Source organism: Micromonospora echinospora (genome assembly GCF_900091495.1).
Taxonomy (GTDB): domain Bacteria; phylum Actinomycetota; class Actinomycetes; order Mycobacteriales; family Micromonosporaceae; genus Micromonospora; species Micromonospora echinospora.
In genome coordinates this window covers 7,187,560-7,302,902 of sequence record NZ_LT607413.1, presented here as the reverse complement: position 1 = coordinate 7,302,902, position 115,343 = coordinate 7,187,560, and the positions used below count along the sequence as shown (strand labels likewise).

96 protein-coding genes (2 of these 96 only partly in view) are annotated in these 115,343 nt (G+C 74.3%); 54 read left to right on the top strand and 42 right to left on the bottom strand.

Features of this window, described 5'->3' with window-relative positions; all coding sequences use genetic code 11:
* Positions 1-421: the 3' portion of a rifamycin-inactivating phosphotransferase gene (rph, locus tag GA0070618_RS31030; RefSeq protein ID WP_088984811.1), read on the top strand. Its footprint begins 2,207 nt before the window's first position; 421 of the gene's 2,628 nt are visible here — the last part of the coding sequence; its start codon lies beyond the left edge, outside the window; it ends in the stop codon at positions 419-421.
* A 63-nt stretch (positions 422-484) separates the two neighbouring features.
* On the opposite strand, the gene GA0070618_RS31025 is transcribed toward rph, so the two are convergent.
* On the bottom strand, positions 485-1,459 hold the full coding sequence (locus GA0070618_RS31025) for an acetylxylan esterase (protein ID WP_088984810.1): 975 nt from the start codon (positions 1,457-1,459) through the stop codon (positions 485-487).
* Between the two features lie 379 nt (positions 1,460-1,838).
* Here GA0070618_RS31025 and GA0070618_RS31020 point away from each other — a divergent pair, with 379 nt between their 5' ends.
* Positions 1,839-3,788: a hypothetical protein gene (locus GA0070618_RS31020; RefSeq protein WP_088984809.1), complete on the top strand. Its 1,950-nt coding sequence runs from the start codon at positions 1,839-1,841 to the stop codon at positions 3,786-3,788.
* 142 nt (positions 3,789-3,930) lie between these two features.
* Here the strand turns inward: GA0070618_RS31020 and GA0070618_RS31015 are convergent, their stop codons facing one another.
* The gene (locus GA0070618_RS31015; protein WP_088984808.1) at positions 3,931-4,197 is read right to left on the bottom strand and encodes a helix-turn-helix domain-containing protein; all 267 of its coding nucleotides are present in this window, start codon (positions 4,195-4,197) and stop codon (positions 3,931-3,933) included.
* A gap of 88 nt (positions 4,198-4,285) precedes the next feature.
* On the opposite strand from GA0070618_RS31015, the gene map reads away from it, so the two are divergent.
* Both map and GA0070618_RS31005 read left to right on the top strand, forming a co-directional pair.
* Positions 4,286-5,104 carry a type I methionyl aminopeptidase gene (gene map / locus GA0070618_RS31010; RefSeq protein ID WP_088984807.1) on the top strand — a complete coding sequence of 273 codons (819 nt, stop codon included), beginning with the start codon at positions 4,286-4,288 and terminating at the stop codon, positions 5,102-5,104.
* Positions 5,105-5,133: 29 nt separating this feature from the next.
* Positions 5,134-5,901: a class I SAM-dependent methyltransferase gene (locus GA0070618_RS31005; protein ID WP_088985968.1), complete on the top strand. Its 768-nt coding sequence runs from the start codon at positions 5,134-5,136 to the stop codon at positions 5,899-5,901.
* Between the two features lie 192 nt (positions 5,902-6,093).
* On the opposite strand, the gene GA0070618_RS31000 is transcribed toward GA0070618_RS31005, so the two are convergent.
* Together GA0070618_RS31000 and GA0070618_RS30995 are read right to left on the bottom strand one after the other, a co-directional pair.
* Entirely contained in the window at positions 6,094-7,140 is a 1,047-nt protein-coding gene (locus GA0070618_RS31000; RefSeq protein WP_088984806.1) for a pectate lyase family protein, read from the bottom strand.
* Between the two features lie 232 nt (positions 7,141-7,372).
* Complete coding sequence (locus GA0070618_RS30995; protein ID WP_088984805.1) at positions 7,373-8,605, bottom strand: PucR family transcriptional regulator; 1,233 nt, start codon at positions 8,603-8,605, stop codon at positions 7,373-7,375.
* A gap of 87 nt (positions 8,606-8,692) precedes the next feature.
* Here GA0070618_RS30995 and GA0070618_RS30990 point away from each other — a divergent pair, with 87 nt between their 5' ends.
* Entirely contained in the window at positions 8,693-9,781 is a 1,089-nt protein-coding gene (locus GA0070618_RS30990; protein ID WP_088984804.1) for a ferredoxin reductase, read from the top strand.
* 17 nt (positions 9,782-9,798) lie between these two features.
* Positions 9,799-10,947 (top strand): fatty acid desaturase family protein, encoded by a 1,149-nt coding sequence (locus tag GA0070618_RS30985; RefSeq protein WP_088984803.1) that lies wholly within the window; start codon positions 9,799-9,801, stop codon positions 10,945-10,947.
* A 61-nt stretch (positions 10,948-11,008) separates the two neighbouring features.
* Here GA0070618_RS30985 and GA0070618_RS30980 read toward each other — a convergent pair whose 3' ends face one another.
* On the bottom strand, positions 11,009-11,764 hold the full coding sequence (locus tag GA0070618_RS30980) for a GntR family transcriptional regulator (RefSeq protein WP_231931976.1): 756 nt from the start codon (positions 11,762-11,764) through the stop codon (positions 11,009-11,011).
* A 172-nt stretch (positions 11,765-11,936) separates the two neighbouring features.
* On the opposite strand from GA0070618_RS30980, the gene GA0070618_RS30975 reads away from it, so the two are divergent.
* Entirely contained in the window at positions 11,937-12,782 is an 846-nt protein-coding gene (locus GA0070618_RS30975; RefSeq protein WP_231931523.1) for a nucleotidyltransferase domain-containing protein, read from the top strand.
* On the opposite strand, the gene GA0070618_RS30970 is transcribed toward GA0070618_RS30975, so the two are convergent.
* Entirely contained in the window at positions 12,724-12,915 is a 192-nt protein-coding gene (locus GA0070618_RS30970; RefSeq protein ID WP_088984801.1) for a hypothetical protein, read from the bottom strand. The two genes, GA0070618_RS30975 and GA0070618_RS30970, sit on opposite strands and share 59 nt — an antisense overlap.
* A 145-nt stretch (positions 12,916-13,060) precedes the next feature.
* Between GA0070618_RS30970 and eccB the strand changes: the two genes are divergently transcribed.
* Positions 13,061-14,443: a type VII secretion protein EccB gene (gene eccB / locus GA0070618_RS30965; protein WP_088984800.1), complete on the top strand. Its 1,383-nt coding sequence runs from the start codon at positions 13,061-13,063 to the stop codon at positions 14,441-14,443.
* A 123-nt stretch (positions 14,444-14,566) separates the two neighbouring features.
* Here eccB and GA0070618_RS30960 read toward each other — a convergent pair whose 3' ends face one another.
* Entirely contained in the window at positions 14,567-15,160 is a 594-nt protein-coding gene (locus GA0070618_RS30960; protein ID WP_088984799.1) for a class I SAM-dependent methyltransferase, read from the bottom strand.
* 460 nt (positions 15,161-15,620) lie between these two features.
* On the opposite strand from GA0070618_RS30960, the gene GA0070618_RS30955 reads away from it, so the two are divergent.
* The 8 genes from GA0070618_RS30955 to GA0070618_RS30920 are packed head-to-tail and all read left to right on the top strand — an operon-like array spanning position 15,621 to position 41,055.
* The gene (locus GA0070618_RS30955; protein WP_088984798.1) at positions 15,621-19,079 is read left to right on the top strand and encodes a beta-ketoacyl synthase N-terminal-like domain-containing protein; all 3,459 of its coding nucleotides are present in this window, start codon (positions 15,621-15,623) and stop codon (positions 19,077-19,079) included.
* Complete coding sequence (locus GA0070618_RS30950; RefSeq protein WP_088984797.1) at positions 19,076-22,234, top strand: thioesterase domain-containing protein; 3,159 nt, start codon at positions 19,076-19,078, stop codon at positions 22,232-22,234. The genes GA0070618_RS30955 and GA0070618_RS30950 overlap by 4 nt, the downstream gene beginning before the upstream one ends.
* The gene (locus tag GA0070618_RS30945; protein WP_088984796.1) at positions 22,231-25,749 is read left to right on the top strand and encodes a non-ribosomal peptide synthetase; all 3,519 of its coding nucleotides are present in this window, start codon (positions 22,231-22,233) and stop codon (positions 25,747-25,749) included. Before GA0070618_RS30950 ends, GA0070618_RS30945 begins: the two co-directional genes overlap by 4 nt.
* Before the next feature lie 8 nt (positions 25,750-25,757).
* The gene (locus GA0070618_RS30940; RefSeq protein WP_088985967.1) at positions 25,758-31,253 is read left to right on the top strand and encodes a type I polyketide synthase; all 5,496 of its coding nucleotides are present in this window, start codon (positions 25,758-25,760) and stop codon (positions 31,251-31,253) included.
* Positions 31,254-31,278: 25 nt separating this feature from the next.
* On the top strand, positions 31,279-32,223 hold the full coding sequence (locus GA0070618_RS30935) for a TauD/TfdA family dioxygenase (protein ID WP_088984795.1): 945 nt from the start codon (positions 31,279-31,281) through the stop codon (positions 32,221-32,223).
* Complete coding sequence (locus GA0070618_RS30930; protein WP_088984794.1) at positions 32,223-32,411, top strand: MbtH family protein; 189 nt, start codon at positions 32,223-32,225, stop codon at positions 32,409-32,411. Before GA0070618_RS30935 ends, GA0070618_RS30930 begins: the two co-directional genes overlap by 1 nt.
* On the top strand, positions 32,408-35,548 hold the full coding sequence (locus tag GA0070618_RS30925; RefSeq protein WP_088984793.1) for a non-ribosomal peptide synthetase: 3,141 nt from the start codon (positions 32,408-32,410) through the stop codon (positions 35,546-35,548). The genes GA0070618_RS30930 and GA0070618_RS30925 overlap by 4 nt, the downstream gene beginning before the upstream one ends.
* On the top strand, positions 35,545-41,055 hold the full coding sequence (locus GA0070618_RS30920; RefSeq protein WP_088984792.1) for a non-ribosomal peptide synthetase/MFS transporter: 5,511 nt from the start codon (positions 35,545-35,547) through the stop codon (positions 41,053-41,055). The genes GA0070618_RS30925 and GA0070618_RS30920 overlap by 4 nt, the downstream gene beginning before the upstream one ends.
* Before the next feature lie 60 nt (positions 41,056-41,115).
* On the opposite strand, the gene GA0070618_RS30915 is transcribed toward GA0070618_RS30920, so the two are convergent.
* A complete protein-coding gene (locus GA0070618_RS30915) occupies positions 41,116-41,793 on the bottom strand; it encodes a GGDEF domain-containing protein (protein WP_088984791.1) in 678 nt (225 codons plus the stop codon).
* Between the two features lie 269 nt (positions 41,794-42,062).
* Between GA0070618_RS30915 and GA0070618_RS30910 the strand changes: the two genes are divergently transcribed.
* From GA0070618_RS30910 to GA0070618_RS30895, 4 genes are all read left to right on the top strand, one after another.
* Positions 42,063-42,302, top strand: coding sequence for a DUF397 domain-containing protein (locus tag GA0070618_RS30910; protein ID WP_088984790.1), 240 nt, complete (start codon positions 42,063-42,065; stop codon positions 42,300-42,302).
* Between the two features lie 127 nt (positions 42,303-42,429).
* Positions 42,430-43,317 carry a helix-turn-helix domain-containing protein gene (locus GA0070618_RS30905; protein WP_088984789.1) on the top strand — a complete coding sequence of 296 codons (888 nt, stop codon included), beginning with the start codon at positions 42,430-42,432 and terminating at the stop codon, positions 43,315-43,317.
* Between the two features lie 117 nt (positions 43,318-43,434).
* The gene (locus GA0070618_RS30900; protein ID WP_172900349.1) at positions 43,435-44,280 is read left to right on the top strand and encodes an SAM-dependent methyltransferase; all 846 of its coding nucleotides are present in this window, start codon (positions 43,435-43,437) and stop codon (positions 44,278-44,280) included.
* Between the two features lie 142 nt (positions 44,281-44,422).
* Positions 44,423-45,982 (top strand): serine/threonine-protein kinase, encoded by a 1,560-nt coding sequence (locus GA0070618_RS30895; protein ID WP_088984788.1) that lies wholly within the window; start codon positions 44,423-44,425, stop codon positions 45,980-45,982.
* A gap of 11 nt (positions 45,983-45,993) precedes the next feature.
* Here the strand turns inward: GA0070618_RS30895 and GA0070618_RS30890 are convergent, their stop codons facing one another.
* Positions 45,994-46,203, bottom strand: coding sequence for a hypothetical protein (locus GA0070618_RS30890; RefSeq protein ID WP_197701684.1), 210 nt, complete (start codon positions 46,201-46,203; stop codon positions 45,994-45,996).
* Between the two features lie 20 nt (positions 46,204-46,223).
* A complete protein-coding gene (locus GA0070618_RS30885; RefSeq protein ID WP_088984787.1) occupies positions 46,224-47,498 on the bottom strand; it encodes a sulfite oxidase in 1,275 nt (424 codons plus the stop codon).
* Positions 47,499-47,652: 154 nt separating this feature from the next.
* Here GA0070618_RS30885 and GA0070618_RS33765 point away from each other — a divergent pair, with 154 nt between their 5' ends.
* From GA0070618_RS33765 to GA0070618_RS30875, 3 genes are read left to right on the top strand one after another with little or no spacing between them, the layout of a single operon-like run.
* Positions 47,653-47,811, top strand: a complete 159-nt coding sequence (locus tag GA0070618_RS33765; RefSeq protein WP_157749044.1) for a hypothetical protein — start codon at positions 47,653-47,655, stop codon at positions 47,809-47,811.
* A 9-nt stretch (positions 47,812-47,820) separates the two neighbouring features.
* A complete protein-coding gene (locus GA0070618_RS30880) occupies positions 47,821-48,786 on the top strand; it encodes a pirin family protein (RefSeq protein WP_088984786.1) in 966 nt (321 codons plus the stop codon).
* A gap of 54 nt (positions 48,787-48,840) precedes the next feature.
* On the top strand, positions 48,841-49,506 hold the full coding sequence (locus GA0070618_RS30875) for a hypothetical protein (RefSeq protein WP_088984785.1): 666 nt from the start codon (positions 48,841-48,843) through the stop codon (positions 49,504-49,506).
* Positions 49,507-49,788: 282 nt separating this feature from the next.
* On the opposite strand, the gene GA0070618_RS30870 is transcribed toward GA0070618_RS30875, so the two are convergent.
* Together GA0070618_RS30870 and GA0070618_RS30865 are read right to left on the bottom strand one after the other, a co-directional pair.
* Positions 49,789-50,403, bottom strand: a complete 615-nt coding sequence (locus GA0070618_RS30870; protein ID WP_088984784.1) for a DUF1345 domain-containing protein — start codon at positions 50,401-50,403, stop codon at positions 49,789-49,791.
* A 92-nt stretch (positions 50,404-50,495) separates the two neighbouring features.
* Positions 50,496-50,765, bottom strand: coding sequence for a DUF2795 domain-containing protein (locus tag GA0070618_RS30865; protein ID WP_088984783.1), 270 nt, complete (start codon positions 50,763-50,765; stop codon positions 50,496-50,498).
* A gap of 188 nt (positions 50,766-50,953) precedes the next feature.
* Between GA0070618_RS30865 and GA0070618_RS30860 the strand changes: the two genes are divergently transcribed.
* Positions 50,954-51,364 (top strand): DUF2267 domain-containing protein, encoded by a 411-nt coding sequence (locus tag GA0070618_RS30860; protein WP_088984782.1) that lies wholly within the window; start codon positions 50,954-50,956, stop codon positions 51,362-51,364.
* A gap of 148 nt (positions 51,365-51,512) precedes the next feature.
* Here GA0070618_RS30860 and GA0070618_RS30855 read toward each other — a convergent pair whose 3' ends face one another.
* Complete coding sequence (locus tag GA0070618_RS30855) at positions 51,513-52,682, bottom strand: CaiB/BaiF CoA transferase family protein (RefSeq protein ID WP_088985965.1); 1,170 nt, start codon at positions 52,680-52,682, stop codon at positions 51,513-51,515.
* 360 nt (positions 52,683-53,042) lie between these two features.
* Here GA0070618_RS30855 and GA0070618_RS30850 point away from each other — a divergent pair, with 360 nt between their 5' ends.
* From GA0070618_RS30850 to GA0070618_RS30840, 3 genes are all read left to right on the top strand, one after another.
* On the top strand, positions 53,043-54,227 hold the full coding sequence (locus GA0070618_RS30850) for a glycosyltransferase (protein WP_088984781.1): 1,185 nt from the start codon (positions 53,043-53,045) through the stop codon (positions 54,225-54,227).
* Positions 54,220-55,284: a glycosyltransferase family 9 protein gene (locus tag GA0070618_RS30845; protein ID WP_088984780.1), complete on the top strand. Its 1,065-nt coding sequence runs from the start codon at positions 54,220-54,222 to the stop codon at positions 55,282-55,284. Before GA0070618_RS30850 ends, GA0070618_RS30845 begins: the two co-directional genes overlap by 8 nt.
* Before the next feature lie 139 nt (positions 55,285-55,423).
* Positions 55,424-56,443, top strand: a complete 1,020-nt coding sequence (locus tag GA0070618_RS30840; protein ID WP_088984779.1) for a TerC family protein — start codon at positions 55,424-55,426, stop codon at positions 56,441-56,443.
* 46 nt (positions 56,444-56,489) lie between these two features.
* Here the strand turns inward: GA0070618_RS30840 and GA0070618_RS30835 are convergent, their stop codons facing one another.
* A complete protein-coding gene (locus GA0070618_RS30835; RefSeq protein WP_088984778.1) occupies positions 56,490-58,448 on the bottom strand; it encodes a bifunctional aldolase/short-chain dehydrogenase in 1,959 nt (652 codons plus the stop codon).
* Between the two features lie 128 nt (positions 58,449-58,576).
* A complete protein-coding gene (gene mtnA / locus GA0070618_RS30830) occupies positions 58,577-59,590 on the bottom strand; it encodes an S-methyl-5-thioribose-1-phosphate isomerase (protein ID WP_088984777.1) in 1,014 nt (337 codons plus the stop codon).
* Positions 59,591-59,775: 185 nt separating this feature from the next.
* Here mtnA and GA0070618_RS30825 point away from each other — a divergent pair, with 185 nt between their 5' ends.
* From GA0070618_RS30825 to GA0070618_RS30815, 3 genes are read left to right on the top strand one after another with little or no spacing between them, the layout of a single operon-like run.
* On the top strand, positions 59,776-60,366 hold the full coding sequence (locus GA0070618_RS30825; RefSeq protein ID WP_197701849.1) for a sulfite oxidase-like oxidoreductase: 591 nt from the start codon (positions 59,776-59,778) through the stop codon (positions 60,364-60,366).
* 1 nt (position 60,367) lies between these two features.
* On the top strand, positions 60,368-61,120 hold the full coding sequence (locus tag GA0070618_RS30820; protein WP_088984775.1) for a ferredoxin reductase: 753 nt from the start codon (positions 60,368-60,370) through the stop codon (positions 61,118-61,120).
* Positions 61,121-61,149: 29 nt separating this feature from the next.
* Complete coding sequence (locus GA0070618_RS30815) at positions 61,150-61,425, top strand: DUF6510 family protein (RefSeq protein ID WP_088984774.1); 276 nt, start codon at positions 61,150-61,152, stop codon at positions 61,423-61,425.
* A gap of 123 nt (positions 61,426-61,548) precedes the next feature.
* On the opposite strand, the gene smpB is transcribed toward GA0070618_RS30815, so the two are convergent.
* Positions 61,549-62,055 (bottom strand): SsrA-binding protein SmpB, encoded by a 507-nt coding sequence (gene smpB / locus GA0070618_RS30810; RefSeq protein WP_088984773.1) that lies wholly within the window; start codon positions 62,053-62,055, stop codon positions 61,549-61,551.
* Between the two features lie 123 nt (positions 62,056-62,178).
* A complete protein-coding gene (locus GA0070618_RS30805; protein WP_088984772.1) occupies positions 62,179-63,708 on the bottom strand; it encodes a glycosyltransferase family 2 protein in 1,530 nt (509 codons plus the stop codon).
* Positions 63,709-64,087: 379 nt separating this feature from the next.
* Here GA0070618_RS30805 and GA0070618_RS30800 point away from each other — a divergent pair, with 379 nt between their 5' ends.
* A complete protein-coding gene (locus GA0070618_RS30800) occupies positions 64,088-65,389 on the top strand; it encodes an NAD(P)/FAD-dependent oxidoreductase (protein WP_088984771.1) in 1,302 nt (433 codons plus the stop codon).
* Between the two features lie 81 nt (positions 65,390-65,470).
* On the opposite strand, the gene GA0070618_RS30795 is transcribed toward GA0070618_RS30800, so the two are convergent.
* The 3 genes from GA0070618_RS30795 to GA0070618_RS30785 form a co-directional block, all read right to left on the bottom strand.
* Positions 65,471-66,523: an AI-2E family transporter gene (locus tag GA0070618_RS30795; protein ID WP_088984770.1), complete on the bottom strand. Its 1,053-nt coding sequence runs from the start codon at positions 66,521-66,523 to the stop codon at positions 65,471-65,473.
* 39 nt (positions 66,524-66,562) lie between these two features.
* Positions 66,563-67,348: a spermidine synthase gene (locus GA0070618_RS30790; protein WP_088985964.1), complete on the bottom strand. Its 786-nt coding sequence runs from the start codon at positions 67,346-67,348 to the stop codon at positions 66,563-66,565.
* Between the two features lie 91 nt (positions 67,349-67,439).
* Positions 67,440-68,414: a DUF2267 domain-containing protein gene (locus GA0070618_RS30785; protein ID WP_088984769.1), complete on the bottom strand. Its 975-nt coding sequence runs from the start codon at positions 68,412-68,414 to the stop codon at positions 67,440-67,442.
* 197 nt (positions 68,415-68,611) lie between these two features.
* Between GA0070618_RS30785 and GA0070618_RS30780 the strand changes: the two genes are divergently transcribed.
* Positions 68,612-68,920, top strand: a complete 309-nt coding sequence (locus tag GA0070618_RS30780) for a hypothetical protein (RefSeq protein WP_088984768.1) — start codon at positions 68,612-68,614, stop codon at positions 68,918-68,920.
* 21 nt (positions 68,921-68,941) lie between these two features.
* Here GA0070618_RS30780 and GA0070618_RS30775 read toward each other — a convergent pair whose 3' ends face one another.
* Positions 68,942-69,313: an STAS domain-containing protein gene (locus tag GA0070618_RS30775; RefSeq protein ID WP_088985963.1), complete on the bottom strand. Its 372-nt coding sequence runs from the start codon at positions 69,311-69,313 to the stop codon at positions 68,942-68,944.
* Positions 69,314-69,361: 48 nt separating this feature from the next.
* Entirely contained in the window at positions 69,362-69,700 is a 339-nt protein-coding gene (locus GA0070618_RS30770; protein ID WP_172900348.1) for an STAS domain-containing protein, read from the bottom strand.
* Between the two features lie 240 nt (positions 69,701-69,940).
* On the opposite strand from GA0070618_RS30770, the gene GA0070618_RS30765 reads away from it, so the two are divergent.
* The 4 genes from GA0070618_RS30765 to GA0070618_RS30750 all read left to right on the top strand — a co-directional run bounded on the left by GA0070618_RS30765 (position 69,941) and on the right by GA0070618_RS30750 (position 73,774).
* A complete protein-coding gene (locus GA0070618_RS30765; RefSeq protein ID WP_088984767.1) occupies positions 69,941-71,734 on the top strand; it encodes a PP2C family protein-serine/threonine phosphatase in 1,794 nt (597 codons plus the stop codon).
* Between the two features lie 6 nt (positions 71,735-71,740).
* The gene (locus GA0070618_RS30760; protein ID WP_088984766.1) at positions 71,741-72,790 is read left to right on the top strand and encodes a cobalamin B12-binding domain-containing protein; all 1,050 of its coding nucleotides are present in this window, start codon (positions 71,741-71,743) and stop codon (positions 72,788-72,790) included.
* A 99-nt stretch (positions 72,791-72,889) separates the two neighbouring features.
* Positions 72,890-73,258: an STAS domain-containing protein gene (locus tag GA0070618_RS30755; RefSeq protein WP_231931522.1), complete on the top strand. Its 369-nt coding sequence runs from the start codon at positions 72,890-72,892 to the stop codon at positions 73,256-73,258.
* 69 nt (positions 73,259-73,327) lie between these two features.
* Positions 73,328-73,774: a response regulator gene (locus GA0070618_RS30750; RefSeq protein ID WP_088984764.1), complete on the top strand. Its 447-nt coding sequence runs from the start codon at positions 73,328-73,330 to the stop codon at positions 73,772-73,774.
* Positions 73,775-73,839: 65 nt separating this feature from the next.
* Here GA0070618_RS30750 and GA0070618_RS30745 read toward each other — a convergent pair whose 3' ends face one another.
* The 8 genes from GA0070618_RS30745 to GA0070618_RS30710 form a co-directional block, all read right to left on the bottom strand.
* Positions 73,840-74,670 carry a hypothetical protein gene (locus GA0070618_RS30745; protein ID WP_170107784.1) on the bottom strand — a complete coding sequence of 277 codons (831 nt, stop codon included), beginning with the start codon at positions 74,668-74,670 and terminating at the stop codon, positions 73,840-73,842.
* Between the two features lie 269 nt (positions 74,671-74,939).
* Positions 74,940-75,359, bottom strand: coding sequence for an OsmC family protein (locus GA0070618_RS30740; protein WP_088984763.1), 420 nt, complete (start codon positions 75,357-75,359; stop codon positions 74,940-74,942).
* An 85-nt stretch (positions 75,360-75,444) separates the two neighbouring features.
* Positions 75,445-76,389 carry a serine/threonine-protein kinase gene (locus GA0070618_RS30735; RefSeq protein WP_088984762.1) on the bottom strand — a complete coding sequence of 315 codons (945 nt, stop codon included), beginning with the start codon at positions 76,387-76,389 and terminating at the stop codon, positions 75,445-75,447.
* A 129-nt stretch (positions 76,390-76,518) separates the two neighbouring features.
* Positions 76,519-77,469: an SDR family oxidoreductase gene (locus tag GA0070618_RS30730; protein WP_088984761.1), complete on the bottom strand. Its 951-nt coding sequence runs from the start codon at positions 77,467-77,469 to the stop codon at positions 76,519-76,521.
* A gap of 162 nt (positions 77,470-77,631) precedes the next feature.
* Positions 77,632-78,483 carry an FAD:protein FMN transferase gene (locus tag GA0070618_RS30725; RefSeq protein WP_088984760.1) on the bottom strand — a complete coding sequence of 284 codons (852 nt, stop codon included), beginning with the start codon at positions 78,481-78,483 and terminating at the stop codon, positions 77,632-77,634.
* A gap of 273 nt (positions 78,484-78,756) precedes the next feature.
* On the bottom strand, positions 78,757-79,530 hold the full coding sequence (locus tag GA0070618_RS30720) for a methyltransferase domain-containing protein (RefSeq protein ID WP_088984759.1): 774 nt from the start codon (positions 79,528-79,530) through the stop codon (positions 78,757-78,759).
* A gap of 71 nt (positions 79,531-79,601) precedes the next feature.
* Complete coding sequence (locus GA0070618_RS30715) at positions 79,602-79,793, bottom strand: DUF397 domain-containing protein (protein ID WP_088984758.1); 192 nt, start codon at positions 79,791-79,793, stop codon at positions 79,602-79,604.
* A complete protein-coding gene (locus tag GA0070618_RS30710; RefSeq protein WP_088984757.1) occupies positions 79,784-80,551 on the bottom strand; it encodes a Scr1 family TA system antitoxin-like transcriptional regulator in 768 nt (255 codons plus the stop codon). The genes GA0070618_RS30715 and GA0070618_RS30710 overlap by 10 nt, the downstream gene beginning before the upstream one ends.
* Positions 80,552-80,743: 192 nt before the next feature.
* Between GA0070618_RS30710 and GA0070618_RS30705 the strand changes: the two genes are divergently transcribed.
* The 5 genes from GA0070618_RS30705 (at position 80,744) to GA0070618_RS30685 (ending at position 84,500) form a co-directional block, all read left to right on the top strand.
* Complete coding sequence (locus tag GA0070618_RS30705) at positions 80,744-80,941, top strand: hypothetical protein (RefSeq protein WP_088984756.1); 198 nt, start codon at positions 80,744-80,746, stop codon at positions 80,939-80,941.
* Positions 80,938-81,195: a flavin reductase gene (locus tag GA0070618_RS30700; RefSeq protein WP_088984755.1), complete on the top strand. Its 258-nt coding sequence runs from the start codon at positions 80,938-80,940 to the stop codon at positions 81,193-81,195. The genes GA0070618_RS30705 and GA0070618_RS30700 overlap by 4 nt, the downstream gene beginning before the upstream one ends.
* 89 nt (positions 81,196-81,284) lie before the next feature.
* Positions 81,285-82,031, top strand: a complete 747-nt coding sequence (locus tag GA0070618_RS30695; RefSeq protein WP_088985960.1) for a response regulator transcription factor — start codon at positions 81,285-81,287, stop codon at positions 82,029-82,031.
* 58 nt (positions 82,032-82,089) lie between these two features.
* Positions 82,090-83,538, top strand: a complete 1,449-nt coding sequence (locus GA0070618_RS30690) for a sensor histidine kinase (RefSeq protein ID WP_231931975.1) — start codon at positions 82,090-82,092, stop codon at positions 83,536-83,538.
* Positions 83,539-83,765: 227 nt separating this feature from the next.
* On the top strand, positions 83,766-84,500 hold the full coding sequence (locus tag GA0070618_RS30685) for a helix-turn-helix domain-containing protein (protein WP_088984753.1): 735 nt from the start codon (positions 83,766-83,768) through the stop codon (positions 84,498-84,500).
* Here GA0070618_RS30685 and GA0070618_RS30680 read toward each other — a convergent pair.
* Positions 84,479-84,874, bottom strand: a complete 396-nt coding sequence (locus GA0070618_RS30680) for a VOC family protein (protein ID WP_088984752.1) — start codon at positions 84,872-84,874, stop codon at positions 84,479-84,481. The genes GA0070618_RS30685 and GA0070618_RS30680 overlap by 22 nt on opposite strands.
* A gap of 62 nt (positions 84,875-84,936) precedes the next feature.
* On the opposite strand from GA0070618_RS30680, the gene GA0070618_RS33760 reads away from it, so the two are divergent.
* The 5 genes from GA0070618_RS33760 (at position 84,937) to GA0070618_RS30665 (ending at position 90,501) form a co-directional block, all read left to right on the top strand.
* Positions 84,937-85,086: a hypothetical protein gene (locus GA0070618_RS33760; RefSeq protein ID WP_157749043.1), complete on the top strand. Its 150-nt coding sequence runs from the start codon at positions 84,937-84,939 to the stop codon at positions 85,084-85,086.
* Between the two features lie 83 nt (positions 85,087-85,169).
* The gene (locus GA0070618_RS34175; protein ID WP_170107785.1) at positions 85,170-85,319 is read left to right on the top strand and encodes a hypothetical protein; all 150 of its coding nucleotides are present in this window, start codon (positions 85,170-85,172) and stop codon (positions 85,317-85,319) included.
* A 5-nt stretch (positions 85,320-85,324) separates the two neighbouring features.
* Positions 85,325-86,740 carry a methyltransferase domain-containing protein gene (locus GA0070618_RS30675; protein WP_088984751.1) on the top strand — a complete coding sequence of 472 codons (1,416 nt, stop codon included), beginning with the start codon at positions 85,325-85,327 and terminating at the stop codon, positions 86,738-86,740.
* Between the two features lie 7 nt (positions 86,741-86,747).
* Positions 86,748-88,781: a sulfatase-like hydrolase/transferase gene (locus GA0070618_RS30670; RefSeq protein WP_231931974.1), complete on the top strand. Its 2,034-nt coding sequence runs from the start codon at positions 86,748-86,750 to the stop codon at positions 88,779-88,781.
* 436 nt (positions 88,782-89,217) lie between these two features.
* Positions 89,218-90,501 carry a citrate synthase gene (locus tag GA0070618_RS30665; protein WP_088984749.1) on the top strand — a complete coding sequence of 428 codons (1,284 nt, stop codon included), beginning with the start codon at positions 89,218-89,220 and terminating at the stop codon, positions 90,499-90,501.
* A gap of 74 nt (positions 90,502-90,575) precedes the next feature.
* Here GA0070618_RS30665 and GA0070618_RS30660 read toward each other — a convergent pair whose 3' ends face one another.
* From GA0070618_RS30660 to GA0070618_RS30645, 4 genes are all read right to left on the bottom strand, one after another.
* Complete coding sequence (locus GA0070618_RS30660; protein ID WP_143740202.1) at positions 90,576-91,259, bottom strand: fasciclin domain-containing protein; 684 nt, start codon at positions 91,257-91,259, stop codon at positions 90,576-90,578.
* A gap of 94 nt (positions 91,260-91,353) precedes the next feature.
* Positions 91,354-93,480, bottom strand: a complete 2,127-nt coding sequence (locus tag GA0070618_RS30655) for a M14 family zinc carboxypeptidase (protein ID WP_170107786.1) — start codon at positions 93,478-93,480, stop codon at positions 91,354-91,356.
* A gap of 131 nt (positions 93,481-93,611) precedes the next feature.
* A complete protein-coding gene (locus GA0070618_RS30650) occupies positions 93,612-94,277 on the bottom strand; it encodes a response regulator transcription factor (protein WP_088984747.1) in 666 nt (221 codons plus the stop codon).
* A gap of 246 nt (positions 94,278-94,523) precedes the next feature.
* Positions 94,524-95,924, bottom strand: a complete 1,401-nt coding sequence (locus tag GA0070618_RS30645; protein ID WP_088984746.1) for a glycosyltransferase family 4 protein — start codon at positions 95,922-95,924, stop codon at positions 94,524-94,526.
* Between the two features lie 319 nt (positions 95,925-96,243).
* Here GA0070618_RS30645 and glgX point away from each other — a divergent pair, with 319 nt between their 5' ends.
* From glgX to treZ, 3 genes are read left to right on the top strand one after another with little or no spacing between them, the layout of a single operon-like run.
* The gene (gene glgX, locus GA0070618_RS30640) at positions 96,244-98,361 is read left to right on the top strand and encodes a glycogen debranching protein GlgX (RefSeq protein ID WP_088984745.1); all 2,118 of its coding nucleotides are present in this window, start codon (positions 96,244-96,246) and stop codon (positions 98,359-98,361) included.
* Positions 98,361-100,691, top strand: coding sequence for a malto-oligosyltrehalose synthase (treY, locus tag GA0070618_RS30635; protein ID WP_088984744.1), 2,331 nt, complete (start codon positions 98,361-98,363; stop codon positions 100,689-100,691). Before glgX ends, treY begins: the two co-directional genes overlap by 1 nt.
* Positions 100,688-102,421, top strand: coding sequence for a malto-oligosyltrehalose trehalohydrolase (treZ, locus tag GA0070618_RS30630; RefSeq protein ID WP_088984743.1), 1,734 nt, complete (start codon positions 100,688-100,690; stop codon positions 102,419-102,421). The genes treY and treZ overlap by 4 nt, the downstream gene beginning before the upstream one ends.
* A 28-nt stretch (positions 102,422-102,449) precedes the next feature.
* Here treZ and GA0070618_RS30625 read toward each other — a convergent pair whose 3' ends face one another.
* On the bottom strand, positions 102,450-103,928 hold the full coding sequence (locus GA0070618_RS30625; RefSeq protein WP_088985958.1) for a glutamate--cysteine ligase family protein: 1,479 nt from the start codon (positions 103,926-103,928) through the stop codon (positions 102,450-102,452).
* A gap of 181 nt (positions 103,929-104,109) precedes the next feature.
* On the opposite strand from GA0070618_RS30625, the gene GA0070618_RS30620 reads away from it, so the two are divergent.
* Positions 104,110-104,448 carry a DUF3817 domain-containing protein gene (locus GA0070618_RS30620; RefSeq protein WP_088984742.1) on the top strand — a complete coding sequence of 113 codons (339 nt, stop codon included), beginning with the start codon at positions 104,110-104,112 and terminating at the stop codon, positions 104,446-104,448.
* Positions 104,449-104,478: 30 nt separating this feature from the next.
* Here GA0070618_RS30620 and GA0070618_RS30615 read toward each other — a convergent pair whose 3' ends face one another.
* Both GA0070618_RS30615 and GA0070618_RS30610 read right to left on the bottom strand, forming a co-directional pair.
* Entirely contained in the window at positions 104,479-105,339 is an 861-nt protein-coding gene (locus GA0070618_RS30615) for an alpha/beta fold hydrolase (RefSeq protein WP_088984741.1), read from the bottom strand.
* 82 nt (positions 105,340-105,421) lie between these two features.
* Complete coding sequence (locus GA0070618_RS30610) at positions 105,422-105,976, bottom strand: hypothetical protein (protein WP_088984740.1); 555 nt, start codon at positions 105,974-105,976, stop codon at positions 105,422-105,424.
* 154 nt (positions 105,977-106,130) lie between these two features.
* On the opposite strand from GA0070618_RS30610, the gene GA0070618_RS30605 reads away from it, so the two are divergent.
* Together GA0070618_RS30605 and GA0070618_RS30600 are read left to right on the top strand one after the other, a co-directional pair.
* Complete coding sequence (locus tag GA0070618_RS30605; protein ID WP_088984739.1) at positions 106,131-107,255, top strand: baeRF2 domain-containing protein; 1,125 nt, start codon at positions 106,131-106,133, stop codon at positions 107,253-107,255.
* 148 nt (positions 107,256-107,403) lie between these two features.
* On the top strand, positions 107,404-108,444 hold the full coding sequence (locus tag GA0070618_RS30600; RefSeq protein WP_088984738.1) for an iron-containing redox enzyme family protein: 1,041 nt from the start codon (positions 107,404-107,406) through the stop codon (positions 108,442-108,444).
* A gap of 111 nt (positions 108,445-108,555) precedes the next feature.
* Here GA0070618_RS30600 and GA0070618_RS30595 read toward each other — a convergent pair whose 3' ends face one another.
* On the bottom strand, positions 108,556-108,771 hold the full coding sequence (locus tag GA0070618_RS30595; protein ID WP_088984737.1) for a CDGSH iron-sulfur domain-containing protein: 216 nt from the start codon (positions 108,769-108,771) through the stop codon (positions 108,556-108,558).
* A 266-nt stretch (positions 108,772-109,037) separates the two neighbouring features.
* On the opposite strand from GA0070618_RS30595, the gene GA0070618_RS30590 reads away from it, so the two are divergent.
* On the top strand, positions 109,038-110,429 hold the full coding sequence (locus GA0070618_RS30590; RefSeq protein ID WP_088984736.1) for a hypothetical protein: 1,392 nt from the start codon (positions 109,038-109,040) through the stop codon (positions 110,427-110,429).
* A 318-nt stretch (positions 110,430-110,747) separates the two neighbouring features.
* Positions 110,748-111,890 (top strand): SigB/SigF/SigG family RNA polymerase sigma factor, encoded by a 1,143-nt coding sequence (locus tag GA0070618_RS30585; protein WP_088984735.1) that lies wholly within the window; start codon positions 110,748-110,750, stop codon positions 111,888-111,890.
* Positions 111,891-111,980: 90 nt separating this feature from the next.
* On the opposite strand, the gene ctaD is transcribed toward GA0070618_RS30585, so the two are convergent.
* From ctaD to GA0070618_RS30570, 3 genes are all read right to left on the bottom strand, one after another.
* Positions 111,981-113,987 (bottom strand): aa3-type cytochrome oxidase subunit I, encoded by a 2,007-nt coding sequence (gene ctaD, locus GA0070618_RS30580; RefSeq protein ID WP_088984734.1) that lies wholly within the window; start codon positions 113,985-113,987, stop codon positions 111,981-111,983.
* Between the two features lie 98 nt (positions 113,988-114,085).
* Positions 114,086-114,814: an ATP-binding protein gene (locus GA0070618_RS30575; protein ID WP_088984733.1), complete on the bottom strand. Its 729-nt coding sequence runs from the start codon at positions 114,812-114,814 to the stop codon at positions 114,086-114,088.
* A 114-nt stretch (positions 114,815-114,928) separates the two neighbouring features.
* Positions 114,929-115,343, bottom strand: the 3' portion of a protein-coding gene (locus tag GA0070618_RS30570) for a glycosyltransferase (RefSeq protein ID WP_088984732.1). The gene runs 740 nt beyond the window's last position; only the last 415 of its 1,155 coding nucleotides appear in the window; its start codon lies beyond the right edge, outside the window; it ends in the stop codon at positions 114,929-114,931.

Here is a 115,343-nt window from a genome sequence, read left to right as displayed (position 1 = left end):
CAAGGATGCGTTCCGGTCGTACCACGCGCTCACGCCACCCCGGGTGCTCACGTCCGACGGCGAGGCCGTCGTCGGGGCGTACCGGCGCGACGACGTGCCGGCCGGCGCCCTGGTCGGCCTGCCGGTCTCCGTCGGGACCGTCGAGGGGAGGGCGCGCGTCATCCTCGACCTGACGGAGGCCGAGATCGAGGCCGGCGACATCCTGGTCACGGCCTACACCGATCCCAGCTGGTCGCCCCTGTTCGTCGCGGTCGCGGGCCTGGTGACGGAGGTAGGTGGCCTGATGACCCACGGCGCGGTGATCGCCCGGGAGTACGGCCTGCCGGCCGTCGTCGGTGTGCCGGACGCCACCCGGCTCATCCGGGACGGGCAGCGGATCCGCGTGCACGGCACCGACGGGTACGTCGAGATCCTGTCCTGACCGACCCACACCGTCTCCTGTCCCGCTTGCGGCTCGACGCCCGGGGAGGTCCGTCCGGTTTCCTCAGGCGGCCAGCACCTCGGCGAAGAACCGCAACCGGATCTCGTCCTGTACCGACTCGCCGCCTTCGTGCCCGTTGAACGGATACACCTCCATCCGGCGCGGGCCGGCGTAGTGGTGGTAGGCGCCGAACACCGTCGACGGCGGGCAACTGGCGTCCATCAGCGCCACGCTGAACAGCGCCGGGCAGCGCCCCCGGGTCGCGAAGTTGACCCCGTCGACGTAGCTCAGCGTGTCGAAGACCCGCTCCACGTTGCCCCGGTGGACCTTCAGGTAGTTGACGATCTCCTGGTAGGGGCCGGTGGTGGCCAGCTCGGCACCGCGCCGGAAGTCACAGAGGAACGGCACGTCGGGCGCGACCGCGCGCAGCCGGGGGTCGAGGGCGGCGACCGCCAGCGACAGTCCGCCACCCTGGCTGATCCCGGTGGCCACCACCTGGTCGGGGTCCACCAGCGGATGCGCCCGGGCGGCCTGCACGGCGCGCACCGCGTCGGTGACCACCCGTCGGTAGTAGAGGGTCCGGGGGTCGAGCACGCCCCGGGTGACGAAGCCTGGATGCTGGGGGTTGCCGCCGGCCGGCTCGTGGTCGGGGGTCGCGCCGGCGCTCCACCCGCTGCCCTGGCCGCGTACGTCCATGAACAGGTGGGCATAGCCCGAGGCGGCGTAGAGCAGGTTCTCGTGCGGCAGCCCCCGGCCGCCGCCGTAACCGGGGAACTCCACCACGCACGGAAGGGGCTCCTCGGCGCCGGCCGGGACGGCGAGCCACGCCCTGACCCGGTCGCCGCCGAAGCCGCTGAACGTCACGTCGTGGACGGTGATCACCCGCAGCGGCGAGTCGACCGGCGCGAAGGTGACGTCCAGGTCGTACCGCGCCGCCTCCGCCAGGGTGTCGGCCCAGAACGCGTCGAAGTCGGCGGGCTCGCGGCGCACCGGCCGGTATCCGGCGAGTTCGGCCAACGGCAGGTCGGTCAGCGGCATGGGTACCTCGTTCCGTCTGGTCGCGTCGGCCGACCCGGACCAGCCGCAGTCACGCTGCGTGTCGGCTGGTGTCCCGCGGAGGACGGACGTGGGTCGGCCGGGTGTCATCCTTGGCTGCGCCGAGCGGTCGGGTCAAGGGCCCCGGCGTCTGTCCCGGCGACCGAGAAGTGCGCTGATAATCCGTATTAGCTTCTTGACTCGGCCGATCGCCCGGGACCAGACTCAGCACTCGGACCAGCCGGACACCCGCCACACCCTCCGTCACTGATGATCTCGGGTGACCATGCCCCGACGTCGCCTCGCCGCGCCCGCCGGCTCTCCGTGCCTCGTCCGAGTCGCCGCCCCCGCCCCGCCTGCCCGTCCCGCCAGGAGGACCACCATGGCCAACGACCCGACCCCGACCACGTTCAGACGCCGCGCGTTGCTGGCCGCCGCGGCCGGCGGGGCAACGCTGCTCGCCGTACCGTTCCGGGCGCTCGCCGGCACACCGGGAACCACCGGGGCGTCGGGGACCACCGCGTCGGGCCTGCCGCTGCTGGCCCCGCTGCCGCCCGGAGCGCCGGACCGGACCCTGTTCGCCCCGCTGGAACAGCGGTTCGCCGGTTATCTGGCGATCCTTCCGGCGATGACCAACGACATCAGCGACACGACCAACCGTGGGTTCATGGGCGGCGGCTGGTGGCGTTCCCCGAACGCGCCGTACAACGCCCGGGTGCAGGAGCACGTCTACACCCTGAGCTGGTTCCACGCCAACCAGCGACCGTGGAACCCGTACGCCGGGGACGCGGCGCTGGCCGGGCGGCTCGACGCGGCGCTCGGACACTACCTCGGACTCCAGCACGACGACGGGTCCTGGCCGGAGTACAACCGCGACGAGCACGCGCTGGCGGCCACCGGCTTCGGCCTCGGTTACCTGGCCAAGACCCTGGCCAACCTGCGGCAGTCGGCCGCGCTGCCGCAGCGGCGGACCGAGATCGAACGGGCGCTGCGCGCCGGGATCGGCTGGCTGCTGGATCCGGCCAACGGCATCTGGGATACCCCGGTCGAGTGGACCAACCAGGTCGCCGGTGGCCTGGCCGGCGCTGCTCTGGCGCTGCGGCTCGACCCGGACGCCGCCCTGTCCGCCCGGCTCACTGAGCGGATCGGCTTCCTGGCCGAGCACGGGCAGAGCCCGGCCGGCTTCTTCTACGACCCGACCGGCATGGACATCAACTACAACTTCGAGGTGATGCTGCCGGAGCTGGCGGAGCTCTACCTGCTCACCGGCGACCGGGCCGTGCTGGGGATGGCCCGCCGGTTCACCGAGTGGTTCGGCTACAACCTGCTCCGCGAGCCGGACGGCTCGGGCTTCCTGACCTACTACGCCATGTCCGCCCGGACCAGCGTCGCCTACTACGACGACGTGATCCCCGACCCGGACCGCAGCAACCTCGGCTCGGCTTTCGTCCCCGACCTGCCGGAACTGGGCGCGTTCTTCACCTCCCGCGAGGACCGGGCCGCCGCCCGCGCCGCCTGGGCCGCCGAGCCGGGGCCCGCCCCTGGACCGGCCAAGCAGGACACCTCACCCCGGATCATCGCGCACGCGCCGTACGGGGAGATGCTGCCGAGCGACGCCGAGAAGAAGCGGGCCGTCGCGGCGCTGCCCTACCTGCGGCGGCCGGAGTTCGCCCAGGTGCGCCGGGACGACACGGTCAACCAGGACTACCTGTACGTCAAGCGGCCGAAGCTCTACTTCGGAGCGTTCTTCGGCACCCGGCCGACCAGCACGGTCCGTAGCGGGCCGGGCTTCCTCTGGCACCCGGTGGCCGGCACCATCGTGCACGCCCAGCAGACCGACACCGGCTGCTGGTCGACGCTGCTGCCCAACGGCAACCCGGACGGCCGGAGCAACCTGGTCGCCGAATACCAGGTCGGTGACCGGGACTGGGACGGGAAGTCGCTCTCTCCCGGCAGCGCGCCGGTGCGGGTGCGTTACCGTCTGCCGGACTCGCGGATCACCACCGAGCTGACCGTCACCCGGGACAGCGTGATCCGCTCGGTGCGGGTCACCTCGACGGGGACCGAGCAGATCCCGCTGGTGCTGCACCCGGAGGACGTCGTGACGTTCGCCGACGGCACCCCGGTCGCCTACGGCGCCAACGCGGCCGCCAGCACCGACGGCCTGACCATCCGTCGTGGCGGCGCCGTCGTCACGATCAGTTGGGACAGCCCACGGCGGGCCACCGTGACCGGCACGTCCCGCACCTATCTGCGCGACGCCCGGCGACGGGTGCACACGCTGCGGGTGCCGCACGACGGCCGGATCGAGGTGCGCATCGCCCTGTCCTGACCGGCCCTCTCGTGTTCGACCAGCTGCCGGACCGGTCGTCGACCGGTCCGGCAGCCGTCTGTCGGGCCTGCCGGCGCAGCCGGTCGGGCCGTGCTCCTGCGTGCCGGTCAGGTCGTGCTCCTGGGTGCCGGCGGGTGGGTCTCTAGGACGCCTGGCGGATGGGCATGTCGGCCAGCCAGGCGTCGGCCAGGTCGCTGAGGGGGACGTCGAGGGCCTGGCTGAGGCAGACCACCGTGCCGAACGCCGGTGCGGGAAGGCGGCCCGCCTCGATCTTGCGCAACGTCTCGGGGGAGATGCCGGCTGCCAGGGCCACCTCGACGAGGCTGCGGCCGACCCGGGCGGCCCGGAGTGCGGCTCCGAGGCGCTGGCCCGCTGCGATCTGTTCGGCGGTGAGGGGTTGGCGAACCATGGCAGCAGGATATCCCTCCGGAGCGTCCGACTTGGCGTGGTATAAAAATCCCGGTATAAAAATACCGCGCCGGGAGAGGGAGGCTGTCGTGATCGAGCTCAAGTCCGCCGAGGAGATCGGCCGGATGGCGGTGACCGGCCAGTTCGTCGGCGAGCTGCTCGCCGAGCTGAGCCGTGTCGCCGCGGTCGGCGTCAACCTGATGGACCTCGAACACCATGCCCGCCGTCGGATCGCCGAACGTGGCGCCGAGTCCTGCTACTGGGACTACGCTCCTTCGTTCGGCCGCGGCCCGTTCCGCAACGTGCTGTGCCTGTCGGTCAACGACGCGGTGCTGCACGGCCTGCCGCACGACTACGTCCTGCGCGACGGTGACCTGCTCAGCATCGACATGGCGGTCGGCATCGACGGCTGGGTCGCGGACTCCGCGCTCTCCGTCGTCGTCGGCACCCCGGACCCGGAGGACCTGAAGCTGATCGAGGCCACCGAGGTCGCCCTGGAGGCCGCCATCGCCGCCGCCCAGCCCGGTGGCCGCCTCGGCGACATCTCCGCCGCGATCGGCGAGGTCGCCCACTCCTACGGCTACCGCGTCAACGCCGAGTTCGGCGGCCACGGCATCGGCCGCACCATGCACGAGGCCCCGCACGTCTCCAACGACGGCCGTGCCCGCCGGGGCATGAAACTCGCCCCCGGCCTCACCCTCGCCATCGAACCCTGGTTCTGCCGCTCCACCGACAAGATCAAGTTCGACGACGACGGTTGGACGATCCGCTCCGCCGACGGTTCCCGTACCGCCCACTCCGAACACACCGTCGCCATCACGGCCACCGGCCCCCAGGTCCTGACCCGTCGCCCCACCCACGGCGTCCCCTCGACCGACCCCACCAGAAGGCCTGCCGCAGCCTCCTGACCCAGGCGCGTCGTGTCAGGATGCTCGGCATGTCTGGTCGTGCGCTGTGCTTCGGAGCGGTGGCGGAAGCATACGAACGGTTCCGGCCGGGATATCCCCCGGAGCTCCTCGACATCGTGATGGCGTACGCGGGTCAGCCGGTTCGGACTGCCCTGGAGATCGGGGCCGGGACAGGAAAGGCGACCCGTCTGTTCGCCCGACAGGGGCTCACGGTGACCGCGACCGAGCCGGACGGGGCAATGCTGGCCGTGCTCCGGCGACACGTGCCCACGAGCGTCAGGACCGTGCAAGCCGCGTTCGAGGACTTGCGACCGGGCGGCAGCTACGGCCTGGTCTACGCGGCAGCGGCGCTGCACTGGACGAATCCGGAGGGTCGGTGGTCGCGGATGGCCGCGCTGGTGGAGCCCGGTGGCGTGTTCGCCTCGTTCGGTGGACCGATCCAGTTGGCCGACCCGGCGGTGCGGGAGGCCGTTCGCGCGGTCCGGGCGCCGTTCCTGGAGAGCGACGAGATTCCGTCTCCGGACGGGACGCCTCCGGGACACGACATGCGGTGGCCGGGCACGGAGCTCCACCGGGCCGAGTGGTTCGCCGATGTTCGGCAGTCCGTGGTCGAGCGGCGTCTGACGATGGGTGCCGACGACTATGTCGGCCTTCTCTCGACCATCTCGGCCTACCTCGAACTGCCGGTCCCGCTGCAGGAGCAGGTGTACCGCCGGATCAGGCAGGTCCTGCCGGAGACGGTCGAGATCTCCGCCGACATCACCGTTCATCTCGCGCGTCGGCGGTCCGAACCGTAGGGCCTCGTGGACCCTCGGCGGACGCTGCTGGTGGTGGTGACCAGGGCGGTCGAGCAGCAACTCACCGTCCGGGTCAACCGTGTCGGAGTGAGGGCCCCCGCCGCCCGCCGTACGGCGGACAGGCGAGGCCCGCTCCGGCCGCCCGGCTGGGGAGCGGGCGACCGGAGCGGGATTCTCAGCGGCGGACCGGCCTCACGGGCAGACCCTGCCGACGCCGACCCCGGCGGTGACCGTGGCGGGCACGCTGGCGGGGGAGTCCACCGTGTACGGGTAGTAGGTGCGCGGCTCGACCACGGTGCCGGCGGTCTCCGGCGTGCCCGAGTTCACGTACAGGTTGTTCCGCTCGACCACCCGGCCCGGCGCACTGTCGGCGTAGCCGACGTGGATCGGGTGGGCGACGTTCTCGAAGTAGTTCCCCTCGACCATCAGCCCGGCGTCTTCCGTGGAGGCGATGCCGTAGAGGGCGTTGTTCCGGTAGTAGTTGTTGTAGATGTGCACCGGTTCGGCGAACCGGACGCGGGGGTGCCGCTGGTCGGTGCCGTCGAAGAAGTTGTGGTGGTAGGTGACCCGCAGCTTGCCCCGGTCGGCCGGGTAGTTGTCCGAGTGGCCGACCAGCGAGGCCTTGCTGTGCTGGTGGAACCGGTTCCAGGACACGGTGACGAAGTCCGACTCCCGCTTGATGTCGAGCAGGCCGTCGTACCCGTCGGACAGGTCGTTGTGGTCGATCCAGACGTGGTGGGCCTTGTTGGTGACGCTGATCGAGTCGTCCTCGGCGTCGGTGAACCTGATGTTCCGGATGATGACGTTGTTGCCGGGCCGGGTGGTCGAGCCCAGTTGCAGGCCGCCGCCGGTGATCTCCGCGGTGGTGCCCACGCCGATGATGCTCTTGTTGGCGACCACAGTGATCATGTCGCTGACCTGGATCCGGCCGGAGACCCGGATGATCAGCGGTCCGGCCTGTCCGGCGGCGGAGGCCAGTTGCGCTGCGGTGGTGACGGTGACGGTCGGGCCGCCCGCGCCGCCGGTGGTGCCGTTCTGGCCGAGGGCGTTGACCGAGGCGAACCCGTCGGGGGCGCCGGTGCAGGTGACGCCGGGGGAGTTGCCGGCGTCGACCCGGGCGGCGGCCGGGGCGGCCACGCCGCCGCCGAGCGGGATGGCCAGCACGCCGGCCAGAAGGAGGGCGGTGCGCCGGGGGACCCGGCGGGGCGGGGTGGCGGGGACGGTGGGAGTGGTGGTCATCGGGTCGCTCTGCTTTCCGGGCGCGCGGAGCCGTCGCGGAGCGCGCCGCCGGGTGGAGGGGCAGGGACACAGGTGCCGCCCGCCGGGACGGCCGGCGGATCCCGGTTGGGACGGGTACGGGATCCGGGCCGTGGCGGGATGGTGCCGTGGAAAGCGCTTTCCCAATGCGGTCACGATACGAGCCCGCACCCGCTCCGTCAACGTCCGTCTATGCGCTGTGCGGATGACGGGGTCACTCCCCGGCCGGGGACGGGTGCTCCGGAAAGGCCAGGGCCAGGGTCAGCTCCAGCACCGTCGCCGGGTCCGCGAGCCGGTCCCCGTACAGGTCCCGCAGCTGGCCCATCCGGTACCGCACGGTCTGCGGGTGGACGAAGAGATCGGCCGCGACGTCGTCCCGCCGGCCCTGGCGCAGCAACCACGACCGCAGTGTCTCGGCGAGCCGGTGCGCGGTGGCCGGCGGCAGCGACGCCAGCGGCTCCAGCGCCCGGGCGCGCAGGTCGGCCAGCCCCTCCGGGTCCATGCCGAGCACCAGCTCGGCGAGATGGTGCTCGGTGTCCAGCGGCGCGCCGTCCTCGGGCGGGTCCACGTCCAGGGCCAGGAGGCGGCAGGCCCGCCGGAACGACACCGCGACCCGGTGCCAGGGGCGGGCCGGCCCCAGCACCGCGCGGCGTCCGTGCAGCACCCGGGCCAGCTGCCGCCGCCGGGCGCCGTGCATGTCCGGTACGAGCAGCACGCCGGTCTCCGTGCCCGGCTCCGCCCCGGGCAGGTCCTCGCCGGCCTCCAGGGTGCGCGGGCTGAGCACGGCCAGGGGCACCCGCAGACTCGTCCGGGGGATCAGGACGGCGGTGAGGGTCTGCGGCGGTGGCCAGTCCGCCCGTTCGGCGCTGGCCAGCAGCACCTCCTCGGGCTCGCCGGCCAGCAGGCGCTGGGCCAGCCGTTCCAGGTTGCGCCGCCGGGCGCGTCCGGCGCTGGCCAGCTCGTCCGCGTGCCCGGCCACGCTGGCGGCGGAGAGTTCGTCGATGTACGCGAAGAGCAGCTCGGCGAACTCCGCCACCGTCGCGGCGGGCAGCCCGCTACGGACCGTCGTGGTGGACATCTCCCGCCAGGCGACCCGGGCCCCGATCCGGTACGCCGCCAGCAGGGCGTCCATGCTGCGGCCGGAACGCGCCTCGCCGCTGCCCAGGGCGTACGCGGCGTCCAGCGCCGGGGCGAGGGGAGTGCTCGGGTCGGAGCCCTGGGCGTGCTCGATCAGGTTGAGGAAGGTGCCGAGGGCGATCTGCACGGCGTTGGAGATCTTGTCGCGCATCTGGCCGGTGAGCGTGCCCGAGTAGCTGGGCACCTCCGCGGTGATCGCGGTCACCGTCCGCTCGGCCAGCAGCGGCAGCCGGTCCTGTAGCTCCCGGGCCACCCGCTCGTCCAGGGCCAGCCGGGCCGCCTCGCGCGTAGCGCGGGAGGTTTCCGACATTTTTTGTTCCCTCCGCACAAGAAGGCAAGGCCGTTTTACCTTACCGAGCCAAGCTTTTGTACGTATGGTGCGCCCACCATTGGTTGTATGACCACCACCGTTCCGCCCCGATCCGCCCGGGTTCCCCTCCGGGACCGGCTCCTGCGGCTCGCCGGCGCGGTCACCACCCCGCTGCTTCCCGGGGACTACCTCGATCTCGTCGCGCCCCTGCGCGCCGGAGCCGACCTGCGGGGCCGGATCCTCGACGTCCGTCCGGAGACTCCGGATGCGGCGACCGTCGTGATCCGCCCCGGTCGCGGCTGGCGCGGCCACCTGCCCGGCCAGTACGTCCGACTCGGCGTGGACGTCGACGGCGTACGCCAGTGGCGGGCGTACTCGCTGACCTCGCCGGCGGCCCGGCATGCCCCGATCACCGTCACCGTCAAGGCGATCCCCGACGGCGTGGTCAGCAACCACCTCGTCCGGCGGATCCGGCCGGGGACCATCGTCCAGCTCGACCAGGCGCAGGGCGACTTCGTGCTGCCCCGGCCGGTGCCGGACCGGGTCCTCTTCGTCACCGCCGGCAGCGGCGTCACCCCGGTGATGGGGATGCTCCGCTCCGGTGCGCTGGCCGGGACCGACGTGGTGGTGCTGCACTCCGCGCCCACCCCGGCCGACGTCATCTTCGGCCCCGAGCTGCGCGGTCTCGCCGAGCGTGGCGTGCTGCGCCTGGTCGAGCGGCACACCGACACCGACGGGCAGGTCGACACCGCCGATCTCGACGGCCTCGTACCCGACCACCTCGACCGGCAGACCTGGGCCTGCGGACCGGTCGGGCTGCTCGACGCCCTCGAAGCGCACTGGGCCGGCGGCGGTGCCGCCGACCGGCTGCACACCGAACGGTTCCGCCCGACCGTGATCACCGCCGGCGAGGGCGGTCCGGTGACCTTCACCCGTGCCGGGGTCACCGTCCAGGCCGACGGCGCCCGCGCGCTGCTCGACGCGGGCGAGGAGGCCGGGGTGCTGATGCCCTCGGGCTGCCGGATGGGCATCTGCTTCGGCTGCGTCCTGCCCCTGCGGCAGGGAGCGGTTCGGGACCTGCGAACCGGGGAACTGACCACTGCACTGCCCGGCGACGGCGTGCGCATCCAGACCTGCGTGTCGGCGGCGGCCGGCCCGTGCGACATCGACCTCTGACGACGGGAGTTGCGGGCATGACCGTGATCCAGAAGAAACCGCACAACCCCATCGCGCACCTCACCGCGACGGACATCGAGGCGCTCGCCGCCGAACTCGACGCGATCCGGGACCGGGTCATCGCCAGCCGGGGCGAGCGCGACGCCGCGTACATCCGCCGCCTCGTCGCCAACCAGCGCCGGCTGGAGCTGGGCAGTCGGGTCGTGCTGCTCTTCTCGCTCTTCCCGCCCGCCTGGGTGGTGGGCACCGCCGGGCTGGCGGTGGCGAAGATCCTGGACAACATGGAGATCGGCCACAACGTCCTGCACGGCCAGTGGGACTGGATGCGGGATCCGAAGATCCACTCGACCACCTGGGACTGGGACCACGTCTCCCCGGCGGAGCAGTGGAAGCAGTCGCACAACGAGCTGCACCACAAGTACACAAACGTCGTCGGCCGGGACAACGACCTCGGCTACGGCATCATGCGGGTCGATGAGGACCAGCCCTGGCGGCCGATGCACCTCGGCCAGCCGTTGTGGAACCTGATCAACGCCTGCTTCTTCGAGTACGGCATCGCCGCGTACGACGTGGAGCTGGGTCGCCACCTCCAGGAGAAGACCACCCGGGACCCGGTGTTCCGGACCCGCGCCAAGGCCGTCCTGCGCAAGATCCGCCGCCAGGTGCTCAAGGACTACGTCCTGCACCCGCTGCTCTCCGGACCGTCCTTCCTCAGCACCCTCGCCGCCACCTTCACCGCGAACCTGATCCGCAACGTGTGGAGCCACTCGGTGATCATGTGTGGACACTTCCCGAGCGGGGTGGAGACCTTCGAGAAGACCTCCATCGAGGGGGAGACGAAGGGGGAGTGGTACCTGCGGCAGATGCTCGGCTCGGGCAACATCAGCGGTGGCCGGCTGCTGCACCTGATGGCCGGCAACCTCTCCCACCAGATCGAGCACCACCTCTTCCCCGACCTGCCCAGCAACCGCTACCGGGAGATCGCCCCGGAGGTGCGCGAGGTCTTCCGGCGGTACGGGTTGTCGTACACCACCGGGTCGCTGCCCCGGCAGGTGGCCTCGGCGTGGTGGAAGGTCATCCGGCTCTCCCTGCCGAGCCGCTCCGCCGCCGAGCCGGTGGACGACCAACCGGCGGCGGCGATCCGCGAGCCCTCGCTGGTGGGCTGACCCGCGACGCCCCGGTCGCTGCCCCGTGGCGGTTCCCCGGCCCGTCGGCCCCGGCCGGGCGTCAGCCCCGGCGGAGGAGCTGGAGGTCGATCCGGCCGGTGTCGTACCAGTGCCGGCTGAACAACGCCACCCGGTCGCCCGGGGCCGCCGGAAAGTGCCGCTGCTCCAGCAGGAGCAGCGGGGCGTCCGAGGCGAGGGCGAGCCGTTCCCGTAGGTCGGCGTCCGGGACCACCGGCACCAGCCGGGTAACCGCCTGCCGCAGCGGCAGCCCCAGCGCGGCGAGCCGGTCGTGCAGCGAGTCCTCCGCCCCGAACGTGTCGAGCGCGGTGGGCTCCGGCAGCAGGCCCGCCGGGACCCACTCGGCGCAGTGCGTCACCGGAACACCGTCGGCGGTGCGGGTCCGGGTCAGGTGCACCACCGGGGTGCCCGGATCGACGCGCAGCACGGCGGCGAGCGCCGGGTCCGCGAGCACGTGCCGGACGCGCAGCCCGGTGGTGCCCGGCCGGTGACCGAGCAGCGCGAGGCCCCGTCCGGTGCCGGTGAGCCGCTCCAGGCCGTGCGCGGGGCGGGGCGTCGCCGAGACGAACGTGCCGATGCCCCGGCGGCGGACCAGGAGCAGGTCCCCGATCAGCTCGGTGACGGCCGCGCGCAGGGTCGGCCGGCTCACCCCGAGCCGCCGGGCCAGCTCCGGCTCGGCCGGTAGGCGGGAGCCCGGGGCGAGGACCCCGTCCCGGATGAGCTCCCGCAGGCGGGTCGCCGTCCGGGCACCGAGCGTGCGGGTCTCGGGGTCGAGCCGTACCGACCAGTTCGTGTCCATCACGCCTCTCGGCTCTCCTGTCCGGCTGCGAACGGCGGCGCCCCCGCGCACCACCGGTGGACGCTGGCGACGAGAGTCATCCGTGTCGATCCGTATTCTCACCCTAACGGTGGGTACGCGCAGCCCCGGGGGCGGGTGCGGGCCGGTCGCTGTGGCGGACCAGAATGCGGCCATGGACCCCGACGTGCGGACGTATCTCGGTGACCTGGTCGACGCCGCCCGGGACGTGCTGGGCGACAACCTGGTGGGCGCGTACGCCGCCGGATCGGTGGCGCTCGACGCGTACCAGCCGGGTCGCAGCGACGTGGACGTGGCCCTGCTCTGCGCGCGGGCGCCCGGCCCGGAACGTGGTCGGGCGCTGGTGGCGCGGCTGCGCCACGAGGCGCTGCCCTGCCCGGCCCGGGGCCTGGAACTCGTCCTCTACCGGGAGGCGGTCGCCCGCTCCGGCACCCCCGAGCCCGGTTACGAGGTCGAGCTGAACACCGGACGGGGGCTGCCGTTCCGGGCCGGTGTGGACGGCCCGGACCGGCCCGCCGCCGACGGCCTGTTCTGGTACGGGCTCGACCGCAGCATCCTGCACCAGCACGGGCTGACGCTGTTCGGCCCGCCGGCCGCCGAGGCGTTCGCCGATCCCTCCCCGGCCGACCTGCGCCGGCTCCTGGTCGACGCGCTGCGCTGGTGGCTGGCGCTGCCCACACCCGAGGGAGACGGGCCGGCCCCCGGCACGGAGGACGCGGTGCTGGGAGCCTGCCGGTCCCTGGTGCGCTTCCGTGACGGGGTGTGGCTGTCGAAGGTCCGGGCCGGACGCCGCCTCGCGGACGCGGGCTGGTGCGTCGACGTGATCGAACGGTCGATCGCGGCCCGGGACGGCGGCGTGCCGCCGAGCGGGCCGCAGGCACGGGCCGTGCAGGAGCGGGTGCTCGCCGAGATCAGCGGGGGCGGTCCCGCCGACCGTGGCGTCACCGGTGCCGCTCTGGGGGCGTGGCACGGTGCCGGGCCACCACCCGTCGACTCCTGACCAGCGCGAGGACGACCACCGCGAGCAGCGCCACCGCACCCACCACGAGGAGCCAGCGGAGCGCCTCCAGGAGCAGGCCGAGCAGGACGAGGGCGGCGGCGACCACCCCCACCACGACGAGCAGGGTCCGCATGGCGGGGCCTCCTTCGGGCGGCGGACAGGGTGTCGGCCCCGACTTCCCGTTCGGCGCGGCACTATTCCCGGCCGGCGTCCCGGCCACGGGCGGTGACGGCGTCCCCCTTATCCTGTGACCCGGCCGAGCACCGGGAAGGGACCGCATGCCGTCGCGGCAGGACCAGCTCCACTCGTACCAGTTCACCGTCCAACGCGCGGTCGCCGCCCTGGTGATGCGGGAGACGGATCCGGTGGTCTCCCCGTTCCGCCGGTTGGCCGGCGCGACCCTGGCCAGTGTGCTGGTGGCGGCGATCGCGCTCGGTGCGGCGGCGCTCTACGGCCTCTTCGCCGGCGGGGGCTCCGCCTGGCGGGACGAGCGGGCCGTGGTGGTCGAGAAGGAGTCCGGCGCGCGCTTCGTCTACCGGGACGGGAAGCTCCACCCGGTGTCGAACTACGCCTCGGCGCTGCTGATCGTCGGCGCCGAGCGGGCGAAGACGGTGCTGGTGTCCCGTCGCTCGATCGAGGGGGTGCCCCGGGGCCTGCCACTGGGCATTCCCGACGCGCCGGACTCGCTGCCGGCCGCCGGCCGGCTGACCACCGCGCCCTGGACGGTCTGCTCGGTGACCGGCGTGGACGCCTCGCCGCCCCGCTCGGTGCTGCTGGTCGGGGCCACCGCCCGGGACGGCCGGCCGCTCGGCGACGACGCGGTGCTGCTCCGGCCGCCGGACGGCAGCCTGCACCTCGTCTGGCACCGGCACCGGCACCGGTTACGCGACGTGAACCGGGTGCTGGCCGCGCTGGCCGCGACCCGGCAGCGGGCGGTGCCGGTGGCGCCGGCGCTGCTCGACAGCCTGCCGGCCGGCCCGGACCTGGCCCCGCTGGACCTGCCCGGCCTGGGCGAGCCGTCCGAGGCGGTCGCCGGTGCCGACATCGGCGACGTCTACCTGGTCGCCAACTCCGGTGGCGGCCGTCAGTACGTGGTGGTCGACCGGGACGGGGTCGCCGGCATCACCGAGTTGCAGGCGAGTCTCCTGCTGGCCCGGACCGGGCAGGGCGACCCGCGACCGTTGACCCTCGGCCGGTTCGCCCGCCTGCCGAAGCTGCCCGACCTCGTGCCGGGCGGCCCCACCGCCCCGCCGACCAGCCCACCCCGACTGGTCCGGCCCGAGGCGGGCGCGATCTGCGGGCAGGTCGGCGACGACGGCGGCGTCCGGGAGGTACGCGTCGGCGCGACCGTGCCGGAGCGGGTGGCGGTGCCCGGTGGCGGCGTCGACGGGGTGACCGGCGGGGCCGCCGACCACGTGGTGGTCGAGCCGGGCCGGGGGGCGGTGATCGAGTCGGTCGCCGCGCCCGGGGCCACCGGCGGCGCCGTCTCCGTCGTCACCGACCTCGGCCGGCGGCACGTGGTGGCCTCGACGGAGGTGCTGGGCATGCTGGGCTACCCCGACGTCCGGCCGGTACGCCTGCCCGCGGGCCTGGTCAGCCTGGTGCCCGCCGGCAGTCCGCTGGACCCGGAGGTGGCCCGACAGGTCGCCGCGCCCGCCTGAGGGCGTGCGGTGCGGCGTCGCGCGCCGGTCAGGGGCGACGCCGGTTCGGGTGGTGCCGGTCGGGTGGTGCCGAGCGGGTGGTGCCGAGCGGGTCGACCGAATCGACGTCGGCCGGGCGGTGCCTCAGCCGGCGGGTCGGCGCAGCACGGTGACCGCGAAGTCGGCATCGGCCCGCCAGGGCCGCAGGTCCCAGGTGGCGAACCGGTGCTCCCGGTGCAAGCCGGCGGCCGAGGCGTCGGCGTCGAAGTCGGCGAGCGGGTAACCCCGGCCGGTGCCGAACCCGACCACCAGCACCCCGTCCGGGCGCAGGTGGGCGGCGATCCGGCGGAGCACCTCCCGCTCCGTGCCGGGAGCCAGGAAGGCCATCACGTTGCCCGCGACGACCGCCGCGTCGAACGGTTCGCCGGGCAGGTCCAGTTCGGCGAGGTCGGCGACCAGCCAGGTCGGCCCCGGGTGGTCCGCGCGGGCCGCCTCGACGAGCACCGGGTCGGCGTCCACCCCGACCACCGTGTGCCCCCGGTCGGCCAGCGCGGCGCCGACCCGGCCGGTGCCGCAGCCGGCGTCGAGGATCCGTGCGCCGGGCGGGACCATGGCGTCCAGCAGGCGGGCCTCGCCGGCCAGGTCCGCCCCCTCGGCGGCGAGTTGGCGGAACCGGTCGACGTACCAGTGGGAGTGGTCCGGTCCGGTCTCGGTCACCCAGCGGGTCGGCTTGCCCATGGCGCCCACCGTAGCGGTCCGGGGCGGCCGGTGCGCCGGTGACCGCCGGGATACCCGCCCGACATCGACGGGGCGGCGTCGTTCCACAACGGACCGTATGATGGGCCGGGCATCCGCCGCCGACGCGTCCCCCCGCGGAAGCGGTCGTGCCGCCGGAACGGGCGGGTATCCGGTCCGTCGGGTGGAAGTTTTCCCGATCCGTCGCCGCCCACCCGGAGGACGACCGTCCGGTGACCCTCCGGACCACACAGGTTCCGGCCTGGAGGGCTGATCGGACGGTTCCTCGTGTCCGACGTCCGACCTGGGGTCGGACCTTCGGTCCGACTCTCGATCGATGATCTTCCCGCCTGGTCGGCCCGGCCTATGCTGCTCTCTACTGTGGAAATCCTGGGGGGATCGATGAGTGCAGGCGTCGGACGCTGTGTGCGGGTGGGCCTACGGACGGTCGTCGCGCACTGACATGCCGCAGTCCACGATCGTCCACCGTTTCGTCGACGTCGCGGCGCGGCACCCCGACCGACCGGCCGTGCTCGGCGACCGGACGGTGCCGTACGCCGCGCTCCAGGGGCTGGCCGGCGGGTACGCCGAGGTGCTCACCGCCGCCACGGTCCCCGCCGGCGCACGGGTCGCCCTGCTCACCGCGCACGGCGTGCCCACCATCGCCGCCATGCTCGGCGCACTCGCCGCCGGCTGCGCGTACGTGCCGCTGGACCCGGGTTTCCCCGAGGACCGGCTGCGGCACGTGCTCGCCGCCGCGAACGTCGGGACCATCCTCACGGGCACCGCTGGGGAAGCACTCGCGCGCCGGTTGAGCCAGGCCCGCCCCGGGACCCGGGTGCTGGTCGCCGACGCTCCCGCCGCCGCGCCGCTGGCACCGGTCCCGGTCGACCCGGACGCGGTGGCGTACGTGCTGTTCACCTCCGGTTCGACCGGGGTGCCCAAGGCCGTCGGGCAGACCCACCGCAACCTGCGGCACGTGGTGGACAACCAGATCACCACCCTGGCCCTCGGCCCCGACGACCGGCTCAGCCTGCTCGCCTCGTTCAGCTTCGACGCCGCCATCCCGGACCTCTGGCCGGCGCTGCTCACCGGCGCGGCGGTCGTCCCGGTGGAGCTGCGCCGGCACGGGCTCGCCCACGCCGTCGACGAGCTGCTCCGGCACCGGGTGACCGTCTACCACTCCACCCCCACCGTCTACCGCTTCCTCCTGGACACCCTCGGTGACCGCCGGCTCGACCACGTCCGCGTGGTGCTGCTCGGCGGCGAGCAGGCCACCTGGACCGACGCGGCCCGGGGCCGGGACCGGTTCGGGGCCGACTGCGTGCTGGTCAACGGCTACGGCGCCACCGAGATGACCTTCGCCGCCCGGTATGCGGTCCCGCTGGCCGAGGCCGACGACACCCGCACCGGACCGCTGCCGGTTGGCCACGCCCTGCCCGGGTACGCCGTCGACCTCACCGCCGACGGCGAGATCGAGGTCCGCAGCGCACACCTGGCGCCCGGCTACCTCAACCTCGACAGCGACCGGTTCGGCGTCGACCCGGACGGGGTGCCCACGTACCGCACCGGTGACCTGGGCGAGCGGCTGCCCGGCGGGGAGCTGGTCTGCCTCGGCCGGCTGGACCGGCAGGTCAAGGTGCGCGGGCACCGGGTCGAGCTGACCGAGGTCGAGGCGCACCTCGCCGACGTCCCGGGCGTCGCCGCCGTCCGCGCCGTCGCCCGCGACGGCGAACTGCTCGCGTACGTCACCCCGGCCGGTGGGCCGGTGGACCCGGCGGCCCTGCGCGCGGCGCTGGCCCGGCGGCTGCCGGAGTACGCGCTGCCCCGGGCGGTCGTCGTGGTCGACGCGTTCCCGCTCACCGTGACCGGCAAGGTCGACGAACGCGCGCTGCCCGACCCGCCGGTCGCCGTGCCGGCGGGGGAGGAGCCGGCCACCCCGACCGAGCGCGCGGTGCACGACATCTGGTGCGCGGTGCTCGGCCGGACGGCGGTCGGCCGCACCGCCAGCTTCTTCGACCTGGGCGGGCAGTCCCTCCTGCTCGGACTGGTGCAGGAACGGCTGGCCGAACGCTTCGGCGTGCGACTGCCCATGCCCCGGCTCTTCGCGCACCCCACGGTGGCCGCGCAGGCCCGGCTGCTGGACGCCCCCTCCCCGGTCCGGGCCGCCGCCCTGCCCACCCCGTCCGCGCCGCCGGCCGGCGTCCGGGAACACACCGGCGACGAGATCGCCGTGGTCGGTCTGGCCGGCCGGTTCCCCGGCGCGCCCGACGTCGCCACGTTCTGGTGGAACATCTGCGCCGGGGTGGACGCCGTCCACGACCACACCGACGACGAGCTGGCCGCGCTCGGCATCGGCCCCCGGCTGCGCGCCGACCCCCGGCACGTGCGGGCCACCGGGCGACTGGCCGGGGTGGACGAGTTCGACGCCGACTTCTTCTCCTTCGGCCCCGACGAGGCGGCCCGTACCGACCCGCAGCACCGGATCTTCCTGGAGACCGCCTGGGAGGCCCTGGAGGACGCCGGGTGCGACCCGGAACGGTTCCCCGGTCTGGTCGGCGTGTACGCGGCCACCTCCGCGAACCGCTACTTCCTCTTCCACCTCATGGACAACCCGGCCGTGGTCGGCGACGTCGACCCGGACGACTGGGAGGCCCGGCTGCTCGGCCGGCAGCTCACCGACCACCTTCCCGGGCAGGTCGCGTACCGCCTGGGGCTGACCGGGCCGGCGGTGGCCACCCAGAGCGCCTGCTCCAGCTCGCTGGTGGCGGTCTGCCTCGCCGCGCAGAGCCTCGCCGACTACCAGTGCGACATCGCCCTGGCCGGCGGGGTCAACGTCACCTGGCCGCGTCACCGCTCCGGTGGGCTGGCCTCCCCGGACGGCCGGTGCCGGGCGTTCGACGAGGCCGCCGCCGGCTCCGGGTTCGGCTCCGGCGCCGGGGTGGTCGTGCTGCGCCGGCTCGCCGACGCCCAGGCCGACGGGGACCGGATCTACGCGATCCTGCCCGGCTGGGCGGTCACCAACGACGGGGCGGAACGGGCCGGGTTCGCCGTGCCCGGACCGGCCGGGCAGGCCGCCGCCGTGGCCGGCGCCCTCGCCGCCGCCGAGGTCGACCCCGGGGAGGTCCGTCTCGTCGAGGCGCACGGCAGCGGCACCCCGCTGGGCGACGCCATCGAGGTGGCCGCGCTGCACGAGGTCTACGCCGGCGCCGCACCCGCCGAGACCTGCGCGCTCGGCTCGGTCAAGACCAACATCGGCCACCTGGACGCCGGGGCCGGCATCGCCTCGCTGATCAAGGCGGTGCTCGCCGTGCAGCACGGGGTCATCCCGCCGAACCTGCACTTCACCCGCCCGCACCCGGAGATCGACCTGGCCGACAGCCCGTTCTACGTGCCGACCAAGGCCCGCGACTGGCCGCAGGCCCCGCGCCGGGTGGCCGGGGTCAGCTCGTTCGGCCTCGGCGGCACCAACGCGCACGTCGTGGTGGAACAGCCACCCCCGGACGAGCCGGCCGAATCGTCCGGCGGGACGTACCTGCTGCCGGTGTCGGCGCGTACCCCCGAGGCGCTGCGCGCGGCGCTCACCCGGCTGCGGACCCACCTGGCCGGCAGCGCCACGCCGCTGGCGGACGTGGCCTGGACCCTGGCCACCGGGCGGCGGGCGTTCGGCTGCCGGGCGCTGGTCGCGGCGACCGACCCGGCCGGCGCGGTGGCCGCGCTGGACGACCTGCTCGCCACCGGGGAGCGGGTGGCCGGGGTTCCGGCGGACCTGCGGGAGCGGACCGCCGGGTGGCTGGCCGGTGGGGACGCCGACTGGGCGGCGCTGCACCCCGACGGCGGCGGCCGACGGACCGGCCTGCCCACCTACCCGTTCCAGCGGCACCGGTACTGGATCGACCCTCCTCAGAAAGGCCAGCGGTGACCTGGTTCGCCTCCACCGGACGTCGTCCCCACGCGTCGGTGCAACTGTTCTGCCTGCCCTACGCCGGGGCCGGGGCCAGCGCGTTCCGCCACTGGCGGGACGCCATCGGCTCGGACGTCGAGGTCCAACCGGTGCAGCTGCCCGGCCGGGAGGCGCGGATCGCCGAGGACCCGGACTTCGCCGTCGCGGAGGTCGCCGAGGCCATCGCCGCACGGGCCGACCGGCCGTACGCCATCTACGGCCACTCGATGGGCGGCCGGCTCGGCTTCGACGTGGTGCGGGAGCTGCGCCGCACCGGCCGGACGCTGCCGGTCCGGCTCTACGTCGGGGGTGCCCGCGCCCCGCACGTCACCGACACCAGCCACTTCGACGGGCTCTCCCGGGTCGACGACGAGGAACTGCTGGCCCGGCTCCGCGCCGGCGGCGGTCTGCCCGAGGAGATCCTCGAACACCCGGAGCTGGTCGAGCTGCTGCTCCCCCTGCTGCGGGCCGACTTCAGCCGGGTGGACACCTACCGGTACACCCCGGAGGAGCCGCTGCCGGTGCCGATCGTGGCCTTCAGCGGCCGGACCGACCTGGCGGTGACCCAGGAGCAGAGCGCCGCCTGGGAGCGGCACACCGCCGCCGGCTTCGTCCTGCACGACATCGACGGCGGGCACTTCTTCCTGCACGACCGGCTCGCCGACGTGCTGGCCGTGATCCGGGCCGACCTGCGGGACGCGGCGGCCTCCCCGCCGCCCGCGCCCGTTACCCCGCTGCCCGCGAGCGCCTCCCCGCCGCCCGCGCGCGCCGCGGTGACACCGGCGGGCGCGGTCGGCGCGTCCGGGCCGGGTGCGCACCGGGTGCCGCTGGGCGACACGCACTGGTCGGTCTGGCGGGACTCGCTGCTGCGGACCACCGGTTTCCCGGCCGACGGACTGACCGCGCTCGCCGCCCCGAAGGCCGCTGCCGCCGCCGACGACCTGCTCGACGGCGGTCCCGCCGACCCGTTCGACACCGCCTTCGCCGAGGCGCTGCGCGACGGTGGCGACACGCTGCGGCGGATCGCCGCCGACCCGCTGGTGCGCGAGGCGGTCACCTGGCAGAACCCGAACGTCCTCACCGCCCTCGACGGGCTGGTCGCCGCCGGGCCCGACGCCCCCCGCAACGTCCGTCGCCGGGACCGGGAGAAGGCGTTGCTGCGCTACTGGCAGCGCTACTGCGGCAAGAACGAGACGGTCGGGTTCTTCGGACCGAGCTGCTGGGTGACCGTCGACCCGGACGCCGCGACGCCGCTGACCGCGCGGCCGGGTGAGCGGCTGACCCGCCGCCGCTGGGTGGCCTTCGAGTCCTGGGCGGTGGCCGCGTACGCCGACGCGCTCGGCCGGGATCCGGCCGTGCGGCGCTGGTGGCCGCCGATGCTCGCCGCCCACCTCGGCCTGGACGGCCGGACGGTACGCCGGCCGGGCCGCCCGCCGCTGGAACTCTCCACCGTGGAGGCGGCGCTGCTGGCCGCCTGTGACGGCCGCCGCCCCGCCGCGCACGTGGTCGCCGACCCCGACCTCGGTCTGCGCCGCCCCGACGACGGCTACGCCCTGCTGGAGCGCTTCGTCGACCGGGAACTGATCACGTGGGACGCGTTGCTGCCGGTCAGCCCGGCCGCCGAACGGGTGCTCGGCGCGCGGATCGACGCGATCGGCGACGAGCCGGCGCGCACCCGGGCCCGGGCCGGCCTGGACCGGCTGCGCGCCGCCCGGGAGGCGGTGGCCGCCGCGGCCGGCGACCCGGACCGGCTCCGGGACGCGCTGGCCGGGTTGGACGCCCTCTTCACCGAGCTGACCGGGCAGCCGCCCCGCCGCCGGGACGGGCAGATGTACGCCGGCCGCACCCTCTGCTACGAGGACACCAGCCGGGACCTCGACGTGGTGGTCGGCGGCCCGCTGCTGCGGGAGATCGCCGCACCGATGGCCGTGCTGCTCCAGGCGGCGCGGTGGCTGGTCGAGGCACTGCGGCGCGCGTACGCCGACGCGTTCCGCCAGCTCTACGACGAGCTGCGCGCCGACGCGCGCGGCGGCGAGGTGTCCCTGGCCGACCTGTGGTTCCTTGCCCAGGGGCTGTTCTGGGGCACCGGGGACCGCCCGGTCGACGCGGTGGCCGCCGAGTTCGCCCGCCGCTGGGCCGGGCTGTTCGGGCTGGACGCGCTGCCGGCCGGCACCCGCCGGCTCGACGTCGGGGTGGCCGGGCTCGCCGACCGGGTCGCCGACGTCTTCCCGGCCGCCGCGCCCACCTGGGCGAACGCCCGGCTGCACAGCCCCGACCTGCAGATCTGCGCGCGGGACGCCGAGGCGCTGGCCCGGGGCGAGTACACCGTGGTCCTCGGCGAGCTGCACGCCGCCTGGGCGTCGTTCGACTGCGAGGTGTTCACCCCGTCCCACCCGGACGTGGAGCGGCTGCGCGCCGCCCTCGACGAGGACCTGGGTGGCCGCCGGGTCCGGCTGCTGGTGCCGGACGAGTGGCCGCGCCGCACCAGCCGGGTCGCGGAGAGCCTGGTCGGCCCCGCCGACCGGCAGTTGGCCTTCGCCCCCGCCGCCGGGGCCGACCCGGACCGGGTGCTGCCCACCGTGGACCTGACCGTCGCCGACCGCGACGGGGAGCTGGTCGCGGTCGCCCCCGACGGGCGGACGTGGACCCTCGACGAGATCTTCGCCGGCCCGCTCACCATGCACGCCGTCGACGGTTTCAAGCTGGTCGCCGCCGCTCCGCACACGCCCCGCATCACCCTAGACCGGCTGGTGGTGGCCCGGGAGACCTGGCGGACCACGCTGGGCGGGACCGGCCTGGCCGACGTCACCGGCGAACGCGAGCGGTTCCTCGCCGTCCGGCGGTGGCGGCGCGAGCTGGGCCTGCCCGAGCAGGTGTACGTGAAGCTCGCCACCGAGACCAAGCCCTGCTTCCTCGACCTGAGCAGCCCGTTCTACGCCTCGGCGTTCTGCTCGATGCTGCGTACCGCCCGGAGCCAGGGCGGGGACGCGGTGTCGGTGACCCTCACCGAGATGCTGCCCACCCCCGAGCAGGCCTGGGTGCCCGACCACCTCGGCCGGCGCTACTTCAGCGAGTTGCGGCTGCACGTCGTCGACGGCGAAGCCCTCCCCACCGGATCCGGAGCCCCCCGATGACCCCCACCCCGCACCCGGCCGCCGCCCACGGCCCCGAACTGCCCTGGCCGGACGCGACCCTCGCCGACCTGGTCCGGGAGCAGGCCGCCCGGACCCCCGACGCCACCGCGGTCCGCCAGTGGGACGACCGGCTCACCTACCGCGACCTGGTGGAACGGGCCGCCGGGGTGGCCGCCGCGCTGCGGGAACGGGGCGTCGGCCCGGGCAGCCGGGTCGGCGTGTGCGCCACCCGCCGTCCGGACCTGGTGGTCACCGTGCTCGGCGTGCTGCTGGCCGGCGCGGCGTACGTGCCGCTGGACCCCGGTGGCCCGCGCGCTCGGCTGCGGGAGATCGCCCGGGACGCGGGCGTGCGGATCGTGATCGGCGACGCCGCCGGGGCGGAGTTCGGGGACGTCGCCGGGGTGGCGACCCTCGGGCTGCCCGGCCCGGCCCCGCTCACGCCCTGCCCGGCGCGTCCCGGCGACACCGCGTACGTGCTGTTCACCTCCGGGTCCACCGGTCGCCCCAAGGGCGTCCGGGTCACCCACCGGGGTCTCGTCGAGTTCGTCACCGGCTGGGCGGCGCGGACCGGCGTCGACGGCGGCACCCGGAGCCTGGCCAGCGCCTCGCTCAGTTTCGACGCGGCCGTCATCGACCTCTTCGTGCCGCTGGCGCACGGCGGCGCGGTGCAGCTCGCCGGATCCGACGACCGGGCCGACCCGCTCCGGTTGCAGCGTTTCGCCGCCGCGCACGACGTGACCTGGGGACTGCTCACCCCGACCGTGCTCGCCCTGCTGGACCCGGCCGCCCTGCCTGGCTGGCGGACGGTGCTCTGCGGCGCCGAGGCGGTCCCGGCCGAGCTGGCCGCCCGCTGGTCGCCGGGGCGGCGGTTCGTCAACGCGTACGGCCCGACCGAGGCGACCGTCGCGGTGGTGGCCGGCGACCTCACCGGTGACGAGACCGACCCGGTGCCGATCGGGCTGCCGCTGCCCAACCACCGGGTGTACGCGGTCGACGCCGACCTGCGTCCGGTCGCGCCGGGGGAGAGCGGGGAACTGCTCGTCGGCGGCCCCGGCCTGGCCGACGGCTACCTCGACCGGCCGGCGCTGACCGCGGCGGCCTTCGTCCCCGACCCCTTCTCCGGCCTGCCCGGCGAGCGGCTCTACCGCACCGGCGACCTGGTCCGGCAGGGCCCGGACGGCCAGCTGACCTACCTGGGGCGGATCGACCGCCAGGTGAAGGTCCGGGGTCAGCGCGTCGAGCTGGGCGAGGTCGAGGCGGTGCTCGCCGACCACCCGGCCGTCGACCGGGCGGCGGTGGAGGCCGTGGACGGTCCGACCGGCATCGAGCTGGTCGCCTTCCTCACCCCCGCCGACGCCCCCGGCGACGAGGAGATCCGGGACTGGGCGGCCGACCGGCTCACCCCGGCCATGCGGCCGGCCCGGCTGCTGCGGCTGCCCGCGCTGCCGGTCAGCCCGACCACCGGCAAGCTCGACCGGGCCGCTCTGCGCGAGCGGGCCGCCGCCGGTCGTCCCGCCCCGGCCGCCGACGGGGTGCTCTCCTCCGCCGACCCGGTCGAGGCGGCGGCGGCCCGGCTCTGGACCCGACTGCTCGGCGCCGTCCCCGGCCCGGACACCGACTTCCTCGCCGCCGGTGGCAACTCGGTCGCCGCGATGCGTCTGGTCGCCGCGCTCCGCGCCGAGCTTCACCGGCAGGTCGACGCCCGGGACGTGGTCGCCGCCCGCACCTTCGCCGGGCTGGTCGACGCGGTCCGCGCCGCCGCCCCGGCCGAGTCCGACGGGCTGACCACCGGCAACCCGCCGACCCTGTCCGCGCCGCAGCGCCGGCTCTGGTTCGTCGACCAGCTCGCCTCGTCCAGCGCCCCGTACAACATCGCGCTGGCGCAGCGGCTGCACGGTGCGCTGGACACCGCCGCGCTCGGGGCGGCGCTGCGGGCGGTCGCCGAGCGCCACGATGTGCTGCGCTGGCGGATCCTCCAGACCGCCGGGGTGCCGTACGCGGTCTGCGCCGAACCGACCGACGTGGCGGTGCCGGTGGTCGACCTGACCGGCGCCGTCGACCCCGAGGCGGAGCTGCGCGCCATGCTCGCCGCCGGGGCCGCGCACTCGTTCGACCTGGCCACCGGCCCGTCCTGGCAGGTCACCGTGTACCGCCTCGGCGAGCGGGAGCACGTCGTGGCGATCACCCTGCACCACTCGGTCTTCGACGGCTGGTCCGAGGCGGTGCTCTACGACGACCTCGCCGCCGCGTACGCCCAGGCGGTCGCCGGGACGGTGCCCGCCCTGCCGCCGCTGGCCGTCTCGTACGCCGACTACGCGGTCTGGCGGGTCGAGCGGGACCGGCGGCGCGGCGCGGCCGACGTGGCCTGGTGGAGCGCGCACCTGGACGGCGCGCCGACCCTGCTGGAGCTGCCCCGCGACCGGCCCCGCCCGGTGGCGCAGACCTACCTGGGCGCGGAGGCCGGGGTGACCCTCTCCGCCGAGGCGGACCGGGCGGTCCGGGCGCTCGCCGCGGCCCGGGGCACCACCAGCGCGGCGGTGCTGCTGGCCGGCTTCGGCGTCCTGCTCGGCCGGCTCACCGGCGGCGACGACCACGTCCTCGGCGCGGTGGTCGCCGACCGGCGGCTGGCCGCCTTCGACGACGTGATCGGCTTCCTGATCGACACCGTGCCGGTCCGGGTCCGCACCGGCGGCGGGGCCGACTTCGCCGAGCTGGTCGACCGCTGCGCGACCGAGCTGCACGAGGCCACCGCCCACTCCGGCGCGCCGCTGGACCGGATCGTCGAGGCGCTCGGCATCACCCGGGACACCTCCCACGCCCCGCTGGTGCAGGTGCTGTTCAACGTGCTCAACTTCGCCGAGCCCCGGCTGACGCTGGCCGGGCTGACCGGCGAACCGGTGCGGGTGGACAAGCCCGGCTCCCCGTTCGACGTCACCGTCTACGTGGTGGAGCGGGACGGGCGGTTCGGCGTCGAGGTGGTGTACAACCCGGACCTGTTCGACGCCGGGCGGATCGACGCGCTCCTGGCCGACCTGGCCGACCTGGTCGGCGCGCTGGCCGCCGCCGGGCACGAACCGGTCGACACGGTCGCCGTCGACCTGCCCCGGCCGACCGTCCGGGTGGCCCGGCTCGGCGCGATGACCGTGGCCGCCGGTGAGCCGTCGCGCGGGCTGCTGCCCGCCGGGCCGGACGCGCTGACCGACACCGAGGAGCTGATCGCCGGGGTCTGGCGGGAGGTGCTGGAACGCGACCGGGTCGGGGTGACCGACAACTTCTTCGACATCGGTGGGCACTCGCTCGCCCTGGCCGCCGTGCACGCCCGGCTGACCGCCGCCACCGGACGCTCCCTGGCGCTGCTCGACCTCTTCCGGCACCCCACCATCCGGGCGCTCGCCGCCCACCTCGACGGCGCCGTGGACCGGCCCGAGCTGGCCCGGGCCGCGCTCCGCGCGGCCGCCCGACGCAGTCGTACCCGTCGAATCCCACCCCGCCGCCCCGGCGGCGCCGCGGAATGAAGGAACCCATGGACAACCCGCTTACATCCGCCCTTCCCGGCGAGGACGACGGCGTCGAGCCGATCGCGATCGTCGGCCTGGCCGCCCGCCTGCCCGGCGCGGCGGACGTGCACGAGTTCTGGCGCAACCTGGTCGACGGGGTGGAGTCGGTGACGACCTTCACCCGCGAGGAGCAGCTCGCCCGGGGCGCGACCGTCGAGGAGGTCGACGACCCGAGCTGGGTGCACAAGGCCCCGGTGCTGGAGGCGTTCGACGAGTTCGACGCCGGACTGTTCGGGATGACCGCCCGGGAGACCGAGATCACCGACCCGCAGCACCGGATCTTCCTGGAGTCCTGCTACACCGCGTTGCAGGACGCCGGTTACGACCCGGCCCGCTACGACGGCACGATCGGCGTGTACGCCGGCACCGGCGGCAACCTCTACCTGCAACGGCACGTGTCCCAGAACAAGCGGGTCGGCGGGGCGGTGCACTCGGCGGTCTCGGTGGCCACCGGCAACTCGCCGAACTACGTGGCGACGAACGTGTCGTACCGGCTGGACCTGCGGGGGCCGAGCCTGACCGTGCACACCGCCTGCTCCACCTCGCTGGTCGCGTTCCACCTGGCCTGCGAGTCGCTGCGCAACGGCGAGTGCGACACCGCCCTGGCCGGCGGGGTCAACGTGGAGCTGCCGCACGGCGTCGGCTTCATGGGCATGGAGGGCTTCACCTCGCCGGACGGGCGGTGCCGGCCGTTCGACGCAGAGGCCAACGGGACGGTGTGGGGCAGCGGTGTCGGGGTCACCGTCCTCAAGCGTCTCTCCGACGCGGTCGCCGACGGCGACACCATCCGCGCGGTGGTCCTCGGCAACGCGATCAACAACGACGGGGCCGGCAAGGTCGGCTTCACCGCGCCCAGCGTGGACGGGCAGATGGAGGCCGTCGCCCAGGCCGTCGCGCTGGCCGGCGTCGACCCGCGCACCATCACCTACGTCGAGGCGCACGGCACCGGGACCGCGATGGGTGACCCGATCGAGGTCGCCGCCCTCTCCGCCGTGTACGGCCGGGACACCGACGAGCGCGGCTGGTGCGGCATCGGCTCGGTCAAGTCCAACATCGGCCACCTGAGCCAGCCCTCCGGCATCGTCAGCGTGATCAAGACGGTGCTGGCCATGGAACACGGGCTGATCCCGCCGACCATCAACTACGAGACCCCGAACCCGGCGATCGACTTCGCCGACACGCCGTTCTACGTGACCAACACGCTCACCAAGTGGGACGACGATGCCGGCCCGCGCCGGGCCGGGGTCAGCTCCTTCGGCATCGGCGGCACCAACGCGCACGTGGTGCTCCAGGAGGCCCCGTCGGCGCACCGGGTCGACCGGCGGACGCGTCCGGCCCACCTGCTGCACGTGTCGGCGAAGACCCCGACCGCGCTGGACACCGCCCTCGCCCGGCTCGCCGACCACCTGGCGCAGACCACCGACGGCGGTCCGGAACTGCTCGCCGACGTCGCGCACACCCTGCGGGTCGGCCGGCAGGATTACCCGCACCGGGCCACCGTGGTCGCCAGCGACCTGCCCGACGCGGTGACCGCCCTGCGCACCCCGCGCCGCCGGCAGGGCGGCGTGGCCGACGGCGCGACGCCCCGGGTGACGTTCCTCTTCTCCGGGCAGGGCGCCCAGTACGCGGGCATGGGGGCCCAGCTCTACGCCGAGGAGCCGGCCTTCGCCGCCACCGTGGACGAGTGCGCCGAGCTGCTCCGCCCCGAACTGGGCCTGGACCTGCGCGACCTGATCCTCGGCCGGGTCCCCGACGCGGCGGAGAAGCTCACCGAGACCCGCTACACCCAGCCGGCCCTGTTCGTCGTCGAGTACGCCCTGGCGGCGCTCTGGCAGCGCGCCGGGGTCCGGCCGGCGGCGATGATCGGTCACTCCATCGGCGAGTACGTCGCCGCGACCGTGGCCGGGGTGCTCACGCTCCCCGACGCGCTGCGCGTGGTCGCCGCCCGGGGCCGGCTGATGCAGTCGCTGCCCGCCGGCGCGATGCTCGCGGTCAGCCTGGACGAGTCGGTGGTCGCCGACTCCCTCCCCGACGGGCTGGCGATCGCCACCGTCAACGGTCCGGGCACCTGCGTGGTCGCCGGGCCGGTCGACGCGGTCGCCGCGTACGCCGAGACCCGCCGGGGCAAGTGCAAGCCGCTGCGCACCTCGCACGCCTTCCACTCGCCGATGACCGAGCCCATCCTCGCCGAGTTCGCCGCTCTGATGGCCACCGTGGCGCTGCGGAAGCCGACCGTGCCGTTCCTGTCCAACGTCACCGGCACCTGGATCACCGACGCGCAGGCCACCGACCCGGCCTACTGGGCGGCGCACCTGCGCCAGCCGGTCCGCTTCGGCGCGTGCGTGGCCACCCTGCTCGCCGAGGGCGTCTGGTCGCTGGTGGAGTGTGGCCCGGGGAAGCAGCTGGCGAACCTGGCCCGCATGCAGGTCGCCAAGGCGTCGCCGGAGCAGCGGGTGCTCACCCCGCTGGGCAGCCTGCCCGGACCGACCGAGGACACCGGCGACCTGGCCACCTTCCTCGCCACCGCCGGCGCGCTCTGGTGCACCGGCATCGGGGTGCGCCTCGACCCGGACCCGGCCGCCCGGCGGGTGCCGCTGCCGACGTACCCGTTCGAGCGGAAGCGGTACTGGATCGACCCCGACCCGGTGGCACCGGCCGCCGAGGCGGAACCGACCGGCCCCCGGCCACTGCCGGAGTGGTTCGCCGTGCCGGTGTGGCGGCAGGCCGCGCCGGAACCGCGCCGTATCCCGCTCGGCCGGTGCCTGGTGCTGGTCGACGGCCCGCGCGGGGAGGCGCTGCTCGCGGCGTTGCGCGCCGACGGGGCCGACCCGGTGGTGGTGCGCGCCGGGGACGACTTCGCCGCGACCGCCGACGGGTTCCGGCTGCGTCCCGGCGTCCGCGCCGACCACGACGCGCTGGTCGCCGCGCTCGGCGCGGACCTGCCCGGCCGTCTCGTCCACGCGTTCACCCTGGACGGCGCGCCGACCGGCACCGACCTCGACGCCACCGCCGCCGCCCTGGACCGGGGCTTCTTCGACGCCCTGCACCTGGTGCAGGCGCTCGCCGGGGCCGGCTCGACCACCGAGGAGCATCCCCGCGCCCTCGACCTGGTCACCGCCGGCATCGGCGACGTGACCGGCTCCGACCTGACCCGCCCCGAGCACGCCACCCTGGTCGGTCTGGCCCGGGTCCTCCCGGTCGAGCTGCCCGGCCTGACCGTCCGGCTCGTCGACGCGGACCCGGCGGCCACCGACGCCACCGCGCTCGCCGCCGAGCTGCGTCGCCCGACGGGGGCGGTCACCGAGGTGGCGCTGCGCGGCACCCGGCGCTGGGTCACCGACTACGAGCAGGTCACCCTCGACGCCGAACCGGCGTCCACCGGAGCACCGGGCGACGGGGCCGGCACGGCGCTCCGCGACGGCGGCCGGTACGTCATCACCGGTGGCCTGGGCGGCATCGGCATCACCCTGGCCGAGGACCTGGCTCGCCGCGCCCGCGCGAAGCTGGTGCTGCTGGCCCGCTCCGGCCTGCCGCCGCGCGAGGCGTGGGACGACCACCTCGCCGTGCACGGCGACGACCGGGCCGGCCGGGCCATCGCCGCGATCCGCCGGATGGAGGCGGCCGGCGCGCAGGTGCTCGTCCTCGCCGCCGACGTCACCGACCCGGCCGACCTGCGTCGGGTCCGCGCCGCCGCTGAGGAGGCGTACGGCGGGATCGACGGCATCGTGCACGCCGCCGGCCTGCCCGGCGGGGGCATGGCCGAGGTCAAGGAACGCGCCGAAGCGGAGCGGGTGCTCGCCCCGAAGGTCGCCGGCACGCTCGCCCTGGCCCAGGTCTTCGGTGACCTGCCGCTGGACTTCGTGGTGCTCTGCTCGTCGATCACCGCGGTGGTCGGCGGCTTCGGCCAGGTCGACTACTGCGCGGCCAACAACGCCCTGGACGCGTACGCCCGCTCCGGGCTGGGCTGGCGCGCGCCGGTGCTGTCGCAGAACTGGGGCGGCTGGGCCGAGGTCGGCATGGCCGTCGAGACGAACGCCCCGGCCGGGTTCCGGGCGGTGGCCCGCGAGACGGTCACCAGCCCGGTCGACCACCCGGTGCTCACCACCCGGGTCACCGGGGCGACGGAGACCGTGCTGCACGGTCTGGTCTCCGCCGGCACCCACTGGCTGCTCGACGAGCACCGCATCGGCGGGGTGCCGGTGGTGCCCGGCACCGCCCACCTGGAGTCGGTCCGCGCCGCCGTGGTCGCCGCGCTGCCCGCTCCCGGCGACGACGCCCTGGTGGAGCTGCGGGACGTGGTCTTCCTGGAGCCGTTCCCGGTGCCCGACGGCACGGTCGCGCAGTACCGGGTCGAGCTGACCGGCACCGACGAGGGGGTGGACTTCGCGGTCCGCAGCCTCGCCGCCGGTGAGTTGCGCACCCACGTGCGGGGCTCGGCCGGGTGGACCACCGAGCCCGCGCCGCCGGCCCGGGACCTGGCCACGGTGACGGCTGCCTGCCGGCGGATCGACGACGACTCGTCCTTCGGCCGGGGCCGCACCAGCATGCTCACCTTCGGACCCCGCTGGGGCTCGCTGCGCGAGCACCACCTCGGCGCCGGCGAGGAGCTGGCCCGGATCGAGGCCCCGGCGGCGGCCCGGGACGACCTGTCCGCCTGGGGGCTGCACCCGGCGCTGCTGGACGTGGCGACCGCCTTCGGTCGAGGGCGTGGCTCCGGCACCTACCTGCCGCTGTCGTACGGGCGGATCGTGGTGCGCGGCCCGCTGCCGGCGATCTTCGCGAGCCACCTGCGCTACCGCGACGGCGACACCGACGAGGTGGTCGCCGCCGACCTCTCCCTCGTCGACCCGGACGGGCGGGAGATCGTGTCCATCAGCGACTTCGTGCTGCGCCGGGTGGACCAGGACGCGGTCACCGGCGGGCTCGCCACGCCGGTGCCGACGGCCACCGGGCCGGCCGCCGGCGCGACCGAGGACATCCGCCCGGTCGACGGGGCCGAGGCGTTCCGCCGCAGCCTCGCCGCCGGTCTCGGCGCTCAGGTGGTCATCGCCACGCGCACGGTCGCCGACATCCGGCGGCGGGCCGCCCGGATGACCACCGGCAGCCTCGCCGACGAGGCGGAGCCGACCACCTCGACGTCCACCACCGTCGCCGGCACGTCCACCCCGCCCCGCACCGAGCTGGAGGCGGTCATCGCCGCCGTCTGGCGGGACAACCTCGGCGTGGACTCCGTCGGCGTGGACGACGACTTCTTCGCCCTCGGCGGCAACTCGCTGGTCGCGGTGCAGCTCATCGCGGCGATGCGCAAGGCCACCGGGGTCCGCCTGCCGATGCGCAGCCTCTTCGAGACGCCCACCGTGGCGGGCCTGGCGGCCCGGATCGAGGAGCAGCGCGCGGCGGCCCCCACCGAGGAACCCGCCGCGCCGACCATCCCGGCCATCCCCCGACTGCCCCGCGCCTGACGACGCGGAAAGGAGACCAGAGCTCATGAGCGACACGATCGCCACGTTGCCGGTGGTCGTCGAGAACGACGGCACCCCGCTCACCGACCTGATCGACCGACGCCGGGCGGAACTGCGGGCGACCCTGGTCGAGCACGGCGGACTGCTGTTCCGCGGCTTCGACGTCGGCGGGGTGGACGGGTTCGACCGGGTGGTCCGGGCGCTGGCCGGCGAACCGCTGACCTACACCGAACGCTCCTCGCCCCGGCACGCCATCGCCGGGCGGGTCTACACCTCCACCGACTACCCGCAGGACGAGGAGATCTTCCTGCACAACGAGAACTCGTACCAGGCCCGCTGGCCGCTGACGTTGTTCTTCTACTGCATCACCCCGCCGGAGACCCTCGGCGCGACGCCTCTGGCCGACGTGCGCCGGGTCTACGAGAACATCGACCCGGCGGTGCGGGAGGAGTTCGTCCGGCGACGCTGGATGCTGGTCCGCAACTTCCACGCCGACTTCGGCACCTCCTGGCAGCACGTCTTCGACACCGACGACCGGGCCGAGGTGGAGGCGTACGCGGCGGCGAACCGGATCGAGCTGGAGTGGATCGGCGCCGACGGGCTGCGGACCCGGTCGGTGCGGGACGCGGTGCACCACCGGCCCGGTTCGGACGCGCCCCGCTGGTTCAACCACGCCACCTTCTTCCACGTCAGCACCCTCGCCAAGGACCTCCAGGAGGGGCTGCGGGAACTCTTCGGCCCCGAGGGGCTCCCCGCGAACACCTACTACGGCGACGGGGCGGAGATCCCCACCGATGTCATGGACCACCTGCGCGACGCGTATCGTGCCGCGAGCGTCCGTTTCGACTACCAGCGTGACGACGTGCTGGTGGTGGACAACATGACCGCCGCGCACGGCCGTGAGCCGTTCACCGGCCCCCGCAAGATCGCAGTCGCCATGGCCGAACCGCACACCCCTGGAGAGAAGTGATGTCCGACCCCCGATTCCTGGTCGTGCGCAACGACGAGGAGCAGTACTCGATCTGGGCGGCCGACCGGGAGCTCCCCGCCGGCTGGCACGACGCCGGCTTCGCCGGCACCCGGGAGGAGTGCCTCGCCCACATCGACACGGTCTGGACGGACATGCGTCCCCGTTCGGTGCGTGAGGCGTTGTCGTGACGGCGAAGGAGTGGAGCTTTCCGGCGTCGTACGCCCAGGAACGGGTGTGGATCGCCAACCAGCTCGACGTCGGCTCCCCGGTCTACAACGTCTCCCTGCTGTGGACGTTCCCTGAGGGGCTCACCGCCGAGCAGGCCAGCGCGGTGTTCGGCGCGGTGGTGGCCCGGCACGAGGCGCTCCGCACCCACCTGCGGGTCGACGACGGGACGCTGACCCAGGTGGTCCGCGCCGCCGAGCAGGTCGTCCTGGACGTGGTCGACCTGCGGGACCTGCCGCCGGAGCAGCGGCGTCCCCGTTTCGACGACCTCCTCGCCGAGCTGGCCCGGACCCCGATCCCGCTCGACACCGCCCCGCTGTGGCGGGCCCGGCTGGTCCGGATGGACGACCGGCGGGTGGTCCTCCAGGGCGCGGTGCACCACGCGGTCTTCGACAGCCGCTCCGCGGTGATCCTCACCGAGGAACTGGCCGCCCTGGCCCGGGCCGCGCTCGGTGGCACCACCGTGGACCTGCCCGAGCTGACCATCCAGTACGCCGACTTCGCGGTCTGGCAGCGCGAGCAGCTCACCGGCGCGGAACTGGACCGGCAGCTCGCCTTCTGGCGGGAGCGGCTGGCCGGCGCCCCGGCGGTGACCACCCTGCCGCTGGACCGGCCCCGCCCGGCCGAGCTGGGCTACGCCGGGGACGAGGTGCACTTCACCCTGCCCGACGGGCTGCTGGACCGGGTCGGACGGCTCGCCGTCGGCTCCACCGCCACCCCGTACATGGTGCTGCTCGCCGCGTTCACCGCGCTGCTGCACCGGATCTCCGGCGACGACGACCTGGTCGTCGGGGTCTCCACCGCCGGCCGGGACAACCCCGAACTGGCCGCGCTGATCGGCATGTTCGTCAACCCGGCCGCGCTGCGCTGCGACCTGACCGGCGACCCGACCTTCACCGACCTGGTCGCCCGGACCCGGGACGCGCTGGTCGACGCGATGGAGCACGGCGCGACGCCGTTCCAGCGGATCGTCGAGGCCCTCGCCCCGCAGCGGGACCCGTCGGTGCAACCGATCTTCCAGACCGCGTTCAACTTCATCCCGGACTCCGGGCTGGACCCGGTCGCCCTCGGCACCACCAAGGACGACCTGGCCTTCGACATCACCACCACGACCAGTCGGCTGCTCTACCGCACCGCGCTGTTCGACCGGTCCACCGCCGAGGCGGTGGTGGCCCGCTACGTCCGGCTGCTCGACGCCGCCGTGGCCGAGCCGGCCACCCGGATCTCCGCCCTGCCGCTGATCGACGACGCCGAGCGGGAGCGCGTGCTGCGCACCTGGAACGACACCGCCCGGGACGTTCCGGAGTCCACCCTGGTCGCCGAGGTCGAACGGCAGGCCGCCGCCACCCCGGACGCCACCGCCCTGGTCGCCGACGGAACGTCGCTGACCTACGCCGACCTGAACGCCCGCGCCAACCGGCTGGCCCGGGTCCTGGTGGGCCGGGGCGTCGGCCCGGGTGACCTGGTCGCCCTGGCGCTGCCCCGCTCGGCGGAACTGCTGGTGGCGATCCTCGCCGTGCTCAAGTCCGGCGCGGCGTACCTGCCGGTGGACACCGCGTACCCGGCCGGGCGGATCGAGTACCTGCTGACCGACGCCGCCCCGGCGCTGGTGCTCGCCACGGCCGACACCGCCGCGCTCGTCCCGGCCGGCGCGCTGGTCCTCGACGGAACGCTGACCGGCGACGGGGACGCCGCCGACCTCACCGCAGCCGACCTCACCGACGCCGAGCGGACCGCGTCGCTGCGGCCCGCCCACCCGGCGTACGTGCTCTACACCTCCGGCTCCACCGGCCGCCCCAAGGGCGTGGTGGTCGAGCACCGGGCGGCGCACGCGTACCTGGCCTGGGCCCGGGACACCTACCCGGGGCTGGCCGGCACCGCGTTGCTGCACTCGCCGGTCTCCTTCGACCTGACGGTCACCGGCCTGCTCGGCCCGCTCACCGCGGGCGGCACGGTCCGGCTGGCCGGCATCGACGAGGCCGCCGCCCGCGCCGGTGGACCGCCGACCTTCCTCAAGGTCACCCCGAGCCACCTGCCGCTGCTCGACGCCGCCCTGTCGCCCACCGGTGACCTGGTGATCGGTGGGGAGGCGCTCACCGGCGAACAGCTCGCCGCCTGGCGGGCCGACCACCCCGGCGTCGCCGTGGTCAACGAGTACGGCCCGACCGAGGCCACCGTGGGGTGCGTGGCGGCCCGGATCGCCCCCGGCGAGGCGGTGCCGGCCGGGCCCGTGCCGATCGGCCGGCCCACCTGGAACATGCGCGCCTACCTGCTCGACGCGGCGCTGAACCCGGTGCCGCCCGGCGTGGTCGGGGAGCTGTACGTCGCCGGGGTCCAGCTCGCCCGGGGCTACCTGCGCCGGCCGGGCCTGACCGCCGAGCGCTTCCTGCCCTGCCCGTACGGGGCGCCGGGGGAGCGGATGTACCACACCGGTGACCTGGCCCGCTGGCGTGCCGACGGGACCCTGGAGTACCTCGGCCGCCGCGACCAGCAGGTCAAGGTGCGGGGCATGCGGATCGAGCTGGGCGAGATCGAGTCGACCCTGCTCGCCCTGCCGGGTGTCCGGGAGGCGGTGGTAGCCGTGCGTACCGACTCGGGTGAGCCGGCCCTGGTCGCGTACCTGGTCGGCACCGCCGCCGAGGCGGACGTGGCGGCCGGGGCGGCCCGGCAGCTCCCCGCGCACCTGGTGCCGGCGACGTTCGTCCGCCTCGACGCGCTGCCGCTGACCCCGAACGGCAAGCTGGACACCGCCGCGTTGCCCGCCCCGGCGGCACCGGCCGCCGGGGGAACCCACGTGGCCCCGCGCACCGACGCGGAGGCGCTGGTCGCCGAGGTCTTCGCCGACATCCTCGGGGTGGAGCGGGTCGGCGCGTACGACGACTTCTTCGCCCTGGGCGGCAACTCGCTGCGCGGCATGCGGGCGATGTCCCGGATCCGCGCCGAGGTCGACGTGGACCTGCCGATGCGTGCCCTGTTCAGCACCCCGGTGGTCGCCGACCTGGCCACCCAGATCGAGGCGCTGATCGCCGCCGAGGTCGACGAGCTCTCCGCAGACGAGGTCGCCGCGCTGCTCGCGGCGGAAGAGGGAAGCCGCACATGACAGACCTGAAGGACGCCGCGACACGGGACGCCGCCCGGGCGGCGCTCATCGCGTCCCGGCTCCGCAAGCGTCGTGCCGCCCCGGCGGCCGGGATCACCCCCCGGCCGCCGGAGGCGACGGTGCCGCTGTCGTACGCCCAGGAGCGGGTCTGGTTCATGGACCAGCTCGCCCCGGGCGAGGCGGCGTACCACATCGCCGTGCCGCTGCGGGTGCGCGGTCCGCTCGACGTGGCGGCCCTGCGCGCCGCGCTGGACGCGCTGACCGACCGGCACGAGTCGCTGCGCACCCGCTTCCCGGCCGACGCCGACGGCCGCCCGACGGTGGTGGTCGCCGAGCACGTCGAGGTGCCGTTGACCGTCGTGGACGCCCCGGACGAGGCCACCGCGCAGGTGCTGGTCGACCGGGCCGCCACCGAGCCGTTCGACCTGGCGTCCGGGCCCCTGCTGCGGGCCACGCTGATCCGGCTGGCCGACGACGACCACGTGCTCTTCCTCGGCAAGCACCACATCGTCGGCGACGGCTGGTCGGTCGACGTGCTGCTGCGCGACCTGATCACCCTCTACCGGGGTGGTGAGCTGCCCACCCTGCCCGTCCAGTACGGCGACTTCGCGGTCTGGGAGGCCGGGCAGCTCGACGGCCCACGGGCGCGCGGGCACCTGGACTACTGGAAGCAGCAGCTCGCCGGGATCACCCCGCTGGAGCTGCCGCTGGACCTGCCCCGCCCGGCCACCCAGACCTACCGCGGCGACTTCGTGGAGTTCACCGTCGACCGGGAGGTCACCGACGCGCTGAACGCGCTGACCCGGGACGCGGGCGGCACCCTGTTCATGACGCTGCTCGCGGCGTACCAGGTCTTCCTGGCCCGGCACGCCGGCCAGGACGACTTCGCCGTCGGCGCGTCGGTGGCCGGCCGCTCCGCCCCGGAGCTGGAGGACGTGGTCGGCATGTTCATCAACATGCTGCCGCTCCGCGCCGAGCTGGCCGGCGACCCCACCTTCGCCGAGTTGCTGGACCGCACCCGACGTGGCGTGCTCGACGGCTTCGAGCACGCCGAGGTGCCGTTCGCCCGGGTGGTGCAGGAGATGGGCCTGCCCCGGGACGTCAGCCGCTCCCCGGTGTTCCAGTCGATGTTCGTGCTCCAGAACTACGAGATGGGCCGGTTCCGGTCCACCTCGGAGGCGAGCGAGGTCAGCTTCGAGTGGCAGCCGATGGAGCTGCGCGCCACCCGCTTCGACTTCGAGCTGCACGTGGTGGAGGTCGAGTCCGGGCTCTGGGGGAAGCTGGTCTTCAACACCGACCTGTTCACCCGGGCCACCGTGGAGCGGATGGCCGTCCGGTTCACCACCCTGCTCCGGTCGGTCGTGGCCGCGCCCGACCGGCGGATCTCCGCGCTGGAACTGACCACCACCGCCGAGCGGGCACTGGTCGCCGGCTGGAACGGCACCGCCGCCGACTTCCCCGCCACGGCCACCCTGCACGGGCTGGTCGAGGAACAGGTCGCCCGCACCCCGACCGCCCCGGCGGTGACCTTCGAGGGGCGCACCTGGTCGTACGCGGAGCTGAACGCGGCGGCCAACCGGATCGCCCACCGGCTGCGCGCCGCCGGTGTCGGCCCGGAGACCCTGGTCGGGGTCTGCGCGGAACGTTCCTTCGAGCTGGTCGCCGGGCTGCTCGGCGTGCTCAAGGCCGGCGGGGCGTACCTCCCCCTCGACCCGGAGTACCCGGCCGACCGGCTGGCCTTCATGGTCACCGACGCGGACGCCCCGGTGGTGCTGGTCCAGGAGCACCTGCGCGACGTCCTGCCGGCCACCGCCGCCACCGTCCTCGTCCTCGACGACCCGAGCGTCTGGGCCGACCAGTCCACCGACGATCCGACGCCCACCGCCGGCCCGGGCAGCCTCGCGTACGTCATCTACACCTCCGGCTCCACCGGCCGTCCCAAGGGAGTGCCGAACACTCACCGGGGCATCGTCAACCGGCTCGACTGGATGCAGGAGACGTACCGCCTCGGCGGCGACGACGCGGTGCTCCAGAAGACCCCGGCCAGCTTCGACGTGTCGGTGTGGGAGTTCTTCTGGCCGTTGCAGACCGGCGCGCGGCTGGTGCTCGCCAAGCCGGGCGGGCACAAGGACGCCGGATACCTGCGCGACCTGCTGGTCGCCGAGCGGATCACCACCGCGCACTTCGTCCCGTCGATGCTCACCGTCTTCCTCGCCGAGGACGGCGTCGAGGCGGCCACCGCGCTGCGCCGGGTGATCTGCTCCGGCGAGGAACTGCCGCTGGCGGCGGCGGTCGAGTTCACCACCCGGCTGCCCTGGTGCGGCCTGCACAACCTGTACGGCCCCACCGAGGCGGCCATCGACGTCAGCGCCTGGCCCTGCGAGCCGGCCGCGCTGGCCGGGCTGGCCAGCGTGCCGATCGGCGCCCCGATCGCCAACCTGCGGCTGCACGTGCTCGACCCGGCCGGGCACGAGTGCCCGGTCGGGGTGGCCGGTGAACTACACATCGGCGGCGTCGGCCTGGCCCGGGGCTACCACCGCCGGCCGGCGTTGACCGCCGAGCGGTTCGTGCCGGACCCGTTCTCCGGCGAGCCCGGCGCCCGGCTCTACCGCACCGGCGACCTGGCCCGCTGGCGGGTCCAGCCGGACGGCAGCGGCGTAATCGAGTTCCTCGGTCGGATCGACCACCAGGTCAAGCTGCGCGGCCTGCGGATCGAACTGGGCGAGATCGAGAGCGCGCTGCGCGACCAGCCGGGGGTGACCGAGGCGGCGGTGGTCGTCCGGGAGGACACCCCGGGCGACAAGCGGCTGGTCGGCTACCTGGTCGGCACGGCCGAACCGGTGGCGCTCAAGGCGGCGCTCAAGGAGCGCCTGCCCGAGTACATGGTGCCGAACGCCTTTGTCACCCTGGACGCCCTGCCGCTGAGCCCGAACGGCAAGCTGGACCGGAAGGCGCTGCCCGCGCCGGTGGTCGCCCGGGAGGCGTCGGTGGCCCTGGTCGAGCCGCGCGACGACACCGAACGGCTGCTCGCCGGCATCTGGTCGGAGGTGCTCGGCGTCCCGACGCTCGGCATCGACGACGACTTCTTCGACCTGGGCGGCCACTCCATGCTCGCCACCCAGGTGGTCGCGAAGATCCGCAAGGCGGACCGGGACACCCGCCCGGTCGGCGTGATGGATTTGTTCCAGCAGCGCACCATCCGCGACCTGGCCGCCTTCATGACCGGCGGTACGGACACCGACGGCCCCCGTCGGCTGCTCTACGAGCTGACCAAGCCGATCCCGGCCGCCCAGCGCACCCTCACCTACGTCTGCGTCCCGTACGGCGGCGGCAGCGCCATCGTCTACCAGCCGCTCGCCGACGCCCTGCCGGCCGGGCACGCGCTCTGGTCCCTGGCGATCCCCGGACACGACGTCGGACTGGACGAGGCGGCGCTGCCCTTCGACGAGCTGACCACCCGGGTCGCCGAGGAGATCCTGGAACGGATCGAGGGACCGATCGCCCTGTACGGCCACTGCGGCGTGGGCAGCGCCATCGTCGCCGACGTGGCCCGCAAGGTCGAGGCAGCCGGCCGGGAACTGGCGGCCCTCTACATCGGCGCGATGTTCCCGTTCGCCCGCCCGAAGGGCCCCCTCGCCCGGCTGCGCAACCGGCTGGAGCAGCTGCGCAGCAACCGGCACTACGCGAGCTGGCTCAAGTCGATGGGCGTGGACACCGACGAGCTGGAGCCGGAGCAGGCCGACCGGATCCTGAGCAACATGCGGGCCGACTCGCGGGCCTCGGAGGAGTACTTCACCGGGCTGCTCGACCGGCGGGCGGCGAAGCTGCGCGTGCCGATCGTGTCGGTGGTCGGCTCCGAGGACCCGGTGACCGACTACTACACCGAGCGGTACGCCGAGTGGCAGTTCCTCAGCGACACCCTCGGTCTGGTCGTGCTGGACCAGGCCGGGCACTTCTTCCTCAAGTACCGGGCCGACGAGCTGGCCGAGGTGGTCACCACCACGCACCGGGCGATGGCCGCCGGGGACACCTCGGCCCTGGAGCCCGCCGCCCGGGGTGAGGACGCCGCCTGGACCCTGCGCGACTGGCAGCGGGTCGGGATGGACGACCGGCCGGAGAAGGACGCCGTCCGGCCGAGCATGGCCCGGTTCCTGGCGGTCACCGTCGGACAGGTCGTCTCCACCACCGGCAGCGCGCTGACCGCGTTCGCCCTGCCGATCTGGCTGTTCACCGAGACCGGGTCGGTGGCCAACCTCGGGCTGCTCTGGGCCCTCGCCCTGCTCTGCGGGGTGCTGGTGCTGCCGGTGGCCGGCGCGATCACCGACCGGATCAACCGTCGCCGGATCATGATGATCGCCAGCTCCTCGGCGGGGACGGTGCAGGTGGTCCTGGCCGCCCTGCTCTGGAGCGGCAACCTCGTCCTCTGGCACATCTACCTGCTGGTGGCGTTGAGCCAGGTGGCGGCGGCGTTCCAGCGGATCGCGTACCAGTCGTCGGTGCCGCAGCTGGTGCCGAAGCGCTACCTGGGACACGCGATGGGCGTCGTGCAGCTCTCCAACGGCTTCGCGCTGCTGATGATGCCGGTCTTCGCCGCCGGCCTGCTCGCCGCGATCGAGCTGAAGGGCATCCTGCTGATCGACGTGGCCAGCTACGTGGTGGCGGTGGCGACGCTGGCCGTGGTCCGCTTCCCGGACCTGCTCGGCTGGCGTCCCCGGGAGCGGCTGCTGACCTCCATCGCCAACGGCCTGCGCTACTCGTGGAACCACCGGGGCTTCCGGCTGATGCTCGGCTACTTCGCGCTGGGCAACATCTTCCTGGCCCCGGCGCTGGTGCTGATCACCCCGCTGGTGCTGTCGTTCGCCACCGCCACCGAGGTCGCCCAGGTGGCCCTCGCGGAGGCGCTCGGCGGGATCGCCGGTGGCGTGCTGATGTCGCTGTGGGGAGGTCCCCGGCGTCGCCGGATGATCGGCGTGCTGGTCGGTAACCTCGGCACCGCCGTCGGCTGCGTGCTCATCGGGCTGGACGCCTCGGTGGTGATGATCGCGGTGGGGGCGTTCTGGCTGGCCATGTCGATGACCACCGCGCAGAGCATCTACGCCACCATCGTCCAGGTGAAGGTGCCGCAGCGGTACCACGGCCGGGTGTTCAGCCTGAACCAGACCATCTCCTGGTCGACCCTGCCGATCGGCTTCGCGCTGGTGGCCCCCACCGCGACCGCCTGGTTCGGGCCGATGCTCGCCCCGGACGGCGCGCTCGCCGGCTCGGTGGGCGCGGTGATCGGCACCGGCGAGGGCCGGGGCATCGCCTTCACCTACGTGGTCTGCGGGGCGGCGCTGGTCCTGGTGACCCTGGGCGGGTTCGCCATCCGGCTGCTGCGCCGCTTCGACACCGAGGTCGAGGACTCGCTGCCGGACGACCTGATCGGCGCGCAGGAGCGGGAACGCCGCCGCGCCGAGCGGCTTCGTGCGGCGGAGCAGGAGGGGGACCGGGTGCCTGTCGCCGTCTAGGCGGAAGTGCGACGAACCCCCGGCACGCGAGCGGCGTGCCGGGGGTCCGTCGTCTCCGGATCAGTGGTGGACGGTCATCGGGTCGTCGCGGTGGCTCTCGACATGGTGGGTGTCGACCAGTTGCCGGGTCTGACGGGTCGTGCCGAGGCTCTTGGCCCGGTACATCGCGGCGTCGGCCCGGCAGAGCGCGTCGGCGAGCTGGGCCGGTCCGCGTACCGGGGCCAGACCGACCGAGACGGTGACCCGCAGGTTGACCGTCCCGTGCTCGATCGGCGCGGCGAGCGCGTCGCCGAGCCGGTGGGCGGTGTGCTCCATCCAGCGGTGGTCCACCGTGGGGCTGGCCAGCAGGCCGGCGAACTCGTCGCCGCCGAGACGGGCCACCAGGTTGTCCCCGGCGAAGGCCGCGAAACGCGATGCGACACTGATCAGCACCTGGTCGCCCGCGGCGTGACCGTACCGGTCGTTGACCTGCTTGAAGTTGTCGAGGTCGAGGACGACGGCGATGAGCGGCTTCCCAGCGGCGTTGGTGAGCAGGGCGCCGGCGAGGCGGTAGAAGGCCCGACGGTTGGGCAGCCCGGTCAGGGGATCGTGGCTCGCGGCGTGCCGTTCGGCGGTCAGTTCCGCCTGGAGCGTCTCGATCCGTGCCTCGGCGCGGACCGCTCGCTGCCGGAACTGGAAACCGGCGGCGACGGCTCCGGCGGCGCAGATGCCGGACACGATGGTGAACGGATCTGGCACCGACGTCCCCCCGTCATCGCGTCGCGGTGCGCCGTGCAGCGGCCCGACACGACTCTGCGTCAGGCCCCGTTTTTCCTGGTCGCACCCCAGGTTCGGGTAACTGAAAGTGAACGGCTGGGTACCGCTCACGTGCGATATCATGCTCGCTGTCCAATGCAGATGCAATAGCAGATGCACGTGCATCTGCCGACGAGTTGATATTTCGCGCACCCTTCGTCGTCGCACCGCTGCACGCGGTGTCGGACGGCCAACCGAACGAGAGACGCCCCATGCAGCAGCCACAGAACGGCGTTCCCACCAGTGACCTGCCTCCGCTGAAGTGGCAGAAGAGCCGTCGGAGCAATCCCAGCGGCAACTGTGTCGAGCTGGCCGAGTTGCCGGGTGGGGCCGGCATCGCGATGCGGAACTCGCGGCATCCGGAGGGCCCGGCGCTGATCTACACGGTCGACGAGATCGCCGCCTTCGTGCTCGGCGCCCGGGACGGGGACTTCGACCATCTGATCACCTGAGCGTGTCCCGGCAACGCCGACGCGAGCCCGTCCGGCTGACTACGCCTGACTCTGGGTTCATGGCATGCTTACACGTCAGCCGGTCGGGGGCGTCCGGCTGGAACAGTGGGCACGCGGAGGTCGTTACGTGACGACGGGTCCAGCCGAGGGCGGTCCGACGACGGGGCCGACGGTACTGCGCATGCTGCTCGGCGCGCAGCTCCGTCGGTTGCGCGAGGCCAGCGGGGTCACCCGGGAGGGGGCCGGCTGGGAGATCCGCTCCTCCGAATCCAAGATCAGCCGGATGGAGCTGGGTCGGGTCGGCTTCAAGGAGCGCGACGTCGCCGACCTGCTCACCCTCTACGGTGTGGCCGAGCCGGGGGAGCGGGAGGCGCTGCTCAAACTGGCCCGCGACGCCAACAACCCCGGCTGGTGGCACCGCTACGGCGACGTCCTGCCCGGCTGGTTCCAGTCGTACCTCGGCCTGGAGGCCGCGGCGGCCCTGATCCGCAGCTACGAGGTCCAGTTCGTCCCCGGCCTGCTCCAGACCCGCGAGTACGCCCGCGCGGTGGTCATGCTCGGGCACGGCGCGGCTGGCGCGGCCGAGATCGACCGCCGGGTCGGCCTGCGTATGCAGCGCCAGCGCCTGCTGGACCGGCCGGACGCGCCGCACCTCTGGGCGGTGGTGGACGAGGCCGTCCTGCGCCGGCCGATCGGCGGTTCGGAGGTGATGCGCGGCCAGATCGCCGCGCTCGTCGAGGCGACCAAGGCGCCGAACATCCGACTCCAGATCGTGCCCTTCGAAGCCGGTGGGCACGCCGCGGCCGGCGGAGCCTTCACCATCCTGCGCTTCGGTGACCAGGACCTGCCCGACATCGTCTACATCGAGCAGCTCACCAGCGCCCTCTACCTCGACAAGCGGGACGACGTCGACCACTACGCCGCCGCGATGGAGCGGCTCTGCGTGGAGGCCGAACCGCCGGAACGGACCCCGGACATCCTCGCCCGGATCCTCGACGACCTGCACCGGGCGTGACCGGCGCGGCGTCGTCCGCGCCGGTCGGCGCACCGACTATGATGGATCGTGACCGATGACAGTGGACGGTCACGGGAGGCTGAGCGCGCCCACGGTGTCGGCGCGGTACGTGGAGCCATGGAGGCAGTCGTGACCAGCGGGTTCCCCGGACCGGCCCCCCGCAGCGCCCGGATCGACACGTCGGTGGCCCACCCGGCCCGCCGGTACAACTACTGGCTCGGCGGCAAGGACAACTTCCAGGCCGACCGGGACTCCGGCGACGCCTGGGCGGCCGCGTTCCCCACCGTGCGCACCAGCGCCCGGGAGAACCGCCGCTTCCTCCAGCGGGCGGTGGCCCACCTGGCCCGGGAGGCCGGCATCCGGCAGTTCCTGGACATCGGCACCGGCATCCCCACCGCCGACAACACCCACGAGGTCGCCCAGTCGATCGCCCCGGAGTGCCGGGTCGTCTACGTCGACAACGACCCGATCGTGCTGGCACACGCCCGCGCCCTGCTCACCAGCACCCCCGAGGGGGCGACCGCCTACCTCGACGCCGACCTGCGCGAGCCGGAACGCATCCTCGCCCACCCCGACCTGCGCCGCACCCTCGACCTGACCCGACCGGTCGCCCTGATGCTGGTGGCGGTCCTGCACTTCGTCCCCGACGACGAGGACCCGTACGGCGCGGTCGCGCGGCTGCTGGACGCGCTGCCCGCCGGCAGTCACCTCGTCGCCTCCCACGCCACCGGCGACCACCTGCCCGCGCTGCCGCCCCGCCCGTCCGGCGCGCGGCACGACGGCGACCCGAACGGCCTGGTCGTCCTGCGTGACCGGACGGAGTTCGCCCGCTTCTTCACCGGCCTGGAACTGATCGAACCGGGTGTCTCGTCGGTGGCCGAGTGGCGGGCCGAGCACGAGCCGCAGCCGCGTCCCACCGCCGCCGAGGTCAGCATGTACGCCGCGGTCGGCCGCAAGCCCTGACCCACGCCCCCGCGACGGCCGCCCGGCCGTCGACCCCGGAGTCCCGTCCACGCCGTCCGCCCCGGAGGGCCCGCACCCCAGCCGGCCCGGCCGGACGGGGGCGGGTGGTGTCGACGCTCCGGGGAGGGCAGACTGGAGCACCATGTCGCCGCCGTTCACCCCCGGCCTCCGGCTGCACGACCGGTTCGTCCTGCGCGCGCGCATCGGCCTCGGCGGGATGTCCGAGGTCTGGCGCGCCGACGACGAGGTGCTGCACCGTCCGGTCGCGGTCAAGGCCCTCGCCGGCCAGCTCGCCGCCGACCCGGAGCTGCGCGCCACCATCGGGCGCGAGGCCCGCGCGGCGGCCCGGCTGACCCACCCCCACGTCACCCAGGTCTACGACTACGGCGAGGCGACCCTCGCCGGCGGCGTCGTGGTGCCGTACCTGGTGATGGAACTCGTCGAGGGGGAGAACCTTGCCGACCGGCTGGACCGTGGTCCGCTCGCCTGGCCCGACGCCGTCCGTCTCGGCGGGCAGGTCGCCGCCGCCCTCGCCGCCGCGCACCGGATCGGGGTGGTGCACCACGACGTCAAACCCGGCAACGTCATGCTCACCGACACCGGCGCGAAGGTCCTGGACTTCGGCATCGCCGCGCTCGCCGGGCCGCGTCACCCGCGCCTCGGGCGGGACGCGGGAGAACCGTTGATGGGCACCCCCGCCTACCTCGCCCCGGAACGGCTCGCCGCCGGAGCGCCCGACCCGGCCAGCGACGTCTACGCGCTCGGCGCGCTGCTCTACCGGACGCTCACCGGCCGCGCGCCGTTGCCCGTGCGGACCTGGGAGGACGCCTGGGCGGTGCACGGCCGGGGCACTCCGGTGCCGCCACTGGGCATCCCCGAGCTGCCCGCCGACGTCGACCGTCTGGTGATGGCCTGCCTGGCCGCCGACCCGACCCGTCGCCCCGCCGCCGCCGACGTCGCCACCCGGCTGGGCATGGGCCGCCCCGCGCACCCGCCCACCACGATCCTGCCCACCCTGTCGTCCCCGCCCGCTCCCGTCGCGCCGTCCCCGACGCTCGTCGCGCGTCCGCGTACCCCCGCCGACCGGACGCTCGTCGGGCCTGGGCCGGCGCCCGGCTGGTCCGCGCCGCCCACCGCCGATCCGACCCGGGTGGCACCCCGGCCCGCTGGCGCGGTGCCGCGCCCCCGGGGCAACCGCCGGATCGGGGTCCTGGTCGCGGCCGGGCTCGCGCTGGTCGTCGCCCTGGTCGGGGCACGGGCCCTCGGCGAGGACCAGGCCGGCCGGTCCGCCGCGGATCGGGGCGCCACCGGCGCGCAGGCCGGCCCGGCGCCCAGCCCGACGGCGTCCACCCAGGCGCCGCGCACCGCCCGTCCCGCCCCCACCCCCGCCCGCCCCCGGCCGACCACCCTGCGGGAGGCGGCCGACCAGTTCGTGGCCGTGATCGACGAGGCGGAGGCGCGCGGCGCGGTCGACGCGCGAGTTGCCAAGCGGTTGCGCGACGCGGCGGACAAGCTCGCCTCCGGGAAGCCGAAGGACCGGGCGAAGCGGCTCCGGGAACTGCGGGAGGAGCTCGGCGAGGCGGCCCAGCGGCAGCAGATCGACGGGGTCACCGTGGCGCGCCTGCTGACCACGCTGGAGCGGTTCGTCGTCACCGGCGTCGACGGTGGGGCGGAGGACGACGAGGACGAGGACGACGACTGATCCGCCGCAGGTCAGTCGAGCCGGACGGGATCCCCGGCTTCGACCCGACCGGGGCGGACGACCTGGGCGTACGCGCCGACGCAGGGCAGCGGACCGAGCTGCGGCAGCGGGGCGACCCGGTTCAGCCGGGCCGGTACGCGCAGCGCGTCCGGCGCGGCGGGCAGGTCGCCGTGGGCCAGGGTCGGTACCGCGCCGAGCAGCGAGCTGAGGACGGCGTCCACGTCGTCCGGTCCGGTGCGGTTCAGGTGACGGTCACCGGATGCCGGACGATGCCGTCGAACAGGTATCCGAGGGTGTTCGGTTCGGCCTGTTCCGGCTGGCTGGCCCCGGTGACGTCGGTGGCGCGGGCGCGCAGCGTCCACCGGCCGGACCCCGGTGGACGCCACACGGCCGTCCACCGCTGCCAGGCGGACCCCTCGTCCCGCGGGTCGAGGGTCGCCGGCCGCCAGCCGTCGCGATCGTCGGTGCTGATCTCGACCGTACGGATCGGACCGTTGCCGGACCAGGACCGACCGCGCAGCACCACGTCCACCCCGGCGGGCAGGCGGGCGTCCCAGGGCAGTTCGAAGGCGCTCTTGACGACCTGGGTGGTCACGGGTTCTCCGTCGACGGGGTGGCCGGGGCCGAACATCCGGTAGAACTGGGTGTTCCACGGGGAGAAGAGGGCGGTGGCCGAGACCTCGACCGGACCGACCCACTTGATCGAGGCGATGCCGATCCAGCCCGGCACCACCAAGCGCACCGGGAAACCGTGGTCGACCGGCAGCGGCCGGCCGTTCATCTCGTAGGCCAGCAGCACGTCGTCGAGGGCCTTGGCGATCGGTAGCGGCCGGCGCACCCGGCCGAGGTTGACCCCGCCGGTGACGTAGTCCGGGTCCAGGCCCTCGGGCATTACGTCGACGGCGGCGTCGGTCAGGCCGGCGTGCCGGAGCACGGTGGACAGCCGGACGCCCCGCCAGCGGGCCACCCCCACCGCGCCGAGACCCCACGGCACTCCCGGCATCGGCTGGTCCTGCTGGGCGGCGAAGTGGTGACGGCCGTTGCCCGCGCACTCCAGCAGGGCGGTGGTCTCCTCGGCGGCCATCGCGGTGAGGTCGTCGTACCCGAACTCGACCGGGTCGTCCCGCGTCGGCGTCCCGCGCAGGCCGGTGCCGAACAGGCGCAACCGCCACGTGTCCCGGTCCAGCAGCGGAGTGCGGGTGTGGTTGCGGACGAAGAACCGGTCGGTCGGGACGACGTAGCCCTGCCCGGACATGGCCTCCCAGCGCATCTCGGCATTGGCGCCGTACCCGGTGAGCAGGCCCGGATCGAGCGGTTTGACGATCGCCGGGATGCCGGGCCGGCCGGGCGGCGGCGGGGGGTCGGCTTCACCGGCCGCGGCGGCGAGCGCGCCCATCGCCGTGCCCAGCGCGATCAACTGCTCGCGGTGCACGCCCTCGCCCCGTGCCCGCCCGGCCAACCACTGCCGTGCGCGGCGGGTGTCGTGCTCGGCCTCGTTCCCGGGCGCGCGCGTCATCTGGTTCCCCTTCCGGGTCGGCGGCTGGCATTCCTATTGAAGCAGTAGGGCTTCTGGTCGGCAGACCCGTCGGGTTCCCTGCGAAGCGCTTGCGCCGGCCACCGGAGGTGGCCACGATGACTTCGTTGGACATCGATGCGATGGAGGTGGTCGCATGGGACGGAACCGGACGAGGACCGGTACGGCGCTGCTGGTGTCCGCGATCGTGGCCGCCGGGGTCGGCGTGACCCGCGCCGGCGGCGACCGGCCGCGTCGTGCGCGTGGCGCCGCGGCGTCGGCGCACCGGCCCGGGCAACCCCGGCGGGTGACGTAGGGTCGGTGGATGGAGCAGGCCATGCCGGCGCAGACCCGGCCCCCGGGGGTCGTCCCGGTCGACCCGGAGAGCGTGCTGCTGCCCGGTCACGACGTGCCACTGGGCCGGTACACCACGGTCCGCCGGTTGCTGCCGCAACGCGCCCGGCGGATGGTCGGGGCGTGGTGCTTCGTCGACCACTTCGGGCCGGACGACGTCGGCGACCGGCCGGGCATGCAGGTGCCACCCCACCCGCACACCGGGTTGCAGACGGTCACCTGGCTGCTGGAGGGCGAGATCCTGCACCGGGACAGCCTTGGCAACGTCCAGCCGATCCGCCCGGGGCAGCTCAACGTGATGACCTCCGGGCACGGCATCGCCCACTCGGAGAAGTCCCCGCCGCGGCGGCCGAGGACGATGCACGGCGTGCAGCTCTGGGTCGCGCTGCCCGACGGGGCGCGCTCGGGCGCGCCCGACTTCCACCACCACCCGGATCTGCCCCGGTGGCGCGACGGCGATCTCGACGTGACCCTGCTGGTCGGGGAACTGGCCGGCGTCCGGTCCCCGGCGGTCGTGCACACGCCGCTGCTCGGCGCGCAGGTGGAGCCCCGGGCGGCCGCACCGGTCCGGGTGCCGCTGCGCCGCGACTTCGAGCACGGCCTGCTGGCCATGTCCGGTTCCGCCGAGGTGGACGGCATCCGGTTGGCTCCCGGCGCGTTGCTCTACGTGCCACCCGGGCGGGAGACCGTGACCGTCGCGCACGGGCGGGACTCCCGTCTGTTGCTGCTCGGCGGAGCGCCGTTCGAGGATCCGCTGGTGATGTGGTGGAACTTCGTCGGCCGGTCACACGAGGAGATCGTGGCGGCGTCCGAGGACTGGGCGGCCGGGCGTCGGTTCGGCGTCGTGGTCGACGACCCCGACCCGCCGCTGCCCGTACCGACCATGCCCACGGTCCGGCTCAAGGCCCGCGACCGGCACGGACGTCTGCGCGACTGAACGACGCCGGTGACGGGCAGGCGTGGCGCGCCCCCGCTCGGGTAGTCGCCGGTCATGGCGACGACTGCGACCTCCACCATCGAGGACAAGAAGCGGCTGGTCCGGCGGCTGGCTGCCGGCGGCCGGGGATTCGCTGAGGAGTACGGCTTCCGGGTCACCAACAATCCGGGCAGCCTCTTCCAGGTGCTGGTGCTCTCGGTGCTGCTTGCCCGGCCGGGTGACTTCCGGCGTGCCCTGGCCGCCACCGGGGCCTTCCGGGACGCCGGGTGGGACAGCGCCGGCCGGATGTCCCGGTCCCGGCACGAGCACCGCACCCGGCTGCTGCGCGACAGCGGGTTCCGGACGGACCCGGAGGGGCTCGCCGACACCCTCGGCGACCTCGCCCTCACCGTTGTCGAACGCTACCGGGGCGACTTGCGGCGACTTCGGGCCGTCGCCCACCGCGACCCGGCCCGGGAGCGGGTCCTGCTGGCCGAGCTGCCCGGCGTGGACGCTCCGGTGGTGGACCTCTTCCTGCGCGAGGTCCAGGTGCTGTGGCGGGAGGTGGCACCGGTCGCCGACCGCCGGGCGTTGACCGCCGCCCGCCGCCTCGGTCTGGGACGGTCCGCCGGGGACCTGGCCGGACTCGCCGGCAGTGGCGAGTCCGAGCGGCTGGCCTGGTTGGTCGGGGCGCTCGCCCGGGTGGACCTGGAGAAGCGGTACGCCGAGATGGTCCGCTGACGGTGCGCTGTCCCACAGTTTGCGGAAAACTGGCTATTCGGGGGACATGGCATCGTACGCTGGTTCCTGGCAGGGCTGGCCGCCCGGTTCGGGTGGATATCGGCCGGCCGCTCGGCGGTGGCATCCCGGTACGGGGTGCGGAAACCGCCGGTGGTGTCGTGGGGCGTCCGGGTCGCGGTTCGTGGCCCGGGCGCCCGCCTGTCCCGGGCGACCCGCCGGCACGAGCCGGCGAACCTGCTGCTCCAGCCTCAACATGGCGCGCCGCCTCTGCCGGGAATGGACTCACCGGGCGAGTCCGGCCACCAGGTTCACCGTAGCGGCGATGATGATCGCCCCGAACAGGTACGACACCAGCATGTGCCGCAACACCGTCCGGCGCATCTCGTGGCTGCACAGGTCGGTGTCGGAGACCTGGAACGTGGCCCCGATGGTGAACGCGACGTACGCGAAGTCCGCGTAGCAGGGCGGCTGTTCCTGGTGGAAGTCGATGCCGCCGTCCGGTCCGGTGTAGTAGATCCGGGCGTACCGGGCGGTGTAGACGGTGTGCACCACCAGCCAGGAGAGCAGCACGCTCGCCATGCCGAGCCCGCTGTAGAGGTTCCGGGACAGCCCGGTCGGCGCCTGCCGGGCGGTGCTCATGATGACCCCGACCGCCAGCAGGCTCGCCACGCAGGCGGTCAGCAGCAGCACGTCCCGGACCGCCCGGTTCGGGTCCTCGTGGACGGCCAGCCGGGCGGTCCGTTCCGCGTCCATCGGCCAGAGGGCGCGCCAGACCAGGACCAGGTACGTCAGCGCGGCCACATCCCAGCCGAAGAGCGGGGCGAGTCGTGCCGAGACGAACACCCCGAACAGGACCCCGGTGCAGATCCCGATCAGGCCCATCACGATGAGCTGCACGGAGGCAGGCGTCGGCCGGTCCGGGTGGCCTCTCGTCAACCGCCACACGGGAGCGCCGCCCGTCGTTCGTGGTGCCCCGCTCGCCCCGGCACTCAGATCCGGCGCAGGTGCTGCGAGACGCGGGTGTGCGGTTCACGCGCCTGGGCCGCCCGTTGGGCGGGGCTCAGCTCCGGCGCGGTGTCCGTACCGGCCGACCGGGCGACCTCGTTGCCGTTGGCGTAGTCCACCGGCGGGAGCGCGCGCAGCGCCCGCAACACCTCCGGGGGCGCGCCCTCCTGCTCGGCCTGGCGTACCACGTCGTCCTTTCCCGCCGGATAGTCCAGGCTCGACAGGTACCGCAGTACGTCGGTGTCACTCACCATGGCAGGAATCCTCCGCCGCCTCTCGTCGGTCCACGACCGGCTGCGGTTACCCGTCCACCCGGCGGTCACGCCCCCGAACCCGGAGGAACCGGTGGCCCGGGCCCGGCGACGACGTGGTCCCCGCCGCTGTTTCCCCGGCCGCCCGCCGGGTACGCCCCCGGGTCCGTCCCAGCCGAGGGGAGCGCCGAATGAACTACGACACCTTCGTCGACCAGGTCGCCCAGCGGGCCGGAGTGCCCTCCACCCGGGCGGTCGAGCTGACCCGCGCCACGTTGGAGACCCTGGCCGAACGCCTGACCGGCGGAGAGGCTCTCGACCTCGCCGCGCAACTACCCAAGCCGTTGCAACTGCTGCTGCGGAAAACCCCGACCACCGAGCACGCCGACCGGTTCGGCGCGGCGGAGTTCGTGGCCCGGGTCGGCCAGCGTGCCGACGTGGACTCCCCGGCCGCCCGCTCCGGCATCCGGGCCGTCTTCGTCACCCTGCGCGAGGCGATCACCGGCGGCGAGTTCGACGATGTGGCGGCCCAGCTTCCCCGTGACTACCGGGACCTCGTCGAGCCGGCGATGGCTCCCGGGGCCAGCCTGCGTCGCGCCTGACCGGCCGCACCACACCAGCCGCCCCGGAGGCGGCACCTCGACCGGTGCCCGGAGCGGCACCGAGCGCCTGGACCGGGAGTCGCTGCGGCTGGCCGTACTCGACCTGCCTAGCCCAGCGCGGCAGGGAGACCCGCCGGACCGGTCGACCTCAGGCGACGGCGGCGGCGGCGCGCAGCGCGTCGACCCGGTCGGGCGGGTAGCCCAGCTCGGCGAGGACCTCGTCGGTGTGTTCCCCGGGATGGGGCGGCGGCCGACGTAGCGCGGTTGGAGTGCCGGAGAAGCGCGGCGCGGGGGCCGGCTGCTCCACCCCGGCAGGCCGGACGAAGACCTCCCGGGCGGCCATGTGCGGGTGAGCCGGGGCCTCCGCCCAGTCGAGCACCGGGGCCAGGCAGGCGTCGGAGTCGCCCACCAGCGCGGCCCACTCGTCGCGGGTGCGGGTCCGGAACAGCCGCGCCCAGGCCCGCCGCAGCGCCGGCCAGTTCGCCGGGTCGTTCCGGTCCAACGGCTCGTCCGGGGGCAGCGGAAACCCGGTACGCCGGACCAGTTCGTCGTAGAAGCGCGGTTCGAGCGCACCGACCGCGACGTACCGCCCGTCGGCGCACTCGTACGTGTCGTAGAAGGGGGCGCCGCCGTCGAGCAGGTTCACCCCGCGCGGGTCCTGCCACATCCCCATTCCACGCAGGCTGTGGATCATGGTGCTCAGCACCGCCACGCCGTCGACGATCGCGGCGTCCACCACCTGCCCACGGGCACCGGAACGGACGGCGTACAGCGCGGAGACGACGCCCAGCGCCAACATCATCCCGCCGCCGCCGAAGTCGCCGAGGAGGTTCAGCGGCGGCACCGGGCGCTCCCCGGCCCGCCCGATCCCGTGCAGCGCGCCGGTCAGCGCCAGGTAGCCGATGTCGTGCCCGGCGAGCGGGGCGTTCGGACCGTCCTGCCCCCAGCCGGTCATCCGCCCGTACACCAGCCGGGGGTTCACCGCCAGGCAGTCGGCCGGGCCGACGCCGAGACGCTCGGTCACCCCCGGGCGGAAGCCCTCGATCAGCGCGTCCGCGCCCCGGACCAGCTCCAGCACCACCTCACGTCCGCCGGGGGACTTCAGGTCCACCGCCACCGAACGGCGTCCCCGGTTCAGCAGGTCGGGATGGGGGGTGCCGAAGGCGGCGGGGTCGACCTCGGTCGCCCGGTCCACCCGGACGACGTCCGCCCCCAGGTCGGCGAGCATCATCGCGGCGAAGGGCCCGGGGCCGATGCCGGCCAGCTCCACCACCCGCAGTCCGGCGAGTGGACCGGCGGGCGCAGTCTCGTCGGTCACCGGCACACCATAGGCCACCACCATTCCCGCCAGGGGGCACGCCGACGCCGGCGCCCGCTGGGGTGGTTGCAGGGGGCCCTTCCTCATCAAAAAGCGGTAGGAGGGGACCCCTGCAACCACCTCAGCCCGCACCCTGCAACACCTCAGCCCACACGCACCCTGCAACCACCTCAGCCCACCGCACCCGGCAACCACCGCAGCGTGCCCGCCCCACCGGGCCCCAGCCCAGCCGGCCGGGGAGCACGCGTCCGGCGGGCCGGCGGGTTTTTTCGGCGGGCCGCCGGGAAGACATCCGCCCCCGTCGGCCGCGTGCCGTCCGGGGCGTACCTGGGGCGGCATCCGAGCTACGGGGGAGGCAGGGTGGTCGGCGACGACCGGATCCGGGTGGCCATGCCGCACGGCCCCGCCCCGGTGGACCGCGACGGGGTCAGCGACTACGTCGCGCACCTGGTCCGCGCGCTGGACGACGTCGGGGTGACGGTCACCCCCGTCCCGCTCCGCCCCGCCGACCGGGCGCCTCTGCGCTGGCTCACCGCCACCGCCCGCGCCGCCGAGCGGGTCCGCCGCCTCGGCGTCGACCTGGTGCACGTCCAGTTCGCCCCCTCGGCGTACCGGTTCTCCGGGCTGCCCGGCCTGCTGCCGTTCCGGCTGCCCGGAACCGTCCCCCTGGTCACCACCGTGCACGAGTACGGCTCCTGGGCGGTGCCCAGCTGGCTGCCCGGACCCCTGTGGTCGCTGCTGGAACGCGCCCGGCTCTGGGACCGGGAGACCGGGCGGCTGGTGCCGGCCAGCGCGGCGGTGGTCGTCACCAACGACGGGCACGACGTGGCCGTCCGGGCCCGCACCGGGACGCCGACCGTGCGCGTGCCGTTGGCCCCGAACGTGACCGACCGGCCGGACGGGAGCACCGCCGGCCGGCGGCTGCGCGCGGAGATCGGCCTGCCCGCCGGCGCGCCGCTGCTGGTCTTCTTCGGCTTCGTCCACCCGGTCAAGGGGATCCGCCACCTGATCGGGGCGCTGCCCGCGCTCCGCCGGGAGCATCCCGAGCTGCGGCTGCTGGTGGCCGGCGGGTTCACCTCCCAGGCCCTGCCGGAGGCGGAGGCCCGCGCGTTCCGGGACGAGCTGACCGCGCTGACCCACCGTCACGGGGTGGCCGACGCGGTCACCTTCACCGGGTACCTGCCCCCGGAGCGCGCCTCGGCGGCCCTGCACGCCGCCGACGTGGTGGTGCTGCCGTTCACCGCCGGGGTGACCCTGAAGAGCGGGGCGCTGCTCGCCGCGCTGGCCCACGGCCGGCCGACCGTGGTCACCGTGCCCGACGACGGCGGCGACGGACTGCACCGCAGCGGCGCGGTGGCGGTGGTCCCGGAACGCCGGGACAGCGACGCGCTGGCCGGCACCGTCGGACGGGTGCTGGCCGACCCGGCGCTGCGTCGCCGGCTCGCCGAGCGGGGGCGCACGCTGGCCGCCGGGTACGCCTGGCCCCGGGTCGCCACCGCGCACCGGGACCTCTACCGGCGGCTGCTCGGTCGGCACGATGGCTGACCGGCGCGCCGAGATCCTGGTGGTCGACCTGCTCGGCGGGATCGGTGACCTGCTCATGCTGCTGCCGTCGATCCACGGCCTGGCCCGGCGCGACCCGGACGCCCGGCTGCGGGTGCTCACCCACGACCCCGGTGCCGGGCTGCTCCGCGTCGACCCGGCGGTGGCCGAGGTCCGTACCCCCCGGCACGGCCGGCCCGGCGCGGAGCGGGCGGCCGTGGTCGAGGCGCTCGCCGCGCGGCGACCGGACCTCGCGGTCACCACCACCCGCTACGACGGCATCCCGGACCTGCTGCTCGCCTCCGGCGCCCGCTGCGTCACCGACCTGTGGCGGCGACCGCCGCCGGACGAGCCGGTCGGTGCCCGCTACCTGCGCCTGCTGCACGCCGAGGGGCTGCTCACCCGGGCGGACCTGGACGCGCCGGCCCGGGTGCACCTGCCCGCGTCGGCCCGCGCCGCGGGGGAGGACACCGTCGACGGTCTGGTGGCCGCGACCCGGCGACCGGCCGCCGCACCGGTGGTGCTGGTCACCGACGCCGGCATGGCGGTGAAGCGGTGGCCGGACCACTCCTGGCACGCCCTCGCCGGCCGGCTCGCCGCCCTCGGGCACCTGGTGCTGACCGTGCGGTCCCCTGGCGGGGACGAGCACCGGGCCGTCGGCGGGGAGGACGGCCCGCCCGGCGTGCCGCTGCCTCCCGGCGACCTGACCACCCTCGCCGGGCAGTTCGCCGCGGTGGCCCGCCGGGGCGGCGTGGTCGTCGGTCCCGACACCGGACCGCTGCGACTCGCCGCCGCGGCGGGCGCGGTGACCGTCGGGCTCTTCGGCCCCACCGACGCCCGCCGCTACGGCGTGGGCGGCGTCGACCTCCAGGGGCTGCCGGCGTGCCCGCACCGCCGGGCCACCGCGATCACCGAACAGCCCTGCTGGTGGGAGGCGCGCTGCCCGCTCGACGCGACCGGTCCGGCCTGCATGGCCGACCTGGGCGTGAATCGGGTCACCGCCGCCGTACGGGCCGCGACACGCCATCCCGCCCTGGTGTGGCGGCCTCCGCCGGCCTGACCTAACCTTGCCCTGGCGAGGGGAGTACTTCCCACGAACCATTCCGGTCAGTACGGCCGCCCGGAGCGGCCTCGGGTGGTTGCCCACGAACTGTGGGTGAAGGAGACCTCGAACATGGAATGGTGTTCGAGGAGGCTCCATGAGCGATATCACGTACCTGTCCGCCGGTTTGTCCTCGGTCGGTACCCCCACCCTCTGGACCGTCACCATCGTCGGTGTCCTCGTCCTGCTGGTGCTCGACTTCGTCGTCACCCGCCGGCCGCACGAGGTGACGATGAAGGAGGCGCTCGGCTGGTCGGCGTTCTACGTCGCCCTGCCGCTGGCCTTCGGCGGCTGGGTCTGGTCCCGGTACGGCTCCCAGCAGGGCGTCGAGTACCTCACCGGTTACCTGGTCGAGAAGTCGCTCTCGGTCGACAACCTCTTCGTCTTCATGCTCCTGCTGGCCGCCTTCGCGGTGCCGTCGGCACTGGCCCAGCGGGTGCTGCTGTACGGCATCGCGGGCGCGCTGGTGCTGCGCGGCGTGTTCATCGCGCTCGGCGCGGCGGCGTTGCAGACCCTCGACTTCGCCTTCCTGCTCTTCGCGATCATCCTGATCGCCACCGCGGTCAAGCTGCTGCGCGACGCGCTCTCCGGCCACGAGCAGGAGGTCGACATCGCCAACATGCGCTCGGTGCGGCTGCTGCGGAAGTTCATGCCGGTCACCGAGGAGTACCACGGCCCCAACCTGACCGTCCGGCTGAAGAACGGCAAGCGGGCGCTCACCCCGATGGCCCTGGTCGTGGTCGCCGTGCTCGCCACCGACGTGGTCTTCGCCGTCGACTCGGTGCCGGCGGTCTACGGCATCACCGAGGACCCGTACCTCGTCTTCGCCACCAACGCCTTCGCCCTGCTGGGGCTCCGGGCGCTGTACTTCGTGCTGCACGCCGCGCTCAGCCGCCTGGTGCACCTCAGCTACGGCCTCGCGGTCATCCTCGCCTTCATCGGCGTCAAGCTCGGCCTGCACTGGGCGCACGGCATCTGGTCCGGGGTGCCGGAGATCCCGACGCTCGCCTCGCTCGGCGTGATCATCGGCGTTCTGGTGATCGTCACGTTGACCAGTCTGCGGGCCACCCGCAAGTCCGAGCCGGGGCTGCCCGAGGTGGTCGAGCGGCGGCAGTGACCCGGCGCCGGTGGGCGGGAACCCTCCCGCCCACCGGTGGTCGGCGTCAGATCACCCGCTCGTTCCCGCCGTCGACGGGGATCTGCGCCCCGGTGGTGGCCGCGAACGTCTCACCGCACAGGGCGGCGGTCAGGTCGGCCACCCGAGCGCTGGTGATCTCCGTACCGAGCAGGTTGCGCCGCTTGTACTGCTCCACGGTCAGCCCGTAGTGCGCCGCGCGTGCCGCGAGCACCTCCGGAGTCCACAGGCCGGTGTCGAAGACCGCGTCGGGGTGCAGCACGTTCACCCGGATGCCGTCGGACGCCCACTCCAGCGCGGCCACCCGGGCCACCTGCACCACCGCCGCCTTGGACGCGGAGTAGGAGACCGCGCCGGGCCCGGGGGCCACGGCGTTGCGCGAGGCGACCACGACGACCCGGCCGCCCCGGGGCGCCAGCGCCAGCAGCGGGTGGGTCCGGGAGAAGAGGTACGCCACCGACTCCGCGTTCACCGCCATGGTCCGGTGCCACGCCTGGAGATCCAGCCCGGCGATCTCCTGGCTGGCCGGGAAGATCCCGGCGGCGGCGACGACGATGTCCACCCCGCCGAACCGCTCCACCGCCCGGTCGAGCGCGGCGTCCACCGCCGCGGCGTCGGTCACGTCGACCTGGAGGCCGAGCCGGGCCACCCCGTCGCCCTCGGTGACCGACGGGTCCCGGTCCAGGGCGACCACGCACGCCCCGCGCGCCTGGAGCGCCTCGGCGCAGGCGCGGCCGATGCCCGAGGCGGCCCCGGTCACCACCGCCACCTCGCCGGCGAACTCCGGCAACGCCCCGCCGCGCCGCAGCTTAGCCTGTTCGAGTTCCCAGTACTCGACGTCGAAGATGTCGCCGGCCGGCAGGGCCTGGTAGCCGCCGATCGCCTCGGCCGCGGAGATGACGTCGATGGTGTGCCGGTAGATGTCCTGCGCCATCCGGGCGTCGGTCGCCCGCCGGCCGGCGGTGAGCAGCCCCAGCTCGGGGTCGAGGACCACCCGGGGAGCGGGGTCGAGCACGGTCAGCGGCGCGCGGGCCCGCCCCTGGTGCTCGGCGACGTACCGGCGGTACTCCTCGGCGTACCCGGCGACGTCGGTGCCGACCAGCGGGACGCGCTTGGTCCGCAGCACGTGGTCGGGGGTGACCGGGCCGCGCGTAGCGACCGCCGCCAGGTCGGCGCGCCCGAGGAACGCGCGGACCGTCGGGTCGTCGTACCGGCTGAGGACCATCGGGGCCCCCGCCACCTCGGAGATCTCCGCGCGCAGCCGGGCCAGGCGGACCCGGTCGACCGGGCCGGACCCGGCGGCCCGGGACGGCGTGGTCCGGCGGGCCAGCCGTTCCTCGGCCCGGCCGACCAGCTCGATGTGCCGGTGGTACGCCTCCTCGGCGTCCGCGCCGAAGGTGAACAGGCCGTGGTTGAGCAGGACCATGCCGACGGTGCCCGGGTGGGCCTGTGCCGGGAAGAGTTCCGCGCAGACCCGGGCCAGGTCGAAACCGGGCATCACGTACGGGACGACGACCACGCTGTCGCCGTAGACCTCCTCGACGAGCCGGCGGCCCTCCGGCTGGTTGGTCAGGGTGAGCAGCGCGTCGGCGTGGCTGTGCAGCACCGCCGGGTGCGGCAGCAGCGCGTGCAGCAGCGACTCGACGCTCGGGTCCGGGGCGGTCGCGTCGAGCCGGGCGCAGCGCAGCTCGTTCATCATGCTGGTGTCGGCGAGCCGCTCCAGCCGCAGCAGCGCCCGCAGCCGGGCCAGGCGCAGCGCGGTGAAGCCGGAGGCGTCCATGGTGGCGAGGTCGGAGCCGCTGCCCTTGACGTGGAGCACCTCCACCGGCTCCCCGGTCAGGTCGGTGACCGTGGTCTTGACTGAGGTGTTGCCCCCGCCGTGCAGGACCAGGCCGGTGTCGGCGCCGAGCAGCCGGGAGGCGTACACGAGCTGCGCGACCGGGTCGGACCGGTCCGGGGCGTCCTCGGCGGACCAGCGGTTGAGCATGGCGATGGCTCCTCGCGGGTGGGGTCGGACCGGCCGGTCAGGCCCGGCCGGCGGGGTGGGGCCGACAGGCCGGTCCCGCCCGGTCGGCGGACCGGGCGGGTCGGTGGCGGTCGGCGGGGTGGGCCCGGTCAGGACCGGTCGGTCGGGTCGTCGGGACGGCCGCCGGCGGCCGGCAGGATGACCCGGCGTTCGGTGACGATCGCGGTCACCAGGTCGGCCGGGGTCACGTCGAAGGCGTAGTTGAGCGTCTCGGTGCCCTGTGGGGCCAGTGCCGCCGCGCCGAGGGCGGTGATCTCCTCGGGGGCGCGTACCTCGATGGTGACGTCCCGTCCGGACGGCGTGGCGAGGTCCACGGTGGACTCCGGCGCGGCGACCACCATCGGCACGCCGACCCGGGCCGCCGCCAGGGCCAGCGGGTACGTCCCCACCTTGTTGATCACGTCACCGTTGGCGGTGATCCGGTCCGCGCCGACCACGACCGCGTCGACCAGCCCCTGGGCCAGCACCGACGCGGCGGCGGAGTCCACCACCAGGGTGTGCGGCGCGCCGATCTGTGCCAGCTCCCACACGGTCAGTCGGGCCCCCTGGAGCAGGGGGCGGGTCTCTGCGGCGTAGACGTGGCCCAGCGCGCCGTGCTCCTGGAGGGAACGCACCACGCCCAGGGCGGTGCCCCACTCGACGGTGGCCAGTGCCCCGGCGTTGCAGTGGGTCTGCACCGCCACCTTCGGCCCGACCGTCTCGACCAGCCAGCGCGCGCCCCGCTCGCTGAGCTCACGGCAGCAGCGGACGTCCTCCTCCAGCACGTCCAGCGCCTCGGCCAGCGCGGCGTCCGCGCCGTCCGCGTCGAGCCGCGCCCGCACCCGGTCCACGCCCCAGGCAAGGTTGACCGCCGTGGGGCGGGCCGCCCGGACCGCGTCGGTGGCCCGGCGCAGCTCGGCCGGGTCGTCGCCGTACAGGCGGGCGGCGAGGGCCACCCCCAGCGCCCCGGCCACGCCGATCGCGGGCGCGCCGCGGATCGCCAGTGACCGGATCGCGGCGATCAGCGCCTCGATGGTCTCGATTTCCAGGAACTCGACCTCGTGCGGCAGCCGGGTCTGGTCGATCGCGACGATCCGCCCGTCCCGCCAGTCGATGGTCCGCATCCACGCTCCTCACTGCTGGTGCCCAAATCTACGGCGGGAACCCGGTCGAGATCAACGTGTCGGGCGTACGGGCCCGGCCGGCCCACCGGATCGGACGGCCGGCGCGGGACCGTCCGACCGACGCCCGTTGGCGCGAACCGCGTCGCGGACGCCGGCCCGGGTGGTACGACTGAGCGGTGGGAATCGTGTCGCCCGGCTTCCGGGGCAGGCCCCGGTCGGCCGGACCGGACCTGCCGCCGGGGCAGTACCTGACCCCGGACTTCCCGGTGCTCTCCGCCGGCCCCACTCCCCGGGTGGAGCTGGCGAACTGGGAGTTCGTCCTCGCCACCGAGGGCGGCGCGGAGTTCCGGTGGACCTGGGACGAGCTGATGGGCCTGCCGCAGGAGACGCCGACGGTGGACATCCACTGCGTCACCCGCTGGTCGAAGCTCGGCACCACCTGGCAGGGCGTCTCGCTGGACACCCTCCTGTCCGGGGTCGACACCGCCGCCCGGTACGCGCTGGTCCACTCGTACGGCGGCTACACCACCAACCTGCCCCTGGACGACCTGCGCGGCGGCCGGGCCTGGGTGGTGCACCGCTACGCGGACGCGCCGCTGCCCGCCGAACACGGCGGGCCGGCCCGGCTGCTCGTGCCGCACCTGTACCTCTGGAAGTCGGCCAAGTGGGTACGGGGCATCCGGCTGCTGGTCGAGGACCAGCCCGGCTTCTGGGAGACCGCCGGCTACCACGACTACGGCGACCCGTGGCGCGAGCAGCGCTACCAGGGCGACTGAGGTGTCCGCCCCCGGTGTCGGGCGCGCCCCGCTGACCTGGCGGGTCGCCCGGCTCGTCGAACGCCGGGTGGAGACGCCGACCGCGCAGACCCTCGTCCTCGACGTGTCCGGCTGGCCGGGGCACCTGCCCGGGCAGCACGTCGACGTCCGGCTCACCGCCGAGGACGGCTACCAGGCCGCCCGGGCGTACTCGCTCGCCGCGCCGGCCGACGACGACCGGATCGCGCTGACCGTGCAGCGGGTGCCCGACGGCGAGGTGTCGCCCTACCTGATCGACGGGTACGCCGAGGGTGACCCGGTGGAGGTGCGGGGCCCGGTAGGCGGCTGGTTCGTCTGGCGTACCGACACCACGGCGCCGGTGCTGCTGGTGGCCGGCGGGTCCGGGGTGGTGCCGTTGATGGCGATGGTCCGGGCCCGGCGGGCGGCGGGCAGCCGGGCCCCGTTCCGGCTGATCTACTCGGTGCGCACCCCGGCGGACGTGTTCTACGCCGACGAACTGCGCCGCCGGACCCGCGACGACCGGGGTCTCGACGTGGCGTACGTCTACACCCGGCAGGCGCCCGACGGTTGGCGGGGCGAACCGCACCGGATCGGCCCGGCCGACGTGAACAGCCACGGCTGGCCGCCCGAGTTGGAGCCGCTCTGCTACGTGTGCGGTCCCACCGGTTTCGTGGAGACGGTGGCGGATCTGCTGGTGGGCCTGGGCCACCCGGCCCGCCGGGTGCGGACCGAGCGGTTCGGCCCGACCGGATGAGCCGGTGCCGGAGCGAAGGGGGACGACCGATGACCACCATGTCCTATCAGGACGGCAACGTGCTGGACGGGCCGCTGCGCGAGCTGTTCGCCGTCGACCTGAGCGGCGCGACCGGCCGGTGCGCGTCGTGCGGGCGGACCGGCCCGATGGCCGAGCTGCACGTGTTCAGCCACGCGCCCGGCCTGGTGGCCCGCTGCCCGGCCTGTGAAGCGGTGATGCTGCGACTGGTCCGGAGCCCGGACCGGGCCTGGCTGGACCTGCGCGGAGCCACCTTCGTCGAGGTGCCGATGCCGACGGAGCCGTAGCGACGTCCCCGCTGGCCGGTTGGCGGTGGAATGTCCGCCAGGCTGATCGCCGCGTGACCGAGGTCGTGCCGGCGGCGGTGTCGGCGAGACGACGGGACAGCGCGGCGAGGCCACCGCCGCCCGTCAGGGGGTGCGCTGGCGTCGGCGCTGTCCCTTGAGATGCCGGCCCAGCTCCCGGGCGATCTCCCGGTTGGCGTCCCGCTCGGCCAGGGACTGCCGCTTGTCGTACGACTTCTTGCCGCGCGCCAGGGCAAGCTCGACCTTGGCCCAGCCGTTCTCGAAGTACATCGACAACGGCACCAGGGTCAGCCCGCCGTCACGGAGCTTCTCCAGGATCCGCGCGATCTCCACCCGGTGCAGCAGCAACTTGCGGGTGCGCCGGGGCGCGTGGTTGGTCCATGTGCCGAAGCCGTACTCGGCGATGTGCAGCCCGTACAGCATGATCTCGCCATCGCGTTCCTGGGCGAACGCGTCGACCAGCGACGCCCGCCCGGCCCGCAACGACTTGACCTCCGTGCCGACCAGCACGATGCCCGCCTCGTACGTCTTGAGGATCGTGTAGTCGTGGCGCGCCTTCTTGTTGGACGCGATGAGCGCGCGTCCCTTCTCCCTGGCCGTGACCGCCTCCACCGTCGGTGGGATCCGCTCTCCCGGCCCGACGGTACCGCCTGTCCTCACCCGGAGCCCGGCCCGCCCCGGGCGTGTCCGCAGCGGGTGTCGGGGCCGCCGGCCCGGGCGGATCGACCGTCCGGGTCACCGCCCCGCACGTCGTAGCCGGGCGGCCAGCCGGGCCGCGGTCACCGGCACCACCGCCAGCACCAGCTGTCCGGTCCGGGCATCGAGGCTGGTGGTGACCGCGCACAGCCGGGTGCCGTGCCGGCGGATCCGGGGCCGGGTCGGCGTCAGCCCGGGAGCGCGCAGCGCGGCGCTGCCCCGGCCGGCCGTTCCGTCCACCTCGACCCGCAGCGGGTGGCGTTGACCGGTCGCGGCGCTGCCGGCGAGCAGCCGGTCCACCGGGAAGCGGACCCGCACCAGGCTGCCCCGCGCGTCGGGCGTGACGTCGAGGGTGTCGCCGGCGATCCGGCCGGCCCGGACGTGGACCGGGCCGCCGACGGCCCGCCCGAGGTCGGGGTGCGGGCTGCGGGCGGTGACGGTGAGGCTCCGGGTGCCCTCCCAACTCACCGCGACCGCGTCCAGGCGGGCCAGCCAGTCGGCGCGGACCCCGGTCACGTCGGTCCAGGCGGGCAGCCCCACCCCGGGGTAGCCGGCGTGCCAGCGGTCCCCGGCCACGACGGTCGGTGGGACGCCCCGCTCGGCGTCCTGCGTGATCACGGCGAGCAGGTCGTCCAACCCGCTCCCGGCGGCGGACAGCCGCAGCCGGGCCTCGATGTCGAGCCGGTCGCGCAGGTCGTCGGTGAGGTACCGGTCGACCAGCCGCCGCACCACCTCGTACACCCGCTCCCGGGTCGGTCCGTCCAGCCGGGGCAGGTCGTCGCCGACCAGGTGGGCCACCTCCAGGCCGAAGTGCCGCCGCAGCACCGCGTCGCGCTGCTTGCCGGGCGGGATCAGCTCGGCCACCCGGTCGACCAGCAGCTCCACGCAACGCAGCCGCTGGTCCAGCCGGCTGCGGTAGGTGATGTTGCGGGCGTCGAGCCGGCGTACCGCGTGGTAGTAGTCGTAGTCGGCCAGCACCGAGATCCGCCGGGCCCGGTAGCAGGCCTCCAGCGTGAACGGCTGGTCGCTGAGGATCGGCATGTCCTCGCAGAACCGCAGGTGGTGACGTTCGACCAGCTCGCGGCGGAACAGCTTGATGTTCGCCAGCGACCAGGGCAGCGCCGAGTCGAACAGGTCCACGTCGACCCGGCTCTCGGCGAAGATCTCCTGGAACATGTGCCGGCTGTTGACCCCCACCGCCCGGCCCAGCACCACGTCCGAGTCGTATCGGTCGGCCGCCGTGACCAGGCGTTCCAGGGCCTCCGGGCCGAGCCTGTCGTCGGAGCCGACGAAGAAGACGTACCGTCCGGTGGCCAGTTCCAGGCCCCGGTTGCAGGGGTTCGCCGGGCCGCCGGAGTTGGCCTGGTGCCGCACCCGCACGGTGTCCGGGTGGCGGGCGGCGAGTTGGTCCAGCAGCTGCCCGCCGCCGTCGGTGGAACCGTCGTCGACCGCGACGATCTCCATCCGCCGGTGGCCGATGGTCTGCCCGAGCAGCGACGCCAGGCACGCCCGCAGGTACGGCATGGTGTCGTAGACCGGGACGACGACGCTGACGTCGGGTGCCTGCACGGTGACCCTCCTTCTGGCCCCGGGCGGTCGGCGGCCGGGCCGGTGGGGACGACGGACGTCCTGCTGCGCCGGGACGCCCCGGCGACGGCCCGAAAACCAGCTTCCCGCAGGTCAGCCGGGACGGTGCGCGGTTCGACCGGTCGGGTCGACACCGTCCGCGCCCTGGTCGGGCCCTCCGGCGACGACGATGGTCGGCCCCGCTGTCCGCCGGGCGACGGGCGGGTGACCGGCAACGGACGCTCCGATGGCGACCCCTGCGCGTCCGGACACCGGCCGTCGTCGACTCGGCCGGCCGGTAGGGCGCACCCGGCGGAGTCGGAGATCAACCACGTCCGGTCGGTCAGGTTTGTCCGCCCCGACGGCGGGAAGGGCACCGGACATGACGAAACCTCGTGTGGTGATCGTGGGAGCCGGGTTCGCCGGTTACCACGCGGCGAAGACCCTGGCCCGGCTGGCCCGGGGCCGGGCCGAGATCCTGGTGCTGAACTCCACCGACTACTTCCTCTACCTGCCGTTGCTGCCCGAGGTGGCCGCCGGGGTGGTGGAGCCGAAGCGGGTCTCGGTGCCGCTCAACGGGACGCTCGACGGGGTCCGGGTGATCGTCGGCGAGGCCGACCGGGTGGACCTGCACAACCGCTGGGTCGGCTTCACCCAGCCCGAGGGCGACCAGGGGCGACTGGCCTACGACCGCCTGGTGCTCGCCGTCGGGAGCGTCAACAAGCTCCTGCCGATCCCCGGGGTGACCGAGTACGCGCACGGCTTCCGGGGCCTGCCCGAGGCGCTCTACCTGCACGACCACGTGATCCGTCAGATCGAGCTGGCCGAGCAGGCCGCCGACCCGGCGGAGCAGCAGGCCCGGGCGACCTTCGTCGTGGTCGGGGCCGGCTACACCGGCACCGAGGTCGCCGCGCACGGCCAGCTCTTCACCGACAAGCTCGCCGCCACGCGACCCGGACTGACCGTCCGGCCCCGCTGGATGCTGCTCGACGTCGCCTCCCGGGTCCTGCCCGAGCTGGACCAGCGGATGTCCGAGACCGCGCAGCGGGTGCTCACCCGGCGGGGCGTCGACGTGCGGATGGGCACCTCGGTGGCCGAGGCCACCGCCGACGGGGTGAAGCTCACCGACGGCGACTACGTGCCGACCTGCACGTTGGCCTGGTGCGTCGGCGTCCGCCCCGACCCGTTCGTCGCCGAGTTGGGGCTGCGCACCGAGAAGGGCCGGCTGGTGGTCGACGAGTACCTCGGCGTCCCCGGCTTCCCCGAGGTCTACGCCTGCGGCGACGCCGCCGCCGTGCCCGACCTGACCAAGCCGGGCGGCATCTGCGCGATGACCGCCCAGCACGCCCAGCGGCAGGGCAAGCTGGTCGCCCACAACATCGCCGCCTCCTACGGGCAGGGACGGCGCCGGCCGTACCGGCACCACGACCTGGGCTGGGTGGTCGACCTGGGCGGCCGGGACGCCGCCGCGAACCCGCTCAAGGTGTCGCTCTCCGGGCTGCCGGCGAAGACGGTCACCCGGGGCTACCACCTGCTCGCCATGCCCGGCAACCGGGCCCGGGTGGGGGCGGACTGGGTGCTCGACGCCGCCCTGCCGCGTCCCGCCGTGCAACTCGGCCTCGTGCCGGCGAACGCCGTGCCGCTGGAGAGCTCCGCCCCCGAGGTGGCGGTGCGGCACCGGTGACGCGTTCCAGGGCCAGCCGGCACTTTCCGACCAGCCCGGAACAGGACCGGAGGCGGCCCGCCCCGCAGGCGCCGGTGGCGCTCACGTCCCTCGGCGGAGCAGCCGGCGGGGCAGGTCGGCCTCCCGGAGCAGGACCTGGAGGATCCCGGCCGCCGGGATGGCCAGCAGCGCCCCGAGCAGACCGGCGAGTTCGGCCGCGAGCAGCACGCTGACCAGCACCGTCAGCGGGTTCAGCCGGACCGCCCGTGCCATGATCACCGGTTGCAGCAGGTGGTTCTCCACCTGCTGGTAGAGCACGAAGAAGACCAGCGTGACGATGCCGGCGGTGGGGGAGTGCACGAACGCCGCCCCGGCCGCCACCAGCGCCCCGATCGTCGCACCCACCAGCGGCACCAGGTCCGCCACGGCGACCACCAGGGCGATCACGGCGGCGAACGGGACGCCCAGCGCGGCGAGGACGACGAACGTCAGGCTGCCGCAGATCAGACTGATCACCAGGTTCCCGGTGACGTACCCGGTGACGGTGCGACCGCACTCCCGGCCGATCCGACGCAGCCGGTCACCGGCCCCGTCCCCGCTCAGGGCGAGCAGCGCGGCGCTCATCCGGGGAAACTCCAGCACCATCAGGTACGCCAGCACCGCCACGGTGACCGTCCCGACCACCGCCTCCAGCACGCCGCGCACCACACCCAGGGCCGGTTTCCGCAACCGGTCGCCGTACTGCTGGAGCTCGTCGCGGTGGCTCTCCGCGTACCGGCGCAGCCCGAACCGGTCCACCAGCTCACCGAGGCGTCCCTGTCCGGCCCGGATGTCCCGGACCAGCTCCGGCGCCCGCTCGACGAAGCGGGCCACCTCGTCCACCAGCGGCACCACGATCACCGCTCCCACGGCGGCGAGCAGCCCGAACGCCGCGAGGAACACCAGCAGCGTGGCGAGGGTCCGGCGGCGGACGAACCGGCGTTCCAGGTGGTCCACGGCCGGCTTCAGGGCGGCGGCGAGGAAGGCGGCCAGCAGGATCCAGACCAGCACCCGGCGAACGGCCCAGAGCAGCGCCAGCCCGAGCAGCGTGGCCAGCACCAGCCCGATGACGATGGCCACCCGGCGTGCGGTGAGCCGGTCGTCGGGGCTGCTCATCCGGCGCGGCTACCCGCTCCGGGGCGGAGAAAACGGCGCTCAGGTGACGAACCGGGCGGCGTCGGTGGCCGGTGCCGCGCCGGCCACGAAGGCGGCCAGCTCCGGGCCGTGCAGCACCGTGCCGGGCGACGGGTCCCGGGCCACCCGCGCCGCGAGCCGGCGTACCGGGAGCCGGCCGGGTCGCGCCGCGGCGGCGAGCACGACGTTGCCGTACCGCCGGCCGCCGAGCATGCGCCGGGCGGCGACCAGGCACACCTCGGCGAAGACCACGCCGAGGGTGGCCGCCTGCACCCGGGAGAAGACCAGCGGCGGCAGGTCGGTCAGGTTGACCAGGTAGAGCCCGTCCGGGCGCAGGGCGCGGGCCACGTCGGCGACGAACTCGACGGTGCACACGTGCGCCGGCATCCGAGCCCCGGAGTAGACGTCGGCGAGCACCACGTCGTACCCGCCGGCCGGTTGGCCGGCCAGGGCGGCACGCGCGTCGCCGACCTCGGTCCGGACCCCCGGTGGCGGGGGCAGCTCCCGCATCACCAGGTCGAGCAGGGCCGCGTCCCGCTCCACCACCAGCTGCGTCGACCCGGGCCGGGTGGCGGCCAGGTAGCGGGGCAGGGTCAGCGCGCCGCCGCCGAGGTGCAGCGCCCGCAGCGGTACGCCCGACGCCGCCGCGAGGTCGAGCACCGCCGCCATCCGCCGCACGTACTCGAACCGCAGGTGGGTCGGGTCGGCGACGTCGACGTACGACTGCTCGACCCCCGCCGCGAGCAGGGTGCGCCCGGTTCGCCGGGTGGGGTCCACCACCAGCACCGGTCCGTCGTCCCCGTCCACGACCGGCACGGTAGCCGACCCGCCGCGACGCGTTCCCGGCCGTCCCGCCGCCGGGGCCGGCGGACGACCGCCGGCCCCGCCCGGGCGGGGCTCAGCCGGCCATCCCGGCACCCGCCTCCTCGATCGCGTCGTCGACCCGGTGGGCCAGGTCGACGTCGCGTGCGGTGACCGCGTCCGCCCGGCGGCTGCGCACCGTGAGCACGGCGCTGGAGCCGGTCTGTCGGGAGATCGCGGGGCCCCGGCCGGTGTCCCGGCGCAGTTGGTCGATCTGGTCGAGCACCCGGTCCAGGTTCGGCGGGGGCAGGGCGATGCTGCGCGACAGCGTCGGACCCCGCGCCGACCAGTAGGGCAGGTCGGCCAGGGCGGCGCGCAGCTCGTCCGCGTTCAGCGGCGCGGTCGCCCCGGTCGGTCCGACCAGGCCGCCACCGGCCTCCGGCGGAGTGAGCAGGTCGCGCAACCCCTCCGGTACGCGCAGCGACGCCACCAGACGCCCGTCCCGCGTGGCCAGCGCGGCCATGGTCGCCTCGGCCTGGTACCGGGCCTGCTCCGGGGTCCGGCCACTGATCCGGGCCACCTCGCCGACGAAGCCCGGCAGGTCCCGGTGCTGCTCGATCCCGTCGACCGGGGTCACGTCGTGCAACGACACCGGCACCGCCCGCAGCAGCCGCTGCCGGTCGGCCTCGTCCAGGGCCCGGGACAGCACCAGCACGGTGGCCTCCGCGCCGACCTTGGCCTCCCGGAAGTCCACCCCGGTCCGCCGACTGACGTCGCCGACCAACTCCCGGTACCCCAGGCCGATGGTCTCCGGCCGGCCCGGACCGGGCCGGGGTCCCGGCCGTGCGGCGGACGGCCGACCGGCCGGCGGCGGCACCGGACCGCCCCGGCTGCTGTCCGGCTTGTGGACACCGGCCGGGGGCGGACCCGCCCGTTTGCCCCGGTCCAGGCGGGTGAGCTGTTTGGAGGCGCCGAGGGTGGCGGCGTCGCCGCTGGGCTGCCGGCCGCGTTCCCGGGACTGGCGGGCGAGCGCACGGCGGCGCTGGTTGTCCCCTTCCATCTGCTTCCTCATCCGCTGACCTCACTTCCTCGTCGGCTGGCTCCCGGCGGCTTCCCGGCACCACCCGACCCGAAACCGGCTCGGCGGCCGGCGGCGCAGCGCCGTCGTCGGGGTTCATGCCGCCGGGGTGACGGGCGCTCACCCCGGCGGGGCGCATGATCGGCAGTGGACCGTGAGAACTTCCGAGGTACGCGGAAGGGAAGGTCGTCATGAAACGAATTGTCGAGATCGTCCCCGCGCGACCCGGGTGGTACGCCCGCTGGCAACTCGCCCCGGACGCCACCCGTTGCTATCCGGTGACCGTCTGGGCACTGCTGGAGGAGGCCGACGGCGCCGGCCGGGAGGTCATCGGCGTCGACTGCGTGGGGCAGTGGCCGGGAGCCGAGGACAACGAGGCGGGCGCGGAGTTCGTCCGCTACCTCTTCCAGTCGCCCGAGGCGGGACGACCGGACGACCTCCTGCCCGAGCCCGAGGGGCGGCGTCTCCCGGTCGCGTCGCAGGCCGTCGTCGTGGGGTGACCCGGGTGCGGCGGTGGCCGGTCAGCCGACCTCGTGTGCCCCGTCGTCCGGCACGGAACCGCCCGCGTCACGCTCGCCGGGACGCGGACCGGCCAGCAGTTCGGCCAGTCCGGTGCGGCTCAGCAACTGCTGGACCTGGTTGTTCATGCCGGTGAGCCGGACCGTCCGCGCCCCGCTGCGGTAGAGGACGACGATCGCGCTCAGCCCGGAGGAGTCGCAGAGTGTCACGTCGGTGAGGTCGACGGTGACCTCGTCGTACCCCTCGGCCCGGACCTGCTTCGCCACCCGGACCAGGTCCGGGGCGGTGTCGAAGTCGAGTTCGCCGGCGAGCCGCAGCAGGGCCTGCCGGGGCGCGACCCGGCTCACCTCGATCGTCAACAGCTCGCGTGGCATCTGCACCATGTTCCCAGGTGGTGTGGGCCGGAAAACCCCCGGGGTCGGTCAGGCCAGCGTGGCGGGCTGCTCACGTTCGTCCTCGCGGGTCGTCCGGGCCAGCAGGCCGCTGACACCGGTGATGTCGAGGATCGTCGCCAGGAAACGGGGGACGGCGCGGAGTCGGATGACGGTGCCCTGCTGGTGCCCCTCGCGCCAGGCGTGCACGATCACCGCGAGTCCGGTGCTGTCGATGAACAGCAGACCACCGAAATCCAGCACGATGACCGGCGGTCGGGCGGCCAGCAGGTGGTCGAGCGCGGTGCGCAGCGGTGTGGCGGTGGTGAAGTCCAGGTCACCCGCGACGGTGATCAGGGGTGCCGTGGAGTCGGCGTCGTCGATCGACATGGTCAACGGTGTCGATTCGGGTTTCCTCCGTTGGGGCACCGACATCACGCCTCTCCGCAGGGCTACCGGGCAGGCAGTTTCCCGGAATCGTAACAACCGCCCGGGCCGCGTGCCGGGTACGCCGACCCCGACCACGGGTGGCGTTACCGGCATACCGGCGTAGGCTGGGGCGAAGGAGATTGGATCACACACGCCACGACAGGCGGAGCGAGGGTGTCGAGAAGGAGTGGGGCTTAGCTGGTGACTGCTGCCGACGTCAGGGACTGTGACCCGGGCGACGGGCGGATCTCCACGCCGAGTGCCACACGGGCTCCGGCGTGGTCCGCCGACGCCCCGCACCGCCCTGCGCCGCCGCTCCCGCCCCTCGACCCGGACCACGAGGCGACCGGACCCGACTGGTCCGAGGTCGTCGAGCACTTCCGCGAGGGTTTCGTCGTCTGCGACGCCGACGGGGTGGTGCGCCACCTCAGCCCGGTCGCCGAACGGCTGCTCCCCGAGGTCACCCTCGGGGAGGTCCTGGCCGCCGCCGGGGTGACGGCGCTGACCGTCGCCGACGGCCCGGTCGAGTTCACCCACCACGGCCGGCGACTGCGGGTCCGTCGGGTGCCGCTCTCCGCCAACCGCTGCTGCCGGTACGTCGAGGACGTCACCGAGAGCGTCAGCCGGGCGGACGCCCTCCTGGCCGAACGGGCCCGCTCGGCGTTCCTCGCCACCGCCGGGGAGAAGCTCGGCAACCCGCTGCACCCCGACCGGGCGGCGGCGGCCACGGTCCGGCTCGCCGTGCCCACCCTGGGCGACGTCGCGGTGCTGGTCCTCGCCCCGCGCGCCGGTCGGGTCCGCTGGTGGCGGGCGGCCCGGGTGGACGAGGACGTGCCCAGCGTGGACAGCGGCGTCCTCGGCGCCTCCGACCTGCCGCCCGCGATCGACGAGGGACTCGACGGGGTCGAGCCGCACGCGGTGGACTGGCTGGTCGAGCAGGCCGCCGAAGCCGGCTGGCTGCCCGGACTGGCGGTACCGGACGTCTGTGCCCGGCTGGCGCCGTTGCCCGGCCGGGGCACCCCGACCGGCGTGCTGCTCGTCGCCCGCCGGGCGACCCGGCCCTACGACGAGTCCGACGTGGACCTGGTCCGCGCGTTCGCCTCCCGGGCCGGCGCGGCGCTGACCTCGGCGCTGCTCTACCGCGACCAGGCCGAGGTGGCCGACACCCTCCAGGCCAGCCTGCTGCCGGTCGAGCCGATCGAGGCGACCGGGGTGCAGTGGGGCACCGCCTACCGTCCGGCCCAGGCCGGACTGCGCATCGGCGGGGACTTCTACGGCGCCCACCGGCTGCCCGACGGGGGTTGCCTGTTCTACCTCGGCGACGTCTCCGGCAAGGGCGTGGAGGCGGCCGTCTTCACCGGTCAGCTCCGCCAGTGCCTCCAGGCGCTGCACCGGGTCGAGTTCCAGCCCGCCCGGTTGCTCCGGCTGCTCAACGACGCGCTGCTGGAGACCACCCTCGCCAACGGTCAGGGCCGGTTCGCCACGATGGTGCTCGGGGTGGTCCGGCCGCAGCGCGACGGCGGCCTGTCGCTCACCATGGCCGGTGGCGGCCACCTGCCGCCGCTGGTGCTGCGGGCCTCCGGCGAGGTGGAGCCGGTCGCCCTCAGCGGCATGCTGATCGGGGTGGTGCCCGACCCACGCGTCGGCGAGGTGACGGTCCGGCTCGCCCCCGGCGAGACCTGCCTGCTCTACAGCGACGGGGTCACCGAGGCCCGGGGCGGCCGGCGGGGCGACGAACTGTTCGGCGTGGACCGGCTGGTGCACACGATCAGCGGGTGCCACCGGATGCCGGCGCCCGCGCTCGCCGAACGGATCGAGCAGGTCACCGGCGACTGGCTCGCCCACCGCGACCACGACGACATCGCGGTGCTGGCGATGCGGGCGGTGGGCGCCGCCGGGCGCGGGTCCCGGCACCTGCACGCGGTGCCCGACCTGGCCGGTGCCGCCCCCGTCCCGCAGCCGGTCGGCTCGGGACACCGAAACCCGAGGACGTGACGCACCGTGACCAGCGCCGCCACCCGTACCGACCTGACCGCCGCGTACCCGGCGTACCTCGACTGCCTGGAGGGCGCCGACGAGTACGCGGCGGTGGACGTGGCGATGGACCTGCTCGCCGACGGGGTGCCCGCCGAGCGGGTCCTGCTCGACCTGGTCGCCCCGGCGCAGGCGGAGGTGGGGGAGCGCTGGGCGCGCAACGAGTGGAGCGTCGCGCAGGAGCACGCCGCGACGCACATCAGCGAGCGGGTCGTCGCCGCGGTCTCCTCGTCGGCCAGCCCCCGCCCCGACCGTGGTCACGTCGTGGTGGCCTGTATGGACGGGGAGTGGCACGGCCTGCCCGCCCGGCTGGTGTCCGAGGTCCTGCGACTGCGCGGCTGGCAGGTCACCTTCCTCGGCGCGAGCGTGCCGGCCGCGCACCTGGTGGCGTACCTCCAGCGGTACGACGCGCACGCGGTCGCCCTGGCCTGCGCGCTGCCGATGCGGCTGCCGTACGCCCACCGCATGATCGAGACCTGCCGCCGCTCCGACGTGCCGGTGCTGGTCGGCGGTCGCGGTTTCGGGACGGGCGGGCGGTGGGCCCGCCGGCTGGGCGTGGCCTGGGCGCCGGACGCCCCGACGGCCGCCGAACTCGTCGCTGACGAGCGTGCGCTGCGGCGGGTGCCCGCCGCCGACCTGGCCCACCTGGCCGACGACGAGTACGCCGGGCTGCTGCGGCGGCGCGCCGAGCTGATCGACGCGGCCCTGGCCGACCTGCGGGACCGGTTCCCGCAGACGGCCGACTACACCGCCGCCCAGCTCGACTCCACCGTCAGCGACCTCGGCCACATCGTCGACTTCCTCGCCGCCGCGGTCTACGTCGACGACGGTGACCTCTTCACCGAGTTCGTCGACTGGCTGGCCATGATCCTCACCAGCCGGGGTGTCCCGGCGGTCTCGGTGGAGCTGACCCTGGCCTTCCTCGCCCAGGCGTTGCGGGACTTCCCCCGGGCCAAGCGGTTCCTCGACGGGGGACGTGCCGTGGCGGCGGCCTCCCCGGCGGTCACCCGTCGCTGAGGGGGCGGGTCGGCGCACGGTCCCACCGGGCCGGCGGCCCGGTGGTGGTGGTCCGCACCCGACGCCTGCTTATACTTGCTCCACCGCAAGCATTCGCGTGTGGTCGGAGCGAGAGGGACCACGTTGACGTTCACCGTCGCGCACGTCCAACGGGATGGCGGGGGAGTTCGTCTGCGCCTCGCCGGTGAACTCGATCTGAGCACCGCGCCCCGGTTGGCCACGGCGATCGACGGTCTCCTCGCCGACGGCCAGGTGCGACTCCTGGTCGACCTGGACGGGTTGACCTTCTGTGACTCCACCGGGATCGCCGCCTTCCTCCGGGGCGACAACGCCTGCGCCGCGGCGGGTGGCTGGCTGCGGCTCACCGGCGCGACCGGGCGGGTCGACCGGATCCTGCGGATGACCGGTCTGGCCGAGTTGCTCCGATACGATCCGACCGCCGACCCGGCGTCGCACGCCCACCACTGATCGGTTAGATTTCCCCGCCGGCTGTGATCGCCCGGCCATCGCTCCACCCCCACGAAGAGGCAGGTAGTCATGGGCGCAGAGAGGTCCGGACCGGTCCGCATCCTGGTGGTGGACGACGACCCGGGTGACGTGCTGATGATCGAGGAGGCGTTGGAGGACTCCGACGTCGAGAAGGTCATCGACGTGGTCGGCGACGGCCAGGAGGCGATGGAGTTCCTCCGTCAGGAGGGCCGGCACACCGACGCCCAGCGGCCGGACGTCATCCTCCTCGACCTGAACATGCCCCGGATGGACGGCCGGCAGGTGCTGGGCGAGGTCAAGAGCGACGACGACCTGCGGACCATCCCGATCGTGGTGCTGACCACGTCCAACGCGGACACCGACATCGTGGGCAGCTACACCCTCCAGGCCAACGCCTACGTCACCAAGCCGATCGACCTCGACGACTTCAACGACGTCGTCCGGCGCATCGACGAGTTCTTCGGTCGCGTCGTGGTGCTGCCCAAGCGCTCCTGACCGCCGCTGCGCCTGACCGCCACGGTGCCGCCGACCGTGGCCGCCCCGAGACGCGCCGCCGCCGGTCAGGTCAGCGCGTCGACCACGGTGGTGGCCCGGCGCTCGTGCTTGGCGTACGCGCCCGGGTAGGCCGACCGCTGCACCGCCTGCGCGGCGGCCGTGACGCTCATGTCCTCCCACCCCGACACCTCGCGCAGCGCGCGGTAGAAGACCCGGGCGGCGTACGCCGGCTGCATCAGCTCGCGGACGCTGCCCCAGCCGCTGCTCGGTCGCTGCTGGAATAGGCCCACCGAGTCGTGGTCGGTGCCGCTGCCCTGGTGCGGGTACCGGGCCGACTCGGCGATCCGGTCGTTGGCGAGGTTGTGCAGGTCGCTCTCCTGCATCGCGGTGGCGATCGCCACCACCAGCGCCCGGCGGGGCATCCGTAGCTCGACGCCGACGTCCACGATCGCCTTGGCGTTGTCCATCTGGCGTTGGGTGAGGCCGGCCACCGGCTTCGGTCGGACGGGTCGCTGCGGCCAGACGGTCGGCTTCGCGGCGGCGGAGGGGCTGGTGGAGGCGCTCGGCGTCGGTACCGGGCCGCGCTGGTACGACCGGGACGCCCGCCGGTCGGCCTCGGCGGCGCTGACCGCCCGGTCGGCCAGCGACTCGCGCAGCGGCTCCTCGTCGCCGGTCACGGCCTGCGTCCCGACGACGGCACCGACACCGAGGCAGCAGGTCACTCCGGCGGCGAGCGCCACCCGCACACCGGTGGTGGCGTGCCACGCCCGGCCCGGGGGCCGGCGGTCCTCGGCCCGGTGCCGGCCGACGCGTCGTTCGGGGGATGCCCCGTCCGCCGAACGGGTGTCCGGTCGGACTCGGGGCAGCTTCTGGTCAACGGAGTCGTCGTGGCGCACCCGCCGAGGCTAGAAAGGATCGGGACCGTTGCCATCGGCGTGAATAGTGGCATGAACCACATCCGGCTAGATTCGCGCCCTTCATACCGTCAGATGTCATACCGGATCGGGCGGGGCCGGCATCGGCGGCAAATCACTTCAGGAGTTGCCTTCCGGGGGCGATCCGGACACGGCAGAACCCCCGTCGCGCCCCGGTCCGGACCTCCGCCGTCCGGAGTGCCGAAAGCGCCATCCGGTCGACCGGCTACCGGCCCGTACGGGGGATGGTCTCAGTGTCGGCCGTTCTCCGCCGCCGTGACGGTCAGCCGGTGCCGGTCGTCGCTGGAGAACGGCCAGAGCCGGTCCGCCTGCGCCACCAGGCCGGCGAGCTGGTCGCGACTCAGGCCGGTGGAGGCGATCGAGGCGTGCACGTCCGCCTCGTACCGGCCGTCGTCGGCGCGACCCAACCTGACCTCGGCGCGGACCTGCACGGTGTGCGCCTCGTCGGTGATGTCCTTGGCCGCCTCGACCGCCGCGTGGTGCAGACACGAGGCGAAGGCCGCCGCGAGCAGCTGCTCCGGGGTCAACCCGGAACAGTGCGGCGCGAGCGGGGAGGCCAGCGCCGTGGAGAGCCCACCGTCGTCGGTGCGTACGTGACCACCCTCGGCGGTCGCCATGGCCTCGTGGAACCAGGAACTCGGATCCGACATCGCGTTCCTCCCGTCATCCCGGCACGGCTACCCGGCACCCGCCCGGCGAAACCGCCGCGAGGGGTGGCCGGGCGGTCCGACCGCCTCAGCCCGTCGGACCGCAGTGATCCGCCACCACCGCCACCTCGGTCGGCTCGGCCGCCGCCCGGTCGGACCACGGCGACACGGTGCCCGCCGAGCGGGGCCGGGGTGGCACCGCGGCCAGCGGCACGTACACCCGCGCGTCGACCGCCTCGGCCAACACCAGCGCGGCGACCAGACTGGTCGGCCGGGCCAACGGGTCCTCGTCCAGACACCGCCGGCAGAGGTCGGCCACCTCGGGCGGCAGGCCGTCGATCGCCGGCAGTGGCTCCGGAGCCGGCCGGCGACCCGTCACCAGCAGTTGGGTCGCCGTCGCCGCCGGGTACGGCAGGCGGCCGGTGAGGCAGTAGTACAGCAGCACCCCGAGGGCGTACATGTCGGCGGCGGTGGTGGCCGGTTGCCGGGCCAACTGCTCCGGGGCGAGGTACGCCGGGGTGCCCACCACCATCCCCTCCGGCATCGGGTCCCGCGTGCCGGCGGGGGTGGCGATACCGAAGTCCAGCACCTTCACCCCGGCCGGGGTGAGCACCACGTTCGCCGGCTTCACGTCCCGGTGCACGATGCCGTGGGCGTGCGCGGCGGCCAGCGCGGCGCTCACCTCGGCACAGACCCGGACCGTGATCCGCCAGTCCAACGGACCGGAGCGGACGTGGGCGGCGAGAGTCTCCCCCTCGGCCAGCTCCATCACGATGTACGGCACCGGCTGCCCGGTGACCGTCGTCGAGGTGCCGAAGTCGTGCACGCTCGCCACGTTCGGGTGCACCAGCCGGGCCGCCGAGCGCGCCTCGGCGCGGATCCGCTCCACCGAGGTCGCGTCGTCCTGACCGGGGGAGATCAGTTTCACCGCCACCGTCCGGTCCAGCACCACGTCGTGCGCCCGCCAGACCTCCGACATGCCGCCGACGCCGATCCGCTGTTCGAGCCGGTACCGCCCGTCCAGCGTCCTCATCGCGTCGCTCCTCGCCTCGTCCGGTGCCCGTGGGCCGTGACTCGCCCGTCGGCCGTGCCGCTCCCGAGCCGGTACCCGAGGCCGGAGCAGGACAAACCGACGACCGGCGATCTTGGGTTCCGGCGCGGATCAGGCCCGGTCGGGCGACGTGTCCCGCCGTCCGGCGTGGCCGGAGTCCGCGACGTCCGGCAGCGCCGTGGTCACGCCGAACCCGCGCCCCAGGGCCCGCACCTGCGTCTCCAACTCGGGTACGGCCCGTCGCGCGTGCCGGGCCATCACCAGGTCGGCCAGCGGACTGACCAGCAGCGCGCGGCTGGCCCGCACCAGGCCCACGGAGCGCGGCACGTACACCCGTCGCTGCCGCCGCTCGACAGCGCGAACGAACGCCTCCGCGCACTCCCGCACCGACGTGGTCCGCCGCATCGGCCAGGGCAGCTTCGCCAGCAACTCGGCGACGGCGGGCAGGTCGGCGCGGGCGTCGCGGACCAGGTCGGTGTCGATCCAGGACGGGTGCGCGGTGCCGACGGCGACCCCGTGGTGGGCCAGCTCCAGTCGGATCGAGGTGCCGAACTGCTCCACGCCCGCCTTCGACGCGCAGTAGGCGGCCATCCCCGGCGGCGCGGCGAACGCCGCCGCCGAGGACACGATCAGCAGGTAGCCCCGGCGGGCGATCAGCGCGTCGACCGTCGCCGCCGCCGTCCGCATCACCCCGATCAGGTTCACCTCGACGGTCCGCACCATCGCGTCCAGATCCCCGACCGCCAGGGTGCCCCGGTTCGCCACGCCCGCGTTCGCGACCACCGCGTCGATCCCGCCCAGCGCGGTCAGCGTGCCGTCGACGGCCGCCTCCAGACTCGCCTGGTCGGTGACGTCGGCGGCGAACCACACGTGCCCGGGACCGAGGTCGGCGGCGAGCGCGGCCAGGCGCTCCGGCTCCAGACCGACCAGACCGACCCGGGCACCCCGGGCGGCGGCGACCCGGGCGGTGTGTTCCCCGATGCCCCGCGCCGCCCCGGTCACCAGGACGACCCTGCCGGCCAGTGGACCCGCCGAGCCGTCTCGTCGTTGCCGCTGCCGCATCACCGGAAGGTAGCAGGGGACCCCTGTTACCGCTTTTTGATGAGCAGGGGTCCCCTGCTACCACCTTGCCCCGGCTAGCACCTTGCCCCGGCTAGCACCTTGCCCCGGCTAGCACCTTGCCCCGGCTAGCACCTTGCCCCGGCTACCACCTTCTCCGGTCGGCTACCACCGGACCGGAGGCGCGAGGGGGGCGCCCGCCCGGTCCGGGTCGATCCACCAGGAACAGTCCTGGCCGGCGAGCCATCCGGGGCCGTCCGCGCCACGGACCAGGGCGGTGACGGCGAGGGTGGCCGCCCGTACCGTGTCCGGGGCGATCACCGTCACCGCCGTCCCGGGCAGCTCCGGGGCCTGGCCGGAACGCGGATCGAGCACGTCGCCACCGTCGGGGCGGCTCGCGGACGCGGTGGCCAGCCCGCCACCGCGCAGCCGGATCGTCCGGCCGCCCACCGGCACCGGCCAGCCTCCGGGCGGCACCGGGCCGGCCGTCGCCACCCGGGACCCGATCGCGACCAGCACCCCGCCCGCCGACCGTTCGGCGATCTGGGCGGCGCAGCGCTGCGCCAGGTACGCCGTTGCCGTCCCGCCCAGGACCAGCAGCAACGTCGGCGGCACGGTCAGCCGGTCGCCGTGCAGCGACACGGCCCGCCAGCCGTCGGCGGGCGGCGGAACGGCGGTGCCGAAGCCGCAGACAGGGAACGGGCCGCCCCGGGCGGCCAGCCGGATCCGGGCCGCGCCGATCGTCGGGTCGCAGGCGCCGTCGCTGGCCTGCGCCGCGTCCAGGGCGACCGCCACCAGGTCACGCAGCAGCGGGCCGACCGGCACCGGACGGCCCGCTGCCCGGTGTACCCGGGCCAGTTCACCCCGCCCCGGGGCGGTGATCCGGTCCAGGGCGGCCAGCGCCCCGGTCACCACCCGCCGCGCCGCCGTCGTCCGCCGCGCCCCGGCCACCGCCAGTCGTACCGGCCGACCCCGGTACGACCAGCGCGTTTCGCATACTCGATCGATGGTGTCCACGGGCCGAGCCTGCCGGGCGAGACTGGGACGGGATCAGGTCCAAGCTGTGCGCCGGCTGTGTGCCGGGACGTGAGCGCGCGTCCGGCTGTCCCGGACCGGACCTCCGTGGCGCACGGTGGTTACCGGAACGGTGGCCCCGCGACGGAGGTCGGGGCGGTCACCCGGGCAGGCCACCGCGTGCTTCTCCCGGGACGCCCGGTAGGCGTCGGCCGGGCACCGAGGTCGCCCTCCGCGTTCCCGGACGCGGAGGGCGACCGTCGTGTGCGACTGCGCTCAGACCTCGGCGACGACCAGGTAGAACGTGAAGCCGGCGACCAGCGGGCCGGTCTCCAGCCGGCGCAGCCACGGCGCGACGTCCGCCTCGGCCAGCTCGCCGGCCGCCACCGCCCGCGCCGCGTTGCGCCGCAGGCCGAGGATCTCGTCGGCGGTGGCGAAGTCCCGGAACAGCACCGCCACCGGCTCGACCGACCGGATCCGGAACCCGGCGGCGTCGGCCAGCCGGACCAGGTGCCGGCCCATCGTGGCGTTGCGGACCCGCCCGGCGGTGAACCGGGCGAAGCGGCGGCTGGTGGTGACGTCGGCGTCGGCGACGGCGAGGGTGTCCCAGTCCGGCTCGGCCATGCCGAACAGCCCGCCCGGCTGCAGCACCCGCCGGGCCTCCGCGACCGCCCGCTCCGGATGCTCGACATGTTGCAGGACCCGGTCCACCCGGAGCCGGTCCACGCTGGCGTCGGGCAACGGCAGGTCGTGCAGGTCTCCTTCCCGCAGTGCGACGTTCGGACGGTCGGCGAGCCGGCCGGCGGCCTCGGCCACCATCCGGGACTGGTGGTCGATCCCGACGACCGTGCCGTCCGCGCCGACCGCGTCGGCCAGCGCGGCCAGGTCGGTGCCCGGCCCGCAGCCCAGGTCCACCGCCGTCTGCCCCGGCCGGACGTCCAGCGCCGCGAGCAGGCGCCGCTTGTAGTCCAGACCCACCGGGGTACGGGCGGCGGCGTCCAGGTACGTGATCTGGTCCGGAGCGGCGGTCAGGTCCGCGAGTCCACTCATCCGGCCATCCCACCACGAGCCGCCGCCGCGCCGGCGTCCACCATGGACGGCCCGGCGTGTCGGTCGACGGGTCAGTCGGGTGGGGCGAGCCGGGTGACGAAGGCCCGCCAGGCGGTGGGGGAGAAGGCCAACGCCGGGCCGTCCGGGTCCTTGCTGTCGCGGACGCCGACCACCCCGGGCAGGTTGTCGGCGACCTCGACACACGCGCCACCGTTGCCGCTGCTCCGAGTGCTCTTCCGCCACCGTGCGCCGGTCAGGTCCATGTCTTCGCCACTTCCGTGATGAGGTCGACGGATTGCCAGTGGGACAACGCCTCGCCGCGCACGTTCTCCCACGCTGCCAGTATCGCCGCCAGCTCGTCCGCCTCGCTGACCACGTGTCCCTGGAGTTGGTTGTCCAGGTATCCGGCGAGCCGGTGGTCGGGGCTCTGCGCGACCACGAACGGGCCGTTGAGCCCGGCGTAGGCGCCCACGGTGGACGGCACCACGTGCACCCGGACGTGCGGGGCGGCGCACGCCGTGACCAGGGCCGACAGCTGCTCACGCATGGTTTCCCGGCCGCCGACCGGGCGGCGCAGCACCGCCTCGTCGATCACCGCCGTGAATTGGGGCGGGTCGTCCTGGGCGAGGATGCCCTGCCGGGCGAGCCGGGTGGCCAGGTGCCGCTCCACCTCGCCCCGGGCGAGCAGCCCGCCGCCGGCCAGCACGGCGCGGGCGTACGCCTCGGTCTGGAGCAGTCCGGGCAGGACCAGGGGTTCGAACCAGCGCAGCGACACCGCCTCCCGCTCGATCTCCTGCCAGGGACGGAACCACAGCGGCACCTTTCGCCGGAATGTGTCCGGCCAGATGTCCGAGATGTCTCGGCCGAGGGCCTCGGCGGCTGCCGCGCGGTGCCGGGGGTACGGCACGCGTCCCTCGGTCAGCCACCGCATGGTGGTCTTCGGATCGACTCCTATCGCTTCGGCGAGGGACTCGGTGGTGTGGCCGGTGGCATGCAGGGCGGCGCGGAACGCATCGTTCATTCGGCTTCCCTTCGGGATGGCGAAGACGTCTGCTCACCACCTTCTCACGGGCTGTAGTTGTCTGACCACTGTGGGGGAGGGTGGCTGGGAGGCGGCGCGGTCGGTGGAGGCGAGACCCGGCGACCGTGCCTGCCGGGCCGCCCCCCCGTGGGGAGGCGGGGCGGCCCTTCCACGACGAACGGACGAAGGTAGGTGGGCGGATTGACCGTCCGGGACTACGAGAAGGCCCTTGCCCTCGGGGAGACCTGCGGGGCCACCGTCGGGGAGGGACGCTGGCGGGCGGTGTGCAACCTGGTCCCCGGCCACGAACCGCCGCACGAGGAGTGGCGGGGACACGGCACGGTCACCTTCGGGACCTGGCCCTCGCCCCCGCAGGGTGAGCCGCGATGACCGCCGGGCGTGGTCGGCCCGAGCACACCGCCGCACGTCCCTCCTGGCGGTGTCGGGCCTGCGGTGCCCCGTGGCCCTGCTCGCCGGCCCGGCTACGGCTGCTGGTCGAGTACCGGGGGAACCGGCCCACCCTGCTGATCTACTTGAACCTGATGATGGAGGACGCGGCGGCCGACCTTCCGCCCGGAGACCCGGACGACGCCGCCCCGTCCGACTTGGCCCTGCGTTTCCTCTCCTGGGCCCGCGCCCGTTGAGCGGGCGGCCGGGAACTGCGGCGACGCGCACAGGTGGCGCACAGGGAACACCGAGACGGAACACAGCACCCCGGGTCAGGATGGTGTCCATGGTGACCGACGGGCATGCGTTGCCGGGCCGGGTCGAGCTGCGCCGCCCGGACGGCGGGCCGGTCCGCGTGCTGGTGGTCGACGACGAGCCCACCCTGACCGACCTGCTCGCCATGGCGCTGCGCTACGAGGGCTGGCAGGTGGCCACCGCCGGCAACGGCATGGCCGCGCTGAGCAGCGCCCGGCAGGTCCGCCCGGACGTGGTGGTGCTCGACGTCATGTTGCCCGACCTGGACGGCTTCCAGGTGCTCCGCCGGCTGCGCGAGCAGTCGCCGAACGTGCCGGTGCTCTTCCTGACCGCCCGGGACGCGGTGCAGGACCGGATCGCCGGGCTGACCGTCGGCGGCGACGACTACGTCACCAAGCCGTTCAGCCTGGAGGAGGTGATCGCCCGGCTCCGGGCGCTGCTGCGCCGTGCCGGGCTGGCCGTGGCCGCCCGCGAGGACGCCGTCCTCACCGTCGGCGACCTGAGCCTCGACGAGGACAGCCACGAGGTCCGCCGGGGGGACGACCTGATCACCCTCACCGCCACCGAGTTCGAGCTGCTCCGCTACCTGATGCGCAACCCCCGCCGGGTGCTCAGCAAGGCCCAGATCCTCGACCACGTCTGGAACTACGACTTCGGCGGGCAGGCGAACGTCGTCGAGCTGTACATCTCGTACCTCCGGAAGAAGATCGACGCCGGCCGCGAACCGATGATCCACACGTTGCGTGGGGCGGGGTATGTCCTCAAGCCGGCCCCGTGAGACCGGCCCCACCGCCGCCCGCGCCCGCCGCGACGGCCGCCGGGCGCTGCGGCGCTGGGTGACCGGCTGGTCCCTGCGCGCCCGGCTGGTGGCCATCCTGGTCGTGCTGCTCGCCCTGGTCAGCGTCGGCGTCGGCGGAATCACCACGGTGGCGCTGCGGCTCTTCCTGATCTCCCAGGTCGACGACCAGTTGACCCCGGACTGGCAGCCCCGGGGGCCCGCCGGAACCATGCCCGGCGGGCTGCTGCGCGACATCGCCGCCCTGCGCGTCCCGCCCGGTTACCCGACCGGCACGATCGTCGCCTGGACCGCCGACGGCCAGGTCACCGCCGCCCGGACGCTCACCTCCGGCCGGGACGAGGAGGCCGTCTCCCCGGACCAGGTCGCGGCGGTCGCCACCCTGCCCACCGACGGTCGGCCCCGTACCGTCGACCTCGGCGACCGGGGCGACTACCGGTTCGTGGCGCAGCGGTTCCGCGACGGCAGCGTCCGGGCCCTCGGTGTGCCGCTGGCCGGCGTGCAGGAGACCGTCTGGCGGATGGTCGCCGCGCAGGCCGGCATCGCCACCGTCGGCCTGCTGCTCGCCGGCTCGGCGGGCGCGCTGATCGTCCAGGCCACTTTGCGCCCGCTGCGCCGGGTCGCCGCCACCGCCACCCGGGTCACCGAGCTGCCACTGGACCGGGGCGAGGTCGCCCTCTCCGTCCGGGTGCCGGCCGCCGACACCGACCCGCGCACCGAGGTCGGCCAGGTCGGCGTCGCGCTCAACCGGATGCTCGGGCACGTCGCCGCCGCGCTCGCCGCCCGCCAGGCCAGCGAGACCCGGGTACGCCAGTTCGTCGCCGACGCCAGCCACGAGCTGCGTACCCCGCTCGCCGCGATCCGGGGGTACGCGGAGGTGGCCCGCCGGGGCCGCGCGCAGGCCCCGCCCGACGTGGCGCACGCGCTGCGCCGGGTGGAGTCGGAGAGCGTGCGGATGACCAGCCTCGTGGACGACCTGCTGCTGCTGGCCCGACTCGACTCGGGACGACCGCTGGTGTCCGAGCCGGTCGACCTGTCCGCGCTGGTGGTCGACGCGGTCAGCGACGCGCACGTCGCCGGTCCCGAGCAGCGCTGGCAGCTCGACCTGCCGGACGAGGCGGTCGAGGTGTCGGGCGACGCCGCCCGGCTGCACCAGGTGGTGACCAACCTGCTGACCAACGCGCGGGTGCACACTCCGCCCGGCACCACCGTCACCACCACGCTGCGGGCCGAGCCGGACACCGCCGTGCTGACCGTCGCCGACGACGGGCCCGGTATCCCGGCGGAACTGCAACCGGAGGTGTTCGAACGGTTCGCCCGGGGCGACAGCTCCCGCTCCCGGGCGCACGGCAGCACCGGCCTTGGACTGGCCATCGTGGCCGCCGTGGTGGACGCCCACCACGGTCGGGTCGAGGTGGACAGCCGACCCGGGCGGACCCTGTTCACCGTACGTCTGCCGGTTCACACCGGCGCCACGACGTCCGCATAGACGACGCCTCGGCCCGCTCCCGCCGCTCATCCGCTGCTGAGGTGGTTGCAGGGGACCCTTCCTCATCAAAAAGCGGTAGCAAGGGCCCCCTGCAACCACCCCAACCACCCCAACCACCCCAACCACGCGAGCAACCTGCAACCACCCGAGCATCCGAGCAGCCGAGCAGCCGAGCAGCCGAGCAGTCGGGCGGCGCGTTGACGTCGACCGGGTGGCAGGCTGGGGGCGTGTACCGGGAACGTCCCGCGCGGCTCACCGGGGCGGTGCTGTGGACCAGCACCGCCCCGGCGGACGTCGTCCCGACCCGGGTGCTGCCGGACGGCTGCCTCGACCTGCTCTGGTCCAGTCGGGCCGGGCTGGTGGTGGCCGGGCCGGACCGCAGGGCGCACGTCTCGGTCGGTGATCCGGGGGAGCGGTGGGTCGGCCTGCGGCTGCCGCCCGGCATCGGGCCGGCGGTGTTCGGTCTGCCCGCCGACGCGCTGCGGGACCGGCGGGTGCCGCTGGCCGACCTCTGGGGTGACCGGGCGGTCGCCGAGCTGGCCGAGCGGGCGGCGCGGGCCCCGGGGGAGGCGCTGGAATCCGTCGCGGCGGCGCGGCTGCGCGGGGCCGGCGGCGCGGATCCGCTGGGCGTCCGGGTCGCCGCCCGGCTGCGCGCCGGGGCCACCGTCGCCGCCACCGCCGCCGAGGTGGGCCTCGTCCCGCGCGTCCTGCACCGTCGCTGCCTGACCCTGTTCGGGTACGGCCCGAAGACCCTCGCCCGCATCCTGCGGATGCAGCGTGCGCTGGCCCTGGCCCGCACCGGTACGCCGTTGGCCGAGGTGGCTGCCCGCAGCGGGTACGCCGACCAGGCGCACCTGACCCGCGACGTGCGGGACCTGGCCGGGGTGCCGCCGACCACGCTGCTCCGGCCGGTTCAGCCGGGCAGCGGGGCGTGGCCGGCTCAGCCCGGCAGCGGGGCGTAGAGGTCGACGCCGTTGCCCTCCGGATCGTGCAGGACGGCGTACCGCTGCCCCCAGAAGGCGTCCCAGGGGGCGAGGTGTCCGGTGAAGCCGGCTCCGGTCAGCTCCGCGTAGTACCGGTCGACCTCGGCCGGGTCGGCGCAGCGGAACGCCAGGTTCATCCGGGGGCCGCCGTCGCCCGGCTGCCAGTCCGGGTCGAAGGAGCGGATTGTCTCCACGGTGTCCCAGGCCAGCCGGACGCCACCGGGCAGGCTGACCTCCACGTGCGGCTCGTTCTCCGCGCCGGGCGGCACGTCGACGCCGAGACGGCGGTAGAAGTCCAGGGTGCGGGCCATGTCCGTGGTCGCCATACCGACCAGGTCGAGACGAGGTGTCATGCCCCGACGGTAGGGCGGGCGGGGCGCGGTCGTCTTGAACGGATCGGACCCGAGACGTCGGCGTGTCGCCGGCCGGCGTGGGCCCGGCCCGGCGGGCCCGGACATCCCGGTCCATCCCCGGCGGCGACGCGTCGGCGGTCCGGCGCGGGGCGTTCGCCGACCGGCTGCCCGGTGTGGCCCCGTACGGGCGGATCGCGGCGTACGGTGTGTGAAGACAAGTCCGGCTTTTAGGGCATAATTGCCCCAGCGCGCCGGCCGGACTCACTCCACGACGGCGAGGGAAGGGAGCGGGTCGGTGATGCACCTGGCCTACCTGGACGCGGGATCCGGCAGCCTGATCGTGCAGGCGGTGGTGGGCGGAGTGGCCGGGGCGGCGGTGGCCGCCAAGCTCTACTGGCGCCGACTGGCCGACCGGTTCCGGCGTCAGCGCACCGACCGGCACTGACCGGCATGACCATTCCCCACACCGGGCTCCGGGCCGAGCCGGCCTCGTTCCGCGACCCGGCGAACCGGGTGTTCCACCTCGACGGTGACGTCCTGCGCGGTCTCGACGAGCAGGCCGCCCGCGACTACCGGGCACTGGCCGGCACGGAGTTCTTCCGTGCCCTGCTCGCCGCCGGCAAGGTCTGCGGCACCGAGCCGGTCGAACCGGTGCCCGGCACGCCCTGGTCCGCCGTGCTGCGGCACGAGCGGATCCCGTTTGTCTCCCACCCGTACGAGTGGTCGTTCGGCATGCTGCGCGACGCCGCGCTCCTGCACCTGGAGATCCTCCGCACCGCCCTCGCCCACGGGTTCACCCTCAAGGACGGGTCGGCCTACAACGTGCAGTGGCGCGGGGCCGCCCCGGTCTTCATCGACGTGGGGTCGTTCGAGCCGGCCCGCGAGGGCGAACCCTGGGCGGGCTACCGGCAGTTCTGCCAGACGCTGCTGTACCCGCTGCTGCTCCAGGCCCACCTCGGCGTGGACTTCCAGCCGTGGTTGCGGTCCCGCGTCGACGGCATCGAGGCCGACCAGCTACGACCGCTGTTCCGGGGCGTACGTCGCCTGCTGCCCGGCGTGCCGACCCACGTGCACCTGCACGGGGCGATGCAGCGGCGGCACGCCACCGCCACCACCACCGACGTCCGCGACCAGCTCCGGGCCGCCGGGTACTCCCGGGACCTGGCGCTGGCCACCGTCCGGGGCATCGAACGACTCGTCGACCGGCTGGACCGGCCGCCACCGGACAGCCACTGGGCCGACTACCAGCGCACCTGCGGCTACTCGGCGGAGGACCGGGCCGGCAAGGAACGCTTCGTCGAGGCCGCGCTGGCGGCCGGACCGCGTCCCCGGCTCGTGCTCGACCTCGGCGCCAACGACGGCCGGTACGCCCGGATCGCCGCCCGGCACGCCGACGCGGTGGTCGCCGTCGAACAGGACCCGGCGGTGGTCGACCGGTTCTACCGGCGGCTGAGCGCCGAGTCGGAACGGCGGATCCTGCCCCTGGTGATGGACCTCGCCGACCCGTCCCCGGGCGGTGGCTGGCGCGGGGTGGAACGGTCCTCCTTCGCGGCCCGGACCGCCGCCGACGCCGTGCTCGCCCTGGCGGTCGTGCACCACCTGGCCATCGGGCGCAACGTGCCCCTGCCGGAGGTGGTCGACGCCCTGGTCGGGCTGACCCGCCCCGGCGGACGGATCGTGGTGGAGTTCGTGCACCCCCGCGACCCGATGGCGCGGCGGCTGCTGGCGAACAAGCCGGTGGGGATCTTCCCGGACTACCGGTGCGAGGTCTTCGAGCGGCTGCTTGGCACGCGGTGCCGGATCACCCGCCGACTCGACCTGCCGTCGGGAACGCGGACCCTGTACCTCGGGACCGTGGGTGGCTGAGCGGACGATCGCGCCCCCGGCCGTCGAGGCCGCCCCGGCCCCCGCGCCCCCGCCGCCGGTCTGGCGGGCCGAGGGCGGCCTGCTGCTGGAGGTGGTCGCCCTGGTCGGGCTGGCCGTCACCCAGCCCCTGCTGGACGTACTCGGCCGCAGCCCCGACTTCTTCCTGTTCCACCGGGCCACCCCCGGGCAGGTGGTGGCCCTGCTCGCCCTGGTCGCGGTGGTGCCCACCGCCGTGCTGGCCGGGCTCGGCGCGTTGACCCGGCTGGCCGGCGGTCGGGTCCGGCTGGTGACGCACCGCGTGCTCGTCGCGCTGCTCCTCGCCGTCCTCGCCGTCCAGGTGGGGCGGGAGGTGACCGGGCTGCGGGGCGTACCGCTGCTGCTGGCCGCCGGTGCGGCGGGGGTGGCGGGCGCGGCGGCGCACCGGCGTTGGCGCGTGCCCGGCCGGATGCTCCGGGCCGCGGCGGTCGGACCACCGGTCTTCGTCGCCCTCTTCGTCCTCGTCTCGCCGGCCTCGGCGGTGGTGCTGCCGCGCGCCGACGGGACGGGGGCGGGTGTGGCCACCGGTCCCGGTGGGCACCCGCCGGTGGTCCTGCTCGTCCTCGACGAACTGCCGCTCCACTCGCTGCTCGGCCCGGACGGGCGGATCGACGCGACCCGGTTCCCGCACTTCGCCGAACTGGCCGCCGGGTCGACCTGGTACCGCAACGCCACCGGCGTCAGCGGCTGGACCCCCTACGCGCTGCCGGCGATGCTGACCGGCCGGTACCCGGCCCGGCCGGACGCCCCGCACTACTCCCGGTACCCGGAGAACCTCTTCACCGCCCTCGGCGGCCTCTACGACATCCACGCGCAGGAGAGCATCACCCGCCTCTGTCCGCCGAGCCGTTGCGACCAGCCGGTCGGCCCGGAGCAGGGGCTCGGGGTGCTGGTCCGGTCCAGCGCCGACCTGCTGCGCCAGCTCGTCGCGCCGGCGGAGAGCCGGGTCGACCCGGAGGCGGGCTACCGGGAGCCCACAGCCGCCGAGGCGGGACTCGACGCGGCCGAGCCACCCCCGACCGACCCGAAGTTCCGGTGGGACAACCTGGACGACCACCAGCCGGCCCGGTTCACCCGCTTCCTGGCCGACCTGCGCCCCGCCGCGCGGCCCACGCTGCACTTCCTGCACCTGCTCATGCCGCACCCCCCGTGGACGTACCTGCCCTCCGGGTCCCGGTACGAGGCCCCGGACGACCTGCCGGACGACGGCGCCGGCTGGGCCGACCTGGGCCGGCAGCGGCACCTGGCCCAGCTCGGCTACACCGACCGGCTGATCGGCGAGACGCTCCGCACCCTGCGCGCGACCGGCCTCTACGACCAGGCGTTGCTGGTGGTCACCGCCGACCACGGCGTCAGCTTCACCACCGGCTCCCAGGGCCGGGGGATGGACGCGATCCGCGCTGCCCCGGACGAGGTGGCCTGGGTGCCGACGTTCGTCAAGGAGCCCGGCCAGCGGGCCGGGCGGGTCGACGACCGGAACTGGGAGCACGTCGACCTGCTGCCGACCGTGGCCGACCTGGCCCGGGTCCGCCTGCCCTGGCGGGTCGACGGACGGTCGGCGCGGCAGGAGGCCCGTGGACGGGGCGACAAGCGCTTCTACGACCGGCCGGGGCAGCCGCTGACCCTGCCCGGCGGCGTACCCGCCCCGCCCGTCCCGGCCGCGCCCCACCCGCTGGTGGGGACCACCGTCGGCGACCCGCCGACCGGCGGTACGGTCCAGGTGGCCAACCTCGACGCGTTCCGCGCCGTCGACCCGGCCGCCGGACGGCTGCCCGCGCTGGTCTGGGGGACGGTGCCCGACCGGGTGCCCGACGGCACGTTGCTGGCCGTGTCGGTCAACGGACGCGTCGGCGCGGTCGTGCCCGTGGTCCCGCCCGATCCGGCCGGGCGGCGTTTCGCGGCGCTGCTGACCGACGACGCGCTCTTCCGGGCCGGACCGAACCGGCTCGACGTCTACCAGGTCGCCCCGGACGGGACGCTGCGCCGGCTCACCCCGGTCGGCTGACGCCGCGCGCCGCCCACCGCTCGGTGCCGCCGGCGGCTGCCCGGAGACGGGGTGTCGGCCGGCCCCGCCGAGTGATTTCCCCCACTGCCCACCGGTGCGGCGGTCCCGGTTGTCCCGGCCCGCCGATGGTCACCGAGGGTTGATCCCACAACGCGTAAGCGGCTGACAGTCGTCGATGTCGGGATGGTTTCGGATGATTTCCGCTCATCATTTGTCGTCACTGCCGGAACCCGCCTGACCGCCGCCGGTCGTCCGCTTCGTCCCAGCACGACGGGGTTTCCGAGTCGGCCGATAGGGAATCGCGTGACGCATCCCTCACCGCTCAACCACGACAGGCGGTGTCACAGGGATCGCGTTTACGGTAAAAGCGAAGACACCTTCGTCAAAAAGCGGAGGCGGTCCTCAACGTAGATTCTGCCGGCGAAGCGAGGGACAGATGACGGAAGTCAAGCTCGATCACCCCGGTGGGCAGCTTTCGATGCCGGTGCAGTCCGCGGTCGAAGGCCCCGCCGGAATCCGGGTCGGCAAGCTGCTCAAGGAGACCGGACTGGTCACCTACGACCCCGGGTTCGTCAACACCGCGGCCTGCTCCTCGGCGATCACCTACATCGACGGTGACGCGGGCATCCTGCGGTACCGGGGCTACCCCATCGAGCAACTGGCCGAGAAGTCCTCCTTCCTGGAGGTCTCCTACCTGCTCATCTACGGTGAGCTGCCGACCGAGGCGCAGCTCGACGACTTCAGCCAGCGGATCCGCCGGCACTCGATGCTGCACGAGGAGATGCGGCGCTTCTTCGACGGGTTCCCGCGCGACGCGCACCCGATGGCGGTGCTCTCCTCGGCGGTGAGCGCGATCTCCACCTTCTACCAGGACAGCCTGGACCCGTTCGACGCCGAGCACGTGGAGATGTCCACCGTCCGGCTGCTGGCCAAGGTCCCCACCATCGCCTCGTACGCGCACAAGAAGTCCATCGGACAGGCGATGCTCTACCCGGACAACTCGCTCGGGTACGTGGACAACTTCCTCCGGATGACCTTCGGCGTGCCGGCCGAGCCGTACGACGTCGACCCGGTGATGGCCCGGGTGCTGGACATGCTCTTCGTCCTGCACGCCGACCACGAGCAGAACTGCTCCACCTCGACGGTCCGCCTGGTGGGCTCCAGCAACGCCAACCTGTTCGCCTCGGTCTCGGCCGGGGTCAACGCCCTCTTCGGGCCGCTGCACGGCGGCGCCAACCAGGCGGTGCTGGAGATGCTCCAGCGCATCCAGGCCGACGGCGGGGACGTGCAGTCCTTCGTCCGCAAGGTCAAGGACAAGGCCGACGGCGTCAAGCTGATGGGCTTCGGCCACCGGGTCTACAAGAACTACGACCCGCGCGCCGCCATCGTGAAGAAGGCCGCCCAGGACGTGCTCGGCCGGATGGCCAAGCCGGACCCGCTGCTCGACCTCGCGATGCAGCTCGAGGAGATCGCCCTCGCCGACGACTTCTTCGTCTCCCGCAAGCTCTACCCGAACGTGGACTTCTACACCGGCCTGATCTACAAGGCCATGGGCTTCCCGACCAAGATGTTCACGGTGCTCTTCGCGCTCGGCCGGCTGCCCGGCTGGATCGCGCAGTGGCGCGAGATGATCGGCGACCCGGAGACCAAGATCGGCCGTCCGCGGCAGCTCTACACCGGTGCCGCCGAGCGGAGCTACGTACCGTTCGCGGAGCGCTGAGGCGACCACACACCGACGGCCGTCGACCCGGGTACGGGGTCGACGGCCGTCGGCGTGTGTCGGGGCGTACGCGTTCAGTGCGCCGGGTGGTCGTCGCCGTTCGCGGTGGTGGGCAGGCTGCCGAGCACGTGGTCGATGACGTGGATCCGGGCCCGGACGGCCTGGTAGTCGGCGCAGACCAGATCGGCCTCGTCGTCGACGCGTGCGCCCTGCCCTTGGCCGGTCACGGTCAGTCGGGTGCCGGCGAGGGTGGTCACCGTGCCGGCGGAGACCAGCTCGGCGACCGGCAGCGCGCCGGTGACCACATGTTCACGCAGCAGACCGCGCAGCTTCTCGGTGTCCTTCAGGAGCAGCTCGTCGAGGTTCGTCCGGGAGAACTTGGCCGCGAACGCGTCGTCGGTCGGGGCGAGGATGGTCACCGGCTGGGTCCCGGCCAGCTCGGTGGCCATGCCGCTGGCCCGGACCGCCGCCTCGAAGGTGGTGAGCACGGGTATCCACCCGAGGGCGCGGTCGGCGGGCTGGTCGACGAGCGAGGCCGGGTTGCCCGGTTCGCTGCCCGAGGGCAGCACGTCGCAGAGCGGACCGGTCACGGTGACCGCGGCCGGGCTGCCGGCGTCCGTCGTGCCCGGTCCGCTGTCGTCCCCGCCGGTGCATCCGGCGACCGCGACCAGCAGGGCGAGGGCCCCGGCGAGCGGGATGGCGCGCCGTCGGGCGCGGCGCGGTGCCGGCGTCGCGGCCCGGGGGAGGGTGTCGGTCACGGTCTTCTCCACTCCACTGGCGTCAGGGGCACCGGCAGGCCGGTCGCGGGACCGGCCTGCCGGCACGAGAGTCGTCGGTACGAGGTTCAGCAGCTCACAGGCGTGCGCACTGGCTGGACTTCGGACCGCTGACCGAGTTGCCGACCTCCAGGTTGACCGGCGCGGGGGCGTTGCCGGTGCAGCCCAGCGGGCCGGAGACGGTGTTGCCGGCCAGCAGCGGGGCCACGCCCGCGCTGTCGACCACGTTCACCGGGCCGTCGACCCGGTTGTCGACCAGGACCACCGGGCCCCGGGTGCCGGTGACGTTGACCGGCCCGTTCACCGTGGTGTCGGTCAGCACGAACCCGGCCGCGCCGCTGACGTTGACCGGCCCGGAGATCGAGCTGCCGTTGACGATCAGGGTGGCGCCCGGCTGGACCCGGATCGGACCCCGGACGGTGGCGCCGGCCAGGCAGGCCACGCCGGTGACGGTCAGCGGACCGTTGTGGGTGCCGGTCAGCGTGGGCGCGATCCGCTCGCCGTCGACCAGGCCCTCGACGGCCTGCCCGTCGAGGAGCAGCGGCACCAGACCCCGCTCCGGCTGCGACAGCGGGACGAGGTACCCGTCGGCGACCTTGATGACCTTCCAGCCGTGGGCGGCGAGCCGCTGGGCCACGGTGGTCTGCCGGCCGGCCGGGCCGTCGCTGCGCGCCCCGTTGTACTGCTCCTCGGTCAGCCGGTACGCGCACGGCGGCTGCTCCAGGATCCGCTCCGGGGTGGGGGCGTCCAGCGGCGGCGGGGCCTCACCCGGGTGCGGCGCGGGGTACGCCTCGATCGGGCGCGAGCCCCGGAACACGATCCGGCCGGTGTTCGCCGACTGGAAGGCGATGCCCTCCGCCCGGGCCTTGCTGATGCCGGGGATGTTCGCCACGTGGTACGTCAGGAACTGGTGGAACGTCCACAGGGCGGAGTACGTCTTGCGCCGGCGGTTGTTGGCGGTGTTGCCCTCGTCCGGCCGGGTCGGGCCACCGGAGCTGCGCAGCTCCAGCAGGGAATTGACCACGTTCTTCAGGCCGAGGGTGTTGCGCAGGATGGTCTCCTCGCTCAGGCCCACGCCGGCGCCGGTGCACCCGTACGGGCAGGCCCACCAGCCGTCCTTGGCGCCCTCGGTGTACATGTGCCCCTCGATCATGTCCTGCGACGTGTCGAAGATCCCCTGGGGCACGTTCTGGTGGCGCGGCGGCAGCATCGGCAGGTCACCGGTGTTGGTGTTGCCGTACTCGTGGCCGTCGAAGCTGGCGATCGGCCGGTAGTCACGGACCATCTCCACGAAGGCCTGGGTCTCCGGCTGGCGGATCAGGGAGTAGTCCCGGTTCAGGTCCTGACCGGTGGAGTTGCCCCGGCTGTTGGCCGCCCGGCCGTCACCGTTGATGGTCGGCACGATCAGCATGGTGGTCTTCGACAGCTTGTCGAGCGTGGCGGCGTCGTCGGTGAAGGCGAGCTGCCGGGCCATGATGAGGCAGCCCTCGCGGTCACCGGGCTCGTTGCCGTGGACGTTGCAGTTGACCACCAGCGGGTTCGTCGCGGCGACCGCATCCGGCGTCGCCGGCGGGGTGGGGTAGCCGATGACGAACATGTTGATCGGCCGGTTCTGGACGGTACGGCCGATCTCCACCACCCGTACCCGCTCGCTCAGCTCGTCGACCGCCGCGGTGTAGGCGTACTCGTTGACGTCGCTGGTGTACTGCGCGCCCAGCGTGGTCTCCCACTGCGTGCGCAGGTTCTGGCCCGGGGTGTTCGGGTCGCCCCAGTGCGGCCGGGTGGTGCCGCTGACCGGCGCCGAGTACGGCTGCTCGGTGGTGCCGACGCGGGCGCGGACCCGCCACTGGAACCGGTTCCCGGGGGCGAAGCCGGCATCGGCGAAGGTCGGCTCGGTGTTGTTGACCTGGCGGTTCGGCCGCCAGAGACCGCTGATCACCGCCGGCCCGGTGGCGGTGCCGTCCTCGGCCACCGGGGTCCGCTCGATCTGGTAGTCGGTGGCGCCGTCGACCGGGGTCCAGGCCAGGGTCGCGTACCCGTCGCCCTGGACGACCGTCAGGTCCCGGACCTGGTTCGGCTCCGCCTGCTGCTGGGCCGCCGCGAGCGCCGACTGCCCGTGCGCCTGGGCGGGCAGCGCCGTCGCGGCGAGGGTGACGGCGAACAGGGCGGAGAACACACCGGCCGTAGTCCGTCTGTATCTCAAGGGGATCTCCAAACAGGAGGGATGGCTGGGGTACCGACAGCACACCCGTAATCAGCCGTTCATGGGGCCGCCAGCTGGGATTCTTGAGGATCATCTGAGGTTGCCGCCCCACCGGTCGTCACGGTGGGTGATCAGCCGGCCCGGAGCCGGTAGCCGACGCCACGTACCGTCTCCACCAGGCCGGCGTCGTCCAACTTCCCGCGCAGCGCCGCGACGTGGACGTCGAGATTGTGCCGGGTCGCCCAGGTGGTGTGCCAGACCTCCATCTGCAACCGGTCCCGGGACACCACCGTGCCGGCCTGCCGGGCCAGCACCACCAGCAGGTCGAACTCCTTACGGGACAGGCCGACCTCCCGGCCGGCCAGCCAGACCCGCCGGGCGTCGACGTCGACGCGCAGGTCGCCGACCTGGAGGGCGGCGGTGACGCGGGCGGCACCGGCGGCGCGGCCGGTGCGACGCATCACCGCCTCGATGCGGGCCTGCAACTCGACCATCGAGAAGGGCTTCACCACGTAGTCGTCGGCGCCGGCGCGCAACCCGGCCACCCGGTCGTGCTCCTCGCCCCGGGCGGTCACCGCGATGATGGCGACCTCCTCGCTGAGCTGGCGGATCCGCCGGCACACCTCCAGGCCGTCGCGGTCGGGCAGGTTCATGTCGAGCAGGATGAGGTCGACCGGCTCCGCCCGTACCGCCTCCGCCGCCGTCAGCGCCTGGACCACCTCGTGCCCCCGCCGCCGCAGCGCCGCGGCGAGAACCGCCGCGACACGCAGGTCGTCTTCCACCAGGAGCACCCGCACCCAATCCTCCTCGGACCTAGTCCCGGTCGGATGCTGCGAGTCTGTCCGATGCATACCTGCGCTGAACAGTGCGGATGCAAGATCGTAACGGCAGATCAGGATGCCCGGACGGGAGCGGCCAGGCGACGATCGGCCCACCGCCGAGTGGCCGCCCCCGTGCGGGGTGGTGGTCGCAGGGGGTGCTGGGGTGGTTGCAGGGGTCCCCTGTTCGACAGAAATCGGTAACAGGGGACCCCTGCTACCACCTCAGCGCAGGCCGGCGGCGGCGAGCAGGTTGCCTTCCCCGACGGCCGGGGAGGCAGGACGGCCGTGTGCCATCCGCTGGGCCGCCTGCGCCGCGGTGAACGACGAGGAACCGGCGATGGCGGTGGCGTAACTGTCGACGGTGCGCTGCGCGATGGCCGCCCAGCCGTACTGCTCGTGCACCATGACGCGGGCGCGCCGGGCGAGCATCCGGGCCCGGTCGGTGTCCGAGAGCAGCGCGTGCACCGCCTCGCTGAGCCCGTCGGGGTCCTGAGGGCGGAAGGTCATGCCGGTCACGCCGGGCTCGACGATCTCGGCGAGACCCCCGGTCGCGGCGACGGCGAGCGGCGCGCCGGCCGCCGCCCCCTCCAACGCCACCATGCCGAACGGCTCGTAGATGCTCGGCACCGCGAAGCAGTCCGACGCGGCCATCACGGCGGGCAGGTCGGTGCCACCGAGGAAGCCGGGCAGGCTGACCGTGCCGGCCAGGCCGAGCCGGTGCACCTCGGCCTCCAGCTCACCCCGGTACGGGCCGTCGCCGACGATCACGGCACGCAGCCCGGGGTGCCGGTCCCGCAGCCGGGGCAGGCTGGCGAGGAGGTGCTGCACGCCCTTCTCGTAGACCAGCCGACCGGCGAAGGTGACCAGCGGCCCGTCCCCGGCGAACCGGCGGCGGGCGGCGGCGACCGCGGCCACCGGGGCCTTCCAGCGGTGCGGCTCGACCCCGTTGGGCACCACGTCGACCCGCCCGGCGGGCACGCCGAACAGCCCGGTCACCTCGTCGCGCATGTACCCGGAGCAGACGATCACCCGGCCGGACTCGTTGCTGAGCCAGTGCTCGACCCCGTGGATGGTGCGGTTCATCTCCTCCGGCAGCCAACCCTGGTGCCGTCCCGCCTCGGTGGCGTGGATCGTGCTCACCAGCGGCACGTCCAGGTGGTCACGCAGCGTCATCGCGGTGTGCGCGACGAGCCAGTCGTGGGCGTGCACCACGTCGTACCCGCCGGACTCGGCGGCGCGCAGCGCGGCCCGGGTGAGGGTGTGGTTGAACGCCATCGTCCAGGCCAGCAGCGAACCGGTGGCCAGGGGGAAGGTCACCGGGTCCTCGGCGGCGCGGACGACCCGCACGCCGTCGGCGTACTCCTCCAGCGGGGCGCCCTCGGCGTGCCGGGTGACCACGGTGACCTCGTGTCCGGCGGCGACCAGGGCCAGTGAGAGGGCGTGCACGTGGCGACCGAGCCCGCCGACGAGCACCGGCGGGTACTCCCAGGAGAGCATCAGGATCCGGCGCGGACGGGATGTCGACCCGGCGGGCTGCGGGATCTGGGGGCGGGAGGTGAGGGTGGGCCGGCAGGTCCGGTCCGAGGGGCTCGCGAGGTGCTCGCCGACCCGCGGGGTCGTCACAGTCAGTTCTCCGTCCAGGCAGGAGGGCACACGCCGACGTCGATGGCGGCGGAAGGTTGGTGATGGTGGGGCCGAACGGCCGGGCGTGGACGCGCACGCGCGCCCGCACCAAGGGAACGGTATGAAGCGCGAACCCGCATCCCGAGCGGGGCGGAACGTGACGAGCAACACTTCTAGGTTTGAGTCGCCCAGCCGGGTGTATTTCGGGCCACGGGGCGATCGGGTGGATTGGCGTGCGGTGCGGTGGGGCAATACCGGCGTGCGCGTCGGCGGGCCCCGCCCGGCGACGCCGTCGACGAACCATGCCCGAAGGAGCGACATGCAGGTCTGGCCGGGGGACCGCTATCCACTGGGGGCCACCTACGACGGGATGGGCACCAACTTCGCGATCTTCTCGGAGGTGGCCGAGGCGGTCGACCTCTGCCTCTTCGACGAGTGGGACACCGGCGCGGAGCGTCGGGTCCGGCTCCGCGAGGTTGACGCCCACGTCTGGCACGGGTACATCCCGGGCGTCGAGCCGGGACAGCGGTACGGCTACCGGGTCCACGGGCCGTACGACCCGGCGAACGGGCTGCGCTGCAACCCGCACAAGCTGCTGCTGGACCCGTACGCGAAGGCGATCGACGGGGACGTGCAGTGGGATCCCGCCGTCTACGACTACGTGCTGGGCGACCCGGACCGGATGTCCGAGGCCGACTCGGCGGCGTTCATGCCCAAGTCGGTCGTGGTGAACCCGTACTTCGACTGGGGCAACGACCGGCCGCCCCGCACCCCGTACCACCACTCGGTGATCTACGAGGCGCACGTGCGCGGCCTGACCATGCGGCACCCGGGCATCCCCGAGGAGTTGCGCGGCACGTACGCCGGCATCGCCTCCCCGCCGATGATCGAGCACCTGACCCGGCTCGGGGTGACCGCGATCGAGCTGATGCCGGTGCACCAGTTCGTGCACGACCACCGCCTGGCCGACCTGGGCCTGCGCAACTACTGGGGCTACAACACCATCGGCTTCTTCGCCCCGCACCACGGCTACTCCGCGCTGGGCCGCCTCGGCCAGCAGGTGCAGGAGTTCCGGGGGATGGTCCGGGCGCTGCACGCCGCCGGCATCGAGGTGATCCTCGACGTGGTCTACAACCACACCGCCGAGGGCAACCACCTCGGGCCGTCGCTGAGCTTCAAGGGCGTGGACAACCCCAGCTACTACCGGCTGTCAGAGTCCGACCGGCGCTACTACGTCGACTACACCGGCACCGGCAACAGCCTCAACGTCCGTAGCCCGCACTCGCTCCAGCTGATCATGGACTCGCTGCGGTACTGGGTGCAGGAGATGCACGTCGACGGCTTCCGGTTCGACCTCGCCGCCACCCTGGCCCGGGAGTTCTACGAGGTGGACCGCCTCTCCACCTTCTTCGAGGTGGTCCAGCAGGACCCGGTGGTCAGCCAGGTCAAGCTGATCGCCGAGCCGTGGGACGTCGGCCCCGGCGGCTACCAGGTCGGCAACTTCCCGCCGGTGTGGACCGAGTGGAACGGCAAGTACCGGGACACCGTCCGGGACTTCTGGCGTGGTGAGCCGGCCACCCTGGCCGAGTTCGCCTCCCGGATCTCCGGTTCCGCCGACCTCTACCAGGACGACGGCCGCAAGCCGTTCCACAGCATCAACTTCGTCACCTGCCACGACGGGTTCACCCTCGCCGACCTGGTGGCGTACAACGACAAGCACAACGAGGCCAACGGCGAGGAGAACCGGGACGGCGAGAGCCACAACCGGTCCTGGAACTGCGGCGTCGAGGGCCCCACCGACGACGAGGGTGTGCTCGCCCTGCGGGCCCGGCAGCGGCGCAACTTCCTGGCCACCCTGATGCTCTCCCAGGGCGTGCCGATGATCGGCCACGGCGACGAGCTGGGCCGCACCCAACACGGCAACAACAACGCCTACTGCCAGGACAGCGAGCTGGCCTGGATCGACTGGGAGAGCGTCGACGAGCAACTGCTGGACTTCGTCCGTACGCTCACCGACTTCCGGGCCCGGCACCAGGTGTTCCGCCGCCGCCGCTTCTTCACCGGCCTGCCGGTCGGTGGCCGGAGCGCCGAGCAGCCCCTGCCCGACCTGGCCTGGTACACCCCGGACGGGCGGGAGATGAACGGCGACGACTGGGGCAACGACTTCGGCCGCGCGGTCACCCTCTTCGTCAACGGCGAGGGCATCCGCGAGCGCGGCCAGTACGGCCAGCGCCACCGGGACGACTCGTTCCTGCTCTGCTTCAACGCCCACGACGCCCCGCTGGACTTCACCCTCCCCGGGGGCGAGTTCGGCCAGAAGTGGCAGTGCGTCATCAGCACCGCCGACCCGAACCCGGACGACACGACGGTGGTCGGCGCGGGCGGCGCCCTGCGGGTGCCGGACCGTTCCCTGGTGGTCCTGGAGAGGACGGTCTGATGCCGGCGAGCAGCGATTCCCCCGTACCGCCGCCCGGCCGTCGGGTCGGCGCGACCTACCGGGTGCAGGTCCGTCCCGGCTTCGACCTGGACGCCACCGCCGGCCTCGTCGACTACCTCGCCGACCTCGGCGTCACCCACCTCTACAGCGCGCCGTTGCTGACCGCCACCCCCGGTTCCGCGCACGGCTACGACGTGGTCGACCACCGCGCGGTCAACCCGGAACTCGGTGGCGAGGCGGCCCGGCGACGACTGGTGGCCGCGCTGCGCGCCGCCGGGCTCGGGCTGGTCGTCGACATCGTCCCCAACCACGCCGGGGTGGCCCGGCCGGAGGCGAACCCGGCCTGGTGGGACGTGCTGCGCCGGGGCCGGGAGTCGGCGTACGCGCGCTGGTTCGACATCGACTGGGACGCCGGCCGGCTGCGCCTGCCGGTGCTCGCCGACACCCCGGACGCCCTCGGCGACCTCAAGCTCGTCGACGGGGAACTGCGCTACCACGAGCACCGCTTCCCGGTCGCCGACGGCACCGGCGACGGCAGCCCCGTCGAGGTGCACGACCGGCAGCACTACGAGCTGGTCTCCTGGCGGCGCGGCGACGCCGAGCTGACGTACCGGCGGTTCTTCGCCGTCTCCGACCTGGCCGGACTGCGGGTGGAGGACCCGGAGGTGTTTGCCGCCACCCACGCCGAGGTGCTGCGCTGGGCGACGGCCGGGGAGGTCGACGGCATCCGGGTCGACCACCCCGACGGGTTGCGCGACCCGGCCGCCTACCTGGCCCGCCTGCGGGCCGCCGCGCCCGCCGCCTGGCTCGTCGTGGAGAAGATCCTGGAGTACGGCGAGGAGCTGCCGGAGTGGCCGGTCGACGGCACCACCGGTTACGAGGCGCTCGCCGGAGTCTGCGGCCTCTTCGTCGACCGGCGGGCCGAGGGTGAGTTCACCGCCCTGGACACCCGGCTGACCGGCACCGCCACCTCCTGGCCGGAGCTGATCCACGCCACCAAGCTCGCCGCCGCCACCCGGCTGCTCGCCGCCGAGCTGACCCGGCTGGCCGCCCTCGCCCCCGAAGTCGACCGGTCCGACGCCCGCGCCGCCCTCGCCGAGCTGGCCGCCTGCTTCCCGGTCTACCGGGGCTACCCGCCCGAGGGCGCCCGGCACCTGGCCGCCGCCCGTGCCGAGGCCGGCCGACGCCGGCCCGACCTGACCGCCGCCCTGGACACGCTCACCGCCCGGCTGCGCAACCCGGACGACGAACTCGGCCAGCGGTTCCCGCAGCTCACCGGCGCGGTCATGGCCAAGGGGGTGGAGGACACCGCCTACTACCGGTGGAGCCGGTTCGTCGCGCTCAACGAGGTCGGCGGCAGCCCGGCGCACTTCGGCACCCCGCCTGCGGAGTTCCACCGCTTCGCCACCGCCCGGCAGCGTCGCTGGCCGAGGGCGATGACCACGCTCTCCACCCACGACACCAAGCGCGGCGAGGACGTGCGGGCCCGGCTCGCCGTGCTCAGCGAGCTGCCGCAGCGCTGGGCCGAACAGGTCGGCCGGTGGACGGCCGAGGCGCCGCTGCCCGACCCGGCCTTCGCCCACCTGCTCTGGCAGACCGTGGTCGGCGCCTGGCCGATCGAGCGCGAGCGGCTGCACGCGTACGTGGAGAAGGCCGCCCGGGAGGCCGCCGCCTCGACCAGCTGGACCGACCCGGACCCGGTCTTCGAGCACGCCCTGCACGCCCTGGTCGACCGGCTGTACGACGACCCGGGTCTGCACGCCTCGATCACCGCGTTCGCCGGGGAGATCACCGGGGCGGGCTGGTCGAACGCGCTCGGGCAGAAGCTCGTCCAGCTCGCCATGCCCGGGGTGCCCGACACCTACCAGGGCACCGAGCTGTGGGACAACTCCCTGGTCGACCCGGACAACCGCCGGCCGGTCGACTTCGCCGTACGCCGGGAGCTGCTGGCCCGCCTCGACGCCGGCTGGCGGCCCCCGGTCGACGCGAGCGGCGCGGCGAAGCTGCTGGTGGTCTCCCGCACCCTGCGGCTGCGCCGGGACCGCCCGGACCTCTTCGGTGACCACCGTCCGGTGCCGGCGCACGGACCGGCCGCCGAGCACGCGGTCTGCTTCGACACCGGCGGCGCGCTCGCGGTCGCCACCCGGCTGCCGGTGGGGCTGGACCGGCGGGGCGGCTGGGGCGACACGAGCGTGTCGCTTCCCGTTCACGACCTGACCGAGCTGTTCACCGGGCGGGTCTACGCTGGCGGACGGGTGCCGCTGGCCGACCTGCTCGGCACCTACCCCGTCGCGCTGCTCGCTCCCACCGATTCCCGGGAGGCGTCATGACCGAGTTCACCGTGTGGGCACCGGAGGCCGAACGGGTCCGGCTGCGGATCACCGGCGACGCCGACCGGGAGATGACCCCCGCGCCGGGAGGCTGGTGGCGGGCCGAGGCGCCCGACGCCGGGCCCGGCACCGACTACGCGTTCCTGCTCGACGACGACGAGAGCGCCCTGCCGGACCCGCGTTCACCCTGGCAGCCGGCGGGCGTGCACGGGCCGAGCCGGGTCTACGACCATGCCGCCTTCGCCTGGCGGGACCAGGGGTGGACCGGCCGGCACCTGCCCGGCAGCGTCCTGTACGAGCTGCACGTCGGCACGTTCACCCCGGAGGGCACCTTCGACGCGGTGATCGACCGCCTGGACCACCTCGTCGACCTCGGGGTCGACATGATCGAACTGCTCCCGGTGAACGCGTTCAACGGCGAGCACAACTGGGGTTACGACGGGGTCTGCTGGTTCGCCCCGCACCACGCCTACGGCGGCCCGGACGGCCTGAAACGGCTGGTCGACGCGGCGCACCGCCGGGGACTGGGGGTGATCCTCGACGTCGTCTACAACCATTTCGGCCCCTCGGGGGCGTACGCGCCACGCTTCGGGCCGTACCTGACCGAGGGCAGCAACACCTGGGGGCGCTCGGTCAACCTGGACGGGCCGCACTCCGACGAGGTGCGCCGATACATCATCGACAGCGTGCTGATGTGGCTGCGCGATTACCACGTCGACGGCCTGCGGCTGGACGCGGTGCACGCGCTCGCCGACGACCGGGCGACGCCGCTGCTGGAGGAACTGGCCGTCGAGGTGGAGTCGCTCGCCACCCACCTCGGCCGGCCGTTGTCGCTGATCGCCGAGTCCGACCTGAACGACCCCCGGCTGGTCACCCCGCGCGAGGCGGGCGGGATGGGCCTGCACGCGCAGTGGAACGACGACGCCCACCACGCCCTGCACACCCTGCTCACCGGGGAACGACAGGGCTACTACGCCGACTTCGGCTCGCTGGACTGCCTGGAGGCGGTGCTCACCGGGGCGTTCTTCCACGCCGGCACCTGGTCGAGCTTCCGCAACCGCAGCCACGGCCGGCCGGTCGACCGGCAGCGGGTGTCCGGGCACCGGTTCGTGGCGTACCTGCAGAACCACGACCAGATCGGCAACCGGGCCACCGGTGACCGGATCTCCGCCACCCTCTCCCCGGCGCTGCTGCGGGTCGGCGCGACGCTGCTGATGACCGCGCCGTTCACCCCGATGCTGTTCATGGGGGAGGAGTGGGGCGCGACCACGCCGTGGCAGTTCTTCACCAGTCACCCGGAGCCGGAACTGGCCACCGCGGTCGCCACCGGCCGGCGGCGGGAGTTCGCCGCGCACGGGTGGCCGGAGGGGGAGGTCCCCGACCCGCAGGACCCGGAGACGTTCACCCGGTCCCGGCTGGACTGGGCGGAGCTGGACAAGCCCGAGCACCGGGAGATGCTGGCGTTCCACCGCCGGCTGATCGCGTTGCGCAAGGCCCGGCCCGACCTGTCCGACCCCCGGCTGGACCGGGTCGACGTGCGCCACGGCGACCGGTTCCTGGTGGTGCGGCGCGGGGAGTGCCTGGTGGTGGCGAACCTCGCCGACCGGGCACAGCGGGTCAACCTGCCCGGGGTGGTCCGCCAGGTCCTGCTCGCCACCGGTACCGGGGTGACCGTGATGCGGGACGCCGTGGAGCTGCCGGCGGAGACGGCGGCGATCGTGGCACTCTGACCGGCCGCCGAGCCGCGACGGACCGTTGTCAGGGCAACGGCCACTCGTGGACGGGTCGGTTGCTGTGCATCAGGTCGACGTAGTGGCCGAGCATCCGGCGCAGCGCCTCCGGCCGGTCGACGTGGTCCTCGCCCTCGAACCGGTGCAGGGTGGCCACCTGCCAGGACGCGCCGTTACGCCCGGTCAGGCAGCGGCCCTCGATGATGCCGAGCAGCCGGTCCCGCTCCGCCGGGTCCAGCCCCCACCCGTCCAGACCGTGGTGGGCCAGGGGCAGCAGCCGCCGCAGCACCAACTCGGTGACCGGCAGGTAGCCCAGTCCCGGCCAGAACACCTGGGCGTCGATGCCGTGCCGGGCGCAGCCGTGGAAGTTCTCCTCGGCCGCGCTGAACGACATCTGCGACCACAGCGGCCGGTCCGACTCGGCCAGCGCCCGGACGAGGCCGAAGTAGAACGCGCCGTTCGCGACGGTGTCCAGGACGGTCGGCCCGGCCGGTAGGACCCGGTTCTCCACCCGCAGGTGCGGCCGGCCCCGCACCACGTCGTAGACCGGCCGGTTCCAGCGGTAGACGGTGCCGTTGTGCAGCCGCAGCTCGGCCAGCTTGGGTACGTCCCCGGCGGCGAGCGTCTCGGCCGGGTCCTCCGGATCGCAGATCGGCAGCAGCGCCGGGTAGTACCGTACGTTCTCCTCGAACAGGTCGAAGACGCTGGTGATCCAGCGTTCCCCGAACCAGACCCGGGGGCGTACGCCCTGGGCCTTGATCTCCTCGGCCCGGGTGTCGGTGGCCTGCTCGAACAGCGGGATCCGGGTCTCCCGCCACAGTTCCCGGCCGAACAGCAGCGGCGCGTTGGCGCCCAGCGCCACCTGTATCCCGGCGACGGCCTGGGCGGCGTTCCAGTAGTCGGCGAACCGGGCTGGGCTGACCTGGAGGTGGAACTGCGTGCTGGTGCAGGCGGCCTCGGGGGTGATGGTGTCGGCGGTGGTCGCCAGCCGTTCCACGCCGCTGATCGCGATCCGCAGGTCCTCACCCCGGGCGGCGAAGATCTGCTCGTTGAGCAGGCGGTAGCGCGGGTTCGCCGAGAGGGTCCCGGCGGTCAGGTGCTCCGGCCGCAGCGTCGGCAGGATTCCGATCATCACCATGTGCGCGCCGACCGTGCGGGCCTTCTCCTCCGCCGCGTTCAGGCTGGCCCGAACGCTCTCCTCGAACTCGGCGGTGCCGGTGCCGGCGAGTCGCCGGGGGGCGACGTTGATCTCCACGTTGAACTGGCCCAGCTCGGTCTGGAAGCTCGGGTCGGCGACGGCGTCGAGCACGTCGGCGTTGCGCATCGCCGGCATCGACGCGTCGTCCACCAGGTTCAGCTCGATCTCCAGCCCGGTCGTCGGGCGGTCGGACTCGAACCGGGACTCCCGCAGCATCTCGGCGAAGACGTCGAGGCAACGGCGGACCTTCTCCCGGTACCGGGCCCGGTCCTCCCGTGTGAAGGTCCGAATCCCGACGTCCTCGCCCATGGTCACCACCCTGTCACCCCTGGTGTCTCCAACCTCGCATGTGCCGGCGGTACGGGGAAGAGGTCGGAGTCCCTTTCCCCGGGCAGCGCGGTTCGGCGTGATCCGGCTCGCGCCACGGCCACCCGTCTGTCGTTGTACCCACTGCGGGCCCTAACATGGCCCGCGCGAGAGGGGAGAGCACGTGCGCGAGAAGGTGACCCGGTGGTTCGTGGTGGTGGCCGTCGCCGAGGCGTGCTCCTGGCTGGGCCTGCTGGTCGGGATGGCGGTCAAGTACGGGCCACCCGGCAACGAGATCGGCGTGCAGGTCTTCGGGCCCGTGCACGGCGCGCTCTTCATGGCGTACGGCCTGCTGACCCTGCTGGTCGCCCGCCAGCAGCGGTGGGGCTGGGGGATCACCCTGGTGGCCCTGGCCTGCGCGGTCCCGCCGTTCGCGACGCTGGTCTTCGAGCGGTGGGCCCGCCGCCGCGGCCGGCTCGCGCCGGTCACCGGGCCGGTCCGGACGCCGGCCCCGGTGGGCTGACGCCAGCGGCGCGGTGACCCGGCGCGACGCTCAGCCGGCCAGGAAGGCGGCCAGCTCGGCGGCGAGCCGCTCCGGCGCCTCCTCGGCCATGTGGTGCCCGCAGTCGATCGAGGTGGCGGAGACGTCGTCCGCCCAGTCCCGCCAAATCGCCGCCGGGTCGCCGTAGAGGTCGGCCAGGTCGTCGCGTTCCGAGTGGACGAACAGCACCGGGCAGGCGATCTGCCGTCCCGCCGCCCGGTCGGCGTCGTCGGCGGCCCGGTCCGGACCGAGGCCGGCCCGGTAGTCCTCGCACATCGCGTGCACGGTGGCCGGATCGTGGATGGCCCGGCGGTAGTCGGCGTAGGCCTCCGCGCCCATCTGCTCCGGCGACCCGCCGTACCAGGCGTCCGGATCGAGGTTGATCACCCGCTCGGCGGCCTTCTCCCGTTGGCCGAGGAAGAACCAGTGCCACCAGCGGGCGGCGAACCGGGCGTCGCAGCGGGCCAGCGCCTCGCCGATCGGCACCCCGTCGAGCACGCCGAGCCGGGTCACCCGCTCCGGGTGGTCCAGCGCGGTGCGCATCGCCACGTAGCACCCCCGGTCGTGGCCCACCACGGCGAAGCGTTCGTGCCCGAGCCGCCGCATCAGCGCCACCACGTCGCCGGCCATGGCCCGCTTCGCGTACGGCGCGGCGTCGGGCGTCGTCGGCGGTTTGCTCGACCCGCCGTAGCCGCGCAGGTCCGGGCAGACCACCGTGAACCGGTCGGCGAGCCGGGGCGCCACCCGGTGCCAGGTGGCGTGGGTACGGGGATGACCGTGCAGCAGCACCACGGGCGGGCCGGAGCCGCCGTGCCGGACGCGCAGGCGTACCGGTCCGAGGTCGACGTCGGTCAGCGTGAAACCGGGGAACATGCTCCGGCTGCCTGCCCGTTGCCCCGGGTCGGCAAACCCGTCCGGACGTGGCGCACCTGAGCGCCCCGTCGGCGCCGGCGGCTCAGACGGCGATCACCCAGGCCACCACCAGCACCACCACCAGCACCCCGACGAACGCCTGGAGCAGCAGCGGCGGCCCGAAGTGGGACCAGACCGTCGGTGGTCGTGGGGTCAGCCACTGGGTGGTGGTGATGTTGACGATCCGCTCGATCCGGGGCGGGAGGTCCGGGTCGCCCTGGTCGCGCAGGGTGAGCTGGACGTGGTCGCCGGGATGCACCGCGCTCTGGGCCAGGTGGCCGTGCAGCTCGACCTCGTAGAGCTGCCCCTCGGCGTCGCGCAGGCGCATCGGCGTGACCAGGAACTCCGGCCCCTTCTTGAGTTCCTTGAAGCTGCGCCGGGCCGGCCCGCCGGCACCGCCCGCCTTGAGCAGCATCCGCACCAGCAGGGTCAGCACCTGGGTCAGACTCGCCGCGGTCATCACCGCCACCAGGATCGGCTGCCCCACCCGCATCTCACGGGTGTAGCCGTCCATGAAGCGCACCACCCGCCCGGTGAAGATCCTGCCGGTCGGGCGGAGGATTCGCGGGCGTCGGAGGTCGCTGTCCATCATCACCACCGTAAGTCCTGTTCTGTGCACCGATGGTATCGGTCGGGTGGGTTGAACGACGTGAGTGAACGTGATCACGGCGCGTCCCGCGCCGGACGGCGGGGTCAGGTGACAACCGCATCGGTGCGGGTAAGCGCGGGGCCGAGCCGGAAAGGGGTCGAGCATGGAGTTGTCCTTCCTGCGCCCGCTCTACGAGCATCCCGGACCGTGGTGTTCGGTCTACCTGGACGCCTCCCGGGACACCCAGGACGCACGTCCCGCCCTGGACCTGCGGTGGCGGGACCTGGCGGGCCGCCTCGCCGAACAGGGGGCGGACCCGGACACCGTCGCGGCACTGGACCGGATGGTGCGGGGCCACGCCCCGCTGCCCGGGGACTACGGACTGGCCCTCTTCGCCCGCCGGGGCCGGGTCGCGCTCACCGAGTACCTCCACGCGCCGCCGATCCGGGACCTGGCCGCGTACGGTCCGCTGCCGCACACCATGCCGCTGGTCGCCCAGCGGGGTGAGCAGGTCGCCTGGGTCCGGGTGCTGGCCGACCGGACCGGCGCCGACGCGGTGGCGGTCAGCGCCGGTGGGGTGCCGCGTCGGGCCCACGTCCGGGGCCGGGAGAGCCACCAGCTCCGGCGGGTGAAGCCCGGCGGCTGGTCCCAGTCCCGTTACCAGCGCGCGGCCACCGAGGCCTGGCACCACAACGCGGGCGACGCGGCGGCGGCCACGGTCACGCTGGCCGAGCGGGTCGGCGCGGAGGTGGTGGTCCTCGCCGGGGACGTCCGGGCCACCGGGGTGATCGCCGCGCAGCTGCCCCCACGCTGGCAGGACCGGCTGATCCGCACCGACGCCGGCAAGCGGGCCGGGGGCGCGGACCCAACGGCCATGGAGGACGTCACCGTGCAGGCCGTCGCCGAGGTGGCCGACCGACGGATCCAGGAGACGCTGGACCGGTTCGGCGTGCAGGAGGACGTCGGCGCGGGTCTGGACGCGGTGGTCGGCGCGCTCCAACGCAACCAGGTCGACACCATGCTGATCGTGGACGACCCGTCCTCCACGGAGGAACTCTGGATCGGCTCGGAACCGACCGAGATCGCCACCGACCCGGGGCAGCTCACCGCCATGGCCGTCGACGACCCCCAGCGGGTACGCGCCGACGCGGCCCTGGTGCGGGCACTGGTCGGCACCGACGCGGCGGTGACCGTGCTGGGACCGGAGGAGGCCCCCGGGCTGACTGACGGCGTCGGCGCGGTGCTGCGCTACACCGACGCCGGCACGCCGGGACGCGGTGGGGCCTGACCGCCCCGCCACCGGCCGGGCGGGCCCGGGCCGACGCGCCGGGCGGAGCTGACGCACCGGGCGGAGTCGGGCGGGCACGTCGCGGCCGGGGCACCGTTTAGGCCGCAGCGGCCGGGGCATCTACCGCGCAGTCGACCAGGGAGGCGCCATGTCCGACCCCGCCGCCCGCGCACACGGCCCCGCGCCGCTGCCCGAGCCACGCGGCCCGGTCTCGGCCGCCCTGGTCGCCGCGTGGCGGGAACCGCCGCACGACGTTCCGGCGCACCTCGACTGCGACCCGGACGACCCGCTCACTGACGAGGACCTGCAACTGGCCCTGTTCCTCTGCTACGAGCTGCACTACCGGGGCTGGGCCGGGGTGGACGAGGAGTGGGAGTGGCAGCCGTCGCTGCTGGCCCTGCGCGCCCGCCTCGAACGACGGTTCGAGGCCGCGCTGCGCCGCCTGGTCGGGCCGCTGCCGGCGACGGATCCGGCCGACCTGCCGGCGGCGCTGGCCGCGCTGGTCCAGGCCGACGACGGCCCGTCGCTGGTCGCCACCCTGCACCGGCGGGCCACCCTGGCACAGTTCCGGGAGTTCGTCACGCACCGCTCGATCTACCACCTCAAGGAGGCCGATCCGCACTCCTGGGCGATCCCCCGGCTGGGCGGTGCGGTCAAGGCCGCGCTGGTGGAGATCCAGGCCGACGAGTACGGTGGCGGCCGGCCGGAGCGCATGCACGCCGAACTGTTCCGGCTCACCCTGGACCGGCTCGGCCTGGACACCGGGTACGCCGCCCACCTCGACGCGGTGCCCGGGGTGACCCTGGCGACCACCAACGTGATCTCCCTGTTCGGACTGCACCGTCGGTTGCGCGGTGCGCTGGTCGGACATCTCGCCGCCTTCGAGATGACCTCGTCGCTGCCGAACCGCCGGTACGGCAACGGGCTGCGCCGGCTCGGCTTCGACGAGGTGGCCACCCGCTTCTACGACGAACACGTCGAGGCCGACGCGGTGCACGAGCAGATCGCCGCGTACGACCTCTGCGCCGGGCTGGCCCGCGCCGAGCCGGCCCGCACCGGTGACGTGCTCTTCGGCGCGGCGGCCTGCCTGGCCGTGGACCGGCTCTTCGCCACCCACCTGCTCACCAGGTGGGCAGCCGGCCGCAGCTCGCTGCGCCCGACGTCGGCCGCGGTGCCGCTGGCCGCCTGACCACCCGCCCACCTGACCGTCCGCCCACCCGCCGCCCGGGTGGTAGCAGGGGACCCCTGCTCCGCAAAAAGCGGTAACAGGGGGCCCCTGCTACCACCCCACCCGGGGCGCTCAGTCGGTGCGGAAGCCGACCATCTTGTGCGTGCCGTCGCAGAACGGTTTCAACGCCGATCGCCCGCACCGGCACAGCGCCACCGTCCCCCGCCGTGTCTCGATGGTGCGCCCCTCGGGGGTGACCAGGACGAAGTCGCCCCGCACCAGCAGCGGCCCGTCCGGGTAGGCGGTGATGGTGGCGCCCGCCGCAGCGGTGGTCGGGTCATCGGCCATGGCACGGGGATGCCCGCCCCGTACGGCCCGAAACCGTCGGAACCGGCCCGGAGCAGCCCGGTCGCCGACCAGCCCGACGAGGGAACCGTCGGGGACGGCGGGTGCGCCGGGCCCGTCCGGGGGCGGTGACCACCGAAGGGCCAGCACCCGCTGAATCCCCCCGCCCGGTGGCGGACGCCCCGTTTGAACCCCATCCGGACGGGAAGCCGGGCCGCGTGGTGAGCGAACGAGGGACGGTCGGGCCGGGACGCGGGACGCGGACCGGGGTGCCGGCTGACGGCGCCGGCCCGGCCGGTGAACGGGTGGTGGCGGCGGGCAGCACCGCCCGGGTCCTGGTGGCCGCCGCCGCCCGGGCGCTGCGCGGGGCGGACTGCGCCGACCTCGGTCACCCACCCTCCCTGGCGCGGTTTCCCGGTGCGCCGGAACCGGTGCGCCGGGCGGCCGTCGCCCGGACCGCCGGTCGGGTGGCGCTGCCGGTGGAGCAGGCCGCCACGGTGGACGCCGAACGGGTGGCCCGCTGGTTCGTCGAGCAGTACCCCCGCCGGCGGTACCCGGGCGCGGTGCTCGGTTCGGCGCACGGCGCGGCCGTGCACCTCGCGGTCGCGCTCGGCGTGCCGTGGCTACCCGCCGGCTTCGAGATGACCGTCCGCTGGACCGACGGCGCGGTCGACCATCCCCGGGCGGCCCATGACCACGGCGCGGCGCTGGCCGGTCGGCTGCTGAGCGGCAACACCGACGTCCACGTCCGCCAGGTCCACTGCCCGGCCAGCCGGGGCGCGCTGGCCGGGGCGACGGTGACGCTCGGGGTGCGCTGGCAGCGCCTGCCCCGCGCGTACGCCCGGTTCCTGGCCGCCCGGCTCGCGCCGGACGCGTCCGTGCTGCTGCTGCGCGACGCCCGCACCTGGCCGGTCCGCGACGACGGCCGTGGGCACAGCTTCCAGGTGGGCTGCCCGGCCAGTGGCCTCGACCCGGTGGACTTCCACCCGGACAGTCCGGCGCTGCGTCAGGTGCTCCGCTCCGCCGGTGGTGACCGGTCCCGCTGGGACCCGCCGGACGTGTCCTCCGCGCGGGCGTTGGCCGAGAACAGCGTCGAGGCCGGATTCGAACTCGGGGCGCGGGAGTGGACCGGCCGTCGGGGTCACCGGCTGCACCGGGTGCTCTTCCCGCAGCCCGAGGTGCTCAGCGCGGCGACCGCCGACCTGTACCGGGGGTGGCTGCGCGGCGCCGGCAAGACCGGGAACCGGCTGGTGGTGGAGTGCGGCCGGCTGCTCGACCCCTGGCAGGTGGTCCGGGCCGGGCTGGTGCCGTACTGGTGCGAGAACGCCACCCGGCGCAGCGTCGCCGCCGCCGAGTGGTGGCTGGCCGGCAGCGAGCCGTTCACCTCGGTGGACGTCCTGCCGGAACCACCGGGCGTGCCGTCGCCGGCGCTGGCCGGGTTGCCCCAGTGGCTCGCGGTCGCCGCGTTCGGCCGCCGTCGCCGGGCCCTGGACCGCACCGCCGCGCGCGGCTACCCGGTCACCTCGGTGCCCACCCGCCGGGCCACCGAGGTGCTCCGCAACCAGCCGTACGACCTGCCGGTCCCGCCGCCGCTGGCGGTGGACGCGGCGCTGGCCGCGCTGCGCGACGGCGGTGCCGCCCAGGGTCTGCTGGTGGGCTGACCGCCCGTAGGTCCCGCCCACCTCCCGCGTCCCGCGGGTCGCCGGTGGCCACGTCCACCACGCCGCGCCGGTGCCGGCCGTCGCCCGGGCGTACGACCCGGCGGGCCAGCCTGCCGAAACATCCTCGTGACCCGGTGGTCCCGTGGTTGAGTACCTAGAGAGCGGGAACACCGCTGGCTGCGACGGCCCGGCCGCGCGGCATGCTGTTGTCGCCCGTCGGCATTCCTACCTTCCGCCCTTACCGCACCCGGTGCGGCGCCTCGTCGCGCCGGTCACCGGCGTGCGGACGGGGCGGGGACCTTCCCGAGGGAGGCGCGGATGTTCGGACAGCCCACGACAACCACCCCGTCACCGACCGACCGGGGTCTGGAGGACCTCGACGCGGCGGCGTTGGCCTACGCGGCGCGTATCGAGGGCCTTCCGCCCGAACGGCGGCAGGAAGCCCGGGACGACCTGGTCCGCTTCGCCCTGCCGTTCGCCGGCCGGCTGGCCCGGCGGTACCGGGGGCGGGGTGAGCCGTTGGAGGACCTGGAACAGGTCGCCCGGCTGGGGCTGGTCAACGCCGTCGACCGGTACGACCCGGAGCGCGGTTCGTTCACCGCGTACGCGGCCATCACCATCGTGGGAGAGATCAAACGGCACTTCCGGGACCGTACGTGGGGGGTGCACGTGCCCCGCCGGTTGCGCGACCTGATCCTCGAGGTCGGCCAGGCGACCGCCGCCCTGACCAGCGAACTGTCCCGTACGCCGACGGTGGCGGAGCTGGCCGAGCGGTTGGAGACCCCGCAGGAGGAGATCCTCGCCGCGCTGGAGTCGGCGGCCGGCTACAGCCCCGCCTCGCTGAACGCGCCGGTGGGCGGGGAGAGCTCGGCGGAGTTCGGCGACCTGGTGGGGGAGTCGGACAACGCGCTGGAGTCGGTCGACGACCGGGTCACCGTCAGCGGTCTGCTGCACCGGCTGCCCTGGCGGGAGCGGCGGATCCTGGCGATGCGCTTCTACGGCAACCAGACCCAGGCCGAGATCGCCGCGCGGTTCGGCATCTCCCAGATGCACGTCTCCCGCCTGCTCTCCCGCGCGTTGACCTGGCTGCGCCAGGCGATGCTCGCGGACGCCCCGCCACCGTGGCAGAACGGCGCGGAGGCGGAGAGCGGACGGGCCCGGATCGCGGTGCGGCACGCCGGTGACCGGGTGGTGGTGGAGGTCGGCGGCGAGGTGGACCGGGACGGCGCGGACCAGCTGCGTCGGGCCGTGCTGGGGGCGCTGACCGGCCAGCCCCGCGAGGTGGTGGTCGACCTGGACGGCGCGGGTGGATTCGACGCCGGTGGCGTCGCCGCGCTGATGGCCGGGCGGGACGCCGCCGAGCGCAGCGGGGTGCCGCTGCGCCTCACCGGGGCGCAGCCGGCGGTACGGCGTTCGCTCACCGCCGCCGGTCTCGCGCCCGCCGTCGCGCCGCGCCGCTGACCGACGGCCGCGCCGCTGACCGACGGCCGCGCCGCTGACCGGCGGCGCGGCCGTCGTGTGTGTGCTGGCCGGGATCGGGGCCCCGCCGGGTCAGCGCTCCGGCGGCGGGTGCTCGCCGGGGCCGCGCGGGTGCTGCCAGCGGTCGTTGCCGTCGGGCCCCTGCTGGGAGCCGAAGGGGTTCTCCGGCTCCTCGGTCCCCTCGAAGCTGGGCCGGAGCACCTCGTCCGGGTCCGGCACGTCCACCGGTCGGGCGCCGGACTGCGGCGCCGGGTGGTAGGCGGCGGCCTCCCGCGCCCCCTGCGCGCCCGCGGCGCTCGGGGACTCCGGCACGTGCCGTTCGTGGTGCAGCTCCTCGCGGAGGTGCTGCGGTGGGCGGGTGGAACGCTGCGGCAGGTCGCGGCCGAGGTCGGAGACGAGCGAACCGTACTTGGCGTCGAACGCGGGGCGCTCGGAGCGGATCCGGGGCATCCGGTCGAAGTTGCGCAGCGGGGGCGGGCAGGTGGTGGCCCACTCCAGCGAGTTGCCGAAGCCCCACGGGTCGTCCACCGTGACCATCGCCCCGTACCGCCAGGACTTCCAGGCGTTCCACATGAAGAACAGGGTGGAGATGCCGAGGACGAACGAGGAGACCGTCGACACCGTGTTCAGCGTGGTGAAGCCGTCGGTGGGCAGGTAGTCGGCGTACCGGCGGGGAAAGCCCTCGGCGCCCAGCCAGTGCTGCACCAGGAACGTGCCGTGGAAACCGATGAACATCGTCCAGAAGTGGACCTTGCCCAGCCGCTCGTCCATCAGACGGCCGGTCATCTTCGGCCACCAGAAGTAGAAGCCGCCGAAGAGCGCGAAGACCACCGTGCCGAAGAGCACGTAGTGGAAGTGGGCCACCACGAAGTACGTGTCGGTGAGGTGGAAGTCGGCCGGCGGGGAGGCCAGCAGCACCCCGGTCAGCCCGCCGAGCAGGAAGGTCACCAGGAAGCCGACGGCGAAGAGCATCGGCGTCTCGAAGGTGATCTGTCCCTTCCACAGGGTGCCGATCCAGTTGAAGAACTTCACCCCGGTGGGTACCGCGATCAGGTAGCTCAGGATGCTGAAGAACGCCAGCAGCACCTGACCGGTGCCGAACATGTGGTGCGCCCAGACGGTCATCGACAGGATGGTGATCGCGATGGTCGCCCCGACCAGCCCCTTGTAGCCGAAGATGGGCTTGCGGGCGAAGACCGGGATGATCTCGGTGATGATGCCGAAGAACGGCAGCGCGATGATGTACACCTCGGGATGGCCGAAGAACCAGAACAGGTGTTGCCAGAGCAACGGGCCACCGGTGTCCGGGTCGTACACGTGGGCGCCGAGGAGACGGTCGGCGGCGAGCGCGAGCAGGGCGGCGGCCAGCAGGGGGAAGACCAGGATCACCAGGACGCTGGTGAGCAGCATGTTCCAGGTGAAGATCGGCATCCGGAACATGGTCATGCCCGGGGCGCGCAGGGTGAGCACGGTGGCGATCAGGTTGACCGCGCCGAGGATGGTGCCGAGCCCGGAGATCACCAGGCCGATCACCCACAGGTTCCCGCCGATCCCGGGGGAGTGCTGGACCCGGCTCAGCGGTGTGTAGGCGGTCCAGCCGAAGTCGGCCGCGCCACCGGGGTTGAAGAAGCCGCCGAGGACCATCAGCCCGCCCAGCAGGAAGAGCCAGTAGGCCAGCGCGTTCAGCCGGGGGAACGACACGTCCGGCGCCCCGATCTGGATCGGCACCAGGTAGTTGCCGAAGCCGAACGCGGCCGGGGTGGCGAAGAGCAGCAGCATGACCGTGCCGTGCGCGGTGAAGAGCTGGTTGTACTGCTCGGGGGAGAGGAACTGCATCCCCGGCCGGGCCAGCTCGCCGCGCATGAGCAGGGCCTGCACCCCGGCGACCAGGAAGAAGCCGAACGAGGTGAGCAGGTAGAGCAGCCCGATCTGCTTGTGGTCGGTGGTGGCGAGGAAGCGGGTCAGCTTCCCGCCCGGCAGCGCCGGCCGGACCGGCCCCGGATAGCCGCCGAACCGCGCCGGCGCGAGGATCGCCGGTCCCCGGTCGTGACCCGGCCCCGTGGTGGTCGATCTGGTCATGCCGTTTCTCACCCCGCCCGCGCGCCGGATAGGACGGGCGTGGCTACCCGTCGCCCCCCTTATAAAACCAGGCGAGAAGGGAAAAATTAGGCGTAATGCTACATGGCGGGAAGCATCGCCCAGACCACCTTGCCGTCCCCGGCCGGCGAGCTGCCCCAGCGCTGGGTGAGCTCCCGTACCAGCAGCAACCCGCGTCCACCCTCGGCGCAGTGGTCCGGGTCGGCGGGCCGGGCGGCGGCCCGGCTGCCGTCCACCACCGCGACGTGCAGGTACGGCCGGCGCAGCGTCAGGGTGACCTGCATCGGGGTGCCGGCGTGCCGGACCACGTTGCCCACCAGCTCGCTGAGCACCAGCGTGGTCGGGCCGACCAGCTCCGGCACGTTCCACCGCCCGCAGGCGTCCCGGGCCAGCTCCCGGGCCCGACGACAGGCGTCCGCCACCGGCTGGAGCCGGGCCCGCAGGCGGGGCGCGGCGGTCGCGTCGATCTCCCGGCTGGCCTCGGCCCGGTCCCGGCAGACCGGCAGCACCCGGCAGGCGGTGGACTCGGCGAGCCAGGTCGCCGCCTCCGGCGGTGGGGCGCAGAGCACCATCGGCACGGCCGGCCAGCCCGCCGCCTGGCGGGCGGCGGCGGCGAAGACGGCCAACGCCAGCCGGTCCCGGACGGTCACCCCGGCCAGGTCGACGACGAGCGCGTCGGGCTGGGCGGTGAGACAGCGGTGCAGCACGGCGTGCACGGACCGCATGGTCCCCACGTCGAGGGTGCCGGCGAGCCGGACCTCGGTCACGGGCGAGTTATCGCGCACCTGGCAGGTGATCCGCCTCGACATGGGCTCGCTCCGTACGTGCCTGGGGTCCGTTGTTCCGTGATCGAACAGGTACCCCCGGCCGGCGCGTCGAAACGCCGGCCGGGGGCACCCGCCGCAGGGAACCGGTGGACCGGTTCAGACCGGCTGCAACCGGGCCGAGGCGAGCTGCCGGACCCGGTCGTACAACTCGACGTACCGCTGCGCCATCACCGCCGGGGTGAACCGGGCGGCGGCCTCCCGCCGGCACTCCTCCGGGTCGATCCGCCCGGCGGCGAGCACCAGCTCACCGAGCCGCTCCTCGTCGTCGGTGAGCAGACCGGTGCGCCCGTCGTCGATCAGTTCGGGCAGGCAACCCCGCGCGGTGGCGACCACCGGGGTGCCCAGCGCCAGCGACTCCACCACCGCCGTGCCGCCCGGCTCCTCCCAGCGCAGCGGGAAGAGAGCGACGCGGGCGGAGGCCACCAGGTCGTCGCGGTCCCGGCCGGCCACCGTGCCCACCCAGCGCACCCGGTCGCCGTCGACGTGCGGGGCCACCTCGTCGAGGAAGAAC

Coding starts and splice junctions, on each gene's coding strand:
- GA0070618_RS30930 (WP_088984794.1), top strand. CDS start 32,223: ATGTCCGACCCCCGATTCCTGGTCGTGCGCAACGACGAGGAGCAGTAC.
- mtnA (WP_088984777.1), bottom strand. CDS start 59,590: ATGCGGACCATCGACTGGCGGGACGGGCGGATCGTCGCGATCGACCAG.
- GA0070618_RS31005 (WP_088985968.1), top strand. CDS start 5,134: ATGTCTGGTCGTGCGCTGTGCTTCGGAGCGGTGGCGGAAGCATACGAA.
- GA0070618_RS30990 (WP_088984804.1), top strand. CDS start 8,693: ATGACCACCACCGTTCCGCCCCGATCCGCCCGGGTTCCCCTCCGGGAC.
- GA0070618_RS30975 (WP_231931523.1), top strand. CDS start 11,937: ATGGACCCCGACGTGCGGACGTATCTCGGTGACCTGGTCGACGCCGCC.
- GA0070618_RS30710 (WP_088984757.1), bottom strand. CDS start 80,551: ATGAACGATGCGTTCCGCGCCGCCCTGCATGCCACCGGCCACACCACC.
- GA0070618_RS30885 (WP_088984787.1), bottom strand. CDS start 47,498: ATGACGCGCGCGCCCGGGAACGAGGCCGAGCACGACACCCGCCGCGCA.
- GA0070618_RS30940 (WP_088985967.1), top strand. CDS start 25,758: ATGGACAACCCGCTTACATCCGCCCTTCCCGGCGAGGACGACGGCGTC.
- GA0070618_RS30675 (WP_088984751.1), top strand. CDS start 85,325: ATGACCATTCCCCACACCGGGCTCCGGGCCGAGCCGGCCTCGTTCCGC.
- GA0070618_RS30945 (WP_088984796.1), top strand. CDS start 22,231: ATGACCCCCACCCCGCACCCGGCCGCCGCCCACGGCCCCGAACTGCCC.
- glgX (WP_088984745.1), top strand. CDS start 96,244: ATGCAGGTCTGGCCGGGGGACCGCTATCCACTGGGGGCCACCTACGAC.
- GA0070618_RS30775 (WP_088985963.1), bottom strand. CDS start 69,313: ATGCCACGCGAGCTGTTGACGATCGAGGTGAGCCGGGTCGCGCCCCGG.
- GA0070618_RS30955 (WP_088984798.1), top strand. CDS start 15,621: ATGCCGCAGTCCACGATCGTCCACCGTTTCGTCGACGTCGCGGCGCGG.
- GA0070618_RS30780 (WP_088984768.1), top strand. CDS start 68,612: ATGAAACGAATTGTCGAGATCGTCCCCGCGCGACCCGGGTGGTACGCC.
- GA0070618_RS30615 (WP_088984741.1), bottom strand. CDS start 105,339: ATGTTCCCCGGTTTCACGCTGACCGACGTCGACCTCGGACCGGTACGC.
- GA0070618_RS30845 (WP_088984780.1), top strand. CDS start 54,220: ATGGCTGACCGGCGCGCCGAGATCCTGGTGGTCGACCTGCTCGGCGGG.
- GA0070618_RS30750 (WP_088984764.1), top strand. CDS start 73,328: ATGGGCGCAGAGAGGTCCGGACCGGTCCGCATCCTGGTGGTGGACGAC.
- GA0070618_RS30795 (WP_088984770.1), bottom strand. CDS start 66,523: ATGAGCAGCCCCGACGACCGGCTCACCGCACGCCGGGTGGCCATCGTC.
- ctaD (WP_088984734.1), bottom strand. CDS start 113,987: ATGACCAGATCGACCACCACGGGGCCGGGTCACGACCGGGGACCGGCG.
- GA0070618_RS30665 (WP_088984749.1), top strand. CDS start 89,218: ATGACGGAAGTCAAGCTCGATCACCCCGGTGGGCAGCTTTCGATGCCG.
- GA0070618_RS30995 (WP_088984805.1), bottom strand. CDS start 8,605: ATGTCGGAAACCTCCCGCGCTACGCGCGAGGCGGCCCGGCTGGCCCTG.
- eccB (WP_088984800.1), top strand. CDS start 13,061: ATGCCGTCGCGGCAGGACCAGCTCCACTCGTACCAGTTCACCGTCCAA.
- GA0070618_RS30575 (WP_088984733.1), bottom strand. CDS start 114,814: ATGTCGAGGCGGATCACCTGCCAGGTGCGCGATAACTCGCCCGTGACC.
- GA0070618_RS30880 (WP_088984786.1), top strand. CDS start 47,821: ATGGAGCAGGCCATGCCGGCGCAGACCCGGCCCCCGGGGGTCGTCCCG.
- GA0070618_RS30585 (WP_088984735.1), top strand. CDS start 110,748: ATGTTCGGACAGCCCACGACAACCACCCCGTCACCGACCGACCGGGGT.
- GA0070618_RS30960 (WP_088984799.1), bottom strand. CDS start 15,160: ATGGGCAAGCCGACCCGCTGGGTGACCGAGACCGGACCGGACCACTCC.
- GA0070618_RS30860 (WP_088984782.1), top strand. CDS start 50,954: ATGAACTACGACACCTTCGTCGACCAGGTCGCCCAGCGGGCCGGAGTG.
- GA0070618_RS30740 (WP_088984763.1), bottom strand. CDS start 75,359: ATGTCGGATCCGAGTTCCTGGTTCCACGAGGCCATGGCGACCGCCGAG.
- GA0070618_RS30985 (WP_088984803.1), top strand. CDS start 9,799: ATGACCGTGATCCAGAAGAAACCGCACAACCCCATCGCGCACCTCACC.
- GA0070618_RS30865 (WP_088984783.1), bottom strand. CDS start 50,765: ATGGTGAGTGACACCGACGTACTGCGGTACCTGTCGAGCCTGGACTAT.
- GA0070618_RS30935 (WP_088984795.1), top strand. CDS start 31,279: ATGAGCGACACGATCGCCACGTTGCCGGTGGTCGTCGAGAACGACGGC.
- GA0070618_RS30700 (WP_088984755.1), top strand. CDS start 80,938: ATGACCGCCGGGCGTGGTCGGCCCGAGCACACCGCCGCACGTCCCTCC.
- GA0070618_RS30680 (WP_088984752.1), bottom strand. CDS start 84,874: ATGACACCTCGTCTCGACCTGGTCGGTATGGCGACCACGGACATGGCC.
- GA0070618_RS30730 (WP_088984761.1), bottom strand. CDS start 77,469: ATGCGGCAGCGGCAACGACGAGACGGCTCGGCGGGTCCACTGGCCGGC.
- GA0070618_RS30835 (WP_088984778.1), bottom strand. CDS start 58,448: ATGCTCAACCGCTGGTCCGCCGAGGACGCCCCGGACCGGTCCGACCCG.
- GA0070618_RS30605 (WP_088984739.1), top strand. CDS start 106,131: ATGGAGTTGTCCTTCCTGCGCCCGCTCTACGAGCATCCCGGACCGTGG.
- GA0070618_RS31025 (WP_088984810.1), bottom strand. CDS start 1,459: ATGCCGCTGACCGACCTGCCGTTGGCCGAACTCGCCGGATACCGGCCG.
- GA0070618_RS30875 (WP_088984785.1), top strand. CDS start 48,841: ATGGCGACGACTGCGACCTCCACCATCGAGGACAAGAAGCGGCTGGTC.
- GA0070618_RS31020 (WP_088984809.1), top strand. CDS start 1,839: ATGGCCAACGACCCGACCCCGACCACGTTCAGACGCCGCGCGTTGCTG.
- GA0070618_RS30910 (WP_088984790.1), top strand. CDS start 42,063: ATGCAGCAGCCACAGAACGGCGTTCCCACCAGTGACCTGCCTCCGCTG.
- GA0070618_RS30600 (WP_088984738.1), top strand. CDS start 107,404: ATGTCCGACCCCGCCGCCCGCGCACACGGCCCCGCGCCGCTGCCCGAG.
- GA0070618_RS30970 (WP_088984801.1), bottom strand. CDS start 12,915: ATGCGGACCCTGCTCGTCGTGGTGGGGGTGGTCGCCGCCGCCCTCGTC.
- GA0070618_RS30770 (WP_172900348.1), bottom strand. CDS start 69,700: ATGTCGATCGACGACGCCGACTCCACGGCACCCCTGATCACCGTCGCG.
- GA0070618_RS30695 (WP_088985960.1), top strand. CDS start 81,285: ATGGTGACCGACGGGCATGCGTTGCCGGGCCGGGTCGAGCTGCGCCGC.
- GA0070618_RS30720 (WP_088984759.1), bottom strand. CDS start 79,530: ATGAGTGGACTCGCGGACCTGACCGCCGCTCCGGACCAGATCACGTAC.
- GA0070618_RS30735 (WP_088984762.1), bottom strand. CDS start 76,389: ATGAGGACGCTGGACGGGCGGTACCGGCTCGAACAGCGGATCGGCGTC.
- GA0070618_RS30800 (WP_088984771.1), top strand. CDS start 64,088: ATGACGAAACCTCGTGTGGTGATCGTGGGAGCCGGGTTCGCCGGTTAC.
- GA0070618_RS30625 (WP_088985958.1), bottom strand. CDS start 103,928: ATGGGCGAGGACGTCGGGATTCGGACCTTCACACGGGAGGACCGGGCC.
- GA0070618_RS33765 (WP_157749044.1), top strand. CDS start 47,653: ATGGGACGGAACCGGACGAGGACCGGTACGGCGCTGCTGGTGTCCGCG.
- GA0070618_RS30595 (WP_088984737.1), bottom strand. CDS start 108,771: ATGGCCGATGACCCGACCACCGCTGCGGCGGGCGCCACCATCACCGCC.
- GA0070618_RS30920 (WP_088984792.1), top strand. CDS start 35,545: ATGACAGACCTGAAGGACGCCGCGACACGGGACGCCGCCCGGGCGGCG.
- GA0070618_RS30815 (WP_088984774.1), top strand. CDS start 61,150: ATGACCACCATGTCCTATCAGGACGGCAACGTGCTGGACGGGCCGCTG.
- treY (WP_088984744.1), top strand. CDS start 98,361: ATGCCGGCGAGCAGCGATTCCCCCGTACCGCCGCCCGGCCGTCGGGTC.
- GA0070618_RS30840 (WP_088984779.1), top strand. CDS start 55,424: ATGAGCGATATCACGTACCTGTCCGCCGGTTTGTCCTCGGTCGGTACC.
- GA0070618_RS30980 (WP_231931976.1), bottom strand. CDS start 11,764: ATGGACACGAACTGGTCGGTACGGCTCGACCCCGAGACCCGCACGCTC.
- GA0070618_RS31000 (WP_088984806.1), bottom strand. CDS start 7,140: ATGACCACCACTCCCACCGTCCCCGCCACCCCGCCCCGCCGGGTCCCC.
- GA0070618_RS30900 (WP_172900349.1), top strand. CDS start 43,435: ATGGAGGCAGTCGTGACCAGCGGGTTCCCCGGACCGGCCCCCCGCAGC.
- GA0070618_RS30895 (WP_088984788.1), top strand. CDS start 44,423: ATGTCGCCGCCGTTCACCCCCGGCCTCCGGCTGCACGACCGGTTCGTC.
- GA0070618_RS30715 (WP_088984758.1), bottom strand. CDS start 79,793: ATGGACCTGACCGGCGCACGGTGGCGGAAGAGCACTCGGAGCAGCGGC.
- treZ (WP_088984743.1), top strand. CDS start 100,688: ATGACCGAGTTCACCGTGTGGGCACCGGAGGCCGAACGGGTCCGGCTG.
- GA0070618_RS30785 (WP_088984769.1), bottom strand. CDS start 68,414: ATGAGGAAGCAGATGGAAGGGGACAACCAGCGCCGCCGTGCGCTCGCC.
- GA0070618_RS31015 (WP_088984808.1), bottom strand. CDS start 4,197: ATGGTTCGCCAACCCCTCACCGCCGAACAGATCGCAGCGGGCCAGCGC.